This is a genomic window from Arthrobacter sp. 05N429 (assembly GCF_056397045.1).
This window is the reverse complement of record NZ_JBFTMQ010000002.1, coordinates 563,150-645,719: the sequence shown is the minus strand read 5'-3', so window position 1 is coordinate 645,719 and position 82,570 is coordinate 563,150. Positions and strand designations below refer to the sequence as shown.

At 67.4% G+C, this 82,570-nt stretch carries 78 protein-coding genes; 33 read left to right on the top strand and 45 right to left on the bottom strand.

The genetic code is table 11. The features are described from left to right. Window positions 1-715 (top strand): HNH endonuclease (locus AC1DF4_RS06945; RefSeq protein WP_476912178.1); only part of this gene is annotated, 715 nt, incomplete at its 5' end. A gap of 33 nt (window positions 716-748) precedes the next feature. On the opposite strand, the gene AC1DF4_RS06940 is transcribed toward AC1DF4_RS06945, so the two are convergent. From AC1DF4_RS06940 to AC1DF4_RS06930, 3 genes are all read right to left on the bottom strand, one after another. Further along, the gene (locus tag AC1DF4_RS06940) at window positions 749-2,896 is read right to left on the bottom strand and encodes a glycoside hydrolase family 3 C-terminal domain-containing protein (protein WP_476912177.1); all 2,148 of its coding nucleotides are present in this window, start codon (window positions 2,894-2,896) and stop codon (window positions 749-751) included. 153 nt (window positions 2,897-3,049) lie between these two features. After that, window positions 3,050-3,553, bottom strand: coding sequence for a hypothetical protein (locus AC1DF4_RS06935; protein WP_476912176.1), 504 nt, complete (start codon window positions 3,551-3,553; stop codon window positions 3,050-3,052). A 9-nt stretch (window positions 3,554-3,562) separates the two neighbouring features. Further along, window positions 3,563-4,783 carry an exonuclease domain-containing protein gene (locus AC1DF4_RS06930; protein ID WP_476912175.1) on the bottom strand — a complete coding sequence of 407 codons (1,221 nt, stop codon included), beginning with the start codon at window positions 4,781-4,783 and terminating at the stop codon, window positions 3,563-3,565. A gap of 706 nt (window positions 4,784-5,489) precedes the next feature. Between AC1DF4_RS06930 and AC1DF4_RS06925 the strand changes: the two genes are divergently transcribed. From AC1DF4_RS06925 to AC1DF4_RS06915, 3 genes are all read left to right on the top strand, one after another. Next, window positions 5,490-6,107 carry a uracil-DNA glycosylase family protein gene (locus AC1DF4_RS06925; RefSeq protein ID WP_476912174.1) on the top strand — a complete coding sequence of 206 codons (618 nt, stop codon included), beginning with the start codon at window positions 5,490-5,492 and terminating at the stop codon, window positions 6,105-6,107. A gap of 181 nt (window positions 6,108-6,288) precedes the next feature. After that, window positions 6,289-7,032, top strand: a complete 744-nt coding sequence (locus tag AC1DF4_RS06920) for a glucose 1-dehydrogenase (protein WP_476912173.1) — start codon at window positions 6,289-6,291, stop codon at window positions 7,030-7,032. A 17-nt stretch (window positions 7,033-7,049) separates the two neighbouring features. Continuing rightward, window positions 7,050-8,006: an L-lactate dehydrogenase gene (locus AC1DF4_RS06915; protein ID WP_476912172.1), complete on the top strand. Its 957-nt coding sequence runs from the start codon at window positions 7,050-7,052 to the stop codon at window positions 8,004-8,006. Here the strand turns inward: AC1DF4_RS06915 and AC1DF4_RS06910 are convergent. After that, the gene (locus tag AC1DF4_RS06910; protein ID WP_476912171.1) at window positions 8,003-9,094 is read right to left on the bottom strand and encodes a cation diffusion facilitator family transporter; all 1,092 of its coding nucleotides are present in this window, start codon (window positions 9,092-9,094) and stop codon (window positions 8,003-8,005) included. The genes AC1DF4_RS06915 and AC1DF4_RS06910 overlap by 4 nt on opposite strands. A 17-nt stretch (window positions 9,095-9,111) precedes the next feature. After that, window positions 9,112-9,447 (bottom strand): ArsR/SmtB family transcription factor, encoded by a 336-nt coding sequence (locus tag AC1DF4_RS06905; protein ID WP_476912170.1) that lies wholly within the window; start codon window positions 9,445-9,447, stop codon window positions 9,112-9,114. A 146-nt stretch (window positions 9,448-9,593) separates the two neighbouring features. On the opposite strand from AC1DF4_RS06905, the gene AC1DF4_RS06900 reads away from it, so the two are divergent. The 7 genes from AC1DF4_RS06900 (at window position 9,594) to AC1DF4_RS06870 (ending at window position 17,089) form a co-directional block, all read left to right on the top strand. Then, window positions 9,594-10,064, top strand: coding sequence for a hypothetical protein (locus AC1DF4_RS06900; RefSeq protein WP_476912169.1), 471 nt, complete (start codon window positions 9,594-9,596; stop codon window positions 10,062-10,064). 121 nt (window positions 10,065-10,185) lie between these two features. Further along, window positions 10,186-10,797 (top strand): DUF305 domain-containing protein, encoded by a 612-nt coding sequence (locus AC1DF4_RS06895; protein ID WP_476912168.1) that lies wholly within the window; start codon window positions 10,186-10,188, stop codon window positions 10,795-10,797. A 93-nt stretch (window positions 10,798-10,890) separates the two neighbouring features. Further along, window positions 10,891-11,592 carry a FadR/GntR family transcriptional regulator gene (locus AC1DF4_RS06890; RefSeq protein WP_476912167.1) on the top strand — a complete coding sequence of 234 codons (702 nt, stop codon included), beginning with the start codon at window positions 10,891-10,893 and terminating at the stop codon, window positions 11,590-11,592. Beyond that, the gene (locus AC1DF4_RS06885; protein ID WP_476912166.1) at window positions 11,589-12,629 is read left to right on the top strand and encodes an asparaginase; all 1,041 of its coding nucleotides are present in this window, start codon (window positions 11,589-11,591) and stop codon (window positions 12,627-12,629) included. The genes AC1DF4_RS06890 and AC1DF4_RS06885 overlap by 4 nt, the downstream gene beginning before the upstream one ends. Before the next feature lie 8 nt (window positions 12,630-12,637). Next, on the top strand, window positions 12,638-14,053 hold the full coding sequence (locus tag AC1DF4_RS06880; RefSeq protein WP_476912165.1) for an aspartate ammonia-lyase: 1,416 nt from the start codon (window positions 12,638-12,640) through the stop codon (window positions 14,051-14,053). A gap of 26 nt (window positions 14,054-14,079) precedes the next feature. Beyond that, window positions 14,080-15,651 carry an amino acid permease gene (locus tag AC1DF4_RS06875; protein WP_476912164.1) on the top strand — a complete coding sequence of 524 codons (1,572 nt, stop codon included), beginning with the start codon at window positions 14,080-14,082 and terminating at the stop codon, window positions 15,649-15,651. A gap of 121 nt (window positions 15,652-15,772) precedes the next feature. Continuing rightward, complete coding sequence (locus tag AC1DF4_RS06870) at window positions 15,773-17,089, top strand: ATP-binding protein (protein WP_476912163.1); 1,317 nt, start codon at window positions 15,773-15,775, stop codon at window positions 17,087-17,089. 66 nt (window positions 17,090-17,155) lie between these two features. Here AC1DF4_RS06870 and AC1DF4_RS06865 read toward each other — a convergent pair whose 3' ends face one another. Genes AC1DF4_RS06865 through gluQRS form a run of 3 tightly spaced genes read right to left on the bottom strand, consistent with a single transcriptional unit; the run spans window position 17,156 to window position 19,752 of the window. Further along, window positions 17,156-18,157 (bottom strand): NADP-dependent oxidoreductase, encoded by a 1,002-nt coding sequence (locus AC1DF4_RS06865; protein WP_476912162.1) that lies wholly within the window; start codon window positions 18,155-18,157, stop codon window positions 17,156-17,158. Window positions 18,158-18,159: 2 nt separating this feature from the next. After that, window positions 18,160-18,846, bottom strand: coding sequence for an HD domain-containing protein (locus AC1DF4_RS06860; protein ID WP_476912161.1), 687 nt, complete (start codon window positions 18,844-18,846; stop codon window positions 18,160-18,162). Window positions 18,847-18,855: 9 nt separating this feature from the next. Further along, window positions 18,856-19,752, bottom strand: a complete 897-nt coding sequence (gene gluQRS / locus AC1DF4_RS06855) for a tRNA glutamyl-Q(34) synthetase GluQRS (protein WP_476912160.1) — start codon at window positions 19,750-19,752, stop codon at window positions 18,856-18,858. 420 nt (window positions 19,753-20,172) lie between these two features. Between gluQRS and AC1DF4_RS06850 the strand changes: the two genes are divergently transcribed. Then, complete coding sequence (locus AC1DF4_RS06850) at window positions 20,173-20,631, top strand: Lrp/AsnC family transcriptional regulator (protein WP_441405197.1); 459 nt, start codon at window positions 20,173-20,175, stop codon at window positions 20,629-20,631. Between the two features lie 19 nt (window positions 20,632-20,650). Here AC1DF4_RS06850 and AC1DF4_RS06845 read toward each other — a convergent pair whose 3' ends face one another. Further along, complete coding sequence (locus AC1DF4_RS06845) at window positions 20,651-21,106, bottom strand: Lrp/AsnC family transcriptional regulator (protein ID WP_224047918.1); 456 nt, start codon at window positions 21,104-21,106, stop codon at window positions 20,651-20,653. A gap of 104 nt (window positions 21,107-21,210) precedes the next feature. On the opposite strand from AC1DF4_RS06845, the gene AC1DF4_RS06840 reads away from it, so the two are divergent. Beyond that, window positions 21,211-21,861: a LysE family translocator gene (locus AC1DF4_RS06840; RefSeq protein WP_476912159.1), complete on the top strand. Its 651-nt coding sequence runs from the start codon at window positions 21,211-21,213 to the stop codon at window positions 21,859-21,861. A 30-nt stretch (window positions 21,862-21,891) separates the two neighbouring features. Here AC1DF4_RS06840 and AC1DF4_RS06835 read toward each other — a convergent pair whose 3' ends face one another. The 6 genes from AC1DF4_RS06835 to AC1DF4_RS06810 all read right to left on the bottom strand — a co-directional run bounded on the left by AC1DF4_RS06835 (window position 21,892) and on the right by AC1DF4_RS06810 (window position 27,621). Next, window positions 21,892-22,248: a nuclear transport factor 2 family protein gene (locus AC1DF4_RS06835; protein WP_476912158.1), complete on the bottom strand. Its 357-nt coding sequence runs from the start codon at window positions 22,246-22,248 to the stop codon at window positions 21,892-21,894. 74 nt (window positions 22,249-22,322) lie between these two features. Further along, window positions 22,323-23,300 carry a hypothetical protein gene (locus tag AC1DF4_RS06830; protein WP_476912157.1) on the bottom strand — a complete coding sequence of 326 codons (978 nt, stop codon included), beginning with the start codon at window positions 23,298-23,300 and terminating at the stop codon, window positions 22,323-22,325. Window positions 23,301-23,338: 38 nt separating this feature from the next. After that, window positions 23,339-23,839, bottom strand: a complete 501-nt coding sequence (locus AC1DF4_RS06825; protein WP_476912156.1) for a DUF456 domain-containing protein — start codon at window positions 23,837-23,839, stop codon at window positions 23,339-23,341. A 124-nt stretch (window positions 23,840-23,963) separates the two neighbouring features. Further along, window positions 23,964-25,157 (bottom strand): NAD(P)-dependent malic enzyme, encoded by a 1,194-nt coding sequence (locus AC1DF4_RS06820; protein ID WP_476912198.1) that lies wholly within the window; start codon window positions 25,155-25,157, stop codon window positions 23,964-23,966. Between the two features lie 319 nt (window positions 25,158-25,476). Next, window positions 25,477-26,112 (bottom strand): TetR/AcrR family transcriptional regulator, encoded by a 636-nt coding sequence (locus AC1DF4_RS06815; RefSeq protein WP_476912155.1) that lies wholly within the window; start codon window positions 26,110-26,112, stop codon window positions 25,477-25,479. A gap of 192 nt (window positions 26,113-26,304) precedes the next feature. Beyond that, window positions 26,305-27,621: an MFS transporter gene (locus AC1DF4_RS06810; protein ID WP_476912154.1), complete on the bottom strand. Its 1,317-nt coding sequence runs from the start codon at window positions 27,619-27,621 to the stop codon at window positions 26,305-26,307. Window positions 27,622-27,730: 109 nt separating this feature from the next. Between AC1DF4_RS06810 and rraA the strand changes: the two genes are divergently transcribed. Then, window positions 27,731-28,207 (top strand): ribonuclease E activity regulator RraA, encoded by a 477-nt coding sequence (rraA, locus tag AC1DF4_RS06805; RefSeq protein WP_476912153.1) that lies wholly within the window; start codon window positions 27,731-27,733, stop codon window positions 28,205-28,207. A gap of 290 nt (window positions 28,208-28,497) precedes the next feature. Beyond that, entirely contained in the window at window positions 28,498-29,949 is a 1,452-nt protein-coding gene (locus AC1DF4_RS06800; protein ID WP_476912152.1) for a sugar porter family MFS transporter, read from the top strand. A gap of 49 nt (window positions 29,950-29,998) precedes the next feature. Here AC1DF4_RS06800 and AC1DF4_RS06795 read toward each other — a convergent pair whose 3' ends face one another. The 4 genes from AC1DF4_RS06795 to AC1DF4_RS06780 form a co-directional block, all read right to left on the bottom strand. Beyond that, entirely contained in the window at window positions 29,999-30,520 is a 522-nt protein-coding gene (locus AC1DF4_RS06795) for an N-acetyltransferase family protein (protein WP_476912151.1), read from the bottom strand. Between the two features lie 200 nt (window positions 30,521-30,720). Next, window positions 30,721-31,869 (bottom strand): mannitol-1-phosphate 5-dehydrogenase, encoded by a 1,149-nt coding sequence (locus AC1DF4_RS06790; protein ID WP_476912150.1) that lies wholly within the window; start codon window positions 31,867-31,869, stop codon window positions 30,721-30,723. Continuing rightward, a complete protein-coding gene (locus AC1DF4_RS06785) occupies window positions 31,869-33,839 on the bottom strand; it encodes a PTS mannitol transporter subunit IICBA (protein ID WP_476912149.1) in 1,971 nt (656 codons plus the stop codon). Before AC1DF4_RS06785 ends, AC1DF4_RS06790 begins: the two co-directional genes overlap by 1 nt. 58 nt (window positions 33,840-33,897) lie before the next feature. Then, window positions 33,898-34,626 (bottom strand): TetR/AcrR family transcriptional regulator, encoded by a 729-nt coding sequence (locus AC1DF4_RS06780; protein ID WP_441405211.1) that lies wholly within the window; start codon window positions 34,624-34,626, stop codon window positions 33,898-33,900. Between the two features lie 201 nt (window positions 34,627-34,827). Here AC1DF4_RS06780 and ptsP point away from each other — a divergent pair, with 201 nt between their 5' ends. The 3 genes from ptsP to AC1DF4_RS06765 all read left to right on the top strand — a co-directional run bounded on the left by ptsP (window position 34,828) and on the right by AC1DF4_RS06765 (window position 37,342). Further along, window positions 34,828-36,513 carry a phosphoenolpyruvate--protein phosphotransferase gene (gene ptsP / locus AC1DF4_RS06775; RefSeq protein ID WP_476912148.1) on the top strand — a complete coding sequence of 562 codons (1,686 nt, stop codon included), beginning with the start codon at window positions 34,828-34,830 and terminating at the stop codon, window positions 36,511-36,513. 41 nt (window positions 36,514-36,554) lie between these two features. Continuing rightward, complete coding sequence (locus tag AC1DF4_RS06770) at window positions 36,555-36,977, top strand: helix-turn-helix domain-containing protein (protein ID WP_476912147.1); 423 nt, start codon at window positions 36,555-36,557, stop codon at window positions 36,975-36,977. 74 nt (window positions 36,978-37,051) lie between these two features. Beyond that, window positions 37,052-37,342 (top strand): hypothetical protein, encoded by a 291-nt coding sequence (locus AC1DF4_RS06765; RefSeq protein ID WP_476912146.1) that lies wholly within the window; start codon window positions 37,052-37,054, stop codon window positions 37,340-37,342. Between the two features lie 26 nt (window positions 37,343-37,368). Here the strand turns inward: AC1DF4_RS06765 and AC1DF4_RS06760 are convergent, their stop codons facing one another. Continuing rightward, on the bottom strand, window positions 37,369-38,589 hold the full coding sequence (locus AC1DF4_RS06760; RefSeq protein ID WP_476912145.1) for a PucR family transcriptional regulator: 1,221 nt from the start codon (window positions 38,587-38,589) through the stop codon (window positions 37,369-37,371). 257 nt (window positions 38,590-38,846) lie between these two features. Between AC1DF4_RS06760 and ald the strand changes: the two genes are divergently transcribed. Further along, complete coding sequence (gene ald / locus AC1DF4_RS06755; protein WP_441405216.1) at window positions 38,847-39,965, top strand: alanine dehydrogenase; 1,119 nt, start codon at window positions 38,847-38,849, stop codon at window positions 39,963-39,965. Between the two features lie 148 nt (window positions 39,966-40,113). On the opposite strand, the gene AC1DF4_RS06750 is transcribed toward ald, so the two are convergent. The 6 genes from AC1DF4_RS06750 to AC1DF4_RS06725 form a co-directional block, all read right to left on the bottom strand. After that, on the bottom strand, window positions 40,114-41,166 hold the full coding sequence (locus AC1DF4_RS06750) for a Gfo/Idh/MocA family protein (RefSeq protein ID WP_476912144.1): 1,053 nt from the start codon (window positions 41,164-41,166) through the stop codon (window positions 40,114-40,116). Window positions 41,167-41,299: 133 nt separating this feature from the next. Further along, window positions 41,300-43,012 (bottom strand): ABC transporter family substrate-binding protein, encoded by a 1,713-nt coding sequence (locus tag AC1DF4_RS06745; protein WP_476912143.1) that lies wholly within the window; start codon window positions 43,010-43,012, stop codon window positions 41,300-41,302. A 54-nt stretch (window positions 43,013-43,066) separates the two neighbouring features. After that, window positions 43,067-45,319, bottom strand: a complete 2,253-nt coding sequence (locus AC1DF4_RS06740; protein ID WP_476912142.1) for an ABC transporter ATP-binding protein — start codon at window positions 45,317-45,319, stop codon at window positions 43,067-43,069. After that, on the bottom strand, window positions 45,316-46,302 hold the full coding sequence (locus AC1DF4_RS06735; protein WP_476912141.1) for an ABC transporter permease: 987 nt from the start codon (window positions 46,300-46,302) through the stop codon (window positions 45,316-45,318). Before AC1DF4_RS06735 ends, AC1DF4_RS06740 begins: the two co-directional genes overlap by 4 nt. Before the next feature lie 2 nt (window positions 46,303-46,304). Continuing rightward, the gene (locus AC1DF4_RS06730) at window positions 46,305-47,291 is read right to left on the bottom strand and encodes an ABC transporter permease (protein ID WP_476912140.1); all 987 of its coding nucleotides are present in this window, start codon (window positions 47,289-47,291) and stop codon (window positions 46,305-46,307) included. A 363-nt stretch (window positions 47,292-47,654) separates the two neighbouring features. Then, window positions 47,655-48,251, bottom strand: coding sequence for a TetR/AcrR family transcriptional regulator (locus AC1DF4_RS06725; protein ID WP_476912139.1), 597 nt, complete (start codon window positions 48,249-48,251; stop codon window positions 47,655-47,657). Window positions 48,252-48,376: 125 nt separating this feature from the next. Here AC1DF4_RS06725 and AC1DF4_RS06720 point away from each other — a divergent pair, with 125 nt between their 5' ends. The 3 genes from AC1DF4_RS06720 (at window position 48,377) to AC1DF4_RS06710 (ending at window position 50,850) form a co-directional block, all read left to right on the top strand. Next, window positions 48,377-48,940: an NAD(P)H-dependent oxidoreductase gene (locus AC1DF4_RS06720; protein ID WP_476912138.1), complete on the top strand. Its 564-nt coding sequence runs from the start codon at window positions 48,377-48,379 to the stop codon at window positions 48,938-48,940. Window positions 48,941-49,074: 134 nt separating this feature from the next. Beyond that, complete coding sequence (locus AC1DF4_RS06715; RefSeq protein ID WP_476912137.1) at window positions 49,075-50,367, top strand: aminotransferase-like domain-containing protein; 1,293 nt, start codon at window positions 49,075-49,077, stop codon at window positions 50,365-50,367. Window positions 50,368-50,418: 51 nt separating this feature from the next. Next, window positions 50,419-50,850 (top strand): universal stress protein, encoded by a 432-nt coding sequence (locus AC1DF4_RS06710; RefSeq protein ID WP_476912136.1) that lies wholly within the window; start codon window positions 50,419-50,421, stop codon window positions 50,848-50,850. A gap of 42 nt (window positions 50,851-50,892) precedes the next feature. On the opposite strand, the gene AC1DF4_RS06705 is transcribed toward AC1DF4_RS06710, so the two are convergent. Beyond that, entirely contained in the window at window positions 50,893-52,491 is a 1,599-nt protein-coding gene (locus AC1DF4_RS06705) for an AMP-binding protein (protein ID WP_476912135.1), read from the bottom strand. Between the two features lie 241 nt (window positions 52,492-52,732). Between AC1DF4_RS06705 and AC1DF4_RS06700 the strand changes: the two genes are divergently transcribed. Continuing rightward, window positions 52,733-53,071: a hypothetical protein gene (locus tag AC1DF4_RS06700; RefSeq protein WP_476912134.1), complete on the top strand. Its 339-nt coding sequence runs from the start codon at window positions 52,733-52,735 to the stop codon at window positions 53,069-53,071. Window positions 53,072-53,181: 110 nt separating this feature from the next. On the opposite strand, the gene AC1DF4_RS06695 is transcribed toward AC1DF4_RS06700, so the two are convergent. The 11 genes from AC1DF4_RS06695 to AC1DF4_RS06645 all read right to left on the bottom strand — a co-directional run bounded on the left by AC1DF4_RS06695 (window position 53,182) and on the right by AC1DF4_RS06645 (window position 64,935). Continuing rightward, on the bottom strand, window positions 53,182-53,766 hold the full coding sequence (locus AC1DF4_RS06695) for a flavin reductase family protein (RefSeq protein ID WP_476912133.1): 585 nt from the start codon (window positions 53,764-53,766) through the stop codon (window positions 53,182-53,184). Window positions 53,767-53,805: 39 nt separating this feature from the next. Next, a complete protein-coding gene (locus AC1DF4_RS06690; protein ID WP_476912132.1) occupies window positions 53,806-54,579 on the bottom strand; it encodes a 1,6-dihydroxycyclohexa-2,4-diene-1-carboxylate dehydrogenase in 774 nt (257 codons plus the stop codon). 110 nt (window positions 54,580-54,689) lie between these two features. Beyond that, a complete protein-coding gene (locus AC1DF4_RS06685) occupies window positions 54,690-56,054 on the bottom strand; it encodes an MFS transporter (protein ID WP_476912131.1) in 1,365 nt (454 codons plus the stop codon). 161 nt (window positions 56,055-56,215) lie between these two features. Beyond that, the gene (catA, locus tag AC1DF4_RS06680) at window positions 56,216-57,064 is read right to left on the bottom strand and encodes a catechol 1,2-dioxygenase (protein ID WP_476912130.1); all 849 of its coding nucleotides are present in this window, start codon (window positions 57,062-57,064) and stop codon (window positions 56,216-56,218) included. Window positions 57,065-57,237: 173 nt separating this feature from the next. After that, window positions 57,238-57,516, bottom strand: coding sequence for a muconolactone Delta-isomerase (gene catC / locus AC1DF4_RS06675; protein WP_476912129.1), 279 nt, complete (start codon window positions 57,514-57,516; stop codon window positions 57,238-57,240). A 54-nt stretch (window positions 57,517-57,570) separates the two neighbouring features. Beyond that, window positions 57,571-58,671: a mandelate racemase/muconate lactonizing enzyme family protein gene (locus AC1DF4_RS06670; protein ID WP_476912128.1), complete on the bottom strand. Its 1,101-nt coding sequence runs from the start codon at window positions 58,669-58,671 to the stop codon at window positions 57,571-57,573. Beyond that, complete coding sequence (locus tag AC1DF4_RS06665) at window positions 58,661-59,566, bottom strand: LysR substrate-binding domain-containing protein (RefSeq protein ID WP_441405232.1); 906 nt, start codon at window positions 59,564-59,566, stop codon at window positions 58,661-58,663. Before AC1DF4_RS06665 ends, AC1DF4_RS06670 begins: the two co-directional genes overlap by 11 nt. Before the next feature lie 304 nt (window positions 59,567-59,870). After that, entirely contained in the window at window positions 59,871-61,385 is a 1,515-nt protein-coding gene (locus tag AC1DF4_RS06660; RefSeq protein WP_476912127.1) for a dihydrolipoamide acetyltransferase family protein, read from the bottom strand. Window positions 61,386-61,441: 56 nt separating this feature from the next. Continuing rightward, window positions 61,442-62,422, bottom strand: a complete 981-nt coding sequence (locus tag AC1DF4_RS06655; RefSeq protein ID WP_476912126.1) for an alpha-ketoacid dehydrogenase subunit beta — start codon at window positions 62,420-62,422, stop codon at window positions 61,442-61,444. Beyond that, window positions 62,422-63,669: a pyruvate dehydrogenase (acetyl-transferring) E1 component subunit alpha gene (pdhA, locus tag AC1DF4_RS06650; protein WP_476912125.1), complete on the bottom strand. Its 1,248-nt coding sequence runs from the start codon at window positions 63,667-63,669 to the stop codon at window positions 62,422-62,424. The genes AC1DF4_RS06655 and pdhA overlap by 1 nt, the downstream gene beginning before the upstream one ends. Before the next feature lie 147 nt (window positions 63,670-63,816). After that, complete coding sequence (locus tag AC1DF4_RS06645) at window positions 63,817-64,935, bottom strand: histidinol-phosphate transaminase (RefSeq protein WP_476912124.1); 1,119 nt, start codon at window positions 64,933-64,935, stop codon at window positions 63,817-63,819. Window positions 64,936-65,033: 98 nt separating this feature from the next. On the opposite strand from AC1DF4_RS06645, the gene AC1DF4_RS06640 reads away from it, so the two are divergent. After that, window positions 65,034-65,420: a phage holin family protein gene (locus tag AC1DF4_RS06640; protein WP_476912123.1), complete on the top strand. Its 387-nt coding sequence runs from the start codon at window positions 65,034-65,036 to the stop codon at window positions 65,418-65,420. Between the two features lie 24 nt (window positions 65,421-65,444). Here the strand turns inward: AC1DF4_RS06640 and AC1DF4_RS06635 are convergent, their stop codons facing one another. Next, the gene (locus AC1DF4_RS06635; protein WP_476912122.1) at window positions 65,445-66,794 is read right to left on the bottom strand and encodes an alpha/beta hydrolase family protein; all 1,350 of its coding nucleotides are present in this window, start codon (window positions 66,792-66,794) and stop codon (window positions 65,445-65,447) included. 83 nt (window positions 66,795-66,877) lie between these two features. Then, window positions 66,878-67,249: a hypothetical protein gene (locus AC1DF4_RS06630; RefSeq protein ID WP_476912121.1), complete on the bottom strand. Its 372-nt coding sequence runs from the start codon at window positions 67,247-67,249 to the stop codon at window positions 66,878-66,880. Window positions 67,250-67,412: 163 nt separating this feature from the next. Here AC1DF4_RS06630 and purB point away from each other — a divergent pair, with 163 nt between their 5' ends. The 3 genes from purB (at window position 67,413) to AC1DF4_RS06615 (ending at window position 70,136) form a co-directional block, all read left to right on the top strand. Beyond that, window positions 67,413-68,855, top strand: coding sequence for an adenylosuccinate lyase (gene purB / locus AC1DF4_RS06625; protein ID WP_476912120.1), 1,443 nt, complete (start codon window positions 67,413-67,415; stop codon window positions 68,853-68,855). After that, entirely contained in the window at window positions 68,852-69,538 is a 687-nt protein-coding gene (locus AC1DF4_RS06620; RefSeq protein WP_476912119.1) for a histidine phosphatase family protein, read from the top strand. The genes purB and AC1DF4_RS06620 overlap by 4 nt, the downstream gene beginning before the upstream one ends. Before the next feature lie 94 nt (window positions 69,539-69,632). Further along, window positions 69,633-70,136 (top strand): GNAT family N-acetyltransferase, encoded by a 504-nt coding sequence (locus tag AC1DF4_RS06615; protein ID WP_476912118.1) that lies wholly within the window; start codon window positions 69,633-69,635, stop codon window positions 70,134-70,136. 6 nt (window positions 70,137-70,142) lie between these two features. Here AC1DF4_RS06615 and AC1DF4_RS06610 read toward each other — a convergent pair whose 3' ends face one another. After that, on the bottom strand, window positions 70,143-71,186 hold the full coding sequence (locus AC1DF4_RS06610) for an FAD-dependent monooxygenase (RefSeq protein ID WP_476912117.1): 1,044 nt from the start codon (window positions 71,184-71,186) through the stop codon (window positions 70,143-70,145). An 83-nt stretch (window positions 71,187-71,269) separates the two neighbouring features. Between AC1DF4_RS06610 and AC1DF4_RS06605 the strand changes: the two genes are divergently transcribed. Next, window positions 71,270-71,704, top strand: coding sequence for an acyl-CoA thioesterase (locus tag AC1DF4_RS06605; protein WP_476912116.1), 435 nt, complete (start codon window positions 71,270-71,272; stop codon window positions 71,702-71,704). A gap of 36 nt (window positions 71,705-71,740) precedes the next feature. On the opposite strand, the gene AC1DF4_RS06600 is transcribed toward AC1DF4_RS06605, so the two are convergent. Beyond that, complete coding sequence (locus tag AC1DF4_RS06600) at window positions 71,741-72,133, bottom strand: nuclear transport factor 2 family protein (protein WP_476912115.1); 393 nt, start codon at window positions 72,131-72,133, stop codon at window positions 71,741-71,743. Between the two features lie 277 nt (window positions 72,134-72,410). Between AC1DF4_RS06600 and AC1DF4_RS06595 the strand changes: the two genes are divergently transcribed. The 3 genes from AC1DF4_RS06595 to AC1DF4_RS06585 all read left to right on the top strand — a co-directional run bounded on the left by AC1DF4_RS06595 (window position 72,411) and on the right by AC1DF4_RS06585 (window position 76,464). Next, complete coding sequence (locus AC1DF4_RS06595) at window positions 72,411-73,493, top strand: extracellular solute-binding protein (RefSeq protein WP_476912197.1); 1,083 nt, start codon at window positions 72,411-72,413, stop codon at window positions 73,491-73,493. A gap of 92 nt (window positions 73,494-73,585) precedes the next feature. Continuing rightward, a complete protein-coding gene (locus tag AC1DF4_RS06590) occupies window positions 73,586-74,653 on the top strand; it encodes an ABC transporter ATP-binding protein (protein WP_476912114.1) in 1,068 nt (355 codons plus the stop codon). Window positions 74,654-74,691: 38 nt separating this feature from the next. Continuing rightward, window positions 74,692-76,464 (top strand): ABC transporter permease, encoded by a 1,773-nt coding sequence (locus AC1DF4_RS06585; RefSeq protein ID WP_476912196.1) that lies wholly within the window; start codon window positions 74,692-74,694, stop codon window positions 76,462-76,464. On the opposite strand, the gene AC1DF4_RS06580 is transcribed toward AC1DF4_RS06585, so the two are convergent. Continuing rightward, entirely contained in the window at window positions 76,461-77,525 is a 1,065-nt protein-coding gene (locus tag AC1DF4_RS06580) for an FUSC family protein (RefSeq protein ID WP_476912113.1), read from the bottom strand. The genes AC1DF4_RS06585 and AC1DF4_RS06580 overlap by 4 nt on opposite strands. 217 nt (window positions 77,526-77,742) lie before the next feature. Between AC1DF4_RS06580 and mscL the strand changes: the two genes are divergently transcribed. Together mscL and AC1DF4_RS06570 are read left to right on the top strand one after the other, a co-directional pair. Next, complete coding sequence (gene mscL, locus AC1DF4_RS06575; RefSeq protein ID WP_476912112.1) at window positions 77,743-78,231, top strand: large conductance mechanosensitive channel protein MscL; 489 nt, start codon at window positions 77,743-77,745, stop codon at window positions 78,229-78,231. 63 nt (window positions 78,232-78,294) lie between these two features. Further along, window positions 78,295-79,203, top strand: coding sequence for an ACT domain-containing protein (locus AC1DF4_RS06570; RefSeq protein WP_476912111.1), 909 nt, complete (start codon window positions 78,295-78,297; stop codon window positions 79,201-79,203). Between the two features lie 34 nt (window positions 79,204-79,237). Here the strand turns inward: AC1DF4_RS06570 and AC1DF4_RS06565 are convergent, their stop codons facing one another. Further along, a complete protein-coding gene (locus AC1DF4_RS06565; protein WP_476912110.1) occupies window positions 79,238-81,868 on the bottom strand; it encodes a WecB/TagA/CpsF family glycosyltransferase in 2,631 nt (876 codons plus the stop codon). A gap of 9 nt (window positions 81,869-81,877) precedes the next feature. Next, a complete protein-coding gene (locus AC1DF4_RS06560) occupies window positions 81,878-82,474 on the bottom strand; it encodes an acyltransferase (protein WP_476912195.1) in 597 nt (198 codons plus the stop codon). Window positions 82,475-82,570 lie beyond the last annotated feature (96 nt).

Below are 82,570 nucleotides of genomic sequence, written 5' to 3'. Positions count from 1 at the left end.
CCCCGGCGGCATCACCGGGATCGAGATTCAGCTCGTCATGACCGACCGCACCCTTTTCCAGGGCGACAGCGAACCCGCCCGCCTCCCCGGCTACGGGGTGGTCCCCGCCGGCTGGGCACGGGAACTGCTCAAACGAGGAGGAAAAGCGGTTGGCACACGCCAGGAACCAGAGGGCGCGGCGGGATCGGGTGTGGACCGCGCGGGAGCTGAAGGATCGGATACGGCCATGGACCCGGACCTTAGCGTCTGGCTTCGCCGGCTCTACACCGCCCCGGACACCGGGGACCTTGTCGCGATGGAATCCCGCGCGCGGCTCTTCCCGCCCGGACAGCGCCGCTTCATCCAGGCCCGCGACGACACCTGCCGGACGCCGTACTGCGACGCCCCGATCCGGCACCTGGACCACATCATCGCCTGGCGCGAAGGTGGCCACACCACCTGCACCAACGGCGCCGGGCTCTGCGAAGCCTGCAACCACACCAAAGAAGCCCCCGGTTGGCGCGTCAGACCGCGGCCGGGACAAAGACACACCGTCGAAGTCACGACCCCCACCGGGCACACCTACCGCTCCACCGCACCCCCGCTGCCGGGCACCTCGCCGCCGGCCGCCGACACCAGCCTCCACCGCCGCAGACTCCGGCACCACGCCAAGACCCTCAGGCGCCGCAGACCAAGGGCCGAAAACCCGTCGTCCACGGCATCGGCCGCTGCCTGAATCCGGCCTGATCCTGCTGAGACAATTACCTGGCTAGCGCCCGAACCACGAATCGGACAGGGACACGTCAGCCTCCAGGGTGAAGTCGCCCGCCGAGTGGCCGAGCACCAGCCGGTAGCTGCCCCCGGCGGTGTGCCACTGCCCGCGACCCGTGCTGTAGGACGCCAGCAGCCGCGGATCAACCTCCAGCGAGACAGTTCGTGATTCACCGGGTCCAAGGTCCACGCGTTCGAAGCCGAGCAGCCGCATCCCGGGGCCCGCAGGTCCCTCGAGGACGTAGAGCTGGGGTACGTCGGCCCCGCTCCGCGGCCCCGTGTTGGTGACCGTGAACTCGGCCCGCACTCCGTTACGGCCCTGCACCGCCACGCCTGACACAGTCAGGGCCGCATACTCGAATCGGGTGTAGCTGAGCCCGTGGCCGAAGCGGAACAGGGGCTGCTGCCCCGTTTTCGCGAACCAGCGGTACCCGACGTCGGATCCCTCGTTGTAGTTGACCGTCGTTGGAGTCCCCCATGGTGTTCCGAGGCCCGGGAGTTCCGGCCGCGGCGTCTGGTCCAGGCCGGTCGGGAAGGTCAGCGGGAGTTTCCCGGAGGGGTTGGTGACGCCGGTGAGGATTTCGGCGATCGCCTGCCCGCCGCACTGGCCGGGGTACCAGGCCGCCAAGACGGCCCTGACCTTCGCGAGCCACGGCATCGCCACCGGGTTGCCGGTTTCGAGAACCACGACGGTGTTCGGGTTGGCGTCGGCGACGGCTCCGATCACGGCGTCCTGGCCCCACGGCAGGGACAGGTCAGCGTTGTCGTACCCCTCGCCCTCCACCCGGATGCCGAAGACAATAGCGACGTCGGAGCGTCGCGCCAGCAGCGCGGCCTCGGCCGGGCTCATCCCCGGGTCGTATTCGATCGCGGCGTCGGGCAGCAGCTTCTGCAGTTCCGCCAGCGGCGAGGAGGGCAGCAGGTACAGGTTCCGCATGCTGCCCATGATGCCCGGGCCGCCTATGGTGTGGCTTTCGGCGTAACCGCCGGGCGGCACTACGGCACTTGACCCGGCTCCGATCGGAACGCCGAGCTGGGCGTGACCCCCGATCACCGCGATCTTGAGGGGCCCACCACCCGCGGACGGCACGGCCAGCGGGAGCACGCCCTCGTTCTTCAGCAGGACAATCCCCTGCCGCGCCGTCTCCAGGGCGATGCCTGCGTGGGCGGCCAGGTCGACGTCGGGCGTTCCCTCCCAGCGGTCGATCCCGACGTCGAAGATGGCGTAGAGGATGCGCTGCACCATTTCGGAGAGTCGTTCCTTGGGGAATTCACCCGCGGCGTAGGCCTCCCGCAGCGGGGCGGTGAAGGGCTCCTTCCCCCACATCATGACGTCGATCTGCACGCCGGATTCCTGGTCCTGGCCCTGCAGCGCGAAGTCCCAGCTCGGCGTCGCGCCCCAGTCGGACATCACCCAGCCGGGGAAGCCCCAGACGCCTTTCAGGATGTCTTGCAGCAGCGTCTTGTTGCCGCCCGCGTAAGTGCCATTGACCTTGTTGTAGCCCGTCATGACCGCGCCGGGCCGGGCGCGCTCGATGGCGATCTCGAACGCGAGCAGGTCGGATTCCCGGTGCGCGGCGGGGTCGATGACAGCGTCCAGCCAGTGCCGGTTGGTTTCATTGCAGTTCAGGGAAAAGTGCTTGACCGTGGAGATTACCTGCTCGCCCTGGATGCCGCTGACCGATTCCGCGCCGAGCACGCCGGTGAGCCAGGGGTCCTCGGACAGGTACTCGAAGTTCCGGCCGTTGCGCGGGTCGCGGTGCAGGTTGAGGCCGCCGGCGAGCTGGACGTTGAGTCCTTTACTCCGGGCTTCCCTGCCCACCATCTGCCCGGACCTGCGGGCGAGTTCGGGGTTGAAGGTGGCGCCCAGGGCGATCGACGCCGGAAGGGCCGTGGCGGTGTCGCCCTCCCGGTAGCCGGGGTTGGTGACGCCCAGGCTCGCGTCGCTCATGAGCAGCGCGGGGATGCCCAGCCGCGGGATCCCGGGCGTGTAGCCGGCGCTCATCGGGACGCCGTCAGGGATGCGCGCATCCTTATCCGTGAGTGTCGCGTTGGTGCCCATGACGCTGATTAGGAGTGAGAAGCGCTCCTCGTCGGTCAGCTGCGCCTCAACCTCGCGGGCCCGTTCCATCGCTTCTAGGTTCACGCTTTGCCTGCCTTCGGGGTCAGCCCGCGGGCGTTGGCCGCCTCGCCGGGTTGGGGACCTGCGGATGGGTTCCATCATGCCTGTGGCGGCGGGGAGGGGCCAGAGGTTCTGGCGGTTTTGATGCGGGGCAGCGGGATTCAAGTACGACGGCGGTCACGCACCTGTCGACCGAGCTTGAACCAGGTTGGCGAACGGGAGGCGGCCGTAGAGTTGGTGGAACTCAGCGTGGTACCGCGCTTCCGCCTCGTTCACCTCTGACCCCGGCAGGGACTTCCATGCGATGACGAGCGACTGCGATCCGGCCAACTGCCAGATCAGTCGTCCACCCCAGTGACCAACGGGCTTCCCCCGTCCAAAGTCGGCGAACTCCTGAATACGTTTTCGGAGTCCACGTGTGCCCGCGGCTCCCGCGCCGGCCTTGCCGATGTAAAGGACATCTGTATCGTCCACCCATCGGGCTGCCAGAGCCTCTTCATGGATCGACGGATTCTTCTGTTTGAACCAGCCGCCGGTGCTTTGTTCAAGAAACGCTTGCTGATGCCCCGCAGGTTTCAGGACCGCGTAAATTCCCGGTACGCGTGGGACGTCGTCAAGATCCAGCTTCGCGAACGTCTCGAAGCCGATAAAGCCGTTTGCCCGGAGCGCCTGTTCGTTCATGGCCATCTGCTAGCTGCCCAGCAGAGTGGTCAGGTACCGCTCGCCGACGACAGGAATCCCGTAGCTTCGGGCCTTCTTGGCTTTGCCGGACAAGCTGTCGGGATCTGCCGCGACCAGCAGTTTGACCGCTTTGGTGATCGCCGGATGCGGGACAAACCCGGCAGCTCGGAGATCCGCCTCAATGTCGCTCCGCTCCCGCGACATGTCGCCGGTGAGCACGACCTTGTCGCCGGTAGAGAGGACCAGCGATTGGACTGCGGCACCGGTCTCCGCATCCTGCCCGGCGACAGGACCAGCGAGCCCTCGGGTGATGGATTCCTGGCTGATGTCGAGGAGGGCACCGACGATGCGGAGGTCAGCCTCCTCCTCCGCAGTAACCACTCCGTCGTCCCATGCTGCGGCGAGCATGGCAATCATGTACTTGATGTGGAGTTCTTCAGCGGTGCTTCGGCTGATCCCCAGGGAATCGGCGAGCGTCACCAGCCCGTCTGCCTCGGACACGGAAATCTGCCGGTCCAGTAGTGCGCGGTCAAGCATGGCAAGGTAGGCATTGTGCTCATCCGGGCCGGCGACCTCGGGCAGGCGGTTCACCAATCGTTCCAGGAAATGTGGCTGCGGCTCAGCTGCCGGGCGGCGGAGGGCCGGCTGACGGCGCTTCGGCTCCACGGCCGGCCAGGACGCAAAGTAAGCCCGGTCCAGGGCGCTGAACCACTCGGGGTTTTCGGCGTCCATCCGGAGGTAGTTGCTCAGCACATGGGCGGCGGCTTCAGCGTCGTCCCCGGCGCTGTGTGCGTTCTCCAGATTCAGTCCGAAGCTGTCACAGCAGTCCTTCAAGGAGCGGCCAGCCCCGGGGAGGTAGCGGCGGGCCAGTTTCATCGTGCACAGGCAATCATGGACCTCGAACGGCAACTCCAGGCCGGAGCGCCCCAGTTCGTGCGAGACAAATCGGTAGTCGAAGTGAACGTTGTGCGCGACCAACACGCGTCCGGCCAGCAACTCCATGACGTCATGCGCAATGTCCCCGAAGACAGGGGCACGAAGGATGTCTGCTGCGCGGATGCCATGGATGTGCTGCGGGCCCAGGTCCCGCTCCGGATTGACCAGCGTCTCCCAGCGGTTGCTAACAGTGCCGTCCGGTTCGACGTGTACGACGGCGATCTCGGCAATGCGGTGACTGCCCGGAAAGAGCCCGGTCGTTTCGACGTCCACGACGGCGAATCCTGCATTCATCTGTTCCCCCAGCTGGCTGTTGTTTGTCCGCGGGCAAGTCTTCGTGCCGCGCTCGGACCAGTTTGCCTCAAGGCTGCGACATTTGATGGTCGGCGACCGCAACTAGCAGGATTGTCCGCCCTCCTAGGCAGCGTAATTCCGTAACTGCAAAGAGGCAGGTTGGGGGAAGCGTGGGCATGGGGAGGACGTCATAATGGTGTCCCGCTCCGACTACGAGTCCCTGCGGGAACGGCCTACGTGCTCCCCGATCCGGCCAAGGCCCGCCGGATTCTAGGCTCGATCGAGGAGCTGGAAGCCGGGCGCGGTGTCGCACGGGATCTCTCTGAATGAGGCTTGTCTGGTCCGGCGGGTGACGACGTCGAAGTCCTGATCGCAGCGTGCCGGTACCACCACGGCAACTGAATTTCACCTTAAACACAAGGCCTGCAGGTACCTTCGCGATCTCGCTATGAGATGGCTCGGACATTTTCATGTCCTGAACGACCCGGCTTAATCAGATGGCTACCTGCAGGCGCTTTAAGCGTACGCCCGGGCCGCGGACATGGGTAGGGCAAAGGTCCCGGCTTCCGGAGCCTCTGCCCGCCGTACGGGCTCATCCAGCGGCCCAACGGCGCCGCAATCCGACGCCAAAAAACGCCGTCCCGGCCAGAAGCGTAGAGTGGAACAAGACGCCTGATTCTGGACGCCGAGCGCTGAGGGAGAAATCGTGACGATTGACTGGGACGAAAAGAAGACCCTGCTGCAGGAACCGAACATCGCCGCCGTGACGCAGCTTTGCGACGAACTGATGGAAAAGAAGCCGGGGTCGGTCGTCCCGTACATCGATCCCGTCCATGACGAGGACGAGTGCCGGATCGTCAGCCTCCACATCGCCCCGGGCAAGGGCACCGAATCGGGCTTCGTCTCCCACTTCAACGATGACGAAGCCGCCCGCCGCGCCACCTCCATCTACGAGGCCGTCGAACTTGACCCCCGCTACGTCATGCCGTGGAACGCCTACCCCTGGGTCCGCGACCCGGAGCTCCCGTCCGCGCTGAACGTCCAGGAGAAGACCGACGGCCTGCGGCCCTTCCGCCAGTTCCTGAAGATCAACAAGCGCGTCTCCGCCGTCATCGCCCACGGCGCCGACGCCCACGCCTTCCTGACGCTGTTCGAGAAGACGTACCACTCCTCCCTGAAGAACCGCGGCGTCAAGATCTACAAGGCCACCGCCCTAGGCGGTCGGGCCTTCGCCGTCTCGGCGGCCAAGCAGGACGAACTCCTGGCCAAGAACGTCGAGGTCTACCAAGACGCCATGCAGCGGGCCGGCATCCAGCACCTCTGACCTGACACCGCACGGACTGCACGACGACGGCGGCCGCACCGCCGCCGTCGTGCGGTCCGGTTTAGTGCGCTCCGCTTAGGGTCCAACGGCCCTGCCCAAGCCCCGCGGTCCTTGGTGAGCTTGAAGCCGAGCCCGGACGGCCACGTCCCGGGGGAGGCTCGCTCCCGAAAAGGACCCGGCTATGGGACGGTTGGACGGCAAAGTGGCCCTGGTCAGCGGCGGCGCCCGGGGCATCGGCGCGGCCATCGCCCAACGGTTCCTGGACGAAGGAGCGAAGGTCGTGGCCGGCGATGTCCTGGACGAGGACGGCAGGCAGTTGGCAGCCAACCTCGGCGACGGCGTCCGCTACGTCCACCTTGACGTGACGCAGCCGGCCGACTGGGATGCGGCAGTGAGCGGGGCGGTCACCGCCTTCGGCAGCCTCAGTGTTCTGGTCAACAACGCCGGCATTGTGAACTTCGGCCGGATCGACGAGTACTCGCATGAGGACTGGGCCCGGATCATCGATGTGAACCTGACCGGCGTCTTCAATGGCATCAAGGCGGCGGCCCCGGCCTTGGCGCGCGCGGGCGCCGCCTCCGTCATCAACATCTCCTCGATTGCGGGACTGCGCGGTTACGAGACCCTCTCCGGCTACACGGCGTCGAAGTTCGGCGTCAGGGGCCTGACCAAGAGCGCCGCCCTGGACCTGGGCGGGTCCGGAATCCGTGTGAACTCGGTGCACCCCGGAGTCATCGAAACGCCCATGACCGCGGGCATGACTTTCGACACTGGACATGTCCCCCTGCACCGGACCGGACAACCCAAGGAGATCGCGGACCTGGCGGTGTACCTGGCAGCCGACGAGTCCTCGTTCGTCACGGGCGCCGAGTTCGTGATCGACGGCGGCGAGACGGCCGGCACTGTGGCAACCTCCACGCTCTGACACGAAAGCAGAAGCCCATGTCCCTGAACCCAGGCTCCAAACTGGCGATAGTCGGCGCCGGCAGCGTGGGCACGTCCCTCGCCTACGCCGCCCTGATCCGCGGCTCCGCCGGCAGCGTCGCCCTCTTTGACGTCAACACCGCCAAGGCCGAAGCCGAAGTTCTCGACCTCGCGCACGGCACCCAGTTTTCCGCCGCAGCGGCGACCGTCACCGGCGGCGGGAACATCACCGCAACGGAAGGGGCCGACGTCGTCGTCATCACCGCCGGGGCGAAACAGGCGCCGGGCCAGACGCGCCTGGACCTGGCCGGCACCAACGTCCGCATCCTCGAACAGCTCATGCCGCAACTGCTCAGGCACGCCCCGGACGCCGTCTACGTTCTGGTGACCAACCCCTGCGACGTGCTGACCGTCGCGGCGCAGAAGATCTCCGGGCTGCCCGCCGCACGTGTCTTCTCCTCCGGCACGGTCCTGGACACGTCCCGGCTGCGCTGGCTGCTGGCGCACAAGGCCGGAGTGTCCCTCACCAGCGTCCACGCCAGCATGGTGGGCGAGCACGGCGACACCGAGTTCCCCATCTGGTCCGGCGCCACGATCGGCCCGGTGCCAATCCGCCAGTGGACGGTCGACGGCGAACGTGTCTTCACGCCCGAGTACCTCGCCGACACCGCGCGGGAAGTCACGCAGGCCGCCTACAAGGTGATCGCCGGCAAGGGCGCCACGAACTACGCCATCGGCCTCTCCGGAGCCCGGATCGTGGAGGCTCTGCTGCGCTCGGAAAACGCCGTCCTGCCCGTCTCCACGGTGCTTGACGGCCAGTACGGGATCTCCGGGGTGGCGCTGTCACTGCCGAGCATCGTGGGGAACGGCGGGGTCCGCACGGTTCTGGACACTCCCATGGACGACGGCGAACTCGCCTCCCTGCACCACTCAGCCGAGACGCTGCAGCAGAGCCTGGCGACCCTCGGGATTTAGGCGGTGCTTGGCCTCTCTGCCGCGTCGAAGGCGGGCACAACCGTCACCGCGCCGACGTGCGGCAGGGCCCGCCGGATGCCGCCTTCGAGGTTGGACGTCACCGAGGCGAGCTCGACCAGGTGCGCATCCGTAGGGATGGGTACCGAGATCTCGACGTGCAGCCGGTGGCCGGACCAGCGCAGCCGGGCGGTGCCGCCGGTCCGGGAGTGTTCCGCGATGAGGGCCTCGACCCGCTCCGTCAGTTCCGGGTCGACGCCGTCCATCAGCCGCCGTCCGACGTCGCGCACGGTGCCCCAGAGCAGGACGCCAATGGCGACCGAAATCAGGAGGCCCACGATCGGGTCCGCCAGCGGGAAACCGAGCCAGATGCCAATGACGCCGGCGACGACGGCGAGCGACGTAAAGCCGTCGGTCCGGGCGTGGACCCCGTCGGCCACGAGGGCGGCGGAGCCGATCCTCCGCCCGACCCGGATCCGATAAATCGCGACGAGTTCGTTGCCGGCGAAGCCCACCAGGCCCGCGGCGAGCACCCAGCCGAGGTTGTTCACCGGCTGGGGTTCGAAGAAGCGGCGGATGGATTCGACGGCGGCTACGACCGCCGAGAGTGCAATCATCGCCACGATGAACAGCCCCGCGAGGTCCTCGGCCCGGCCGTAGCCGTAGGTATACGTCCTGGTGGCCCGGCGGCGGCCCAGCAGGAACGCGATCCAGAGCGGCACGGCCGTCAAGGCGTCTGAGAAGTTGTGCACGGTGTCGGCCAAGAGCGCCACGGAGCCGCTGACCAACACAATCACCAGCTGGAACAGTGCGGTGGCCCCAAGCCCGAACAGCGAGAGCTTGACCGCCCGGATGCCCTGGGTGCTGGCTTCGAGGGCCTCGTCGATGGAATCCGCGGCGTCGTGCGAGTGCGGGACAATGACAGACTGCAGCCAGCCTTTCAGCCCCTTGGCGTGGGTGTGGGGGTGTCCCTGCGGACCGTGGCTATGGTCATCCGGACCGTGGTCCTGGGCATGCGAATGGTCGTGGGGGTGCGTGTGGCCGTGGTGGTTGTCGTGCTCCTGGCCATCGCCGTGATTTTGCTGCTCCACAGACTCCGCCGGCCGGTTCATGCGCCGTGCCGTGGGGCCGTGCCGAGCGCGTGCTCCGCCTGGTGGATTGCGTCCATTACGAGCTGGCTGGCATGGCTGTCCCTTAGCCGGTAGTAGACCTTGGTGCCTTCCTGCCGGGTGGCGACCATCCCGCCCAGCCGCATCTTGGCCAGGTGCTGCGACACCGCGGCGGCCGGCTTCCCCACCTTTTCGGCGAGCGCGTTGACCGGCAGCTCACCGTCCCCGAGCACCAGGATCAGCCGGACTCGGGTGGCATCGGCCAGCAATGAGAAGACTTCCACCGCCAATTCCACATGTGGGCCGTCGATCTCAACCTGCATATCTGCATTCATATGCAGATAATGTCACACTTGGAGCCACTGCAGTTGTTTCCCGCCCTGCCGACGGAACACAATTCCGGCGGCAGGCGTTGACAACGGGTAGCCTAAAGCCTTCGTGAAACTGCCCGGAGCCACGACTGCACGGAAGGAGAACGGCGATGCCCGCTGCCACCGCAGCCCGTCCCGTCACCTTGCTCCGCGGCACCTTGCTGCTGGCCGGTCTCGTCGCCGTGGTCCTTGGGCTACTTGGCATGCATGTCCTCGCCGGCTCCCACGCAATGCACGCCCAGGCGGCACCTTCTGGCCGCACGGCAACGTCGACGGGGTTGCACTCCGAAGGCCAGATGCACTCCGCGCATGCCGAACCTTCGGTGACGCCCGCTTCGGCCACCACCGGCGGAACCGAAGTGCCGCCGTCGTGCGTTTGCGAGGACGGCTGCGCGGAGGAGCCGGCAGTTCACGCCGGCTGCACGCCGTCGCCGGCTGGCGCTTCCTTGAGCGCCCCGCAGCCCGGGGGCACCTTCCTTGACGGCGGGTCCTTGACCGCGACGCGGGCGGACCGTCCGGCAGGCTACGCCTATCTTCCCGGGACACCCACGCCCTGCGACCTGTCCATCAGCCGCACGTAGGACCGGGCATGTGCCGGAAGACGCCGGCACCACCAGCCCCAGCGCGCCGGGCTGCCAGCCTTGGCTTCCGCGCGCCAGCCACCCGGCTCTTCCGCCGGACCCACTAAGGACACGATTTGCCATGAAGAAAACCCTCACGCTTTCCGCCACTGCCCTCGCCGCCGTGATTGCGCTGGCCGGCTGCTCCACCGGCTCCGGTTCCGGCGGGAGCAGCATGCCCGGCATGGACCACAGCTCGGGCAATGTCATGCCGGGGTCGAGTGCCGCACCCGCAGCCGCGGACCACAACGGCTCGGATGCGATGTTCGCCCAAGCCATGATTCCGCACCACTCCCAGGCCGTGGAGATGAGCGACATGATCCTGAAGAAGCAGGGCATCGACGCCAAGGTCACCGCACTGGCAACGAAGATCAAAGCCGCCCAGGCGCCCGAGATCGAGAAAATGACCGGCTGGCTCAAGGACTGGAACGAGCCCAGGCAGGCTCCGGGCGGCCACTCGATGACGGGCATGATGAGCGGCGACGACCTCACAAAGCTCGACACCGCCCAAGGCACCGAGGCCGCGAAGCTATTCCTGACCCAGATGATCGCGCACCACGAGGGCGCCGTCGAGATGGCGAACGCCGAGGTCCGCTCCGGAAAGAACGCCGAGGCCGTCCAGCTGGGCAAGGACATCGCAGCGTCCCAGACGCGCGAGATCCAGGAGATGAAGGACCTGCTCGCCGCGCTCTAGACGGACATCAGAGTCTCACGATGACGGCGGCCTCCGACCAAGGGGCCGCCGTCATAATTGACACCCCAGTGTGACCCCTGCCATATTTTAAGCGTGAACCTGTCAGACAGCCGGACAGCCGGACAGCCCCTCGCCCGCCTTAGCGCGGCCGAAGCAGTCTTCAATGTCCTCCGCTCCGAAATCGAATCCGGCCAGCTCGTCGTCGGCACCAAGCTGAGCTCCGAGGCCACTCTTGCCCAGCAGTACGGTGTGAGCCGCTCCGTGGTCCGCGAGGCCTTGCGCTCCTGCACCGCCCTGGGGCTGACCGTCACCAGGACCGGGCGGGGCACGTTCGTCGTCGCCGACCACGTGGCCAAGGACCTCGTCCTCGGCCAATACTCAGCACGCGATCTCACCGAGGCCCGTCCCCACATCGAGGTTCCTGCCGCCGGACTGGCGGCAGAACGCCGCTCGCCCGAGGAACTGGACACCATGCGGGACATCGTCGCCGCGATGACCGCCGAGGACGACCCCGAAGTGTGGGTGGGTCTGGACTCGAGCTTCCACGCGTTGATCGCGAGGGCCAGCCGGAACAAGGTCTTCGAAAATGTCGTCTCGGACATCCGGGAGGCCCTTGCCCACCAGTCAGAGACCCTGAACATGGTGGCGGACCGGCAGCACGCATCCGACGAGGAGCACCGGCGCATCCTGGCCGCCATCGAAGCCGGCGACGCGGCAACGGCACGCATCGCCATGAGCCAGCACCTGCATGCCGTTGGCGTTGCCCTCGACTCGATCCTCCAAAGGACGCAATGATTTCTCCTGTTCTCGCGTACACCCCCACCCCGCTGGCCCCGGAGCTACTCCCGCAGCACGCGCCGCTTGCGGTCCAGACCCGGGACGGCATCGTCGAAAGCGTCCACTACGGCTCGGTCATCGCCACCGCAGCGGACGGCCAGATCCTCCTGGCCGCCGGCGAGCCCCTCGCCCCGTTCTACCCGCGGTCCGCACTGAAGCCTCTGCAGGCCGTCGCCATGGTTCGCGCCGGTCTGGACCTCCCGGACGAACTCCTCGCCCTCGCGTCCGCCAGCCACTCCGGGGCCGCCCCCCACCGAGACGGCGCGCGGCGCATCCTGGAATTGCATGGGCTGACCCCCGGAGACCTCGAGAACAGCACCGACCTCCCTTACGGCGTCCGCGAGCGCGAGCAATGGCTCAGCGGCGGCGGTCAGGCCACCCAATTGGCGCAGAACTGCTCCGGGAAGCACGCCGCGATGGCAGCCACCTGCGTCATCAACGGCTGGCCGGTCCTGGGATACCTGGAGCCAGAGCACCCGCTGCAGCAGCTCGTGGCCCGGACCGTAGCGGACCTGACCGGCGAGGAACCGGAGCGTACGTCCACTGATGGCTGCGGCACCCCGCTCTTCGCCCTTACCCTGCGAGGCATGGCCCGCGCTTTCGGTCGGCTGGCCTCTGCAACGGGACCCGGCAACGCGGAAGCCGCCGTCGCCAGCGCCATGCGCCGCAACCCCGGGATGGTCGCGGGCGAGGACCGGGATGTGACCGCGCTGATGCGCCTGGTCCCCGGCCTCTTAGCCAAGGACGGCTTCGAGGGCGTCCAGCTGGTGGGCCTGGCGGACGGCCGCGCCTTCGCCGTGAAGATCTCCGACGGCGGAGACCGCGCCCGGATGCCGGTCACCGTGCGAGTCCTGGCCGCGCTCGACGTCGATACCTCTCCCTTGGCGCGCCTCGCCGCCACCCCTGTGCTGGGCGGCGGACGGCCCGTCGGGCTGCTGCAGGCCACCGATTTCCTCGCTGCCCCCAAGACATCCGACGCCCCCGACGCCCTGTAAGGACCGCCATGACCTCGCTCAACGAACGCACAGAATTCCGCTCCGAACACGACCTCCTGGGCGACCGGGATGTCCCCGCCGGTGCCTACTGGGGCGTCCACACCCTCCGGGCCGTGGAGAATTTCCCCATTACCGGCCAGCCGCTCTCCTCCAACATGTACCTGGTCCGCGGGCTGGCCGCCGTGAAGCTCGCCGCCGCACGCACCAATCACGAGCTCGGGCTGCTCGACGCCGAGCGTGCCGCGGCCATCGGGGAAGCCTGCGCCGACGTCATGAACGGCAAGCTCAGCGAGCAGTTCGTGGTGGACGTCATCCAGGGCGGTGCCGGGACGTCATCGAACATGAACGCCAATGAGGTCATCGCCAACCGGGCCCTGGAAATTCTCGGTCACCCGAAGGGCGACTACGCCCGGCTGCACCCCAACGACCACGTCAACCTAAGCCAGTCCACCAACGACGTCTACCCCACGGCGGTCAAGCTCGGCACGATCTTCGCGGCCCGGGAACTGCTGGAAGCCCTCACCGAGCTCGAGGACGCCTTCGCCGCCAAAGCCCTCGAGTTCCGCACGGTGGTCAAGATGGGCCGCACCCAGCTCCAGGACGCCGTGCCCATGACACTCGGCCAGGAATTCGGCACCTACGCCGTCACGATCGGCGAGGACCGGCTCCGCCTGGCCGAAGCCGATCTCCTGATCCACGAAATCAACCTGGGTGCCACGGCGATCGGCACCGGCCTCAACGCTCCTGCGGGGTACGCCGAGGCGGCCTGCCGTCACCTGGCCGAGATCACGGGCCTGCCGCTCGTCACGGCGGTGGACCTGATCGAGGCCACCCAGGACGTCGGCGCCTTTGTGCACCTCTCGGGCGTGCTCAAGCGGGTCGCCGTGAAACTTTCCAAGATCTGCAACGACCTGCGGCTGCTCTCCTCCGGCCCGCGCGCCGGTTTCGGCGAGATCAACCTCCCCGCCGTGCAGTCCGGCTCCTCGATCATGCCGGGCAAGATCAACCCGGTCATCCCGGAAGTCGTCAGCCAGGTGGCTTATGAGGTCATCGGCAACGACGTCACCATCACCATGGCGGCCGAGGCCGGGCAACTCCAGCTCAACGCCTTCGAACCGATCATTGTCCACAGCCTCCACAAGAGCATCTCCCATCTGGAAGCCGCTTGCCGCACCCTCACGGCCCGCTGCGTCCGTGGCATCACCGCCAACACCGAACGGCTCCGCCTCACCGTGGAACAGTCAATCGGCCTCGTCACCGCCCTCAACCCGCACCTGGGCTACGCCACGGCCACGGCCATCGCCCAGGAAGCTCTCGCCACAGGCAAGGGAGTCGCCGAACTCGTGCTCGAACACGGGCTGCTCACCGCCGAGCAGCTCACCGAACTCCTCAGCCCGCAGCGCCTGGCCAACCTGAGCAAATAGCGCACCCTCGAACCCGAAGGACCCCCATGACTCATCCCGAAACTGCCCGCGCCCAAAAACAACCGACCCAAAAGCAGCCCGCCGTATCCGACCACACCATTCCCTTGCATGCCCATGCCTCCGAGGCAGCGCTCCACGCCGAGGACCAGGGCTACCACAAGGGCCTGAAACCCCGGCAGGTTCAGATGATCGCGATCGGCGGCGCCATCGGCACCGGCCTGTTCATGGGCGCGGGCGGCCGTCTCGCCGCTGCCGGACCCGCCCTGGTCATCAGCTATGCCGTCTGCGGGTTCTTTGCCTTCATGATCCTGCGTGCCCTCGGCGAGCTCGTGATGCACCGGCCGTCGTCCGGATCGTTCGTCTCCTACGCCCGCGAGTTCTTCGGTGAGAAGGCCGCGTTCGTCACCGGCTGGCTGTACTGGCTGAACTGGGCCATGACCGCGATTGTGGACATCACCGCCGTCGCGCTGTACATGAACTTCTTCAAGAAGTACTGGGCGCCCATCGCGGACGTGCCACAGTGGGCTTGGGCTCTGGCCGCCCTGATCCTGGTCCTGGGGCTCAACCTCATTAGCGTCAAGGTGTTCGGCGAGCTCGAATTCTGGTTCGCGCTGATCAAGGTGGTGGCACTCGTGTCCTTCCTGCTCGTCGGCATCTACTTCGTCATCTTCGGCACCCCCGTCGCCGGCCAGGAAGTCGGCTTCAGCCTGATCGCAGACAACGGCGGCGTTTTCCCCAACGGGCTGCTGCCCGCAATCGTGGTGATGCAGGGTGTCGTGTTCGCCTACGCCTCGATCGAGCTGATCGGCACTGCCGCCGGGGAGACGGAAAACCCGGAGAAGATCATGCCGCGGGCCATTAACACGGTGATCGTGCGTATCGCGGTGTTCTACGTCGGCTCGCTCGTACTGCTCTCGCTACTGCTGCCCTATAGCTCCTACAAGGCCGGCGAAAGCCCGTTCGTGACGTTCTTCGGCTCAATCGGGGTGGACGGCGTGGACGCCATCATGAACCTCGTGGTCCTGACCGCGGCCCTGTCCTCGCTCAATGCCGGCCTCTACTCCACCGGCCGGATCATGCGTTCCATGTCCGTTTCGGGTTCTGCGCCGAAGTTCGCCGCACGGATGAACAAATCCGGTGTTCCGTACGGCGGCATCGCCTTGACCGCCGGCGTGGCCGGTTTGGGCGTCATCCTGAACGCCCTGGTCCCGGCCGAGGCCTTCGAGATCGTCCTGAACGTCGCATCGCTTGGCATCATCAGCACCTGGGCCATGATCGTCCTGTGCCAGATGCAGCTTGCCCGGCTCGCAGCCCGCGGGGAACTGCTCCGCCCGGCTTTCCGGATGCCCGGCGCACCCGTCACGGGCTGGATCACGCTGGCCTTCCTTTTAGCGGTGCTGGTCCTCATGGCCTTCGACTCTCCCGTGGGAACGTGGACCATCGCCTCCGTTGTGGTCATCGTCCCCGTCCTGATGCTCGGCTGGCGCCTCTGCCGGCACCGCATCCTGGAAATCGCCGCCGTCCGCGACGGCTTCACTGGTCCGTATCCGCTCGTGGCAGCCCGGCCCGCAGGGAACGCCGGGGGGGATCCGGACTAGGCTTCCGGCATTCCGCCTCCGCGTAACGCAACGTACCCGCAACCCTGCGCGGTGGCGGTTCGCATATGCTCAGCAGACAGGCTCACACTGGCTCAGCGACGAACCACCCGGGAGACATCTCATGACCAACTGGCGAATCAGGGATTTCCATTCCGCCGATCTTGACGGCATCCTGCACCTCTGGGAAACCCTCAAGGCCACCAACGTCGAGCCGGTCTACGCGCTGTCCGAGGTGCTGGCCTCCTGCGAGAAGGACCACGCCGTCGTTGCGGTCCAGGGTGATCAGGTGGTGGGCGCCGCCGTCGGACGTGCCGCCCACGACCAGGGCTGGATCGTTTTCCTGGCCACTCTCCCCGAATACCGCGGCCGCGGGATCGGCACCTCGCTGCTGGCCGCCGTCGAGAACCGGATGGCGCCGCACGGCCTGAACAAACTCTCCGCGCTCATGCCGGAATCCGAGACCCGGGTGGAGGCATTCCTGGGCCGCGGATTCGTGCTCAAGAAGAACCTGCGCTATTTCGAGCGGAGAATCCCGGTGCAGCGCCAGGAACTCGAGCCCCTCAGCCAGCTCGGCGGCCGCATCCTGGCCCGCGACCTCTGGGAAAACGTCGCCGGCATGCGGAACGAGAAGGAGCTCCTGGAGCGCCGCCTGGTCCTGCCCCTGGCCGAGGCCGACCTCGCCGACGAGTACGGCGTGGTGCCGCCGCGCGCCGTCGTCCTTTTCGGCCCTCCCGGCACCGGCAAGACCACCTTCGCCAAGGCGATCGCGTCCCGCCTCGAGTGGCCGTTCGTGGAGGTCTTCCCCTCCCGGCTGGCCTCCGATCCCAAGGGGCTCGCGGGCGCGCTGCGGGAGACTTTCCTGGAGATCGCCGAGCTGGAGCACGCCGTCGTCTTTATCGACGAGGTGGAGGAGATCGCCTCCCAGCGCTCCGGCGAACCGCCGTCGCCGTTGCAGGGCGTCACCAATGAACTGCTCAAAATCATCCCGGCGTTCCGCGAACAGCCCGGCCGCCTCCTGGTCTGCGCCACCAACTTCATCCGGGCTCTGGACTCCGCGTTCCTGCGCCACGGCCGGTTCGACTACGTCATCCCCATCGGCCTGCCCGACCGCCAGGCCCGTGAAGCCATGTGGCAGCGATTCATTCCCGCCACGGTCGTGGACGACGTGGACGTGGAGCTGCTGGTGGACCGGACCGAGGGATTCTCGCCCGCGGACATCGAGTTCGCGGCCCGGAGCGCGTCCCAGCGGGCGCTGGAGAAAGCGGTGTACGACGACGGCGGGCTGGCTTCCAGCGGAAACGTCTCCATCCGCGAAGCGGTCCGCAAGGGCCCCGCGACGCAGGACTACCTCGACGCGATCGCGGACACCCGGACGACCGTCAGCGACGAGGTCCACCAGCAATTCCTCGAGGACATCGACGCCCTGGGCCGCGTGTAGTCCGAGGTTCAGCGCGTGCGCTGGCCGAGTTCGTGTGGGATGGGCGCGATGTGCCCCGCGTTGTAGTCAGAGGGTGACGACGATTTTGCCTTTAGCGTGGCCCTGCTCCAGCGCGGCAAAGGCCTCGGCGATCCGGTCGAACGGATAGCTGCTGTCCACCACCGGCTGCAGCTGGCCGGCGTCGACGAGCGTGGCCAGCAAGCGCAGGTCGTCCCCGCTCGGGTGCATAAACAGGTAGCGGTAGCTGGCCTTCGCCTTGCGGGCGCGCCTGCGGACGCCCAGGCTCATAACCCAGAATGCGGCCGTGATCCACGGCGGCGCGCCAAGGTCCTTTGTCGCGGTGAGCGGCTCCGGAACCCCGGCGATGGAGACTACCCGCCCGCCCGGCCGGAGGATGCGGAAGGACTCCTCGAGCGCCGCACCGCCCACCATGTCCAGCACGGCGTCGAAATCGTGCAGCATACCGGCGAAGTCTTCCCGCGTGTAGTCGATAACGCGGTCGGCTCCCAACCGCCGCACCAGGGCGTCGCCACGGGCAGAGGCGGTGGTGGTGACCTCCGCGCCGAAGTGCTTGGCGAGCTGGATCGCCAGCGTTCCGACGCCCCCGGCGCCGCCGGCGATGAAGAGCCGGGTTCCGGGGCCCACGGCGAGCTCGTCGCGGAGCGCCTGCAGCGCGGTCAGCCCGGCTAGCGGCAGCCCGGCGGCCTCGGCGAACCCAAGCGAGGCCGGCATGGCGGCCACCAGGTCCTGCTGCACGCACACCAGTTCGGCGAAGGCGCCCAGCGTGCGCTTGTCCACGCGCGCGTAGACACGGTCCCCCACCGCGAAACGGTTCGGCCCGGGTCCGACGGCGTCGACCGTGCCGGCGAGTTCGCAGCCGGTCACGATCGGCAGCCGGAACGGGCTGATGGGACGGAGCGCGCCCTGGCGGAGCTTGAAGTCCACTGGATTCAGCCCAGCCGCGGCAACCCGGACCCGCACGTCCCCCGGCCCTGGCCGGGGCTCGGGGAGATCACGGAACTCCATGGCGGTCGGCCCGCCGTAACGGGTGAGGACGTAGCCGCGCATTGTCAGTTCCGGTGCGGCTCGGATTCGGCGGCAGCCGGCTCGGCGGGAGCCTCGCCGGGGCCGGGCGCCGGCTCCACGCCCGTGGCGTCTTCGTAGGACAGGTTCTCGTAGTCGGTGTCGTCCGCGTCGTCGAGCCGATCGTCGAGCTCGTCCAGCAGCCACGGGTTGATCCGGGCCAGGATCTTCCGGATTTCCTCCACCGGAACCGCGGCGTAGAGCACCGGGCGGGCGTCGTTGTAGCGGGTGACCGGCGGCTTGTCCGGCCACTTCTCGGCCAGCGCCTTGACCCGCTCAGGCAGGGAGTTGTGTGCGTTGTCGGCGATCTTCACCAGGGTGGCGTCGTGGTCCTCGGCGATGTAGCGGATGCCGGCCTGGTAGTCGTCCGGGTTCTCGTGCAGGCGCTTGGTGACGCGCTCGATAATGTCCACGGCGCGCTCGGAAACGCCCATGTCCAGGAGCGCCTGCCGGGTCATCGGGGTGTCCTCGGCAATGTCGTGCAGGTAACCGGCAATCCGGATGTCGTCGTCGAAGTCCGCCAGGGCATCCCCGACGGCAATCACATGCTCCCGGTACGGCCGCTTGAGCTTGTCCTTCTGCCGGTTGTGGGCCACTTCGGCGAGGACCTTCGCCGTCTCGACGGTAAAACCCGGCTGCGTGCTGCGCGCTTCGATGAACTCTGGTTCTGACATGCTTCCAGCCTACGCGTGCGGCCCGCCCAGCCCGGGCCACACCCACGGCTCCCTCGGCAGCATGCCGGGGTCAAACACGGCGGCTGCGTGCTCCAGCGGCCCCGCGGGCAAACCGAGGGATGCCAGCAGCGCGTCCCGCACCTCCGTAGCCGAGTGTCCGACGGCGGCCAGGTCGGCGAGAGTGACCGCGCCGTCGCGCTTGGCCAGCCGGGCGCCGTCGGCGTTCAATACAAGCGGAACATGCGCATATTCCGGAACAGGCATATTCAGCAGCGAGGCAAGATAGGCCTGCCGGGGAGTGGACGGCAGCAGGTCGTCGCCGCGGACCACCTGGTCGATGCCCTGGGCGGCATCATCGATCACGACGGCGAGGTTGTAGGCCGTCACGCCGTCGTTCCGGCGGAGCACAAAGTCGTCCACCACACCGGTGTAGCTGCCGTGCAGCACGTCCTGCACTGACGCCTCCGTGACGGCCGACCGGAGCCGGACCGCAGCGGGCCGGACGGCACGCTTCGCCTCTCGTTCGGCCGCGGACAGGTCGCGGCATGTGCCCGGGTAGGCTCCCTGCGGGGCGTGCGGCGCAGAGGGTGCCTCCTGGATTTCGCGTCGGGTGCAGAAGCACTCGTACGTGAGACCTGCCGCTGACAGCCGGGCGATCGCGTCCGCATAGAGGGGCCCGCGGTCGGTCTGGCGGACCACTCCCCCGTCCCACGTCACGCCGATGGCCGCGAGATCGCGGAGCTGCTCCGCCTCGGCGCCGGCCCGGGCCCGGTCCAAGTCCTCCACGCGCATCAGGAACCGCCGGCCGGTTGACCGGGCGAAGAGCCAGGCCAGGATCGCCGTGCGGAGGTTGCCGACATGGAGTTCGCCGGAGGGGCTGGGGGCGAAGCGGCCGGCAGAGGTCATGCCACCAGCCTATGCGCAGCAACACAAGAGCCCCTCAGCTACCGATGACTTCGGAAATCCGACGTCGGTGGCTCAGGGGCTCTTGCCGTGCCGGGCCCGGTGCGTTGCTCCGGGCCATGGCACTGCGAATTGGTGGAACTGCGAATCGGGAGAACTGCGAATCGGGAGAACTGCGAATGCGGTGTGCGGAATGACGATGGTGTGAACAAGAGTCAATCAGCGGGCGGGTTCCTTGCGGGAAGCCTCATCCAAGGTCCGGGTGGTGTGCCGGGGTGCTCGTAGCCTGTTCGGGATCCGGCGGTGGCCTGTCCCTTTGTTGTCACTATTTCAACAGAAGCCATACAGTAGGCGCAACAGACTTAGGTTATACTGGTCAATCTGATCAAGTCCGGCCGCAGCGACGTACAGGGAGTAGTCACATTGCAGGAACTCGACCCGACGGACCGGCGAATCCTCCTCGCCCTCGACGAAGATCCCCGGCTGCCGATCATGGTGCTGGCCCAGAAACTCGGCCTGGCGCGCGGCACCGTACAGTCGCGCCTGGAGCGGATGACGGCGTCGGGCGCCCTGCGGGCCAACAGCAGCCGGGTGCTGCCCTCGGCGCTGGGCCGGGGCGTGGCGGCGTCGGTCAGCGCCGAGCTGGACCAGAGCCACCTGAACGAGGCTATTGCCGCGCTGCGGAACATCCCGGAGGTCCTCGAATGCCACGCTCCCGCCGGCGAGACAGACCTGCTGATCCGCGTCGTGGCGAAGAGCCCGGACGATCTGTACCGCGTTTCGGAGGAAATCCGGCTCTGCCCGGGAATCGTGCGGACGTCCACCAGCATGTTCCTGCGCGAGGTCATCCCCTACCGGACCACGGGGCTCCTGGGTTCCTGAAGCCCCCGCCGGGCCCTGACTAGACGGGCGGGCCGATATTGGTCTTCAGGTTCTTCATCACCAGTGTCGACGTGAGCCGCTCGACGCCGGGCAGCGAGGTCAGTTCGCTGTCGTAGAACCGCTGGTAGGCGGGCAGGTCCTCGGCAATGACCTTCAGCAGGTAGTCGGGGGAACCGAACAGCCGCTGCGCCTCCACGATGTTCGGATTGTCCGCCACACGGTTCTCGAAGATCTCCATCGTGGCCCGGTCCACCTGGCGCAGCGTGACAAAGACGATCGCCTCGAACCCGAGGCCGACGGCGGCCGGATCGATGTCCGCCCGGTAGCCGCGAATGACGCCGGATGCCTCCAGGTCGCGGAGCCGCCGGTGGCAGGGCGCCACGGTCAATCCCACCTTGGCGGCGAGTGCCGTGGCCGTCATGCGGCCGTCCTCTTTGAGGTAGCGCAAAATACTTCTGTCCAAATGGTCAACCACGCAATAATCTTACCCGCCTAGGGCATTTCTCCGCGAAAAGAGGGAACACTTCCGGCGCAAAATTTCCTAGGCTTTTCCTGTACCCAAAACGTCAGGAGACCGCCGTGAATCCCCAGCTCTTCATCGCCTTTCTGGTGGTCGCCGGCGCCCTTGCGTGCACCCCGGGGGTGGACTGGGCGTATTCCATCACCGCGGGCCTGAAGCAGCGCAGTTTCGTTCCCGCGGTCGCGGGGCTCTGCGGCGGCTATGTGCTGCACACGGTGCTCCTGGTCGGGGGCCTGGCGGCCCTGCTGACGAGGATTCCCGGCGTGCTGGGGTGGCTGACGGTGGCCGGCGCGGCCTATCTTCTGTGGCTCGGCCTCACCACGATCCGGTCCTGGCGCGGCGCGAGTTTCGGCAGCGCAGAGGTGCGGGCGCCGGCGAACCAGTTCCGGACCTTCCTGCAGGGCATGGGAACCAGCGGCATCAACCCGAAGGGCCTGCTGTTCTATGTGGCCCTAGTGCCGCAGTTTGTCAGCCAGGAGGCGTCCCTCCCGGTGCCGGTGCAGTCCGGGCTCCTTGGCCTGACGTTTGTTCTGCTGGTTGCCGTGGTCTACACCTGCGTTGCGCTCCTGGCCCGCAAACTGCTGCACTCCCGGCCGGGGGCGGCGCGGAAAGTGACGCTCGCCAGTGGCGTGATCATGGTCGCGCTCGGCGCCGTCCTGCTGTCGGAGCAGCTGCTGCCGCTCCTGGGCCACGCACTGTCCCGCGGCTGACGCCCACGGCTGAGGCGTGCACCCTGCCCGTCACTTGCGCGGCATGTACCACTCGGTGAATGCCGTGGCGCGGCCGTCCCCCGTGAGCTGAATGATCCAGAGGTTGTCGTAGCTGCGGCTGTCCCCGCGGTAGTCGGTACGGCCCTGCACGAAGGCCCTCCCGCCGTCGACCCCCAGCAGGCTCCACTCGAAGGTCCAGTCGCCCGGCGCATCACCCGCGGCGATCCAGTGCTCAACGATCTGCTCCCGCCCGGTCCACGGCTCGGGATCACCAGGTCTCGTGGCATACACGGCGTCTTCTGTGAAGAGAGCCCTGATGTCCTCCGGATCGTTCGACGTCCAGGCGGCGATGTAGTGCTGCACCCAGCGCGCTGACGCATCTCTCATCCCTCGTTTTTACTCCCTGTTTCCGCGCGCCCGCAAGGGTCATGGACCCGGAACGAAACGAGTTCGCCAGGGATTCACTCGCCGTCGTCCTGGCCGTATTCGCGGTCCCAGAGCTCATGCAGTTCGGCGTCCTTCCGGATGGCCTTGACCGTCTCCAGATCGGCCGGCGGGCGGTGCTGCCAGTCCCTCCGGTTCAGCGCCCTCCGCCCATCGTCGAGCAGCAGGAGGGCCCGGTCCGTCAGGGCATCACCGCGGAGCGTAAAGTCGGTCTTCCGGCGGCGGAGGACTTCCCGCAGGGCGGCACGGGCGGCCGCATTGGCACCAAGCCTCCGCAACGAACGTGCCCGGACCAGGAGCAGCGCGGCGGAGAGGTCATCCCCGTTGAGCAGACCTTCGGTGTCCTCCACCACGTCCGCATCCCGCCCAAGCGAAGCGGCCAGCGAGCAGCGCGCCAGGGCCAGGGGCAACGACGGCGGCAGTCCGGTCAGTGCCGCGAGGGCAGCCTCCCGCTGTCCGGTCTCACGCAGCGCGTGGGACCACGCCAGGAACACCGCCTCCTCACTGAACAGGACCGGAACCTCCACCCGTTCGGCGACCGTCACCCGGGTCACGACACGGGCCAAGTAGGTGAAAGCGTACCGGTTAGCCTCGTCGTCGTTCCTGGTGAGCAGGCCCCGCTGGAGCAGTTCGGAGGCGCGCAGGTGGCCGCCTTGAACATAGCTCAGCAACCCGGCCGTCAAGTAGCACAGCCCGGCCCACCCGGGCTGCGAGTGCGCCAGGGCGATCAGCCGGTCCGGGTCGGAGCTGCCGAAGATGGCGGCATGCACGGCCTTGGCCGACTTGGACGGCGGCCTGCCGCCCACCTTGCCGAGCCGGGGCGTCCCGCCCTCCACGGGCAGGGTGCCGCGGATCCGTCCCGCCAGGACACCGGTCACGCCCTCGGCCAGTCCGCGGACGGGCGTCCGGATGACCGGAGTGCGGAACGGCGTGAGGTCGCGGTGGTCGCGGTACAGGGCCGGGCGCGGTGCGGATTCTCCCGGTTCGGAGCTCATGCATCCATGCTAATGGGAGCGGCTGGGCCGCGGGCAGACTAGGCCGCGGCCGAAATCCATACGCCGATCACCCAGGTGCTGCCGGCGAGGCACGCGAGTCCGAACTCGACGATCATGCCCAGGCCGGTGGCCTTCAGTGCGGCCCCGCTGGAGGCCACCGCGGTGCCGAAAGCCCTTGTGCGGTGCAATTCGCTCAGCAGCAGGCCGGCGGCGAAACCGATGAACAGACCCACCACGGGAATGATAAACATTCCCACAACGCCGAAGACCAGCCCGGCCACCACGGAACGGCTGGGAATGTTGTGCTGTTTCAGTTTCCGGCCGGTCAGCACCGCACTGGCGGCCATTCCAGCCAGGACGAAGACCATGCCGATCGCGAACACCACCCAGCCGGTGGTCCCGGCGCCTCCCCAGATGGCCCAGGACAGCAGGCTCAGCCCGATCAGGATGCTGCCGGGCAGTACGGGGATGACGGTGCCGGCCACGCCCACCAGGATGGCGAGGCCGCACAGGATCGTCACAACAGTCTCGGGGTTCATCGCCCCAGTCTAAGGTTCCCAGGCGGTACGGGACGGCGCCGCGACGGCCGCCGGAAAGCCGGAACGCGACGACGGCGCCGTATCCCCCATGGAAGCGGCGCCGTCGTCGTCTGTTCAGGCGTGGTTACTCGGCTTCGACCGCCGCGGCGACGGCGGCGGAAACTGCCGGTGCCACCCGCGGGTCCAGCGGGCTGGGGACGATGTAGTCGGCGGACAGGTCCTCGTCGGCCAGTTCGGCGATGGCGCGGGCAGCAGCCAGCTTCATGGCCGGCGTGATCCGGCGGGCGCCGGCGTCGAGAGCTCCGCGGAAGATGCCGGGGAACGCGAGGACGTTGTTGATCTGGTTCGGGAAGTCACTGCGGCCCGTGGCCACAACGGCAGCGTACTGGCGTGCAACCTCCGGCAGGACCTCCGGGTCCGGATTGGACAGCGCGAACACGATTGAGTCCTGGCTCATGAGCTTGAGGTGCTCCTCCGCCAGCTTGGACGAGGACACGCCGATGAACACGTCTGCGTCCAGCAGGGCCTCGGCGGGGCCGCCGGAGACGCCGCGCGGGTTGCCTTCCGCGGCCAGCTGGGCCTTCTTGCTGGCGGGGTCGGCGGCGATGTCCGCACGCTCGCTGTTGAGAACGCCGCGAGAGTCCAGCAGCACAACGTCGGCGATCCCGGCGGCGAGCAGCATCTGGGCGACGGCGATCCCGGCGGCGCCGGCGCCCGAGACCACCACGCGCAGGGTCTCGATGTCACGGCCGGTCACCTTCGCGGCGCCGGTCAGGGCGGCGAGGACCACGACGGCGGTGCCGTGCTGGTCATCGTGCATGACGGGGCAGTCGAGGGCCTCGATGAGCTTGTCCTCGAGTTCGAAGCAGCGCGGCGCCGAGACGTCTTCGAGGTTGACGGCGCCGAAACTCGGGCGCAGCCGGACGAGGGTCTCCACAATCTCGTCGACGTCGGTGGTGTTGAGTACCAGCGGGATGGAGTCGAGCTCGCCGAAGGCCTTGAACAGGGCCGACTTGCCCTCCATCACGGGCAGCGAGGCGCTGGCGCCAATGTCGCCCAGGCCAAGGACGGCGGTGCCGTCGCTGACCACGACGACCAGGCGCTGGGCCCAGGTGAGGGTCTTGGCGAGTTCCGGGTTGGCGGCGATCGCGCGGCTGACCTGGGCGACACCCGGCGTGTAGGCGATGGAAAGGTCGCGCTTGCTGGCGAGCGGGACGGTGCTGGAGATGGAAAGCTTGCCGCCCTGGTGGGAGGCGAAAATTTCCTCGTCGCTGAGCACCGCTACGGACTCTGCGGGGGAAGTGGCGTCGGTGTGGATGGTCGTTTCAGTGGACACGTCGTTGTCTCCTGGGGCTCACCGTGGGCGTACGGCTCATGGAAGCTCAAGCACAGGCGTGCTCAAGATGGTCTGGGGAACGTCGGCAGGGACCCGAGGTTGGTGGGACTGCGGTGAAGCTCCGGTACTGCTGACGGCTGGGCCGCTCCGGTTCTGCAATGGTAAACAAAACGTCCCGGGCTCGAAGTGTCACACGACACACTCCGGTAGTTGGTGAAACGTTTATCCAGGCATTTTGGTGAGCCGGATCACAGAAAAGTGCCGTTACTGCCGAGTAAAAAATCAGATTGGTCTAGACCGGTTACGCGGCGGGACGGCTGGATGTCAGCAGGGCGCAGGCCTTTTTGAGGTCTTCCTCGGCTTCGAAGAGCGAAAGGCGGCGGCAGCGGACGGACTGGACCAGTCCAGTGACGGTCAGCAGCAGGACCCGGGAGACGGCGGCGTCGCCGCTCACGGCAGTGACGGCCTTCTCGGCCGTGGAGTCGATCTCGCGGAGCAGCTTCGTCGTGTCTGTGTCCTTGGTGTAGACGGCCTTGTTCAGGCACTGCTCAACCGCCGGCTGCATGAGGCGCATGTGGAAGATCTCCATCACGACGCCGACGGTCGCCTGGGCTGGAACGTCGCCCGCGGCGTTCCCCGCGGCCGGTTTCGCGGAGCGTCCCGCGGGCCTCTTCGTCGGCGCGGCGGACGTGGCAGCGGCTGGAGCGGCCGGCGAGTTGGCTGCGTGCAGTTCGGCGAGCTGTTTGCGGTAGAGCGCCAGCACCAGCTGGGTGGCGGAGGGAAAGTAGCGGTACAGGGTGCCCAGGGGAACGTCGGCCTTGGCAGCGACTTCGGAGAGGACCACGGAGTCCAGGCCCTTGCGGGCGAACCCGGCGGCCACGTCGAGGATCCGGGTGTAGCGGAGCCGTTGCCGGGGCAGGGTGGGCGGCGGGGCCATCGGAGGAAGTTCTGAGTGGAATTCAGGCATCAGCAGCGTTCCGGGGTCGGTTTTCTCGGCAGACGTGAGGGATCCCCCACAGCGCTGCCGCGGCAATTCCCGTCAACTATACGCCACGCTCCCCGGCGCTAAGCCAGTCACAGGCGGCGCCGGAAATGCCCGGACGGGGCCTCCCCGGCCGCAGGTCCGGGCCTATTCGACGCCCTTGATTTTGACCACGAACACGGCCCCCAGCAGCCCGATCACCGCGGCCGCCACGTACAGCGAAACGTAGCCGCCCCACATCGTCACGAAGGGGAAGGCGATGAGCGGGGCAAGCACCTGGGGCAGGGAATTGGCGATGTTGAGGACGCCGAGGTCCTTGCCCCGGTTCAGCGCCGCCGGGAGCACCTGGGTGATGAGGGCGAAGTCCACCGCGAGGTAGCAGCCGAAACCGACGCCCAGCACCGAGGCGCCCAGCAGGGCGCCGGCCCAGTTCGGCGCGAAGGCGAGGATCAGCGAAGCCGCCGCAATGACCACCGAGGAGATGATCACCAGCGGCTTCCGCTTTCCCATCCGGTCGCTCAGCCGGCCGCCGATCACACTGGTGATGATCACCATCACCGCGTACAGCCCGGTCAGGATCAGCACGCCGAGCTCCGGCGCCATGCCCTGGGTCTCTTCAAGGTGGACGGCGTCCTTGAGGAAGAACAGCAGGTAGAGGGTGACCATGTGATTGCCGATGTTCACCAGGAGCCGGGTCAGCCAGGCCCAGGCGAAGTCCGGGTAGAGCGCCGGGGAAATCCAGAAGCCCCTGGCGAAGCCGGCCAGGCTGAACGGCGGGCGCGCCCCCGCGGGGAGCGGAACGTCGTCGTTCCTGAAGAAATACAGCACGACGCCGGCCAGCAGCGCCACGGCGCAGACCAGATAACCGACGGCGAAGTTCCCGGTCACTGCCGCGGCGATCACCGCGCCGGCAAGGATGCCGACCGTCTGTCCCATGGCGGCCAGGCCACCCACCGTGCCGCGCTGGGTCACCGGAACGCGGTCCGGGATGGCGGCGGTGATGGCGGCGTAGGCCCCGTTGCAGCCGGCCTGGACGAGGCACCAGAGAAGGGTCATGACGGCCACGTTCGGCGCACCCGCCAGCGCAATCAGGGCCGCGGCGCCGAGGACGGCCCCGAAGAGGACCCACGGGACCCGGCGGCCCCGGCGAGATGCCGTGCGGTCGCTGAAAGCGCCGAACAGGGGGTTGGCCACAAGTGACACCGCTGCACCGGCTCCCGTCACGAGGGCGAGGATCGCTTCCTTGTCGGTTTCGCTGAACGCTGCGGCCTGCTGGCCGAGGAGCACCTGGATCGGGCCAAAGAATGCGGCGTTTATGCCCAGGTTGACGAGCACGACGCCGGCAATCCAGACCGGGCGGACGGCCCGTTCGGGTTCGGCGAGCGCCACCGCGGTCGGGCCTTCGGCGGCGAGACTGGCACGGGCAGGGTCCGGAGCTGCTCCGGGCGTATCGGACAGGCTCATGGAATTCGGTTCCCCCCGGAAACGGATGACGCAGACTGAAGATCAGTGTGGAGCCAGACTATCGTGGGGATCACGATCCGCCCCCTATTTCCACCGCACAGGAGAACCGATGGCCGCATCCGCCGTTAATACCGCCGACCTCTTCGACGAACGCGGCGAGGAGCTTGACTCCGTGGCCCTGCAGTTCCAGTCGCTCGGCGGCCACACGCACTTCAGCGGCCCGGTCCGGACCATCCGCTGCTTCGAGGACAACGCCCTGGTGAAGTCCACCCTCGCCACACCCGGCGACGGCGCGGTCCTGGTCGTGGATGGCGGCGGATCGCTGCGCACGGCGCTCATGGGGGACCTGATCGCCGCAAGCGCCGTCGCGAACGGCTGGGCCGGCGTCGTCATTAACGGCGCCATCCGGGACCGGACGGCAATCGCGGAACTGCCGCTCGGGGTGAAGGCGCTGGGGAGCAACCCGCGCAAGAGCGCCAAGACCGGCGCCGGCGAGGCCGACGTCGTACTGGAAATCGACGGCGTCGTCCTCCGGCCCGGCGCGATGATCTGGTGCGATCCGGACGGGATCCTGGTCGAGCGGTAAGTTTTGCTCCCGGCCGTCCGTGGCGTCACGGCAGGCAGTTTTTCGATGTGCCTGCCGACGCTGATCCGCGGAATTCCGGGGAATGTGGGGGGTTGAGCGGCCAAAAGAGTGCGCCGCGTGACGTTCCCGGCCCGGCACAAAGAGGACGACGGCGGAGCCCGCGCACCGCGCCCGGCAACTGTATGTTTCCTCTCACTTTTTGAGGCGTGTGACAGGCGTCGCTCCGGCTCTGGTGTAAGACTGGGTAGCTGCGGCGCAGGCCGTGGAACGCGAAATGCCGAGGGAGCCAGATGACCACCACCCAAGACCAGACCGCAGCCAAGATCCCCCAGCGGGTCATTTGGCTGGCCGTGGCGGGCGCCGTCGGCGGCTTCCTCTTCGGCTTCGACTCCTCGGTGGTCAACGGCGCCGTCGACGCCATCAAGGACGAGTTCGCGCTCAGCGAGGCCGTGACCGGCTTCGCCGTGGCCGTTGCCCTCCTCGGCTGCGCGGCGGGCGCCTACCTGGCCGGCAAGGTCGCCGACCGCTACGGCCGCATCCCCGCCATGAAGATCGGTGCGCTGCTGTTCCTGGTCAGTGCGATCGGGACGGGTTTCGCCTTCAGCGTGTGGGACCTCATCTTCTGGCGTCTCGTCGGCGGCCTAGGCATCGGCCTGGCCTCCGTGATCGCCCCGGCCTACATCTCCGAGATCTCCCCGCGCCACGTCCGTGGACGCCTGGCCTCACTCCAGCAACTCGCCATCACCACCGGCATCTTTGCCGCCCTGCTTTCGGACGCCCTGTTCGCGAACTTCGCCGGCGGTGCCGACCAGGTCCTCTGGTTCGGCATCGAGGCCTGGCGCTGGATGTTCCTCGCCGGCGCCGTGCCCGCCGTCGTATACGGCTGGATTGCCTACACCCTGCCCGAGTCGCCGCGGTTCCTGGTGTTCCAGGGCAAAGACGAGGAAGCCCTCGAGATCTTCCAGTCCATCGCCCCGGACGAGGACACGGACCGCCACCTGCGCGACATCAAGAAGGCCATCGAAGAGGACAAAGTCGCGGGCCAGAAGGGTTCCCTGCGCGGCAAGGCCTTCGGCCTGCAGCCCGTAGTGTGGATCGGCATCATCCTGTCGGTGCTGCAGCAGTTCGTCGGCATCAACGTGATCTTCTACTACTCCACCACCCTGTGGAAGGCTGTCGGTTTCCAGGAGAAGGACTCCCTGACGATCTCCGTGGCCACCGCCGTCACGAACATCCTTGTGACCCTCGTGGCGATCGCCCTCGTGGACCGGATCGGCCGGCGGCCCATCATGCTCGCGGGTTCCATCGGCATGGCCGTCTCCCTCGGCACCATGGCCCTGGCCTTCGGATCCGCCACCGGGACCGGCGACGCGATTTCGCTGCCCGGCGCTTGGGGGCCGGCCGCCTTGGTGGCCGCCAACGTCTTTGTGATCAGCTTCGGCGCCTCCTGGGGCCCGCTGGTATGGGTGCTGCTGGGCGAGATCTTCCCGTCCCGGATCCGCGCCCGCGCCCTTGGCCTCGCCGCAGCCGCGCAGTGGATCGCCAACTTCGCCATCACGCTCAGCTTCCCGGTCATGGCGGCTGCCTCGCTGCCCCTGACTTATGCCATGTACGCGATGTTCGCGGCGGCGTCGTTCTTCTTCGTGAAGTTCAAGGTGCCGGAGACCAACGGAATGTCCCTGGAACAGGCCGAGACCCTGTTTGTGCCCAAGGGTTCCGCAAAGGAAACCTCGAAGGCCTGAGCCGGGCGCCCTGCGGCGTACTCCTCCACCGCCTCACGAGGTGACGGGTTCAGAGAACGAGCTTCATGCCCTCGTGGCTTGCCGCGAAGCCGAGCCGCTCGTAGAAGCGATGGGCGGCCGTACGGGATTTGTCGGTGGTCAGCTGGACCAGGGAGCAGCCGCGGCGCCGCGACTCATCGATGGCCCATTCCACCATGGCGGCCCCCACGCCGTAGCCGCGCAGGTCCGCCGAGACCCGCACCGCCTCCAGCTGGGACCGCCATGAACCCCGGCGGGACAGCCCCGGCAGGAAGCTGAGCTGGAACGTAGCCACCAGGCGGGTTCCGGACGCCTCGGCGGACACCAGCTCCCCCACGAGCAAGAGGTGCGCCGGGTCGGCGTCGATCGCCGCGAACGCCTTCTCATAGGGAGCCAGATCGGACGTGTCCTCGCGGCTCGATCCGAGCTGGTCGTCCGCCAGGAGCCGGAGAATGCCCGGCAGGTCGGCGAGTTCGGCAGGGCGCAGGCGGAACGTCCCGCCGTCGACGTCAAGGGTCAGCAATGCGGTCCGGTCACGGGGGTTCGAAGTCACCAGCCCAGCTTGCCCTACCGCCCCACGTTCAGCGAGGACCCCCGCGACAAATGCCCTGCCAGTTCTGGTTGCTAAAACCCTCGGGTGGGCACCAAAGGTGATAGCGCAACGGGGGCGGCGCCCAACGCAGACGCAGACGCCGACGCCGGAACTCGGGTGAGCTCCGGCGTCGGCGGCATGCTTCGGCGATGGGAAACAGACTAGACGGCGGCCTTGGCCTCCTCGACGAGGGTGGAGACGGCCGGGAACAGCGGGTGGTCCGGGGCCAGGCCCGTGATCTTCGCCGCTGCCTCGTCCGCGCCCGTGGAGGCCAGGATCTTTCCGAGCTCCACGGCCTCGTCGTCGGCCGGGTCGTTGAAGCGCAGGGCTGCGGCGATCGCGCCGAGCAGGGCCTCCGGGACGATCCCGCGTTCGGCCAGCTCCGCAGCGGGCCCGATGAAGCGTTCGTGCCGGCCGAGCTTGCGCAGCGGCGCACGGCCCACCCGGTGCACGGTGTCCGGCAGGTGCGGGTTGGAGAAACGGCCCAGGATCTTCTGGACGTACGCCTCCTGCTCCTCACGGTTGAACCCGTGCTTGGCCACCAGGAGCTCCTTGGTTTCGTCCAGGACGGCGCGCACGTCGGCGGCGACGTCCTGATCGGCCATGGCCTCGGAAATCTTGCCGAGGCCCGCCTCGAAACCGAAGTAGGCCGCCGCGGCATGCCCGGTGTTAACGGTGAACAGTTTCCGCTCGATGTACGGTTCCAGGTCGTCCACGAAGGTCGCGCCCGGAATCACCGGTTCCTTGCCCGCGAACGGGGTCCGGTCGATGACCCATTCGTAGAAGGTCTCTACGGTAACGTCCAGGCCCTGCCCGGCCTCCTGGTTGGGCACAATCCGGTCCACCGCCGTGTTGGCGAACACGGCGGCGTCATCCAGGGATCCGGCGGCCGGATCCCACTGGGCAGTCACCTCGGACTTCAGGATGTCGGTCGCGTTGATGGCGTTTTCGCACGCCATCACCTGCAGCGGGGCCAGTCCGGCGGCCCGGGCTGCGATCCCCTTGGCGATCACGGGCGCCACGAACTTGAGGATGTGCGGCCCCACGGCCGTGGTGACGATGTCCGCCGTCGCGATTTCCGCGATGACGTCCGCCTCCTGGGTGCTGGAGTTCAGCGCGCGGAAGTTCTCCACGGTGCGGACGGCAGGGTTGTCCCCCACCTCGTGGACCTGGTAGGAGTCCGCGGCGGCCAGCTGGTTGATCAGGGCCTCCGCGACGTCCGCGAAAACCACCTCGTACCCGGCCTCGTGCAGCAGCAGGCCCACGAATCCGCGCCCGATGTTTCCGGCTCCGAAATGAACAGCCTTCACTAGGAGTTGACCTTTCCGAACAGGGCCAGCACTTCGTCAACCGTGGTGGCCGCCTCAAGCTGGGCCACCTGGGCCTTGTTGGTGAAGACCTTGGCGATCGAGGACAGGATGTGCAGGTGTTCGTTGTTGACGCCGGCCACGCCGACCACGAACTTCACTTCCTTGCCGTTCCAGTCGATGCCGTTCGGGTAGCGGATCACCGATACCGCGGACTTCATGATGTGGTCCTTCGCGGCGTTGGTGCCGTGCGGGATGGCGAGGAAGCTGCCCATGTAGGTGGAGACGGATTCCTCGCGTTCGTGCATGGCGTCCACGTAGCCGGAGTCGACGGCGCCGCGGTCCAGCAGGAGCTGCCCGGCCTCGTCGATCGCGGCGTCCCGCGTGGTGGCGGTGCCGTTGAGGACGACGCTCTCGGCCACCAGGATTCCCGCGGGACCGGCCTCCTCGGCAGCTTCCGGCGCCGGTGCGACGGCGGGAGCGGAAGCCTCCGCGTCGGTTCCCCCGTCCGTGTTGCTTGACCTGACCAGCTCCACGATCTCGTCGTACCTCGGGCTGTTCATGAAGTTGTCGACCGAGACATGCACGGCGCTGGCGGTCACCGGCTTGGCCCGCTCCGTCAGGTCCTGGTGTGTGATGACGACGTCGTACGTGTCGCTGAGGTTGGCGATCGCGGAGTTGGTGACCTTGACGTCCGGGAAGCCGGCAGCCTTGATCTTGTTCCGCAGCACCGAGGCGCCCATCGCGCTGGAGCCCATGCCGGCGTCGCACGCAAAGACGATGTTCTTGACCGGGCCGGCCAGGACGGCGACGCCGCCTGCGGCGGCACCGGGACCCGTGAGCATGGAGGACACCGAGCTCTTCTTGCCCTTCATTTCCTCCATCCGGGCAGTGGCGGCGCCGAGGGCCTCTTCCTCGCTGGCGCCCACCGGGGTCTTGCTGGCCTTCAGGATCACCGAGGCGATGAGGAAGGACACGGTGGTGGCAAAGAGCACGGAGAGGGTCACGCCGACGTAGCTGTCGCGTGCGGTGGCGGCGTAGACGGCGATGATGCTGCCGGGGGCGGCCGGTGAGCGGAGCCCTGCGCCGGTGACCACGAGGGTGAAGATGCCGGTCATGCCGCCGCCGATCGCGGCGAGGATCATGATGGGCTTCATGAGCACGTAGGGGAAGTAGATCTCGTGGATGCCGCCAACGAACTGGATCAGGGCGGCACCGGGCGCGGACGCCCTGGCCAGTCCCGTGCCGAAGATCGAGTAGGCGAGCAGAATGCCGAAGCCCGGACCGGGGTTGGCTTCGAGCAGGAAGAGGATGGACTTGCCCTGCTCGAGCACCTGCTGCGTGCCCAGCGGGGTGAGGATGCCGTGGTTGATGGCATTGTTCAGGAACAGGACCTTCGCGGGCTCGATGAAGATGCTCGTGAAGGGCAGCAGGCCGTTGATCACCAGGAATTCGACGACGGCGCTGGCGCCGTTGCTGAAGGCCTTCACCACCGGGCCGACGACGAGCATGCCAACGACTGCCATGCCGGCAGCCAGGATGCCGGCCGAGAAGTTGTCGATGAGCATTTCGAAGCCCGGCTTGACCCGGCCTTCCCAGATCTTGTCCAGCTTCTTCATGAGCCAGGCCGTCAGGGGACCCAGCATCATGGCGCCGATGAACATGGGGATGTCCGTGCCGACGATGACGCCCGTGGTGGCCACCGCGCCGACGACGCCGCCGCGCACGCCGTACACCATCCGGCCGCCGGTGTAGCCGATCAGGAGCGGGAGCAGGTACGTGATCATCGGCCCGACAAGCTTGGCCAGGTCCTCGTTCGGCAGGAAACCCGCCGGGATGAACAGCGCCGTGATGATGCCCCAGGCGATAAAAGCGCCGATGTTGGGCATGATCATGCCGGACAGGAACGTTCCGAATTTCTGGACGCCCACCCGCACGCTGGTGCGGGGTTTCGCAACTGTCTCTGTTGCCATGTGATTTCCTAACCGTCGTTCCTGCTGCACCGCAGGATGGTCCGATACATTCGCCGAGCTAGCTGGTGGAGCTGGTGGAGATCCGGTGGAGCCATTCGAGGAAAAGCTTGAGTTCCGAGCTGGAGAGCTGGTCCGAGTGCGATGACTGCAGGGCCGCGTTCAGGGCGATCGCCGCCACGACCACCGAGGATTTCCCGGAGTCTTCCGGGCCGCTGTTTTTGGCCTGGTCCGAGGACACCGCAAAGATCATGGCGTCCCGGGTCATGGTGGACAGCTCGAGGTTGCGCTCGGGCGCCTTCTCCGTGATCAGCATCAGCGTCACGCCCACGTTGGCAGCCAGGATGCTCCTGGCCGCTTCGCGCGGAGGGACGTTGAGCTGGCCGGCGACGGCGGCCTTGTTCAGCATTTCCTCCATAAGGCCCTCGGCGTCGGCGACGACGGCCGGGCGGCTCTCGGGGCGGATGTTGCCAAACATGACCAGGTACAGTTCCGGCTGCTTGAGCCCGAACTGCACGTGGTTGTCCCACATCCGCCGGATGTCTTCCAGCGGCTGCCCGGACGGCGCGAAGTCGCGTTCGCCCGCCACATATTCTTCAAAACCTGCCGCGACGACTGCGTCGAACAGCCCCTCCTTGTCACCGAAGTGGTGGTAGAGGGTCGGCGCGGTGACGCCGGCCAGCTGCGTGATCTGGCGAGTGGAAACGGTACCCCCGGCGGAGCTGGCCAGCAACTCGGCGGCTGCACGGAGCAGCCGCGTCTTAGGCGGAAGCTGGCCATCGAAACTCATAACCGCTACCCTAGCACCTATAGCAACGCTATATGAAGTGCATCACATACAATTTTTTCAGGTGCCGGATCCGCCTGCCGACGTAGCCGTCGGCGGGCGCCCCCGGACGATCCGGGAGGGAAACTCCGGCCCGGTTCGGACGGCCCCGGCGTCACCTGACTTAATGGCTTACCGGCCCACGGCAGAGAATGAGGACCTTCAGTGCAGAACTTCCCAGGAGTAGGCGTCAGCCCCGGCCGCATCATCGGAACGATCCGCCAGATGCCCAAACCCGTCAGCGAACCGCCGGCCGGGGAACAGTTGCCCGCCGGCGTCACGGCCGAGGATGCGACGGCGGCCCTGAAGGCCGCCGCGAAGGCCGTCCACGATGAGCTGAAAGCCCGGGCCGAGACCGTCAGCGGCGACGGGAAGGCAGTCCTGGAGGCCACTGCACTCATGGCGACGGACACCATGCTCCTGAAATCGGCGGCCAAACTGATCGGCCGCGGCACGTCCGGCCAGCGGGCCATCTGGGAAGCCGGCGGCTCGGTCTCGGAAATGCTGCACAACCTGGGCGGCTACATGGCGGAGCGCGCCACCGACGTCCTGGACGTCCGGGCCCGGATCGTGGCCGAACTGCGCGGCGTCCCGGCCCCGGGCATCCCCTCCTCCCCCACCCCGTTTATCCTGATCGCCGAAGACCTGGCTCCGGCGGACACGGCCACCCTGGATCCGGAGAAGATCCTGGCGCTGCTCACGGCCGGCGGCGGACCGCAGTCCCACACCGCCATCATTGCCCGCTCGCTGGGTCTCCCCGCCGTCGTGGCCGCCGCCGGCGTAGACCAGCTTCCTGACGGCACGGAAGTGTATGTGGACGGCGCCGCCGGCCTGATCACTGCGGACCCGGATGACTCTCAACGGGCCGCCGCCGAACACTGGGCCGCCACCGCCTCGCTGCTGGCCGACTTTGACGGCACCGGCGCGACGGCGGACGGGCACCTGGTGCCGCTTCTCGCCAACGTCGGCGGGGCCAAGGACGCTGTGGCCGCCGCGAAGCTGAACGCGCAGGGTGTGGGGCTTTTCCGGACCGAATTCTGCTTCCTTGAGCGGGACACCGAGCCCACCGTGGACGAACAGGCCGCCGCGTACAAAGGCGTCTTCGACGCCTTTCCAGGCAAGAAGGTGGTGCTCCGGACGCTCGACGCCGGCGCGGACAAGCCGCTGCCCTTCCTCACCGACGCCACCGAACCGAACCCCGCCCTCGGCGTGCGCGGTTACCGCACCGATTTCACGACGCCGGGCGTGCTGGAACGCCAGCTGCAGGCCATCGCCCGGGCGGACCAGGAATCCGAGGCGGACGTTTGGGTGATGGCGCCCATGATTTCCACCGCGGAGGAGGCCGCCCGGTTCGCCACGCTGTGCGCCGAAGCCGGGATCAAGACCCCCGGGGTCATGGTGGAGGTCCCGTCCGCGGCGCTCACCGCCGAGGCCATCCTCCGGGAGGTCGGGTTCGCGAGCCTGGGCACCAACGACCTCACCCAGTACGCCATGGCCGCCGACCGCCAGCTCGGCCCTCTCGCGGCCCTCAACACGCCGTGGCAGCCGGCCGTCCTGCGGCTGGTCGGACTGACTGTCGAGGGTTCCGCCGCGGAAGGCTCCAACAAGCCCGTCGGCGTGTGCGGTGAGGCTGCCGCGGACCCGGCCCTCGCCGTCGTCCTGACCGGGCTCGGCGTCTCGACGCTGTCCATGACGGCCCGGTCCCTCGCCGCCGTGGCTGCGGTGCTGAAGACCGTCACCCTGGCCGAGGCGCAGGAGCTGGCCAAGCTGGCCCTCTCCGCACCGAGCGCCACCGAGGCCCGCGCCTGGGTCCGGGCCAAGCTGCCGGTCCTTGAGGAACTGGGCCTGTAACCGAAGCGCGGGCCCCCGCCCGGGGCGCTAGGATGCACTCCATGACACTGATTGCTCCCCGGGTGGCCACCGCCCTTCCGGCCGAGGACGCGCAGCAACTCCAGTACGCCCTCGACGGCAGCGACGACATCACGGTGTTCGTCGACGGGACCGTGCACCGGCTACCGGCCCAGGCGCGGGACGCCGTCGTCGACCTGTTGGCGCGCTTCAGCCGGGGCGAGGCGGTCACGGTCAGCAGCGTCGAGGAAATGCTGACCACGTCGCGGGCCGCGGAGCTGGCGGGCATCTCGCACACCTACCTGCGGAACATGACGGACCGCGGCGAAATCCCGGTGGAGTACCGGGGCACGCACCGGCGGATCCGGCTCGCCGACATCATGGCCTGGCTGGAAAAGCAGAAAAAGAACAATTCCGCCGACGATGCACCGGGCCCCGGGGATGACGGTGCCGCTGATGCTTCGTGACGGCGTGATAAGGATCAAACAACGATCCCGGCCCGGCGCGGAGGCGCGCGGAGGGCCGGGGTTACGCTTGGATTGTGGGTAAGTTCAGAGGGTGGCACATCGTGGCAGGCATTGCCGCCATGGTGCTCACCGGCATCCTCGGAACCGCGATGGGGCTGAATAATACGGCGGCCTTTATGTCCAGCTGTGTGGCGTTTGTGGCTGTCGCGCTGTGGATGGACAGCCGGATCACGCTCCGCAGGAGACAAAGGGCGCGCGCACTAGCGCGTGAGACGGCGGAAGCCGCCGGCCGTGAGGACGTCCGCCCCGAGCAGGACCGCCAATTCGGCGCCGAACCGCCGAACCGCGACGGCCGCGGCACCTGAAGCCGCCGGACCCGAAGCCCATCGGGCTAGATCCGGGGCCGGTCCGCCCAGCGCCGCGCCTTCAATGCCGCGTGGAGTTCCAGCCGCACCATTCCCTTGAGCGGATCGACGCCGAGCAGCTGCCGGATCCGGCCCAGCCGGTTGTAGATGCTGCTCCGGTGCAGATGCAGCTTGTCCGCCACTTCCTGGACTGAGCCGTCGTTGTCGTAGAAGAGTTCCAGGACGGGCAGCAGTTCGTGGTTCCGGTCGTGGACCTCCAGAAGGCGGAAGTAGACCGAGCCGGCGTCCGCCCACGCCCCTGCTCCGCCGCCCGCCGAGGCCAGCAGCTGGTAGATTCCGGTGGCGCGGCAGTCCACGAGTTCCCCCAGCTGGGGATCCACCGCCGCCGCCTGGGCAGCCTGACGGGACTGCCGGTAGGCGTCGGCCAGTTCCCGCGGCCGGGCGAAGCCCTCGGAGGTTCCGAGGATGATCCGATGCACCGCCCTGCCGGAGCGTTTGGCCAGCTCCAGCTGGTAGTGGACCAGCACCTGGGCGTGGTCCGCCCGGCCGGTGGACTCCTTGAACAAGACGACGGAGTGGGTCTCCGTGCCCGCGCTGAACAGGGCGGCGTCCACCCCGATGGTGGCCTGCAGCGCCGCGGAGCGGTGGATCAGCGTGGAGGCGATCGGGTCCGATCCCTCCGCCCAGCCGTCGGCGTCGAGTACTGTCACGAGCTGCCAGGGCCCGCGCCCCTGGACTTCCTTCCAGCCGCCCACGGCCGCGACGGCGTTGGACTCGCCCCGGCAGGCGGCCAGGAATTCCTGCTCGCGGCGGCGGCGGAACTCGGATTCGGCGGTGTTGGATTCCAGCAGGAGGGCTGAGAGCTGCTCGAGTTCCGGGGCCACCTCGGGCAGCTGGGCGAGGACCGACGTCGCGTTTGGTTCGTCGGCCTCCAGCTGGACCCAGAGGTAGCCCACCCGGAAGCCGCGCAGCAACAGGGGAACGCAGACGCGGCCCAGCATCCCGAGCTCCTCGTTGGCCGGCACCACCACAGGCCGAACCGCCGTCGCGATCCCGTGCGAGAGCTGCCAGGCGCTGACGTCCAACGCGACACGTTTGGTGAGCAGGAAGTTCACCCGGACGCGGTCCGCGTGCGACTGGTTGGAGCTGTAGGCGAGCAGCAGACCGTCGAGATCCTCAAGGGAGAGGCCGCGGCCCAGTTTCAGAGCGACCTGCTCCACGAGCTGTTCGACGTCCTGCTGCTGCATCCTGCAACATTACTGCCGTTTCCTCCCCGGTTGGGAATGCGGCGGCTAACACCCCCACAACGGACAGCAGGCGACACCTGACGTTTGGCGGTTCGACATTTGTCCAGCTCGCTATTTGGAAAAGCCCGGAATTCCGCGGAACCCTGCTGCTGCCGTCGGGCCGGGCCTGTCGCCTGCCTCACAGTGGGATTTATTCTGGAAGTACGACTTCCCCTCACACATCCAGGCCCACAAGGCCGCCAGCAATGGAGCCCCAAATGATCATCGGTGTCCCCAAAGAGATCAAGAACAACGAATTCCGCGTCGCCATCACGGCTGCCGGCGTCCACGAGTTCCGCACCCACGGCCACTCGGTCCTGGTGGAGCGCGGCGCTGGTCTGGGCTCGGGCATCACGGATGAGGAGTACGCCATCGCCGGCGCCGAGATCGTCGTCGAAGCCGACGACGTCTGGTCCCGCGCCGACATGGTCCTGAAGGTCAAGGAGCCGGTCAAGGCCGAATACCACCGCTTCCGCAAGGGCCTGGTCCTCTTCACCTACCTGCACCTCGCGGCCGAGCCCGAGCTGACCCAGGCCCTGATCAACAGCGGCGTCACCGCCATCGCCTACGAGACCGTCCAGGAAGGCCGCGCCCTGCCGCTGCTCGCCCCGATGTCCGAGGTCGCGGGCCGCCTGTCCGTCCAGGTCGGCGCCACCTCGCTGATGGCTCCGGCCGGCGGCAAGGGTGTGCTGCTCGGCGGCGTCCCGGGCGTCCGTCCGGCCAAGGTGGTTGTCCTCGGCGCCGGTGTTGCCGGCACCAACGCCGCCGCCATGGCCCTGGGCCTCGGCGCCGACGTCACCATCCTGGACATCAACATCAACCGCCTGCGCGAACTGGACGCCCAGTACCAGGGCCGCCTGAAGACCGTTGCGTCCAACGCCTACGAGATCGAGAAGTCAGTTGTCGACGCCGACCTCGTGATCGGGTCCGTGCTGATCCCCGGCGCCAAGGCCCCGAAGCTGGTCACCAACGAGCTCGTCTCCCGCATGAAGCCCGGCTCCGTGCTGGTGGACATCGCCGTGGACCAGGGCGGCTGCTTCGAGGACACGCACCCCACCACGCACCAGGAACCGACGTACAAGGTCCACAACACGATCTTCTACTGCGTTGCCAACATGCCGGGCGCCGTCCCGAACACCTCCACCTACGCACTGACCAACGTCACCCTGCGCTACGCCGTCGCCCTGGCCAACCTGGGCGTCAAGGCCGCCTTCGAACGCGACGCCGCCCTCGCCGCCGGGCTCAACATCGCGGGCGGCAAGGTTGCGCACCGCTCGGTCTCCGAGGCGCACAACCTGCCCCTGGTTGCCGACTGGCACGAGCTCGTCTCCGCCTAACCAGCTCGGCTCCGCAAAGCCGGACCGCATCGGCTGCTCCGATACCGCCCTTTTGGACTCCCAAAAGGGCGGTATGGGCCCACGCCGGCAGGGTTCCCTGGCCGAGTTTGCGAGGCGAGGGGGCCGGTGGGGAGCAGTCGATTGCTGTTTAAGCCAGAGCCCTGACCTGTTCGATCAGCCGCAGGACCTCCACCGGGCCGGCCGGGTCCACGGGGACAGGCAGTGCCGATCCCGCGCCGCCGTCCGCGATCTTCTCCGCCAGGATCCGGTAGAACTCCGGGTAGGCGCCACGCTCCGTGGGCAGCCGGTCCAGGTGCCCGTCCCGGCCGAGGTGCCCGGCCCACTCGCGGTCTTCGACCCCGTAATCCGGGTCCAGCGGGCTGCCGCCGGCCACGATGAAGGGTTCCTGCGGGTCAATCCCGTGCTTGGTGAAGGCGCCGTCGCTGCCCAGCAGCCGGAAGCGCGGCGCCTGCTGGGCGCAGAGCATGTTCATCCAGAGGTGGCTCGTGACGCCTGATTCGTGCCGCAGGGCGACGAACACGTCGTCGTCGGTCTTCTCCCCCGCCCGTCGCGCCGCCAGCTCCGCGTGGGTGACCGTGGCGGGTCCGAAGAGCTGCACGGCCTGGTCCAGCAGGTGGGTGCCGAGGTCGAACAGCACGCCGCCGCCGTCGTCCGCCGTCGCGTCCGCTTTCCAGGCCTTGGCGACCGTCGGGGACCAGCGTTCGAAGCGGGATTCGAACCGGGCGACGGTTCCGAGGGCACCGCTGTCCAGCAGCCCGCGGACGGTCAGGTAGTCGCCGTCCCAGCGCCGGTTCTGGAAGACCGTGAGCACGCGGCCCCGCCGCTCTGCGAGCCGGATGAGTTCCTCGCCTTCGGCGCTGCGCACCGTAAACGGCTTGTCGACGACGACGTCGAGCCCGGCTTCCAGCGCGGCCTTCGCGAGCGGGTAGTGCGTGGCGGGCGGGGTTCCCAGAACCAGCAGGTCCAGTTCGCCGGCGAGCTCAAGGATGCCCGCCGGGGTGTCCACGATCCGGGCGCCGGGGTACCGGGCGGATGCGGCGGACTGCCGGCCCGCGTCGGACGTGGAGATCACCTCGAGCGAGTACGCGGGATTGGCCGCGATGAGAGGCGCGTGGAAGACGCTGCCCGAAAGGCCGAAGCCGGCCACGGCAGCTCGGATGGGCCGGGAGTCATTTGTCATGGCTCCCACGCTACTCCCGCGCGCCCGCTCGACGCTCCCTCAGATTTCGTAACAAATCAGGCGACGCTCCCTCGATACGTGAGGGAGCGTCGCCTAATAGGCTGCTAGAGGTGAGGGAGCATCGGAAGGGGTGTTACTTCTTTTCCCAGCCGATGGTGGTCCAGTCCGGAACCTGGGACAGGCTCTTGAACAGGGACGGGCCGTAGTTGGCCAGACCGGTGCGCACGAAGGAGATCTGCGGACCGTTCATAACGACACCCATGGAGAAGTACTTCTCCATGTGCTTCTTTTCAACTTCCATGGCTGCCTTGTTGCGCTCGGCGTTGTCGGCAATGGTGGAGAGCTTCTTGATTTCGGCGTCCAGTTCGGCGTCGCCCAGTTCGTTCTCGTTCGTCTTGGAATCGTAGAACTGCTTGACGGCGTCGGTCGCGTCGGCGCCCACGGTGTAGCCGGAGACGCTCATGAAGAAGTCGCGGCTGCCCAGGACCTTGCCGAAGTCGGCAGAAGCCCGCTGGTCGATGCCGACATCCATGCCGCCGGCCTTGAGCTGGTTCTGCAGGGTCTGCGCGAAGGCCAGGGTGGTGGGATCGTCACCGAAGTTGCTGATCTTGAAGGCGGCGGGGACGCCGTCCTTCTCCATGATGCCTGCGGCGTTGGCCGTGTAGCCGGCGTCGGTGAGGACCTTCTTGGCAGCCTCGGCGCCGGTTTCCTTGACCGGGTAGTTGTCCTGGTAGTAATCGGAGAACGGCAGCAGCATCATCGATCCGGAGCTGGTTTCTTCCCAGTTCAGGCCGTTGAAGCGGACCTTGCGCAGCGCTTCGCGGTCGACGGCGGTGAAGATCGCCTTGCGGATCGCGACGTCGGTCAGCGGCGCCTTCTGCGCGTTGAGGTTCAGGCCGCCTGCGAAGAGGCGCTGGCCGCGGCGGATTTCGGAGCCCTTGGTGCCGTCGAGCTGCTTGTACGGGGTGATGGTGTTTGCGGAAACGCCATCGATTTCGCCGTTCTTGAAGGCGGCGATTGCGGCGCTGCTCTCAAGCTGGCGGAAGACCACCTTTTCCAGGACCGGCTTGTTGCCCCACCACTTGTCGTTCTGGGCGAGGGTGACCGTCTTGGCGGCGCTGTCGTACTGGCCCAGCTTGAACGGGCCGGCCATCCATTCCGGGTGCATGTCCCCGGTGAAGCCTTCGTTGAAGATCGCCGGGGTGTTCACGGCCGGGTGGATCAGGCCGGTGAAGAGGGCGTCCAGCGGGTAGACCGGCTGGGTGGTGGTGACAACGACTTCCTTGGCGCTGGAACCGGCCTTGACGGAGTCAACGAACTCGTACGCGCCGGAGCTGACGATGTCGATGTCCTTGTTTTCACCCTTGAGCATGTTCCAGGTGTTCTCGAAGGCCTTGACGTCGATCGGCGTGCCGTCGTTGTAGGTGGCCTTCTCGTTCACCTTGATGGTGATGGTCTGCTTGCCGTCCTTGACCTCGCTCTTGACGTCTTCGCAGAAATCCTTGTTCGGCGTGGCGGTGCCGTCGAAATCGAAGTTCCAGCAGCCCCAGGTGCCGGCCTGGTCGATCGGGCGGTGCAGGGCGGTGTTGTCCGCGCTGTTGCCGTTGTTGGAGAAGCCGTTGAAGTCCGGACCGATGTTGCCCAGCGGCAGGGTGACGGTGCCGCCCGGCTGCAGGTCCTTGGCGTCCTTGGCGTTGATGCTGACGAGCTTGGCCAGGTCGCTTCCTGCGTCCTGGCCCTTGCCGGCGTCGGGACCCGTTGCGGCGCCGCCGCCACCGCCACAAGCGGTGAGCGCAAGCGCTGCCACGACGGCGGTAACGCCGCCGATCTTGGTCAGATTCTTCATGTGTTCCCCTTCATTCCATTTTTGGTGCGAGTTGTGCTGCGTGTGACTGGTAGGTCAGATGGTTTCGTGGACAACGAGCATGTCCGCGTCCAGTTCGCCGTCCGGGTAGAAACAGGCGAATTGCTGGTCTGTGGGGGCCGCCGGTGCGGCCCGGCGGCCGGGGGCCGGCGTGGTGGGCGCCGCTGTTTCCAGCGACGGCTCCTGGGTCAGGCATTTCTCCTGCCGGGCCGGCGGCAGGGCCGCGAAGACCGGGCAGCGGGTGGCAAAGTTGCAGCCCTTGGGCGCCTCAAGCGGCGAGGGTAGGTCCCCCTGCAGGATGATGCGTTCGCGGGTGCGTTCCAGGACGGGGTCCGGGACCGGAATCGCGGAGAGCAGGGCCCGGGTGTACGGGTGGCGCGGGTTGTCGAAGACGCTGTCCACGTCCCCGATCTCCACGATCTTGCCCAGGTACATCACGGCCACCCGGTTGGAGATGTGCCGCACCACGGACAGGTCGTGGGCCACCATCAGGTAGCTCAGCCCGAGTTCCGCGCGGAGCTGGTCCAGGAGGTTGATCACGCCGGCCTGGACGGACACGTCCAGGGCGGACACCGGCTCGTCGAGGACCACGAGTTTCGGGTTCACGGCGAGGGCGCGGGCAATGCCGATGCGCTGGCGCTGGCCGCCGGAGAACTGGTTGGGGAAGCGGTTGACGTGGTCCGGCTGGAGGCCCACGAGTTCCATCAGCTCCATGATCCGCTTCCGGATCTGGGCCTTGGCCATGCCCGCGTTCTCGAGCGGCTCGGACAGCACCTCAAAGACGGTGAAGCGCGGATCGAGGGCGCCGGTGGGGTCCTGGAACACCATCTGGAGTTCCTTGCGCATGGCGCTTTTGGTCTTCGCGTCCGCGGCTTCCTTGTTGCTGAGGCCGCCGATGACCACCTCGCCGTCCTGGTCCTTGTGGAACTCCATGATTTCCAGCAGGGTGGTGGTCTTGCCGCAGCCGGACTCGCCGACGATCGAGAAGCACTCGCCCTCGCGGATGTCGAAGCTCAGCCCGTCCACCGCCTTGACGGTGCCGATCCGGCGCTTGATCAGGGCACCCTTCAGCAGCGGGAAGTGCTTCTTCACGTCCCGGAGCTCCAGCACGGTCCGGCGTTCCGCGCGGGGGATCGCGTCAAAGCGCGACACCGGCACCGCCGGGGCCTTGAAAACCTCGCGGACGTCCACTTCCAGGCCGAGGGAGTCGGTCTTGATGCAGGCGGCCTGGTGCGGCAGGCCGCCGTCGAGGTTGTCCCCGGCGACGGGCCACAGCTCCGGTTCGCCCTGCAGGCAGGCGTCGCTGACCAGCGGGCAGCGCGGCGCGAAGGAGCAGCCCGTGGGGGTGTGGATGAGGTTCGGCGGGATGCCCTCGATCGGCACCAGCGAGGACTTCTCTGCCACGTCGACGCGCGGCACGGCGCCCAGCAGGCCCATCGTGTAGGGCATCCGCGGATTGTAGTAGATGTCGTCGACGCTGCCCGTCTCCACCGGTTTGCCGGCGTACATCACCATGATGTCGTCGGCCATGCCGGCCACGACGCCCAGGTCGTGGGTGATCATCACGACGGCGGCGCCGGTTTCTTCCTGCGCGGTGTGCAGCACCTCGAGGACCTGCGCCTGGATGGTGACGTCGAGCGCCGTCGTCGGCTCATCGGCGATCAGCACGCGCGGGTTGTTGGCGATCGCGATGGCGATCATGACACGCTGGCGCATGCCGCCGGAGAACTCGTGCGGGAAGGCCTTGAGCCTGTCTTTCGGGCTGGGGATGCCCACCATGCCGAGCAGCTCGGCGGCGCGCGCCTCCTTGGCCTGCTTGCTCATCGTGGGGTTGTGGACCGTGAGGGCCTCGATGATCTGGGTGCCCACGGTGTAGACCGGTGTCAGGGAGGACAGCGGGTCCTGGAAGACCATGGCGATGTCGTTGCCGCGGTGCTGGCACATGGCCTTGTCGCTGAGGCCAAGGAGTTCCTTGCCCTGGAGCCGGACCGAACCGGTGATCTCCGCCGTCGGGGGCAGGAGGCCAAGGATGGCCATGGAGGTGACGGACTTCCCGGAACCCGACTCCCCAACGATGCCCAGCGTCTTGCCGGCGCGGAGGTCGAAGTCGATGCCGCGGACAGCATGCACCACGCCGTTCTCTGTGTTGAAGCGGACGTTCAGGTCCCGGACGGAGAGCACTGCGTCGGTGGGGGCGTGCAGCCCGGCGACGTGCAGGCGCTCAGCGGTGGAGAGATCGGCGGCGGAGAGCCCGGAAGTTGCCGGGCTGGCGGTCATTTCGTGGCTCATGCGACCCTCTTCTGTGTCTTGCCGGTCTGGCCCTTCTTCTTGGCGCTGCCGACCGAGCTGGAGCTCGGGTCGAACGCGTCCCGCAGGCCGTCGTTCATCATGGCGAGCGAACCGGTCAGCAGGAACATGACGGTCAGCGGTACCCAGAACATCCACGGGAACGTGGAGACCTGGGAGGTGGCCTGGCCGATCAGCACGCCCAGGCTGACATCCGGGACCTTGATGCCGATGCCGATGAACGAGAACGCAACCTCGGCCAGGATCGCGCCGGTGATGCCGCGGGTGATGTCGAGGACCAGGAGCGAGCCGATGTTCGGGACGAGGTGCCGCCAGACGATGCGCCGCGGCGGGATCCCCATGTACTGGGCAGCCTTGACGAAGTCGCGCGACATCAGGGACATCGAGAGCGAACGGATGAGGCGGGCGGTGCCCATCCAGCTGAAGACCAGCAGGACGATGATCAGCAGCAGCCAGCTGGGCAGGGACTTCTGCAGGCCGTCGCCGCCGCCGCTCGTGGCCACGGCAACCACCAGCAGGGCCGGCATCATGATCAGGGCTTCGAGGACGAACAGCATGACCTTGTCCACCTTCCCGCCGAAGTAGGCCATGGTGCAGCCGTACACGGCGGCGATCAGGACCGAGACGAGGCCGACAACGAGGCCGATCAGGATCGAGATCCGGGTGCCTTCGACCGTGAGGGCGTAGAGGTCGATTCCGGCCTGAGACGTGCCCAGCAGATGCTCGGCCGACGGCGGCATGCCGATGTTGAACGGGTCGATCGTCTCCTTGTCCCAGCTGGTGAAGAAGCCGCCCACGAAGGAGAACAGGGTCAGCGCCAGGAAGACGACCAGGCCGACGACGGCTGTTTTGTTGCGCAGGAAGCGGCGGAGGATGATCGAGGACTTCGCGATGACGACGTCGTTGTTCTCGATCTTCGCCTCCCCGGCCACGGCGGCCGGGTCGATGGTGTTGAGGTTTGTCATGGTTACTGCACCCGCACTCTCGGGTCGACCAGGGTGGTGGCAAAGTCAGCGAGGATCGCGCCGATCGCGAAGATCACGGAGCCGTAGGCGAGGGTCGCCGTCGCGGCGTTGACGTCCTGCAGGGCGATCGCGTCGATGCTCCAGGACCCGACACCGTGCCAGGCGAAGATCTTCTCGGCAAAAAAACCGCCGGCGAAGATGGCCGGGATAGTGAAGGCGATGCTCTGCGCCACGGGGATGAAGGAAACGCGCAGGGCGTGGCGGCTGATGGCCTGGTTGCGGGTCAGCCCCTTGGCCCGCGCGGTCCGGACGAAGTCGGCGTTGACGTTGTCCAGCAGGTATTGGCGCTGGGCGATCTGGTAGGCGCCCCAGCCCACGATCGTGATGGCGAAGGTCGGCACTGCGTAGTGGGCCAGCATGTCGACGAACTGCGCCCAGCCGTCGCCGTCGAGACCCGGTGTGGAGATCCCGGTGACAAAGAAGATGCGTTCGCCGACCGTCTCGTTGATGTTGATGGCACCGAGCTGCACCAGGAAGTAGGCGATCGGTGCGGGCACGATGTACACGAGGTAGCTGTAGGAGGTGATGACCCGGTCCGAGGCCTTGTACTGCCGGGCCGCCGTGTAGACGCCCAGGGCGATGCCGATGATCAGGGTCAGGATGATGGATGCAATGAACAGCCGGGTGGAGATCCAGACCCGGTCGCCGAATTCGGCGTTGATGAACGCGCCGTTGGGGCTGCGTCCCCAGTCCCAGCGGGTGACGATTGCCGTGAGCCAATCGACGTAGCGTTCCCACGGGCTGAGCTCGGGGTCGAGGCCCTTGAGCCGGAAGGAGTTGGCCACCTGTTCGGGGGTGGGCCGCGGGATCCGCTCCTGCTCCAGCAGCGCGGGCTGCAGGGTGTTCACGGCCAGAAAGTACCCGGCGGTGGTGGTCAGGAAGATCATGAAGACATACGTGATGGCGCGCTTGGCGAGGTATCGGAGCATGGGATGACTAGTTCTGGATCGCCGTTGCCTGTGCGGTGCCCGCCGCGGCCGGACCGGCTGAAGCAGCCTCGCTGCGCGCAGGATTCTTGACAAGATTCACTACATTGATCCTTCCGTAGTCCCCATCCGGCAGGGGATTACCGCTGCCGATCCGGGATCTGGGCCAGCGGGTATCTGGCCGCCTGCAGGCCTTTCGGCGAGTCCTTGTGGACTATGTTGCAGGTCACATTCCAGAGGAAACTATCACATGGATACTCCCGCGGAATGCCGCACTCCCCGGCATTCCGCGAGTCAGGTATCAGATCGTTATGAATAATTCCGGGGAATGGATTAGGCCCGGCGCGGCCGGTGGCCCGTAAGGGCCTACGCTCCGCGCACTACGCGCGAGACGAGCTCGCGCCAGGACGCGGCGAGGCGCTGCGGGTCGATGTGGTGGACGCGGACGGCATGCAGGATCCGCTCCGGCTCCAGGACCGCACTCAAAGAGGTGGCCATCAGCCAGGGATCCGTCGTGACACCAGCCTCCCGCAGCAGCATCTCCAGGTGCCGGTGCCAGAGCACGGCCGCCGGCACGTCAAACCGGTTGTAGGCCGACACGTCCGCGGCCCGGGCCAGCTCGCCATATTCGAGCACCCAGGCGATGCGCTCCTCGCCAAACGCGATGAGCCTCTCCCGCGGCGGGGCACCGGGGCCGAGCGGCGGCGGGCCGAACATAAAGCGCCCCTGAAACTGGGCCTCGGCGTCGCTCAGCAGGGTCATCATGAGCCCCGCCCGGCTGCCGAACCGCCGGAACACCGTCCCCTTGCCCACGCCGGCCCGCTGCGCCAGCGTGCCCATGGTCAATCCGTCCGCGCCGCATTCCTCGATGAGCTCGCGGGCAGCACGCAGCAGCAGCTCGCGGTTCCGCGCGGCGTCGCGGCGCTCAGGCTCCAGGCCCGGCCGGATTGGGATGAGGCTCACACCGCACATTCTAGTACCGGGGAATAGAACCGGACCGCAGTCCGTTTTGATTTGTGAAGGCCGGCAAAGGCCTCCATGTTCAGCCAGCCGCAGGACCATCCGCGGCGCGACACCTAGGAGTTCACATGTCCAAGAACACCGTACTCACCCTGGTCGGCAGCCTGCGCGCCGGTTCCACCAACCAGAAGCTCGCCGAAGCCATCCAGCTGAACGCGCCGGAGCAGGTTGAGGTGCTCATCCACGACAGCCTCGGCAACATCCCGTTCTACAACGAGGACATCGACGTCGAGGGCCAGGTCCCGGCCGCCGCAGCCGCCCTGCGCGCCGCCGCGAACGACGCCGACACCCTGCTCCTGGTCACCCCGGAGCACAACGGCACTGTCCCGGCCTCGCTCAAGAACGCCATCGACTGGCTGTCACGCCCCTTCGGCGCCGGCGCCCTCAGCGGCAAGCCGACCGCCGTCGTCGGCACCGCCTTCGGCCAGTTCGGCGGCGTATGGGCCCAGGACGAGGCCCGCAAGGCCGTCGGCATCGCCGGCGCCAAGGTCCTGGAGGACGTCAAGCTGGCAGTTCCGGGCTCCATGGTCCGCTTCGCCGAGGTCCACCCGAAGGACGACGCCGAGGTTGTGGAGCAGATCAAGGGCGTCTTCGACGCGCTGGAAGAATCCCGCACGGCCTCCGCGGCATAGCCTCGCGGCGATTCCGCGCCGATTTCAGACAGCCGCTACGTGGATCCACGTAGCGGCTGTCCGTTTCCGCAGCAAAAAAACAGTTTGGAAACAAAAGTTTCCCCCGTAGCAACAAGGGTTGTATTCTGGGAGATGTGACCCACGAAACACTTGATGCCGCCGCAGAATTTCTTCCGGCCGAGGCAATTGACGCAATCGAACGTGCGGCTACGTCCGCCCACCGCCACGAGGACCTGTTCTCGGAGCGCGCAGCCAATATCAAGCAATCGGCAGTCCGCGATGTCTTCGACATCTCGATGCGCCCCGGCCTCGTGTCGCTGGCCGGCGGAAGCCCGTACCTCCAGTCCCTGCCGCTGGAGCGGCTCGGCCAGACCGCCGCAAAGATCGTCGCCGAACAAGGCATGACCGCCCTGCAGTACGGCGGCGGGCAGGGAACCGAGGAGCTCCGGACCCAGATCTGCGAAGTCATGGCCGCCGAAGGGATCCTGGACGCCAAACCGGAGAACGTGGTGATCACCGCGGGTTCACAGTCCGCCCAGGATGTCGCGACCAAGGTATTCTGCAACCCCGGCGACGTGGTGCTGGTCGAGGACCCCACTTACGTCGGCGCCCTCAACACCTTTGAGGCCTATCAGGTGGAGGTCGCCACCGTGCCGATGGACGGCGACGGCATCGTCCCGGACCTCCTCGAAGCCAAGATCGCCGCCCTGCAGACCGCCGGCAGGAACATCAAATTCCTGTATACCATCCCGAGCTTCAACAACCCTTCCGGCATCACCCTGTCGGCGGAGCGGAGGCAGCAGGTCGTTGATATATGCCGCAATGCGAATATCTTGGTTCTGGAGGACAACCCCTACGGATTGCTCCGGTTCGACGGCAAGCCCCTCACCCCGCTGCGGGCCGACAATCCGGACGACGTGATCTACATGGGGTCCTTCTCAAAGATCTTCGCGCCGGGCCTGCGGATCGGTTGGGCCCTTGTCCCCGCACACCTCCAGCGCCGCTACTACCTGGCTTCGGAGGCGGTCACCCTGTGCCCGCCCACCCTTAACCAGATGCTGGTCTCCGCCTACCTCCGCGACTACGACTGGCGCGGCCAGATCGAGACGTACCGGGGGCTGTACAAGGAACGCTGCGATGCGATGCTGGCCGCCCTCGACGAGTACATGCCGGAGGGCCTGAGCTGGACCCGGCCGGAAGGCGGCTTCTTCGTCTGGGTCTCCCTGCCCGAGGGTGTGGACACCTACCCGCTGCTGACGAAGGCAATCGACGCCGGGGTGGTCTTCATTCCGGGCGCGGCATTCACGCATTCCGACGACCCCTCCAACAAGATCCGGCTGGCGTTCAGCGCCGTCCCGCCGGAGTCCATCCGCGAGGGAGTCCGCCGGCTGGCCCCGGTCCTGCGGGAAGCCATCGCCGCGCTGTAGCCTGAGTCATTGGTGTATGGCCAGCCGTTCGTTGACCTCAAGGAGTAATTCATGACCGGAATTATTGTTGTCGGTGTTGATGGCAGCGAGACTGCCCTGAAGGCCGCGCACACCGCCCGTGACCTGGCCGCTTCGCTGGGGGCCACCCTCCACGTGGTCAGCGCCTTCGACAGCGACAGGACCGAGATCTACGGCAGCGGCAGCGACAAGTGGATCGTTTCCGACGCTGGTGACGCGGAGAAGGTCGCCCGAAGCGTTGCCGACAGCCTCCGCACCCCGGCGCTCCATGTCACGTACGCGGCCGCCCGCGGCAAACCCGCCGAGGCCCTGATCGACGAAGCGGCCCGCTCCGGTGCCCAGCTGATCGTGGTCGGCAACCGGCGGATGCAGGGACTGGGCCGCGTGCTCGGAAGCGTTGCCAACTCCGTGGCCCACAACGCACCCTGCGACGTTTACATCGCCAAGACCGACTCGGCCAGCTAGGCAGCGCCGGCGGTCCGGCGCTGCCCAGGGGGTGGCGCCGGGCTACCCGGCTGCCGCCCCTGCGGTCTTGAGCTTCCGGCGCAGGATCTTGCCGGAGGAGGACTTCGGCACGGCGTCGATGAACTCCACCCGGCGGATCTTCTTGAAGGGCGCCACCTTGGCAGCCACGTAGTCCATCACCGCGGCCTCGTCGAGCGGCTCGCCGCCGTCCGCGGGCTGAAGCACCACGAACGCCATCGGCACTTCCTGGCCGTCGGCGTCGGGCGTTCCGATCACCGCGGCATCGGCGATGCCGGGGTGCGTCAGCAGCAGCGCCTCCAGCTCCGCCGGGGCGATCTGGTAGCCCTTGTACTTGATCAGTTCCTTGAGCCGGTCGACGATCGTAACCACGCCGTCGGCGTTCACGGTGGCGATGTCCCCGGTGTGCAGGAAGCCGTCGGCGTCGAGGGTGTCGGCCGTTTCCCCGGGCCGGTTGAGGTAACCGAGCATCACGTTCGGTCCCCGGCAGAGCAGGTGGCCGGGCGCGCTGGTGCCCTCCGCCGGGACCTCAATATCGTCCCCGGTGGCTGGATCCAGCAGCCGGCAGTCCATGTTGGGAACGGTGTAGCCGACCGAGCTGACGGGCAGGTCCGCGGCGTCCACCGGAATCAGGTGGGACACCGGGCTCATCTCCGTCATGCCGTAGCCCTGCAGGACGCGGCAGCCAAGGCGTTCGGCCAGCCTGCTGCCCAGTTCGCCGTCGAGCGGCGCCGCGCCGGACAGCGTCGTGTGCACCGAGCTGAGGTCGTACTCGGCCACCATCGGATGCTTGGCCAGGGCCACGGCCACCGGTGGGGCGATGAACAGGTAGCTGCATTTGTGGTGCTGGATGATCCGCAGGAACTCGGCCAGCTCGAACTTCGGCATCGTGACCAGGCAGGCACGCTGGCGCAGGGCGAGGTTCAGCAGCACGGTCAGTCCGTAGATGTGGAAGAACGGCAGCAGTGCCAGCAGCCGGTCCTCCGGGGTGACTTTGAGCAGCCCGCGGGACTGCTCCGCGTTCGCCACGAGGTTCCGGTGGCTGAGCATCACGCCTTTGGGCCGGCCGGTGGTCCCGGAGGAGTACGGCAGCACGGCCACGTGGGTGGCGGGGTCGAAGCTGACGACCGGTGCCGGCGCGCCGGAGGTCAGCAGGTCCCGCAGCGACGGGTGGCCGGCGGCGCCGTCGAGGACGACGAGCCTGCCGGCCGGGATCCCGGCCCGGGCGGCGGCTTCCTGGGCTGCGGGGAGCAGGGCCGAGACGGTGAACAACCACTCCGCGCCGGCGTCGGCAAGCTGGAGGGCGATCTCGTCCGCCGTGTACAGGGAGTTGACCGTGGTGACCGTCGCGCCGGCGCGCAGCAGCCCGTGGAAAACCACGGCGAAGGCCGGGATATTGGGGCAAAGGATCGCCGCGACGCCGTGGACGCCCAGTCCCTGTGCCGCCACGGCTCCGGCGACGGCGTCGATCTGCCCCACCAGCGTCCGGTAGCTGGTCTCCGCACCGCTCGTGCCGTCGACGACGGCGATCCGGTCCAGGTCCGCCTCCTCCAGACCGCCAAAGAGGTAGTCATAGAGGCTGACATCGGGAATTTCCACATCGGGGAACGGGCTGGAAAACACGCAACATCTCCTTTGATCCGCGTCCGCCGGGCTGGCGGGGGCTGGTGCCACTCTAGTGCCGCCGTGCCGCCGTGGACAGGACAATGCCGGAGTGGGCAGGACCGGCCGTTGACGCGGGTCACCACGCCCAGTGGGCAGCCTCACGCGGAATCCAACCCGCCGCGGCACTGTGCCGGCGGTAAAATTGGAGGTGCCCCCAACGGTGTGGACATCACACTTTTCTCAGTTCAGGGGATGAAAAATGCTTACACTTCCGCGCCGCCAGTACGTTGGCCACGACATTCTCCTGGCCCGGCACGGCAACCACATCAGCACCATGCGCGTCGACCGCCAGTCCGGCCGCGTCGTCGCCTATCTTGACGACGGGTCCGTGGACAGCGCCCCCAATATGATCTCCCCGGGGTTGCGCATGCCCGACACGGTGCGGAGCATCCTCCGCGAAGACTGGAAGTTCTTTGCCGTGATGACCGCGTGCACCACAGGCTTCGCTGGCGCGATGACCGCCGCCGCCATCGCCCTGGCCGGGTTCGCCGGCGACCCGGGCATGGCCGAACTGCTGACGGCCTACCAGGGAACCTAGCCCCTCACCGCCGTCGCCTCAACCACGAACCCCGCCACTGAGCATGTCCAACGGCGGGGTTCTGCGTTTGCTCCGACTGGGCTGTGGCAACCCTGCATGACCCGGGCAGGCTAGGGGGACTTTGGGGCATGCAGCGGCGTGAAGGAGTTGGATCCCGCGAACCAGTCCGATTCGGGGTCACCTGCGGTGTGATGCCACCGGGCTCCCTCGACGCGGCGTCCCATCGTGCGGAACTCACCGCCGAAGAACACGAGCGGGTCCCGCTGGGTGATCTCCATGGCAATGACCTCACCGACAACAATGATGTGGTCGCCGCCGTCGTAAATGTTCCAGGGCCGGCACTCAAGCGTGGCGGCATTCCCGGCCAGCACCGGTACGTTGCCGTCGAGAGTCCATTCCGGTTCCGTGCCGACGGCTTTACCGGCAAAGTGCCGGGCCGCATCGACCTGTTCGAGGGAGAGGATGTTGATGGCGAACGGGGCACCCTCCAGGTACCCTGCGGCGCGCGAGGCCCGGGTTAGCGTGACCTGGGCAAGCGGCGGGTCGAGGGATACCGCGGTGAAGGCGTTGACCGTGGCGCCGTGCGGAACGCCGTCGTCCGTCCGGGTGGTGACTACGGTGACACCTGTAGCGAACGTGCCGAATACCTGGCGCAGTTCCCGCTTTTCGATGCTTCCCATGACGTCCTGCGTCATCGATGTCTCCTTCCTGCTGTTTGTTCGGACCGGGCGGAGTTATCCGAGGTCCCCTCCGCCCACCGGCAGGACAACACCAGTGATGTAACTGGCGTCGTCAGAGGCCATGAACAAGATCGGGGCGGCTTGCTCGTCAAGCGTGCCGTACCGCTTGAACAGGGTGCTTTCGGTGGTCTGGTCGACAATCTGCTGATACCAAATCGCTTCCTGGTCCGACTGCGCGTCGGGATTGCGGGGCACCTTGCGTGGCGGGGCCGCGGTGCCGCCGGGCGCCGTCGCCACTACGCGGATCCCGTGCGAAGCGGCTTCGAACGCCAGTGACGCGGTCAGCGCGTTGACCCCGCCCTTTGCCGCCGCGTACGGCACGCGGTTGATGCTGCGCGTGGCTATCGAGGAGACGTTCACGATGACCCCGGCCGTCCGCTCGACCATGTGCGGCAGCACGGCACGGCAGCACCACAATGTGGGGAAAAGAGAGCGCCGCACTTCGGCCTCGATTTCGTCTTCCTGATAGTGCTCGAAGGGCTTGGCCCAGATCGTGCCGCCAACATTGTTAATCAGGATGTCGATCCGTCCAAACTCCGCCAGCGCGTAGGCCATCAGGTCCGCGGCGCCCGCATAAGTTTCCAGATTGCAAAGGAAATACCGGGCAGGAGCACCACCGGCAGTCAACTCGACACACACCTCCGTGACCAGCTCCGACCGGTCCGCCAGTACCACGCTGCCGCCCTCGGCGGCAATCTTCCGGGCGACGACTGCACCGATCCCTTGGGCGGCACCTGTAACTACTACAACCTTGTTGGTAAAACGCATTGCTGTGTGTCCTTGCTTGTCAGTTGCTGCCAATTCATGGCTGGCAGGTGCCCGCCGCGCGTAACGTGATGCCGCGGCGGCGGGCACTGCCCGCCTGTCTCCTGCCCGCGCTAGCTGACGGCTTCACGTTCCAGTGGCGTCGCCGTCGGTGCAGGCTCGGCCTGGACAGCCTTGCTCCGCACCAGGAGAGTGGCCAGTCCGGCGAGGACCAGCGGAACAGCGAGAGCCATGAAATATCCGGAGACGCCCAGCCCCGTAAGGATGACCCCGCCGAGGGCCGAGCCCACGATGGAACCAAGACGGCCAATGCCGATTCCCCAGCCGGTAGCCGTGGCACGAAGTTGAGTGGGGTAGGCGTTGGCGATCAGGTAATTCAGGGCCAACTGCTGGCCGCCAATGCCGAAGCCGGCCAGCCCGATCAACACGAACACCAGCGCAAAGTTGGAGCCGGCCAATCCAAGTCCAATCGCGATGACGATCCCCGCGCCAAACATGACGAGCAGCAGCTTCCGGGGGTTTACCTTGGGCAGGAGGATGGACAGCGGGATTGCAAAGAGGATGAACGCGCCGTTGACGGTCACGGTGCCCATGGCGGCCTGGGAGCCTGCCAGCCCCAACATCTTGAGTGCGGTGGGCATCCAAAGCAGCAGCAGGAACCACGCGATCCAGTTGAGCAGGTAGGTGGCAAAGACTGCGATGGTAACCATCCGGTACCTGGCTGAGAAGAGTGCTGCAACGGAACTGCGCTCCTCCGCTTTGTCATTTGTCGTCAGTACGGCATCCGGACTGACCGGGCCGCCGGAGACCGCTGCCATAATCTGACGCGCCTCTGCGTCGGCTGCGGGCGTGCCCTTAGCTGCCAGGAAGACCGGCGATTCGGAGAGCAACCTCATGCAAATCAAGACCATGGCCAACGGCAGCACACCCCCGACCAGAAATATTCCGCGCCAGCCCAAGACGGGCAGCCAGGCCGCTGCCACAAGCCCGCCGAGCAGCGCGCCGCCAGGCAGGCCCAGCAGCACCAATGTCATGAACGTGCCGCGTCGGGATTTGGGGCTGTACTCTGCCGTCAAAGCCAGCAGGGCAGGCGTGGCGCCGCCCATGCCGAGGCCAATGAGGAAGCGCAGAATGACAATCTGCTCCAGCGATTGGGCGAATGCGCCAGCAAGGGAGAACACGCCAAAAAGTGCCAGCGCGAGCAAGATGGTTTTCTTACGACCGATGCGGTCCCCGAACGTGCCAAGGGACATGGCGCCCACGCACATGCCAACAGTGCTGGCGGTGATCACCCAGGTCATGTCAGTGGCCTTCAAGCCAAAGTCTTCGGCGATCGCCGGACCGATGAATGCGATGGACTGCGTGTCGAATCCGTCCAGCAATGCGATCACGAAACAGAGGACGACGATGGACCATCGTTTGTATCCCATGGGCGTGTTGTCGATAACGTCCTGGACGTTATAGGCGAGTTTAGTCACCGGTAACTCACTTTCGTGTGAATGTTCTGACCCGACTGATCCGGGATCCGTGCGGCTGCGGCACCTGCATTTTGGGCAGGGGGCATCACGGCGGGTGTTGGGAATGAATTTTGGGTCGACCCCAGGGCGGGACGATTCCGGCCCCGGGATCGGGAAAGGGCTTAGCCCTGGGGGTCGAGAACGAAGTTGTAGGTGACTTCGCGGCCCTTGCCGTCGGCGCGCTCGGTGGGGGCGAGGACGAGTTCAGGCTTCACGGCCGAGGCAATGTCGTCGGCCACGTGCTCGTCGCCTTCGAAGTAGAGCTGGGTGGTGATGAGCTGGTGCTCGGGGGCGGAGACCTTCAGGTGCAGGTGGGCGGGCCGCCATGCGTGCCAGCCGGCCGCGGCGATGAGAGCACCGCATGCCCCGTCGGTGGGGATCTGGTACGGCGCGGGCTGCATCGTGTTGATCTGGAAGTTGCCCTGGGCGTCGGCGGTGATGGAGCCGCGGAGGTTCCATTCGGGCAGTCCGGGGGCGAACTGGGAGTAGAAGCCTAGGTCATCGGCGTGCCACAGCTCGATCAGGGCACCGGCGAGCGGCTCGCCGTCGACGTTCGTGACCTGGCCCTGGAACAGCAGCGGAGTGCCGGGTTCGTCGTCGCGCATGGGCAGGGTGGCCGGGGTGTTGAGCGAGGGCGCGTCCGGGATGTAGTAGGGCCCTTCGATGCTGCCCTTGGAGCCGTGGCGGTTGGCGTTGGCGACTTCCTCGACGGAGTGTTCCACCCAGACGTCCAGGAACAGCGGCCATTCGCCGTCCTCGCCGACCTGGATGAGCCAGGCTTTGAAGGCGTTGTACTCCTCGTACGTGACTTTTTCGTCCAGGACGGTGTCGTTGATCGCCTTGATGACGCGGCCGGCGAGGGTGCTGACCCGCTCCTGGCTGGTGCTGGCGGCAATCTGCTTGTTCTCCCGGAAGCGGGCAGTTGCCCCCGCGCCCGAGGAGGCTGCTGTGGCTTCGGTTTCCGTTGTCATGGTGACTCCCTTGTCAAAAGAACGATAGTAAGAACGGTTGTCGATGGGCGCCGGACTGCGCGTCGTGCGGTGCATCACATCCGGTGTTGTTTCCACGGTAGGCCCGGAATTGATCGGGGGGAAATACCTATTTCGCTCTCATTGAAAGCTTTTAGATATGAATCCGGCGGTGCCTATTCGACGGCGGACGGGTGCTTGGCGAGCGGCGTCACCTTGATGTCCATGAACGGGAAGAGCGGCAGTCCGGAGAGCAGGGTGTGCAACTCGTCGTTGTCCGCGACGTCGAACACCGAGTAATTGGAGTACTCGCCCACGACCCGCCACAAATGGGCCCAGCGTCCGTCGCGCTGGAGCTGCTGGGAGTAGTCCCGTTCCTCCGCCTTGATGGCGTCTGCGCGCTCCTTGGGCATGTCCAGCGGAATGATGACGTCCATGCGGACCAGGTACAGCATGTGGTTCTCCTTGCGGTGTCGGGAAATCGGAGGGAAGGATGTGGGCAGAACGGCTTAGTCTTGGCGGTACTTTCGCAGCTTGTCGGCGTCGATGGCCGCGCCGACGCCGGGGACCTCACGGACCCGGATGGCGCCGTCGGCGATCTTCAGCGGTTCGGCGAGGAGGTCGTCGGTCATGTCCAGGTAGTTGGAGAGTTCCCCTGCACGCCGGGAGGTGGCCTCGAATGCCGCTCCAAAGGTGACCGTGGCGAGGCTGCCGACCTGGGTGTCGATCTGGTTGCCCATGGTGACGTCCACACCGAGCCCCTCACAGAGGCCGAGGATCTGCTGGGCTTCTGTGAAACCGCTGCGTGCGGTCTTGATGCAGATCGCGTTGCTGCCGCCTGAAAGCAGCTCCCGGGAGACGTCGCCCAGGGTGGGAACGCTTTCGTCGCCCACGATCGGGATACTCGAGTTCTGGACCAGCCGGCGGCGGCCCAGGGCTTCGCCGGCGTCGCACGGTTCCTCCAGCATGGACAGGCCGAGGCCCTCGGTCCGGCGGAGGACCTCCATGGCCTCATTAGCCGTCCATCCGCGGTTGGCATCGAGGTAAATCTCTGTGTCCGTTCCGAGTCCCTCCCGCAGGACATGGCAGGCCTCGACGTCGAGGGAGAGCGGCCGCCGTCCGGTCTTCAGCTTGAACGTGTTGATGCCGTAGGTTTCGCGGAAGCGGAGCGCTTCTTCGAGGAGCTCGGCGGCGGGCTTGAAGCCAAGCATGTGGGAGACCCGCATGCTGTCCGTGAAGCCGCCCAGCAGTTTGTGCACCGGCGCGCCCAAGGAGATTCCGATGACATCCCAGAGCGCGATGTCCAGGGCGCCCTTGGCCGTGGGGTTATTGACCGTGCGACGGAGCAACTGCTGGACCTTTGAGCGGTCCAGTGGGTCCAGCCCGATGAGCTGCGGGGCAAAGACCTTGGTCACCACCGAGACGATCGAGTCCTGGGTTTCGCCGTAGGTGTAGGGGCGCGGCGGGGTGTCGGCGACACCACAGATGCCGGTATCCGTGTAGATCCGGACCAGCACGTGGTCCGCGGAGGTCACCTCACCGCTGGCGAACTTCAGCGGGCGCGCGTAGGGGATCGAGTACGGGATGGCCTCAATGCGTTCAATTTTCACGGCTGGGTTCCTTTGGCGCGGCTGTGGGCAGGGAGTCGAAAAGTTGCAGGAAACTGCGCAGGAGGGGCGTTTCGGTGTTGCGGTTCCACGCGACCGCGAGGTCGACCGGCGGCGGGTTGCGCAGCGGGCGGAACACCACGCCCTGGAAGGAGAACATCCTGGACGTCATTGGCACCAGGGCGATCCCCATCCCGGCGGCAACGAGCGAGAGGAGAGTCGAGGTCTCCCTCGCTTCCTGGACAAGCCGGGGCTGGAACCCGGCCTTGCGGCAGGCGTCCACCACGATGCTGCTGACGGCGGAATAGCTCGGATAGCCGATGAAGTCCTGGCCGGCGAGGTCCGCCAGCTCGAGGATCCCGGTGTCAGCCAGCGGTGAATCGGCCGGGAGTGCGGCGACCAGCTGATCCTGTTCCAGCAGTTTGAGCGCAACATCTCCGGAACGGACCGGCGGCCGGAGGACAGCGACGTCGATCCGGCCCTCCTCCAGCGCGGACTCCATTTGTGGTGTCAGCATCTCGCCCTGAACGGTGATGCGGAGGCCCGGAAGGGCGCGGCGGGCGGCCTGGACGATGCTGGGCATGAGCCGGTAGGTGGCGGTCCCGGTGAAGCCGACGCGGATGACGCCGGTGGCGCCGGCGCCGACCTGCTTGACGTCCTCCTCGAGAGACTCCAGTTCCTGGAGCAGCAGCCGCCCCCTGTCCAGGAGGACCTGCCCGGCAGGCGTGAGGTCAACCTTGCGGGTGGTGCGCAGCAGCAGGGGCGTGCCGAGCTGTTCCTCGAGCTGCCTGATCTGCTGGGACAGCGGCGGCTGGGCCATGTGCAGCCGCTGGGCCGCGCGGCCGAAATGGCGCTCCTCGGCCACGGCAATGAAGTACTTGAGGTGGCGCGTCTCCATTGAAGCTCCCGGGCAGCTCGGAGCAGGCGAAATGCCGTGCTCAGATCAGCTTAGGAGGACCTATTAGTAAGGGGAAATATCTATTTCGAAGCTATTGGGACGTTTTGCATATCAAAGGCCCCGGTGGTCCAAGCGGGGAGCGGGGCCTCGCGACGTTCCTGCCCGGTTACCGGCCGCGGGTAAGCGTTCCAGCCCCGGCGCGCCGCGGAAATGCGCGGGCGCCGGGTGGGCACGGCCGAGGTAACTGGGCAGGAGCGTCGCCGGAGTGCAATCAGCGGAGTCCGGACGGAGGCCGGGCGTGGGCTCAGTCCAGCAGCAGTGCGGGCTCTTCCAGGATCGACGCGACGTCGGCCATGAACCGCGCCGAGAGGTCGCCGTCCACCACCCGGTGGTCGAAGGAGCCGCCGAGGGTGGTGATCCAGCGCGGAATCACTTCGCCGTCGAGGACCCAGGGCTTCTGCTTGATGGTGCCGAAGGCCACGATGGCGACTTCGCCGGGGTTGATGATCGGCGTGCCGGTATCGATCCCCAGGGCGCCGATGTTGGTGACGGTCAGGGTGCCGCCCTGCATCTGGGCGGGCTGGGTCTTGCCTGCCCTGGCGGTGGTGGCGAGGTCATTCAAGGCCAGCGCCAACTCCTTGAGCGAGAGATCCTGGGCGTTCTTGATGTTCGGGACCATCAGGCCGCGGGGCGTTGCCGCGGCGATCCCGAGGTTCATGAAGTGCTTGACGTGGATCTCGGCGGAGTCGGCGCCGTCCGGGTCGTCCACCCAGGTCGCGTTGACGCTGGGGTTGCGGGCCGCGGCCCAGATCACCGCCTTGGCCAGGATCAGCAGCGGGGAAACCTTGATGCCTTCGAAATCGCGGGAGGCCTTGAGCCGCTTGACGAACTCCATGGTCCGGCTGGCGTCGACGTCGACGAAGATGCTCACGTGCGGGGCGGCGAAGGCCGACTCGACCATGGCCCTCGCGGTGGCTTTGCGGACGCCCTTGACCGGGATCCGTTCGATCCGCTGTTCCTGCGGCCGGCCGGTCTTGCCCCAAAAGCTGTCCGCCTTGTCCACCTCGGCGTCGCGCTGGGCCTGGTAGCTGACCAGATCCTCGCGGGTCACTTCGCCGCGGGCACCGGTGGGGATGACGTCCGACAGGTCGATGCCGAGGTCGCGGGCGATCTTCCGCACGGGCGGCTTGGCCAGGACCCTGCTGACGAGGCCGCTGATGGCGTCGCCGAGGGTGGGGCGCTGGTCGATGCTGTCCGCAGCGGCCGGGCGTTCCGCGTGGGTGACGGCTTCCGGGCTGATCCAGATGTCGTGCGCCTCACTCCCCACCTGCGGGACGGGAGCGGCGACCGGGACCGTAGAAGCCGCCGTTGTCGCCGCCGGGGCAGTGACCCGCCGGCGGCGCTTGACGGCGTCGGCCTTAGGGCCGGAACCGACCAGGGGACCGCCGGCCGGGCGCCCGGCGGATTCCCCGGCGTCGGACGTGTCCGCCTCCAGCTTCCCGTACATGGGTGCCTCAACCGGCGCAGTAGCGGGCTCGACGGCGGCAGTCGGGGCGGCGGGCGTGGCGCCGGAGGGCGCTGCGTCGCTCACGCTGATGATGGGGGTTCCGACGTCGACTGTCACGCCCTCCTTGACCAGCAGTTCCGTGACGGTTCCGGCAAACGGGGACGGCAGTTCGACGAGGGACTTGGCAGTCTCGATCTCACAGATGACGTCATTGACGGCCACGGTGTCGCCCGCCTTGACCTTCCAGGAGACGATTTCGGCCTCGGTCAGCCCTTCGCCCACGTCGGGGAGGTTGAACTTATGGAGAGTCATGGTGTCCTTGATTTGGGAGGCGTCTCAGTACGGGGGCGTCAGCAGGAAAGGGCCGGTCAGTAGGAAAGAGCACGGTCCAGTGCCTCAAGGAGGCGGTCGATGTCCGGGAGGTAGTCTTCCTCCACCTTCGCCACCGGGTAGGGCATGTGGAAGCCGCCGACTCGGATGACGGGTGCCTCGAGTGAGTGGAAGGCACGTTCGCTGATCCGGGCAGCGATTTCGCCGCCGATTCCGCCGAAGGTCGGGGCCTCGTGGGCAACAATCAGCCGGCCCGTTTTTTTGACGGATTCGGTGACGGTGTCGAAGTCGATCGGCGAGATGGAACGCAGGTCGATCACCTCGACGCTGTGGCCGTCCTCGGCAGCGGCGTTGGCCGCGGCCAGGGCCACCGGCACCAGCGGGCCGTAGACCACCACGGTGGCGTCGGTGCCTTCGCGGAGCACGTGGGCTTTGAACGGGTCGGCGGAGTGTCCGGGGGCTTCCGTGTCCACCTCGCCCTTGAGCCAGTACCGGCGCTTCGGCTCGAAGACGATCACGGGGTCCTGGCAGTCGACGGCCTGCTGGATCATCCAGTAGGCGTCGTGCGGGTTGGACGGGGTGATGATGCGCAGGCCGGCGGTGTGCGCGAACAGCGCTTCCGGGGACTCCGAGTGGTGTTCGATCGAGCCGATTCCGCCGCCATACGGGATCCGGATGACCACCGGCACGGTCAGGTTGCCGTTGCTGCGGGAGTGCATTTTGGCCAGCTGGGTGGTGATTTGGTTGAAGCCCGGGAACACGAAGCCGTCGAACTGGATCTCGCAGACGGGGAGGTAGCCGCGCAGGGACAGCCCGATCGCGGTGCCTATGATGCCGGACTCCGCCAGCGGGGTATCGACGACGCGGTCGGCGCCGAACTCGGCGATGAGGCCGTCGGTGACCCGGTAGACACCGCCCAGGGGCCCGATGTCCTCGCCCATCAGCAGGGCACGGGGGTTGTTGGTCAGCGTTGCGCGCAGGCCTTCGTTGATGGCCTTGGCAATGGTCATGGTTGTCATCAGTTGGCCGCCTCCGTGTCGGCAGGTTCCGTCTCGTCGGCGAATCCTGCGCTGTACTCCTCGAACCAGGCCAGCTCTTCGGCCACGAGCGGGTGGGCCTCAACGTAGGTGTTGGCGAAGGCTGTCCGGATGTCCGGTGTCTCCAGATCGTGGGTGGTCTTGCGGACGTACGCGGCGAGTTCGTCGCCGTCGGCCCTGACCTGTTCGAAGAAGGCGTCGTCGGCGAGACCTTCGGCGCGGAGGTACTTCTCGAGGCGCTCCAGCGGATCCTTGGCCCGCCAGCGGCCTTCCTCGGCGGATTCCCGGTACTTGGTGGGATCGTCGGCCGTGGTGTGCGCGCCGACGCGGTAGGTGAAGGCCTCGATCAGCACGGGCCCCTCGCCCTGGCGGGCACGTTCCAGCGCCCACTCGGTGACGGCGTGGACGGCGATCACGTCGTTGCCGTCCACCCGGATTCCGGGGAAGCCGTATCCCTTGGCGCGGTTGGCGAGCGGGACGCGCGTCTGCACGGAGCTGGGGACGGAGATCGCCCAGTGGTTGTTCTGGCAGAAGAACACCACGGGGGCCTTGTAGGAGGAGGCGAACACCATGGACTCATGGACGTCGCCTTCGGAGCTGGCCCCGTCGCCGAAGTAGACCATCACGGCAGCCTTTGGCTCCGTTGCCTGGCCGGCTGTTCCGTCGGCGAGTGCGGCGGACGCGGCGAACTTCTGGTCGCGCTGGATGCCCATGGCGTACCCCACGGCATGCGGGGTCTGGGCGGCGAGGACCAGGGTGTAGAGGTGGAAGTTGGTGTCCTTGGGGTTCCAGCCGCCGTTGGAGACCCCGCGGAACTGGCGCAGCAGCTCGGCCAGGTCCACGTTGCGGGTCAGCGCGACGCCGTGCTCGCGGTAGGTCGGAAAGATGTAGTCCTGCGGCTGGCTGGCACGGCCGGAGCCGATCTGGGCGGCTTCCTGCCCGGTCAGCGGAACCCACAAGGCCAGCTGGCCCTGCCGCTGCAGGGCGGTTGCCTCCACGTCGAAGCGGCGGATTTTCGCCATGTCGGCATAGAAACCGCGCAGTTTCTCCGGGTCGAGCCGCTCGGCGTATTCCGAGAAAACGGGATCGGAGCCGAGCGTGCCGTCGGGAGCAAGGAGCTGCACCATCGGCTCGGCAGGATCGCCCATGCGGGCTTCGGCTTCCGCCTCGAGCTGGTCCTCTATGTCGGTTCCGTCGAACTCGGTAGAGGGCAGATGTGTGGCGCCCATACCGTCTCCTTGCTTGCCGCATCCGAATGCGCCGCAATCGCTGGGATATATGCCGGACCGGTTATACATTCCCGGTCCGGCATATATTTTGGCTTACTCGTCCCTACTTTAGCCGCAGCGTGCCGGCCGCGGCCGTCATGTTAAGCGCTAGGAACGCCGCGGCGCTTTTGTATAGATCGCACAGAGTTCCAGGAAGCGGGTGTTGGCTTCGGTTTCGCCGATGCTGACCCGCACCCCCTCGTTGGCGAAGGCGCGCACCGAAAGGGCCCTCTCCCCCGCAAGGGCGGCGAATTCCGCGCTGTCGGCGCCGAGGTTGAGCCACACGAAGTTGCCTTGGGCCTCGGGCACGAACCAGCCCAGGTCCCGCAACCCGGCGGTGACACGGTCCCGTTCGTCCACGAGGCTTTGTACCCTTTCTACAACCTCGCCGAAGTGCTCCAGCGACGTCACGGCCGCAGTCTCGGCGATCTGGGAAACGGCGAAGGGTGTGGCTGCGACGCGCAGGTGCTGCGTGAGGTCGGGCTGGGAAACGCTGTAGCCGACCCGCAGCCCGGCAAGGCCGTGGGCCTTCGAGAAGGTCCGCAGGACAACAACGTTGGGGTACTTCCGGTACATTTCGATGCCGTCGACGGCGTGTTCGTCGCGGACGAACTCCTGGTATGCCTCGTCGATGACCACCACGACGTCGGAGGGGACCCGCTTGATGAAGCCCTCAGTTTCCTCGGTGGTGAGGATAGGACCGGTGGGGTTGTTGGGCGTGCACAGCAGGATCATCCGGGTGCGCGCGGTCACGGCTTCGGCCATGGCGTCGAGGTCGTGGCGGCCGTCGCCGGTCAGCGGGATCCGGACGCTCTCGGCGCCGGCCAGCCCGACGCAGATCGGGTATGCCTCGAAGGAGCGCCACGCGTAGATGACCTCGTCGGGCTTGCCGTCGTCGTTCTGCCCGGCAAAGGTGGCCAGCAGCTGGTTGAGTGCCCCGAGGCTTCCGGCGCCGGTGACGATGTCCTCGGCGGGGACGTCCAGGAACTCGGCCAGTTTGCCGCGCAGCCTGCTGCTCAGCGGATCCGGGTAGCGGTTGAAGTCGGTCTGCGCCGCGATGGCCTGCTGCACTGCAGGGATCGGGGGGAGCGGGTTTTCGTTGGAGGAAAGCTTGTAGCTGGCCAGGCCCTCGACGGGGACGGGCGGCTTGCCGGCCGCGTAGCGGGGAAGGAGGTCTACCACCGGGCGGGGCCGGATGCCCCCGGCCGTGTTCTCAGAAGAAGTCATGCCAACCAGCCTACTTCGGGTCCGCGCCGCAGTAGGCTGGTTGGAATAGGGGGATATGGTCCCTGCCGCTGCCGGCGGGGATATGACAGCATGGGCCCATGCGCTCATTCATCGTTCGCGTCATCATCAACGGGCTGGCCCTGGCAATCGCGTGCTGGATCCTCACCGGGCTGGATATAACCACTGCGGGCAATGGCACCATGAGCATCATTCTGGGCTACCTGTTCATCGGCCTGATCTTCGGCCTCGTCAATGCCTTCGTCAAACCCATCGTCAGCCTGTTGTCGCTGCCGATCACCATCCTCACCCTGGGCCTCTTCACGGTGGTCATCAACGCCGGCATGCTCTACCTGACGTCCTGGATCAGCAGCTACACCACCGTGCATTTCACGATTGACAGTTTCTTCTGGACCGCGGTGTTCGCAGCCCTCATCATTAGCGCCATTTCCCTCGTAGCCAGCTTTCTTCCCGCGCTCGACCGGTAGGCAAAGGGACAGGACCAGCCCGGGCTAGGCTGCAGGCTGCTGCGGGCGGTCTGCGGGTTTTCCTCCAGGACTGCGCCGTGGCCCCGGCGCCTCGGGCCTTCCTTCCCGCCCCGGCGGCATCGCTTCACGCCGCAGGGAAAACCGCGTCACGGTGGCCGTGCCGCCCGCCCCGACCACGGCAGCGAGCGCGGCGGTCGACGCCTCCAGGGATGGATCCCGGCTTGCCACGACTTCCCGGGCGCCGTCTGCGTACCGTCCCATGGCGTGGCCGGGACCCAGGCCCGGCCCCAGCCATTCCGGTCCGGGGATCGGACTGGTCAAAGTGACAGTCACGCGGTCCTTTGTGTCCGGGTTGGGCAGTCCGTCCGCCCCGGGCACCCAGTCCGCTTCATGCTCCAGGTGCAGGCTGCCGATGCCGCCCGCAGGCTCGATTCCGCCCACCGGGGACCCCGCGGTCAGCACGAACTTCAGGTCGTAGTCGGCCAGGAACGCCTTGTCCCGGGCCAGGTTCATGGCGTGGATGCCGCCCTGGCTGTATCCGACGGCGGCCACCTGGTCTCCCGCCTCGGCGCCGGCTTCCGACAGGGCCCGGCGGATGGCCGCGGCGGTCTCGGCCGAGTCGTAGCCGAGGCCCTCTGCGATGCCGCCGGCGTCGAAGGGGTTGGTGCCCTGCGGCAATCCGTCCAGCTGCGTTCCTGGGATAACCACCACCCAGGCTCGGCTGCCGGGCTCCCCCAGCCCGAGGACCTCGATATCCCCGCTGTTCCGGCCGACGGCTTCGGCACGCAGCAGCAGCCCGGCCGGTGAGACGTCGGCCTCCTCGCGCCAGGTTTCCTTGCCGATGATCCGGACCGGCCGGGGGCGCAGGAACTCCAGGCCGGGAGCGTTCGTCAATCCGCGGACCGCGCCCCTCACGTCGCCGTCGGGCCCTCCTGCCGCGGTCTGGCCGGGGGGCAGTCCGAGTAACTGCGCCAGCCTTGCCGGCGCCAGCCCTACCTCGTCCTCGACGGTGTCGCGCAGCGTCACCGGAGGCAGGCCGAACAGCCCCCACAGGGGCCCGTACGCCGGGCCGGTCCGGCCGATCCGCAGAACCAGCGCGTTCCGCGCTTCCGCGAACTCGTACTCCCGGTGGCTCGCCCGGACTGCGCTGACCAGACCCTCGAGCTCCATCCGGACGCGACGGACGTCCCGGGCCGCCTCCCCGACGGCGACAATCGCACTGCTGCCGCTGGTGTACGAGTCGTACTGGTACGCAAACAGGGCGCGGCGCACGGCTTCCGCCTCCTCGTCCACGGCCGCCAGCTCCCGCACGATCCCGTCCAGTGCCGATGCCCCGGCGAGCAGTTCCTCGAACTGGAAACTGAGTCCGCCCACTCCGCCCCGGATCCGCAACATCCCGTCCACTGACGGGACTGGGACGGGCGCAGCACCGGAGCCAGCCGGCGTGGCTTCCGCCATCAGCCCGGCCGGCCCGGGGACTGCACCACGTTCTGGGCATGCCGGAGGACCAGGGTGACAGCCTCCTGCAGGGCCGTCCGGCTGCGGCGCAGGGATGAGGCCTGCAGGGACAGGGCAGTCCGGTAGGCCCGGCCCGCCGGGGACTGCCAGCTCCCCATTTCCACGCTGGCCAGCCGGGCGAGCACGGCGTCGGCGTTGTCCGCGCAGGCGGCCACACGGGCCGCCAGCTGCTGGACCTCGTAGCTCCGCGATGCGCACGCCGCGGCATCGGAAGCCAACACGGCCCCGGCCGTTCCGCCACTGCCCGTGCCGGAGCTGCCGGTCGAGCTTCTTGCGGAGGCGGCGCTGATACTGGCTACTCCGGTGGTCATACCATCGACGCTAGGGTCCCTGCCGCGCAGGCTGAAGTACCCCGCTTCCCCATGTGGACAACCCGGCAGGGCACCGCTCGGCGAACGGGGGTACAAACCCGTCCCCAAGTCACATGGATCAGCGCACTTAAGGCCCGGCGGGACTTCGTGAAAGAATCGGGACATGCCTGAAACTGCCGCCACAGCTGACACCCGCACGCCGTCCGGACGCCTGGCCCTCGCCGCGTCCGCAGAACAGATCGCGCTCGGCCCGCTGGACGGCCGGTACCAGTCCGCCGTCGCGCCGCTGGTCGACTACCTCTCGGAGGCCGCCCTCAACCGCGACCGGGTCGCCGTCGAGGTCGAATGGCTCATCCACCTCACCGGCAACAATGTGCTGCCCGGCGCCGGCCCGCTGACCGCGGAGCAGCAGGACAAACTCCGCGCCATCGTCACCGAGTTCGACGCCGGCTCGGTCGCCGAACTGGCCGACATCGAAGCCGTCACCGTGCACGACGTCAAAGCCGTCGAGTACTACATCGGCCGCCGCCTGCCCGGCATCGGCATCGAACACCTGACCGCACTGGTGCACTTCGGCTGCACGTCCGAGGACATCAACAACCTCTCCTACGCCCTGGGCGTCAAGGGCGCCGTGGAGGATGTCTGGCTCCCCGCCGCCCGCAAGCTCGTCGCGCAGATCAGCGCGATGGCGGAGGCCAACCGCGCCGTGCCGATGCTCTCCCGCACGCATGGCCAGCCGGCCACCCCCACCACGCTCGGCAAGGAACTGGCCGTCATCGCGCACCGCCTGACCCGCCAGCTGGACCGCATCGCCCGCACCGAATACCTCGGCAAGATCAACGGCGCCACCGGCACCTACGCCGCGCATGTGGCTTCCGTCCCCGGCGCCGACTGGGAGCAGGTCGCCCAGGGCTTCGTTGAAGGCCTGGGCCTGAGCTGGAATCCGCTGACCACGCAGATCGAAAGCCACGACTGGCAGGCGGAACTGTACGCCGACGTCGCGCGGTTCAACCGGATCCTGCACAACGTCTGCACCGACATCTGGAGCTACATCTCGATCGGCTACTTCGTGCAGATCCCGGTCGCGGGCGCCACCGGCTCCTCCACCATGCCGCACAAGGTGAACCCGATCCGCTTCGAAAACGCCGAGGCCAACCTGGAGATCTCCTCCGGCCTGCTGGACGTCCTGGGCTCCACCCTGGTCACCTCCCGCTGGCAGCGCGACCTCACCGACTCCTCCTCGCAGCGCAATATCGGCGTGGCATTCGGCCACTCGCTGCTCGCCATCTCCAACGTCGCCAAGGGACTGGACCGGCTCAAGGTTGCGGAGGACGTGCTGGCCGCGGACCTTGACACCAACTGGGAAGTCCTGGGCGAGGCCATCCAGATGGTCATGCGCGCGGAGGCCATCGCCGGCGTCGAAGGCATGGAAAACCCGTACGAGCGGCTTAAGGACCTGACCCGCGGGCAGCGCGTCGACGCGGCCAGGATGCAGGAGTTTGTCCAGAGCCTGGGCCTGTCCGCGGACGCCGAAGCCCGGCTGCTGGCGCTCACCCCCGGCAAATACACCGGCATCGCGGACAAGCTGGTGGACCACCTCGCATGAGGCTCCTGCTCATCCGCCACGGCCAGACGCCCGGAAATGTCCTGGGCCAGCTGGACACCGCCCACCCGGGCCCCGGGCTGACCGAGCTCGGGGAGCGGCAGGCCGCCGTCCTGGCGCGGTCGCTGGCGAATGAACAGATCGATTCCCTCTATGCCTCCACGCTGATCCGCACGCAGATCACTGCCGCACCGCTCTCAAGCGCCCGCGGCCTGGAGATCGAGGTGCTGGAGGGTCTGCACGAGATCGAAGCCGGCTCCCTGGAGAAGCTCACCGACAAGGCATCGCACCTGCGCTACCTGGGAACGGTGTTCGGGTGGGCGGACGGGGAACTGGACCGCAGGATGCCGGGCGGTCCCAGCGGGCACGAGTTCTTCGAACGCTACGATGCCTCGATCGCCCGGATCGCCGCCGCAGCAGCCTCCGGCACAGGCGCGGCGTCCGGCGGCGCCGGAACGGTGGCCGTGGTCAGCCACGGCGCCGCGATCCGCGTCTGGGCGGGCCTTCGGGTCCGCAACATGGAGGCGGGCTTCGCCGCCCGCCATGTCCTCGCCAATACCGGGATTGTCGCGCTGGAAGGGGATCCCGGCGCCGGCTGGCGGCTCATCCACTGGGACGACAGCCCCGTGGGCGGCCTGGCGCTGGTGGATCCGACGGCGGAGGACCCCACCGGCCGCACGCTGTAGCCGAATTCTCCGAACCCTAACGCGCAGGAAACACGGCCGAAACCGGCGCCGCCTAGCCTTAATCTGCATAACCCTTCGGCGAAGCGAGGCAGCCATGCAGACGAATCCGCGGCTCAACATCCGGCAGGTCACCTGGGCCAACCCGGTGGGCGCGGACCTCCGCGCCGCCCAGCAGGCCGAACTCGATGCCCGCTTCGGCACGAACGACCACGAACCCGGCCCGCCGCCGTCGGAGGCTGACACGGCAGTGTTCCTCGTCGCCCACGACAAGGCGTCCGGGCAGCCGGTGGGCTGCGGCGGCCTGCGCATCCTGGACAAGCACACGGCCGAGATCAAACGGCTTTATGTGCTCCCGTACACCCGCGGCTCGGGCGTGGCCAGCTCCATCCTCGCGGCCCTTGAGGCGCATGCCCACTCGCTCGGCATCACGTCCATCACCGCGGAGGCCGGCTCGGTGCAGACTGACGGGCGGCAGTTCTACGAGAATTCGGGCTTTGTCCCGGTGCCGAACTTCGGGCCGTACATCGGGGTGGAACACTCCTACTGCTACGCGAAGGCCATCGACTCGCACAGCGCAGCGCACACGGCCATGGCCTGAGCGGCGTCAACGTTCGACGGCGGCAGTGCCCCATGGCCTGTGGGCCAGCCGCAGCAGGCCGTCGCGCAGCGGCTGGGCCTTTTCCGCGAGCGCCAGCCGGGCCATGGCGGCCGAGGCCACGCGCAATGCCTGGCTGCGCAGCAGTCTCCGCCGGTTGTAGGTCCGCAGGGCCTCCGGAAGCGGCCTCGTATTGAGCAGATCCGCGAGGATTGCCGCGTCGATCAGCGCCTCGCAGGCACCGCGCCCCAGATTCGGCGTCATGCCGTGCGCCGCGTCCCCCACCAGCACCGCGCCGTCCCGCTGGTAGCTGCCCGGAAATGGCACTGTCCAGACCCGTTGAGCCAGCGTCTCCCCCGGCGCCGCTGCCGACAGGACGCGGTCAATGGCGGCAGCCCGGCCGGAAAAGCGCGCGCGCGTCAGGGCCAGGGCCTCGTCGACGCCGACGCCGGCAGGCCCCAGGTCCGACCGGTAGGAGGCGTACCAGTAGGTCCGGCCACGGGACGCCGGCGCTATCCCGAACAATTGCCCGCGGCCCCAGTATTCACCGCCGCCGCCAGGCGGGACCGCACCGTCGATGATGCCGCGCAGCGCAAGATAGGGCGTGAGCCTGGCCCTGGTGCGTTCGCCCCAGACACTCCGGCGGACAATGCTGTGCACCCCGTCGGCGCCGACCACCAGGCCCGGCCGCGGCACCGACGCCACCGGGCCGTAGGCCCTGACCACCGAGGCGGGGACCGCGGCGTCCAGCAGCCGGAGCAGGTCCGCGCGGGACACCCCGAGAACTCCCGATGGCCGGGCCGTAAGCAGGGCGTTTCCGGATCCGTCGCGGAGTGCCATGCCGCCAAACCCTGAGCCGGCCGCCCGGACCGCCGGGAGAACACCCACCTGATCCAGGGCCCGCTGGGCTTCCGGCCACATGGCCAGGGACGTCTCCACCGACGGCGGCTCCTCCCGCCGCTCGTGGACGGTCACGCGAAAGCGCACGGGGTCAAGGCATGCGGCGAGCGCCAGTCCCGCGATGCCGCCGCCGACAACCGACAGAGCCTCCATGCCCCGAGTCTACGGCCGGCGCCGGGTCCCGCAGGATCCCGTCACACAGGGCCCGCCGGGCAGCCGTCGGCTAACCTCGCACTATGGAACCGGCCGACATCACCTTCCGCACCCGCAAGTGGGTGCGGCCCGAAGACCTCAACGCGAACGGCACGCTGTTCGGCGGAAGCCTGCTGAAGTGGATCGACGAGGAAGCGGCGATCTACGCGATCTTGCAGCTTGGCAACGGCCGGGCCGTCACCAAGTACATTTCCGAAATCAACTTCGTGAGCTCGGCAGTCCAGGGCGATCTGATCGAGATGGGGCTGACCGCCACCCGCTTCGGCCGGACGTCACTGACCATGCGCGCCGAGGTACGGAACATGATCACGCGCCAGAGCATCCTCACCATCGAGGAAATCATCTTCGTGAACCTCGATCCGCACGGCAAGCCCGCACCGCACGGGTACACCGAGATCACCTATGACCGGGACCGGATCCCGACGCACCACCTCACGGAGACGCTCGAAGAGGACTAGCCGGGCGCTCCGGTGCCCTGGGCGCGGCCCGCTCGATTAGACCCAGAAATCGTCCGCCTTCGCCGAGTCCTCGAAGTACTCCCGGCCCTCGGCGATCTTCCCGTCACGGACCACGAACGTGATGACGGTTCCCATGTCGAGCGTTTTGCCGTTGCTCTCGCCGTGGGTCTGCTGGATCGCGACCGTGTGGTTTTCCCCGCCGACGATTTCCTCGACATTGGCCTGGAAGTTGCCCTGGGTACGCGCTCCCAGTTCGCCGAAGTACGCCAGGATGGCGTCACGGCCCGTTTTCGTCCCCGACAGCACGCCGCTTCCGGCCACGTGCCAGACTGCGTCCTCCGCGAACAGTTCGCTGAGGGCCGCCATATCCCCGGTGTTGAAGGCCTCGTACCCCCGCCGGACCAGTTCAACATTTTCTGCGGTTCCCATTTCGGGCACCTCCGTCTTCCTTGTCGGGTTTTTTGGGACGGCTTAAGGCTATTCCCGGCACGTGGGCCTGTCGATGGCCCGGATGTTCACAGCGTGTTTGGGCCTGGGGCGCACATCGTTTACCCGGACACACCAGACTCGGTGGCCCAGGACAGCTATTTTATCGATTTGATAGTCATAACCCCTCGATTCGGGTGGCGTCCGCTATAGGCTGGCCGGACAAATGCCATCTGGCCCCGTTCAGAAATGAGTCTCACTCGTGCGCAGATTGAAAACCATGGTTGCCGGCGCCGTCGCCGTCGCCCTCCTTTCCGGTTGTGGAGCGGGCGCCGCGGCCCCCGCCCCGTCCGGAGCCGCTACCGGGCCGGCCGCCGTCGCCCCCTCGGGACCGCCGTCCGGCGAGACGCTGATCGTCTACACCAACTCCAACGGTGAAGGCCGTGGCGAATGGCTGACGAAGAAGGCGGCGGAAGCCGGCTTCAAGATCGAAATCGTCGGTGCCGGCGGCGCGGACGCCACCAACAAGCTGATTGCGGAGAAAAACAACCCGATCGCGGACGTAGCCTTCGGCTTGAATAACATGTACTTCGAGCAGATCAAGGCCGCCGGCGCGATCGAGCCGTACACGCCGTCGTGGTCCGGGGACGTCGACACCGCCAAGGGCGACAAGTCGGACAGCAAGGCTTACTGGCCGCTGGTGCAGCAGGCCATCCTCCTCGGCTACAACTCCGAAAAGTTCAGCAAGGACGAGGCCCCCAAGGACTGGACCGACCTGTGGGCCCAGGACAAGTTCAAGTCCCGCTACGAGCGCGTCACCGGTGTGGGCACCGCCACCGCACAGCTGGTCTTCGCCAGCATTCTGACCCGATACAAGGACGACGGCGGCGATCTGGGCGTCTCGGACGAGGGCTGGAAGCAGATCGAAGGCTACTTCAAGAACGGCACCCCGGCTGTCGCCAAGACCGACCTCTTCGCCCGCATCTCCTCGGGAGAGACGGACATGGGGCAGATGCCGTCATCGATCATCACCGAACGCGAAAAGACGTTCAAGGTCAACGTCGAGACCGTCATGCCGTCCGTTGGCGTGCCGCTGGCCATCGAGCAGGTGGCCCTGGTCAAGGGAACGGACAAGCAGGACGAGGCCCTCAAGTTCATCAACTGGTTCGGCAGCGCTAAGACGCAGGGTGAGTGGTCCCAGCAGTTCAACTCGATGCCGGTCAACAAGGCAGCGGTCGCGCAGGCCAAGCCGGAGGTCGTCGAGTTCTTCAACACGCTCAAGCAGCAGGACATTGACTGGAACTTCGTGCAGGAAAACATGGGCAAGTGGGTTGAAAAGATCGAACTGGAATACATGAGCTGACCTCGGGCGGGCGGCGGCCGGCCAGCCGGCTGCCGCCCGCGCCACTCCCCGTTGAAAACCCCGCTTCGCCGCTCAGCACAAGACAGGCCGCCATGATCCGTTTCGAGAACATCAAAGTCACCTTCGGCGACTTCACCGCCATTCCCAACCTCGATCTCCAGGTGGAGCCGGGGGAATTCTTCACGCTGCTGGGACCATCGGGCTGCGGAAAGACAACCGCCCTGCGCACGCTGGCGGGGTTCATCGAGCCGTCTGCCGGCGAGGTCTTCGTCGACGGGAAGGCGGTCACACGGCTCCCGAGCGACAAGCGCCAGGTCGGCATGGTGTTCCAGAACTATGCGCTGTTCCCCAGCATGAGCGTGTGGGAGAACATCGCCTTCGGCCTCCGCGTCCGCAAAGAGAAGCCGGCCGAGAGCGACCGCCTCGTCCGCGACATCGCCCGGCGGGTCGACCTGTCCGAAGACCAGCTGCGCAAGAACGTGGCCGAGCTGTCCGGCGGGCAGCAGCAGCGCGTCGCCGTCGCCCGGGCGCTTGTCCTGCAGCCCAAGATCCTGTTGCTCGACGAGCCACTCTCCAATCTGGACGCCAAACTGCGCCACCAGCTCCGGCAGCAGCTCAAGGACCTCCAGAGCGAATTCGGCATCACCACGGTCTACGTCACCCATGACCAGGACGAGGCTCTTGCCATGAGCGACCGGGTGGCCGTTTTCAACAAGGGGGTAGTGGAGCAAATAGGCACTCCACAGAGCATCTACGATGAATCGGCCACCGAATTCGTCTGCAATTTCATCGGGGACAGCTCCCGGCTCACCGCCGAATTCGTCGCGGAACTGAACCGGCAATCAAGTCACGCCCTCGATCCTGCGGCCAGCTCCTACCTGCGCGTGGAAAAGGCGTCACTCGACCCCGCCGCCGGCAACGGCACAGCTGTCCCGGTGCAGGGAACCGTGGTCTCGAAGACCTACCACGGCCTGCACAGCCGGTACGTCGTCCGTTGCCACGGCGCCGATATCCGGTTGCTGGTCAAGGAAGACGGCGGGACGCACCCCGCCACAGGCAGCAAGGCTACCGTTTACGTCCAGCCCGCCCACGTCCTCCAGTACCACCCGGACACCGGGGCCTCCCTCCGGAGCCGGCTGCAGGAAGTGACCAGCCTGTGAGCACTCCGGGCGGCACGAACGGCTCCGGCACCAGGAGCATGCTCCGCTCCCCCGCAGTCCTGATCGTCGGGGTGGTGCTGACCTGGTTCATCGCGGCCTTTCTCGTCTGGCCCAACGCGAATGTGCTGATCCAGACCTTCTTCCCGGACGGGACCTTCTCCGGGCGCGCCGCCGAAAAGCTCTTCTCTTCCCAGCGGGCAATGAAATCACTGGGCAACAGTTTCCTGCTGGCGGTCGCCCTGTCCATCACTGTGAACGTGGTGGGAATCTTCATTGTGCTGGTCACGCAGTACTTCAGGATCCGCGGCTCGAGGATCCTGTTCCTCGGCTACGCCACCACCTTCATCTACGGCGGCATTGTGCTCGCGGCGGGCTACAAATTCATCTACGGGGACAAGGGAATCGTGACCGGCTTCCTGCTGGGATTGTTCCCCGGCATGGATCCCGGCTGGTTTTCCGGTTTCTTTGCCGTCCTGGCCGTCATGACGTTCGCCACCACGACGAACCACATGCTGTTCGTCACCAACGCGCTCAAGGGCGTGGATTACCAGACCATCGAAGCGGCACGGAACATGGGAGCCTCCACCTGGGCCATCCTCCGGCGCATCGTCCTGCCGATGCTCAAGCCGACGCTCTTCGCCGTCACCATCCTCTCGTTCCTGACCGGTCTGGGAGCCCTCAGCGCACCGCAGGTCCTGGGCGGCCGGGAGTTCCAGACCATCACGCCGATGATCCTCACCTTCAGCAACAGCCCGACGTCGAGGGACCTCGCCGCCCTGCTCGCCGTGATCCTCGGTGTGGCCACCATCCTGATGCTGGCGGCCATGACCCGGATGGAAAAGGGCGGAACCTACTTCTCGGTTTCAAAAGTCTCTTCCGGACTGCAGAAGCAGCAGATCCGCAACCCGGTGGCCAACACTGTCGTCCACGTCCTCGCGTACCTGCTGTTCGCCGTCTACACGCTGCCCGTTGTCCTGATTGTGCTGTATTCCTTCGCCGACGGCGCCGCGATCCAGACCGGCCAGCTGTTGCCGGGAAGCCTGACGTTCGACAACTACATCCGGGTTCTCACCCAGCCCTCGGGCCTGCGGCCGTTCATCATCAGCATCGTCTACAGCGCGCTGGCCGCGCTGATCGCCGTCGGCGGCCTGCTCTTCGTTGCCCGGCTCCTGCAGAAGTACCGGAACTGGGTGACATCGGTGTTCGAGTACCTCCTCCACATCCCGTGGATCCTCCCGTCCGCGCTCCTCGCCCTGGGCCTGATCCTCAGCTACGACCATCCGAATCCGCTGGTGGGCGGCGCTGTCCTGACCGGGTCCACGGTGATCCTGCTCATCGCCTTCGTGACCGTCAAGATCCCGTTCACCCTGCGGATGCTCAAGGCCTCCTTCGCTTCGGTCAACACCTCGCTGGAAGAAGCTGCCGGCATCATGGGCGCCAAGACGCTGTACGTGTTCCGCCGGATCCTGTTGCCGATCGTCCTGCCGGCAGCCGCCGCGATCACCGCCCTCAACTTCAACAGCATGCTGGATGACTACGACACCGCCATCTTCCTGGCCCACCCGCTGTTCCAGCCCCTGGGACTGGTGATCAAGGCCAACACGGACGGCGCCGAGGGCGTCGACGGCGTCTCGAACACTTTCGTCTACACGGTGCTGCTGATGGTCATCACCGGTGTGACGATGTATCTGGTCTACGGCCGGGCGGGCCGGAAGTCCGCCAGAGCGGCGAAGGCCGGTGCGGACGGTAAGGAAGGAACGACGCCGGTCCTGGTCGAAGCCGCGCCGGCCGAATCCGTGCGCGTCCCCTAGCCCGCCCGGGCCGCGGTGCGCAGCCGCCGCCACACCGCCGGAGCCAGCACGACGGCGATGCCGACGGCGGCACCGATGACGGTGTCGAAGATCCGGTCCCGCAGCAGGATGCCGGGCGCGGACGGAACCACCAGCAGGGTGGAAATCAGGGCCAGCGGCGTCACGAAGATCTGGGCCAGGACGTACTGGCGGGCGATGAACATCTCTGCCCCGAACTGGCAGGCGGCGATCACCAGCACGGTCTGCCAGGGTGCGGGCTGCAGGAGCAGGATGCCCGCGAGCAGCACCAGCCCGATCGCCGTGCCTACGATTCTTTGCAGCCCGCGGCTCACCCGGTGCCGGGTGGTGTGGCCGACGAGTGGAACGACGGCGGCCACCATCGCCCAGTAGTTGTGGCCGAAGCCCAGCTGTTCACCGAGCAGCGTCGCCAGGGTTCCGGCGAGGCCGGCCGCCACGAGGTAGCCGATACTTTCAAGCAGGGCCGTCCGCTTTTCGGCCGGTGTGAGTGCTGCGGTGGCGGCCCGACCCCACGGCGTCCGTCGGCTCCGGAGCACGCGGGAGGACAGTCCGACGAGCAGGGAGAAAACGACGGTCAGCACCGCCACAAGCATGGCCTGCCAGAGCGGCGGCTGGTTGGGGATGGACGCGATCGCGGCGAAGGCAAAGATGTGGAACAGCGATCCCGCGGGCCGGAGCCGCCACCAGGCGACGATCAGCGAGCAGCCTCCGGCCACCAGGGTGGTGGCGAAGACCTGGAGCCACACGGTGTCCGCGGCCGAGAGCGCCAGCGCCACCCCGGCGCGGGCGGTGAGGGCTGCCAGCAGCATGACCACCAGCATCAGCGTCCCGGCGCGGAACTGAAGGAGGAACCGCTTGTTGTGCGGTTCGTTGCGGCCGTAGATGCCGGCGAAGGCGCCGAAAGAGGCGAAGATGGCCAGGTCCAGCCGGTCCAGGAACACCAGCGTGATCAGCGGGACAAAGACACCGACGGCGCAGCGGATGGCCACCTGGTGGTCCTTGTTGCCGGGAGCCATGGTGAACATCTCGGAGAGCATCTTCACGGGTGGGAGGCGCCTTTCTCGCGGTCGGGTGGTGCGACGGCGGCGCTGGCATCCACGCCTGATATTACGCCCGGAAGGGCGCGGAGCGGGCCTGGTTATCCATTCATTGGAATCGGAGCCGGCGGGAGACCGGACCCGGGAGGTGATAGCGTCTAGCGGTTGATCCCCGCGCCGGGGTCACGGCACACAGAGCTACATCAAGGCACACGGAGGACCCATGCTCAAAGGATTCAAGGACTTTATCCTGCGCGGCAACGTGATCGAACTGTCCATCGCCGTCGTGGTCGGCACCGCATTCACCGCCCTGGTCAGCGCGTTTACCTCGAACATCGTGAACCCCATCATCGCGGCGGCCGGCGGGGTCGAGACGAAGGGCCTGGGCTTCTGGATCTGGCCGGGCAATGACAAGACGTTCGTCAACTTCGGTGCGGTCATTACCGCGTTCGTCACATTCCTGATCACGGCCGCCGTCGTCTACTTCATCTTCGTGGCGCCGATGAACCGGATCAACCACATGGTTAAGAAGCGCCTGGCCACTGCGGAGCCGGAGGAGAAGCCGCTCCCGGCCGACACAGCCCTGCTGGCCGAGATCCGTGACCTGCTGACCCAGATCGCCGGCCCGGAGCACGGCCGGACTGGCGACCACACCGCCCCGGAGCGGGCGGGCGACCGCGCTGTCGAGGCCGCCGGTGAGCGTAGCCGCTAGGCCGAACGAAATCGTCACGGCCCGGCAATAGGGCCGTAACAGCGGGCGGACATCATGGGACCCATGAAGCCCTCAGCCCGTGGCAGAAAACACGGCAGAACACCGGCCCCGGCCGCATCCGAGCTGAGCTGCGAAGTCTGCGGCCAGATGCCCGAACCCACCAAGACCCGGCTGACCCTGGCCAACGTCGCCGTGATGCTGCCCATCGAGCTCCTGGTCCACGCGGCGGTGGTGGGAACGCACCTGCCCTACGTGGCCAAGGTCCTCGTCCTGACGCTGACCGCCACCATCCTGGTCATCTGGGTGGCGGAACCGTCCGCGACGCGGATGCTCCGGACGTGGCTGCACGCCCCCGCGTTGCGGCACCGCAGCCGGCTCGGCGACGCGCCGGCCCTGTGGCGGGCCCGCACCGTGCTGAAGGACCGGCCCGGTTCACTGCAGAGACTCAGTCAGTCGCTGGCGCGGCTGGACACCAACATCCTGAGCATCCACGTCCACCCGGTCCACGGCGGCGTGCTGGACGAGTTTGTGCTGTCCGCGCCCGGCGGCCTGCGCGAGGCGGAACTGCTCAAAGCGCTGCGCGACGGCGGCGGAAGCGACCCGCATGTCTGGCCCACCACGGCGCTGGCCATGGCCGACGGGCAGACCGGGGCGCTGAGCCTCGCGGCCAGGATCGCGGCCAACCCCGACGAGCTGCCGCTGGCGGTGGCTGAACTGCTGCACGCACGGATCGAAACTGTGCCGGATACGGACACGGCACATGCAGCCAACGCGGCCCCACAGAACGGAGCGGGGAACGCGGGCACGGCACTGCCAACGGACGGGAGTGTGCTGAGGATCCCGACTGCGTGGCACGGGCCGATCACGTTCAGCCGCCCCGGCGAGCCGTTTACTCCGGCTGAGTCCGCCCGGGCCCACCGGCTGGCTGAGCTCGCCGAAATCCTCGCGCACCGCCCCGTCTCCGGGCGGTGACGGCACCGTCCCACGGCTTTCAGCGTCCGGCGGGTCAGGGCTGATTGCCGCCCGCGGCCGGCTGCCGGGTACTGGTGTCGCGTTCCCATTCCCCCGGGCGCCGGCTGCCCCGGCGGCCGGCAAGGGCAAATGCCACGTACACCAAGGCATGGGCAGCGGACAGCGGACCGCGGATTGAGCGGGCTACCTCTGCCAGTGTGCGGCCGGCCGTGCTGTGCACTCCGCCGTGCCCGCCGTTCTGCTGGGCGTTGCCGCGGTAAACGCGGTGCAGCACGGCCACCTGGTCCTTGGGCGTCCGGGGCGGGCGGACGACCACAGGTTCCACGTCCAGTACGGCCTTTTCCGCGGGTTCGAAGAGACGGTCCACGAACAGGTCATCCGCCGTCAGAGCGGGGAACTGCTGGAAGCGCTGCCGCCCCTCCCGGGAGAGGCCATATACGCCGGCGCCCCAGAGACCGGCGCGGGCGGACGGAAGGCGGAGTTTGGTCCGGTAGTACGAGCGGATCAGCGGGTGGGCGTTCTGCAGGTCGAAGCGGGCCGCAGGGCGCGCGGCCAGTACCGGGCCGGAGCTGAGGGCGGCAAGGACCGCGCGCGCCGCATCCGGACTGATCTGCACATCCGCGTCAAGGTAGAGCCGAGGCCACTGTGAGGCGGCGGCGTCCCCCGCATTGAGGGCGGCAGCCTTGGACGACTGCCCCAGTTCCAGCACCGTGACGCCGTCGAATCCCCGCGCGATCGCGGCGGTGCGGTCGGTACAGCCGTTGCAGGCCACGATGACCTCCAGCTGCTGCGCGGCGGCCAGCGGCGCCAGCGGAGCGAGCGTCCGCGCGATCACGGCGGCTTCGTTGTGCGCCGGGATTATGACCGAACCCTGCGGAAACCCGCCGGAGTCCGCGCCGTCAGCAGCTTCCCTGCCCGGGCCGGGCAAGGCAGTCCAGCTCCGCTCGTCGAGCACTGTACGCAGAACACCCCTGCGCTCCGGTTTCCAGCAGCGCAGGAGTTCCGCCAGGGCAACGGCCCCCCGGAAGACCGTGGCGTACGCAGGGGAATGGTATTTGCGGATGTAGCGGATCCGGTTCACGGCCATCAGGCCGTGCAGGCCCGGGGACGTGCCGGAGCCGCCGCCCTCATGGGTCACGGTGGCGGAAGGTTCGTACCAGACCGTCGCGCCGCAGATCCGCAGACGGCGAAAGAAGTCCGTCTCCTCCGAGTAGAGGAAGAAGGACTCGTCCCACGCCACGGCATCGGCCAGCCGGCGGTTGACCATCAGCGCGGCGCCGCTGGCCCAGTCGGCTGTATGCGCGTGGGCGTAGCTTTCCGGGTGGAAATCCGTAGACGCGAGCCATCCGGGACGCCCGGACGCCCGGCGCCCCAGGAAGGCGTCACCTAGGGCGCGGCTGATGCCCGGTTCGCGGTGCAGGGTGGGGCTGGTGGCACCGTCCGCGGCCAGGATCCTGGGAACCACGGCACCCGCGTTCGAGTTGCGCAGGCGGTGAAGCATCGCCTTCAGGCAGCCGCGCCCCACTGTGAGGTCAGGGTTGAGGACCACGATTGCCTCGGCGTCGCCGGCTCTCTGCAGGGCGGCGTTGATGCCGGCGGCATACCCCAGGTTGCCGCCGGTTGCGAAGGCGATGACATCCGGGTGCGTTTCGCGAACGATCCCGAGGGTGCCGTCCCGGGATGAGTTGTCGGCGAGGAGCACCCGCAAAGTCAGGTCGGCCGTCTCCGCCCGCAGGCCCTGCAGCATGCCGTCAATGTCACCGGCGTTGTTGTAGGTGACGACCACGACGGCGGCATCCGCGGAGCCGTCCGGTCCGGTGAACCGCCCGGGGGTCCGGGGTGTGGGGGCCCGCGCGGACGTCGCCTCCGGCAGGTCCGGCGGCACGGTATGGGAGCCGGTCCTGAGCCTTAGATAGGCGGGCGGTCCGGCCAGCAGGTAACGGCCGGCGAGACGCCTCGGCTCAAGGGCCAGGCGGTACCCCCATTCGAGGCCGCGCCGGCTGACCCACTCCGGGGCGCGCTGCACCCGTCCGGCCAGAAAGTCCACGGCAGCGCCGAAGGCCAGCAGGACTGCCGCGCCGGTGAGGGCGGCGTAGCGGTCTATCCACAGTTCCTGGCGTGGTTTTCCCAGGCCCACAAAGAGGATCTGGGCGCCGGAGCCTTCGATCTGGCCGGCGATCCTCTCAGAGTCGGCGACCGAAGCCAGTTCGCTGCGGGTCGGGGACCACATCCCCGCGACCCGGAGCCGCGGCCGTTCCCGGGCGAGCTTCCCGGCCAGCAGGCGCTGGTTATCTTCGGTGCCGCCGAGGAAGCCGACTTTCAGGCCGAGTTCCTCGGCCCGGGCCAGGAGCGGGGCGGCCAGGTCGCTGCCGGCCAGGCGGGGCCAGCGGCGTCCTGTCAACCGCTGCGATTGGGACACCAAAGGGGCACCGTCCACGAGGTAGATCCAGTCCACGACGCTGCCGGGATCGGCATGCAGGGTTCCTGACCAGCGGCCCCCCGTGCCGAAGTGGTTGAGATGGTCGAGGTTAACCGAGGCCACGGCCAGTGGCCGGGGGCTGTTGAGGGCTGCACGCCGCAGGATAAGTTCCAGTGCGGGCCCGGAATCCATCAGGTCGACGGGCGTTCCGCCCAAGACCACTTTGCTGCCGGCCGGTTGCTCCATGACTCCCCCTCAGCCCGCCTCGGCGGGCGCCAGTTGACCGTTGCTCTCGACATACCGGCGGCCCGTGGCGGGGCACAGCCAACGGCCGGCGTCGTCCCGTTTCAGCGGATGCCCGGCCTCACCCACCCAGCCCGCCTGCCTGGCCGGAACGCCGACAACGACGGCGTAGTCAGGCACGTCCCTCGTGACAACTGCACCGGCGGCCACCGTGGCCCATGCGCCGATCGATACGGGGGCAACGCAGACGGCTCGGGCGCCGATGGAGGCGCCCGTGCCGACGGTCACGCCGACGGCTTCCCAATCCTCGGAGCCCTTGAGCGTTCCGTCGGGTGTCACCGCCCGGGGGTGCAGGTCGTTGGTGAGTACCGCCGCGGGGCCGACGAAGACTCCGTCGGCGAGGCGCGCCGGTTCGTAGACCAGCGCGTAGTTCTGCAGCTTGCAGTTCGGGCCGATGACGACGCCGGGACCCACGTAGGCGCCGCGGCCGATGTTGCAATTGCTGCCCACCGTGGCGTCCTCGCGGACCTGCGCGAGATGCCAGATTCGGGTTCCGTCGCCGATGACGGCGGTTTCCGCCACGTCTGCGGTTTCTGCGATGGTTTTCATGACATAGCTCCTTGCAGCGGGATCAGAAGCGGGATCAGAAGCGGGTTCTGTGCCGGGTCCCTGCGCGGTCTCCCTCGCGGGGTGGGTCCGGATGAT

What these genes read in the sequence shown, in the direction of transcription:
- AC1DF4_RS06935 (WP_476912176.1), bottom strand. Translation starts at nt 3,553, where the DNA reads ATGAACGAACAGGCGCTCCGGGCAAACGGCTTTATCGGCTTCGAGACG.
- AC1DF4_RS06930 (WP_476912175.1), bottom strand. Translation starts at nt 4,783, where the DNA reads ATGAATGCAGGATTCGCCGTCGTGGACGTCGAAACGACCGGGCTCTTT.
- AC1DF4_RS06920 (WP_476912173.1), top strand. Translation starts at nt 6,289, where the DNA reads ATGGGACGGTTGGACGGCAAAGTGGCCCTGGTCAGCGGCGGCGCCCGG.
- AC1DF4_RS06915 (WP_476912172.1), top strand. Translation starts at nt 7,050, where the DNA reads ATGTCCCTGAACCCAGGCTCCAAACTGGCGATAGTCGGCGCCGGCAGC.
- AC1DF4_RS06905 (WP_476912170.1), bottom strand. Translation starts at nt 9,447, where the DNA reads ATGAATGCAGATATGCAGGTTGAGATCGACGGCCCACATGTGGAATTG.
- AC1DF4_RS06900 (WP_476912169.1), top strand. Translation starts at nt 9,594, where the DNA reads ATGCCCGCTGCCACCGCAGCCCGTCCCGTCACCTTGCTCCGCGGCACC.
- AC1DF4_RS06895 (WP_476912168.1), top strand. Translation starts at nt 10,186, where the DNA reads ATGAAGAAAACCCTCACGCTTTCCGCCACTGCCCTCGCCGCCGTGATT.
- AC1DF4_RS06885 (WP_476912166.1), top strand. Translation starts at nt 11,589, where the DNA reads ATGATTTCTCCTGTTCTCGCGTACACCCCCACCCCGCTGGCCCCGGAG.
- AC1DF4_RS06880 (WP_476912165.1), top strand. Translation starts at nt 12,638, where the DNA reads ATGACCTCGCTCAACGAACGCACAGAATTCCGCTCCGAACACGACCTC.
- AC1DF4_RS06875 (WP_476912164.1), top strand. Translation starts at nt 14,080, where the DNA reads ATGACTCATCCCGAAACTGCCCGCGCCCAAAAACAACCGACCCAAAAG.
- AC1DF4_RS06870 (WP_476912163.1), top strand. Translation starts at nt 15,773, where the DNA reads ATGACCAACTGGCGAATCAGGGATTTCCATTCCGCCGATCTTGACGGC.
- AC1DF4_RS06865 (WP_476912162.1), bottom strand. Translation starts at nt 18,157, where the DNA reads ATGCGCGGCTACGTCCTCACCCGTTACGGCGGGCCGACCGCCATGGAG.
- AC1DF4_RS06860 (WP_476912161.1), bottom strand. Translation starts at nt 18,846, where the DNA reads ATGTCAGAACCAGAGTTCATCGAAGCGCGCAGCACGCAGCCGGGTTTT.
- gluQRS (WP_476912160.1), bottom strand. Translation starts at nt 19,752, where the DNA reads ATGACCTCTGCCGGCCGCTTCGCCCCCAGCCCCTCCGGCGAACTCCAT.
- AC1DF4_RS06835 (WP_476912158.1), bottom strand. Translation starts at nt 22,248, where the DNA reads ATGAGAGATGCGTCAGCGCGCTGGGTGCAGCACTACATCGCCGCCTGG.
- AC1DF4_RS06830 (WP_476912157.1), bottom strand. Translation starts at nt 23,300, where the DNA reads ATGAGCTCCGAACCGGGAGAATCCGCACCGCGCCCGGCCCTGTACCGC.
- AC1DF4_RS06825 (WP_476912156.1), bottom strand. Translation starts at nt 23,839, where the DNA reads ATGAACCCCGAGACTGTTGTGACGATCCTGTGCGGCCTCGCCATCCTG.
- AC1DF4_RS06815 (WP_476912155.1), bottom strand. Translation starts at nt 26,112, where the DNA reads ATGGCCCCGCCGCCCACCCTGCCCCGGCAACGGCTCCGCTACACCCGG.
- AC1DF4_RS06810 (WP_476912154.1), bottom strand. Translation starts at nt 27,621, where the DNA reads ATGAGCCTGTCCGATACGCCCGGAGCAGCTCCGGACCCTGCCCGTGCC.
- rraA (WP_476912153.1), top strand. Translation starts at nt 27,731, where the DNA reads ATGGCCGCATCCGCCGTTAATACCGCCGACCTCTTCGACGAACGCGGC.
- AC1DF4_RS06800 (WP_476912152.1), top strand. Translation starts at nt 28,498, where the DNA reads ATGACCACCACCCAAGACCAGACCGCAGCCAAGATCCCCCAGCGGGTC.
- AC1DF4_RS06785 (WP_476912149.1), bottom strand. Translation starts at nt 33,839, where the DNA reads ATGGCAACAGAGACAGTTGCGAAACCCCGCACCAGCGTGCGGGTGGGC.
- AC1DF4_RS06780 (WP_441405211.1), bottom strand. Translation starts at nt 34,626, where the DNA reads ATGAGTTTCGATGGCCAGCTTCCGCCTAAGACGCGGCTGCTCCGTGCA.
- AC1DF4_RS06770 (WP_476912147.1), top strand. Translation starts at nt 36,555, where the DNA reads ATGACACTGATTGCTCCCCGGGTGGCCACCGCCCTTCCGGCCGAGGAC.
- AC1DF4_RS06760 (WP_476912145.1), bottom strand. Translation starts at nt 38,589, where the DNA reads ATGCAGCAGCAGGACGTCGAACAGCTCGTGGAGCAGGTCGCTCTGAAA.
- ald (WP_441405216.1), top strand. Translation starts at nt 38,847, where the DNA reads ATGATCATCGGTGTCCCCAAAGAGATCAAGAACAACGAATTCCGCGTC.
- AC1DF4_RS06750 (WP_476912144.1), bottom strand. Translation starts at nt 41,166, where the DNA reads ATGACAAATGACTCCCGGCCCATCCGAGCTGCCGTGGCCGGCTTCGGC.
- AC1DF4_RS06745 (WP_476912143.1), bottom strand. Translation starts at nt 43,012, where the DNA reads ATGAAGAATCTGACCAAGATCGGCGGCGTTACCGCCGTCGTGGCAGCG.
- AC1DF4_RS06740 (WP_476912142.1), bottom strand. Translation starts at nt 45,319, where the DNA reads ATGAGCCACGAAATGACCGCCAGCCCGGCAACTTCCGGGCTCTCCGCC.
- AC1DF4_RS06735 (WP_476912141.1), bottom strand. Translation starts at nt 46,302, where the DNA reads ATGACAAACCTCAACACCATCGACCCGGCCGCCGTGGCCGGGGAGGCG.
- AC1DF4_RS06730 (WP_476912140.1), bottom strand. Translation starts at nt 47,291, where the DNA reads ATGCTCCGATACCTCGCCAAGCGCGCCATCACGTATGTCTTCATGATC.
- AC1DF4_RS06720 (WP_476912138.1), top strand. Translation starts at nt 48,377, where the DNA reads ATGTCCAAGAACACCGTACTCACCCTGGTCGGCAGCCTGCGCGCCGGT.
- AC1DF4_RS06710 (WP_476912136.1), top strand. Translation starts at nt 50,419, where the DNA reads ATGACCGGAATTATTGTTGTCGGTGTTGATGGCAGCGAGACTGCCCTG.
- AC1DF4_RS06700 (WP_476912134.1), top strand. Translation starts at nt 52,733, where the DNA reads ATGCTTACACTTCCGCGCCGCCAGTACGTTGGCCACGACATTCTCCTG.
- AC1DF4_RS06695 (WP_476912133.1), bottom strand. Translation starts at nt 53,766, where the DNA reads ATGACGCAGGACGTCATGGGAAGCATCGAAAAGCGGGAACTGCGCCAG.
- AC1DF4_RS06690 (WP_476912132.1), bottom strand. Translation starts at nt 54,579, where the DNA reads ATGCGTTTTACCAACAAGGTTGTAGTAGTTACAGGTGCCGCCCAAGGG.
- catA (WP_476912130.1), bottom strand. Translation starts at nt 57,064, where the DNA reads ATGACAACGGAAACCGAAGCCACAGCAGCCTCCTCGGGCGCGGGGGCA.
- catC (WP_476912129.1), bottom strand. Translation starts at nt 57,516, where the DNA reads ATGCTGTACCTGGTCCGCATGGACGTCATCATTCCGCTGGACATGCCC.
- AC1DF4_RS06665 (WP_441405232.1), bottom strand. Translation starts at nt 59,566, where the DNA reads ATGGAGACGCGCCACCTCAAGTACTTCATTGCCGTGGCCGAGGAGCGC.
- AC1DF4_RS06660 (WP_476912127.1), bottom strand. Translation starts at nt 61,385, where the DNA reads ATGACTCTCCATAAGTTCAACCTCCCCGACGTGGGCGAAGGGCTGACC.
- AC1DF4_RS06655 (WP_476912126.1), bottom strand. Translation starts at nt 62,422, where the DNA reads ATGACAACCATGACCATTGCCAAGGCCATCAACGAAGGCCTGCGCGCA.
- pdhA (WP_476912125.1), bottom strand. Translation starts at nt 63,669, where the DNA reads ATGGGCGCCACACATCTGCCCTCTACCGAGTTCGACGGAACCGACATA.
- AC1DF4_RS06645 (WP_476912124.1), bottom strand. Translation starts at nt 64,935, where the DNA reads ATGACTTCTTCTGAGAACACGGCCGGGGGCATCCGGCCCCGCCCGGTG.
- AC1DF4_RS06640 (WP_476912123.1), top strand. Translation starts at nt 65,034, where the DNA reads ATGCGCTCATTCATCGTTCGCGTCATCATCAACGGGCTGGCCCTGGCA.
- AC1DF4_RS06630 (WP_476912121.1), bottom strand. Translation starts at nt 67,249, where the DNA reads ATGACCACCGGAGTAGCCAGTATCAGCGCCGCCTCCGCAAGAAGCTCG.
- purB (WP_476912120.1), top strand. Translation starts at nt 67,413, where the DNA reads ATGCCTGAAACTGCCGCCACAGCTGACACCCGCACGCCGTCCGGACGC.
- AC1DF4_RS06620 (WP_476912119.1), top strand. Translation starts at nt 68,852, where the DNA reads ATGAGGCTCCTGCTCATCCGCCACGGCCAGACGCCCGGAAATGTCCTG.
- AC1DF4_RS06615 (WP_476912118.1), top strand. Translation starts at nt 69,633, where the DNA reads ATGCAGACGAATCCGCGGCTCAACATCCGGCAGGTCACCTGGGCCAAC.
- AC1DF4_RS06610 (WP_476912117.1), bottom strand. Translation starts at nt 71,186, where the DNA reads ATGGAGGCTCTGTCGGTTGTCGGCGGCGGCATCGCGGGACTGGCGCTC.
- AC1DF4_RS06605 (WP_476912116.1), top strand. Translation starts at nt 71,270, where the DNA reads ATGGAACCGGCCGACATCACCTTCCGCACCCGCAAGTGGGTGCGGCCC.
- AC1DF4_RS06600 (WP_476912115.1), bottom strand. Translation starts at nt 72,133, where the DNA reads ATGGGAACCGCAGAAAATGTTGAACTGGTCCGGCGGGGGTACGAGGCC.
- AC1DF4_RS06595 (WP_476912197.1), top strand. Translation starts at nt 72,411, where the DNA reads ATGGTTGCCGGCGCCGTCGCCGTCGCCCTCCTTTCCGGTTGTGGAGCG.
- AC1DF4_RS06590 (WP_476912114.1), top strand. Translation starts at nt 73,586, where the DNA reads ATGATCCGTTTCGAGAACATCAAAGTCACCTTCGGCGACTTCACCGCC.
- AC1DF4_RS06585 (WP_476912196.1), top strand. Translation starts at nt 74,692, where the DNA reads ATGCTCCGCTCCCCCGCAGTCCTGATCGTCGGGGTGGTGCTGACCTGG.
- mscL (WP_476912112.1), top strand. Translation starts at nt 77,743, where the DNA reads ATGCTCAAAGGATTCAAGGACTTTATCCTGCGCGGCAACGTGATCGAA.
- AC1DF4_RS06570 (WP_476912111.1), top strand. Translation starts at nt 78,295, where the DNA reads ATGAAGCCCTCAGCCCGTGGCAGAAAACACGGCAGAACACCGGCCCCG.
- AC1DF4_RS06565 (WP_476912110.1), bottom strand. Translation starts at nt 81,868, where the DNA reads ATGGAGCAACCGGCCGGCAGCAAAGTGGTCTTGGGCGGAACGCCCGTC.
- AC1DF4_RS06560 (WP_476912195.1), bottom strand. Translation starts at nt 82,474, where the DNA reads ATGAAAACCATCGCAGAAACCGCAGACGTGGCGGAAACCGCCGTCATC.